A 109,220-nucleotide genomic window follows, 5' to 3' on the forward strand; every position below is an offset into this window, starting at 1 on the left:
CGGCGGCCGGCGCCGGCGCTGTGCCACGAATTGCCACCGATATGGTGGTGGTAGCCGCCGGACGACAGGAACACCGCCTGGCCGCCATATTTGGCCACCGTGTCGAAGCCGAACTCCTGGTGCCACCAGGCTTCGGCGTCTTCAGGCCTGCCGACGCGCAGATGGACATGGCCGACAATGCTGTTTTGCGGCGCGCCCTGCCAGCCGGCGTCTCCGGCTGGCACGCTGGCAGCCACGGCGGCCAGGTTCAGCCGCTCGGTCGCCATGGCGATCTTGTCGCCATTCCACTTCCACTCCTCCGGCAGGCGGTCTCTATAGATTTCAATGCCATTGCCTTCGGGGTCAGTCAGATACAGCGCCTCGCTGACCAGATGATCGGAGGCGCCCTCGATACGGATCTTGTTGGCGGCAGCATGGTTGATCCAGCGGCCGAGATCGGCGCGGCTGGGCAGCAGGAAAGCGGTGTGGAACAGGCCGGCGCTGCGCGGATCGTCCGGCTTGGCCGCCCCGTCAGGCTCGATGACCAGCAACGGGCGCTCTGCGGCGCCCAGCGTGATCGCGCCGTCGGCGCGGCTCAATTCCTGCAGGCCAACAACGGCACGGTAATAGGCCGCGAGGCTCTCGGCATCGCGCGCCTTCAGGCCAACGCGTGACACACTGACGGGGGTAGTCGCGGCAAAAGGCAGTTCGCTCATAAAACTCTCCATTCGGCGCACTGTCCGAGGCGCCCCAGCAATTCTGTCGATGGTCCCAATCTGACATCTCAGATCGTCTATCCCGATCGTTCACACAAGACGGAAAGAATCGAACAGGTTGTTCACAATTGTGATGACATTGCGTGCATCGACATGGTTGCACGAGACAGAGCTGCTCGCTATCTCAGCGGCATGAAAGTCAAAGACGCAGATATCTTGATCGTGCCGGGCTACACCAATTCCGGCCCGGAACACTGGCAGACACGCTGGCAGACCAAACTGTCGACGGCGCGCCGGGTCGAGCAGGCCGAATGGTCGAAGCCGGTGCGCGAGGACTGGACAGCGAGCGTGGCGAACGCCGTCAACGAAGCCGAGCGGCCGGTGGTGATTGTTGCCCATTCGCTCGGCGTGGCAGCCGCGGTGCAGGCCATTCCGCAATTCAGGAAGCCGGTCGCCGGCGCGTTTTTAGTCGCGCCGCCCGATGTCGCCAATCCGGAGATAAGGCCGAGGCACCTGATGACCTTCGGCCCCTATTCGCGCGAGCCGCTGCCCTTCCCGTCCATCGTGATCGCCAGCCGCAACGATCCGTTCTGCGCCTTCGAGGTTGCCGAGGACATTGCCGGCGCCTGGGGCTCGCTGTTCATCGACGCCGGTGAAACCGGTCACCTCAATGAGGATGCCGGCTTCGGCCCGTGGCCCGAGGGATCGATGACCTTCGCCAAATTCCTGACCGACCTCAAGCCCTGACGGGGAAGGCGTCGCGCCTTAGCCCTTGATCGAATCGTTCATGCTCTTGATCAGGGTTTTTGCGCCGAGTGAAATCAGCGCGTGGTCCGAGCCCATCGCCAGCAGCCGGTAGCCCATTGCCACGACGCGGCCGGCTATCGCCGGCTCGACGACGTAGATGGCGGCATGCTTGCCAGCCTTGCGTGTCCGCTCGGCGATGGAGGCGACGGTTTCCATCATGCTTTCCAGCGTCGAGTTGATAGTGGCGCCGTTCGACCAGGCGATCGAGAAATCCGATGGACCGAGGAAGATGCCGTCGATGCCGGGCGTATCGAGAATGCCGTCCAGCGCCTCAAGCGCGGCGCGCGTTTCGACCATGGCGAAGGCCATGGTGCGCTGATTGGTGTCGCGCAGCCAGTCGGCATGGTCGCCCTTGCCGTGGCGCGGAAAGGCATAGGTCGGCCCCCAGGAGCGCTCGCCGAGCGGCGGGTATTTCATGGCGGCGGCAAACAGTTTTGCATCCGCCACCGAATTCACCATCGGCGCAATCACTGCCTCGGCGCCGAAATCGAGCGCACGGCTGGCCATGTCGAAGCGCCCGACCGGAATGCGCACCAGCGCCGGCTTGTTGGCGGCGAGCACCGGCACGAGACCACGCAAGACCGAGTCTTCATGGTGCCCGCCATGCTGCATATCGAGCGTGACGGCGTCAAAACCCTGCTTGGCGATGATTTCGACCGTCAAAGCGTCCGGAACCCCGGACCAGGCGGTGAACAGCGTTTCATCCGCCGCCAGGCGTGATTTCAGGGACATCGGCGCTTTTCCTTGTTGGCACGGGCCCTTCAGCAGGCCCGCGCACAGTTTCAGCCGGAAAAGGCTGAAAAGGCAAAGAAAAACCGCCCGGCTGGGCCGGGCGGTCGATTGGTCCAGACGTGGCTGGAATCAGGTGTTCTTGATCTGCTCGATCGCCTGCGCCATCAATTCGTCCATGGTGCGGCGGATCTGATGGTCCGACTGGTCGACGCCGGCGGCGTCGAAATCCTTGCGGATCTTGCGGAACACGTCGTGATCGCCGGCTTCCTCGATGTCGGAAACAACCACTTCCTTGGCATAGGCGTCGGCGTCAGCGCCGGACTTGCCCAGCTTTTCGGCGGCCCACAGGCCAAGCGCCTTGTTGCGGCGTGCGGCGGCCTTGAAGCGAAGTTCTTCGTCGAAGGCGAATTTGCGCTCAAAACCCTCTTCGCGGTCTTTCATGCTGCTCATGGCTTCCCTCCGGTGAAATCGATTCGCGTTGGCGGTGGATATGTGTGTTGCCGCAGCACAAACCAAAAGGGCGCGGGTCGGTCAATATGCTACATCACTTGCTGCGCTGCGGCATTTCATTCCTGAAAGCGGCCAACGAGAAGGATTTGCCGATTGAGCAAACGCTGTGATTGGGATAGACCCGGCATTGAACCCCACCCGTCGCCGCCCTAATTTAGGCAGACGGACAGGAACTGGTCGCTTGCCGCCTGCCCGCAAATCCAGAGAAAAAATCAGATGAAAAATCGCCGCCGCATTTATGAAGGCAAGGCCAAGATCCTCTATGAGGGACCGGAACCGGGCACGCTGATCCAATTCTTCAAGGATGATGCCACTGCGTTCAACAAGAAGAAACATGAGGTCATCGACGGCAAGGGTGTGCTCAACAACCGCATTTCCGAGTACATCTTCAATCATCTGAACCGCATGGGCATTCCGACCCACTTCATCCGCCGGCTCAACATGCGCGAGCAGCTGATCAAGGAAGTCGAGATCATTCCGCTCGAAGTGGTGGTGCGCAATGTCGCCGCCGGTTCGCTGTCCAAGCGCCTCGGCATCGAGGAAGGCACCGTTCTGCCGCGCTCGATCATCGAATTCTATTACAAGGCCGATGCGCTCGACGACCCGATGGTGTCGGAAGAGCATATTACCGCTTTCGGCTGGGCTTCCCCGCAGGAGATCGACGACGTCATGGCGCTGGCCATCCGCGTCAACGACTTTCTCTCCGGCCTGTTCATGGGCGTCGGCATCCAGCTCGTCGACTTCAAGATCGAATGCGGCCGCCTGTTCGAGGGCGACATGATGCGTATCGTCGTTGCCGACGAGATCTCGCCGGATTCTTGCCGGCTGTGGGACGTGGCGACGCAGGACAAGCTCGACAAGGACCGTTTCCGCCGCGATATGGGCGGCCTCGTCGAAGCCTATCAGGAAGTCGCCCGCCGCCTCGGCATCATGAACGAGAACGAGCCGCCGCGCCCGACCGGCCCGGTGCTGGTCGCCTCGACCGAAGGCATCAAAGGCAAGCCGCACTAAATCTTCTTTTTTGACGCAATTCCGGACGGAAAACTGCTTCACACTTTTCCTGGAATTGCTAAGTCTTCGAACAGGAACCCGTCCAGCATGATCAAGGCCCGCATCACCGTCACCCTCAAGAACGGCGTGTTAGACCCGCAGGGAAAAGCGATAGAGCATGCCCTGTCCGGACTGGGGTTCGGCGGCGTCGGCCAGGTGCGGCAAGGCAAGGTGTTCGATCTCGAGCTTTCGGAGACCGACAAGGCCAAGGCCGAGGCCGATCTCAAGGCGATGTGCGACAAGCTGCTGGCGAATACGGTGATTGAGAACTACGCGGTGGAGATCGCCTGATATGAAATCCGCTGTCGTTCTTCTCCCCGGCCTCAACCGCGACCGTGACATGATCGCGGCGCTGACCAAGATTTCGGGACAGGCGCCGGCGACCGTCTGGCAGACCGATACCGAAATCCCCGATGTCGACCTGATCGCCATCCCCGGCGGCTTCTCCTTCGGCGACTATCTGCGCTGCGGCGCCATTGCCGCGCGCATGCCTGTCATGCGGGCGGTGGCGGAAAAGGCGGCAAAGGGCGTCATGGTCATCGGTGTGTGCAACGGCTTCCAGATCCTGGTCGAGGCCGGCCTGCTGCCCGGCGCGCTGATGCGCAATTCCTCGCTGAAATTCGTCTGCCGGCAGGTGAAGCTCGAGATCGCCAACGCCAACACCATGTTCACCCGCCGCTACCAGCCGGGCCAGATCATCCGCACGCCGGTGGCGCATCATGACGGCAACTATTTTGCCGATGCCGACACGCTTGCCCGCCTCGAAGGCGAAGGACAGGTGGTGTTTCGCTATGCCGAGGGCACCAATCCCAATGGCTCGATCAATGACATTGCCGGTATCATCAGCGAAAAAGGCAATGTGCTCGGCCTGATGCCGCATCCGGAAAACCTGATCGAGGCCGCGCATGGCGGAAGCGATGGCCGTGCGTTGTTCGAAGGCGCGCTCGGCATCGCCGCCTGATATCCTTTTTCGAAATTCCTTTCAAAGCGCGGGGGCGGCTGACCATGAGACTGACGATTGCCCGGATGGCTCTCCTGATCGCCGCCGGCTTGGCGTTGGCATCCTGCCAATCCAGCCCGAAGAGCGCGCCGGCGCCGGTGGGCAAAAGCGCTTCGCTGCTCGCCATGGAACAGGTGGCGATATCGGCCCACAAATGCTGGATTGCCAGCAAGGATCCCGCCTTCAAGTCGTACCAGATGGCCAATGAGCTGAACTCGTTCAGCGGCACGCCGCGCTTCCTGCTGGTTCCTGCCAAGCATTATGGCGGCAAGCCGTTGCTGGTCGTGCAGGCGCACGGCAATTCCAGCCGCATCGACGTGTTCGGTCCGCTGATGGGCGATCCGCTCGGCGCTCGCATCGGCTCCGACATTGCGCGCTGGCAGACAGGCAATCCGTCCTGTAGCGCGGCCGCCTGACGCCATGGGCCGCTTCCTGCAGATGGCGGGATTGGTCATTGGTCTGGGCGGGCTTGTCCTGCAAGCCTGCATCACCATCCCGGCGTCGATGGAAGCTGGCCGCAGTTTTCTCGGCTCGATCATCTTTCTGTTCAGCTTCTTCACCATCCTGACCAACATCGGCGCAGTGCTGGTCCACACCTCGCTGCTGTCACCCAGCGGCTATGCCTGGCTGCCCGCCTTTGCCGGACCGCGGATGCGCGCAGGCGTCGCGGTTTCCATTGCGATGGTCTTCATTGTCTATGCCACGGTTCTGGCACAGCTTTGGCAGCCGCAGGGCCTGTTTCTATTCTGCGACGTGCTGCTGCACTATGTGACGCCGGTGCTGTTCGTGCTGTGGTGGCTGGTGGCGGGCGCCGACGGCAGGACACGCTGGAGCGACATCTCCTGGTGGATGACCTATCCGATCGCCTATCTCGCCTATGCGCTGGCGCGGGCGCCGATCGCGGGCGAAGTGCCCTACCCGTTCCTCGACGTTGCGAAAAACGGCGCGGCCAGCGTCGCGCTTGCGGCGCTGGCCGTCACCGGGGTTTTTCTGGTGCTGTGCATCCTCGCCGTGCTTGCCGACAAGGGCGTCTCACGGCTCAGGGCACCGGGCGCCCGTCGCTGACTGGAACGGTCCCGGGTCAGTCCCAGAAGCGCCGGATCCCTTCGCGGTAGGCGTCGGAACGCGACACACCGATATCTTTAAGCTGCTCGTCGGTCATTTCCAGCAGGGCCAAGCGGCCGCGACGGCGCTCGATCAGCGCGTCGATCCATCGCGCCAGCGACCTGACGACATAGACCACGCGGCTGACAAAGCCTCGCCGGCCCGACGGGCGCGGCCCGACCAGTTCAATGCCCGCGCAGCGGATTGTCTCTGATGTATCCATTGTCTTTCTGCCAAGGTTGCAAATTGTACCCATTTCGGTACGGCGCTGATATGTATTGACTCCTAATTCGGTGCAATATACAAAATTGTCACCATGACAAATTGGCTTCCTGACCTCACCACCGGTTCCGGCCCGCTCTATCAGCGCCTTGCCGACAGCATCGAGTCGGACATCGACAAGGGCATCATCGACGCCGGAGCAAAATTGCCGCCGCAGCGCGATCTCGCCTATGACATCGGCACCACGGTCGGCACGATCGGCCGGGCTTATCAGTTGCTGCGCGAGCGCGGTCTGGTCAGCGGCGAGGTCGGGCGCGGAACCTATGTTCTGGCCCAGCAATCGGAAGCGGTGAGCCCCGAATTCGCCGAGCCCGCCGTGCAAGGCACGCGCTATGTCGATGCACCACCCGGCAAGCTGCGCTTCGACAGCACGGCCGCGCCCGACATCGGCCAGGGCGCCATTGTCGCCGACATGCTGCAGCGCACGGTGCAGGATCATCCGCACGAGATTTCCAGCTACACCAGGGATTTCCCGGAGCGCTGGTTCGAGGCCGGCGCGCGCTGGCTGTCGCGCAATTCGTTCCGCCCGGCGGCCGAGACCGTCGTTCCCACGCTCGGCACCCATGCCGCCGTCATGGCGGCGATCGCTGCGCTCACCACGCCCGGCGACTATGTCGCCTTCGAGCACCTCACCTATTCGCAGATCGCCCGCAGCGCCGGGCTGATCGGGCGGCGCGTTGCACTGGTGGCATCGGATGAGGAAGGTCTCGATCCCGAGGATTTTGAGCGCGTCTGCGCGCAAAAGCACCCGAAGATGATCTTCCTGATGCCGACGGTGCAGAACCCGACACTGGCCATCCTGTCGGTTTCGCGCCGCGAGGCGATCGCGCGCGTCGCGCGCGAGTACAATGTCATCCTCATCGAGGACGATCTCTATGGCGGTCTGACCGAGGATCCGACGCCGCTCATCGCCGAATATGCGCCCGAGCGCACCATCGTTGCCGGCGGCCTGTCGAAATCGGTCGCCGCCGGCGTCCGCGGCGGCTGGCTCTCCTGCCCGCCCGCCTATCGCCATCGCATCCGCGTCGCCCACAAAATGATGACCGGCGGCATGCCGTTCCTGCTGGCGGAGGTGAATGCGCGGCTGGTGCTGTCCGGGCAAGCCGGCGATATCCGCCGGCGCAGCATCGCCGAAATCGCCGCCCGCATCGCCATCGTGCGCGAGACTTTGGCTGGCTTCGCCTTCAAGTCACACGACAGCGTACCCTTCGTCTGGCTCACTCTGCCCGACCCCTGGCTGTCCGGCACCTTCCGTAGTGCATGCCTCGAAAATGGCGTGCTCCTCGACGACGAGGACGAGTTCAAAGCCGGGCGCTCCGAGCAGGTTTTCCACGGCGTTCGTTTCGGGGTATCGCAGCCAAGGCGGCGCGAGGACATCGCCGGCGGCGTCGCGGTGATCCGGCGGCTGCTGGAGGAAGGCCGCGCCGGCTACGACAGGTCTTCCTGACCCCGTTGAGGCTTAGCTGGTGCTCGCGGCCCTGGCCTCGGTCAGCCCTCTGCCTTGAAGTTTTTGGCTTCCTTCGCGCCCTTTTCCTTGCCGTGCTTCTCGGCCAGGTCCTTGGCTTGTTGCGGCGAAACGTCGGTGATCTCGGCAAGATGCATAGCTTCCTTGTCCGAGAGGCGATTGTCTTTCTTGCCTTGCTTGGTGGCCATATCCAGATCTCCTGATTGATTGGAGACCTAACGGCCGGGATGCCATAGCGTTCCCCTATGACGTCCCACTGCCCCTCGCCTTGTGGCTTTCCGGCGTTTTTCGTCAGCGGATGGGGTGTATCACGCCAAAGCTTGCGATAAGAGGGGACTCAGAAATCCCCCTCTCCCACGGATACCAATCGCTGCCCATGACCATTTCCAATTCCGTGCCGATCACTCCGGAACTCATTGCCGCGCACGGGCTGAAGCCCGACGAATACCAACGCATCCTCGATCTGGTCGGGCGCGAGCCGAGCTTTACCGAACTCGGCATCTTCTCGGCGATGTGGAACGAACACTGCTCCTATAAATCCTCGAAGAAGTGGCTGCGCACGCTGCCCACCACCGGGCCGCAGGTCATCCAGGGTCCCGGCGAGAATGCCGGCGTGGTCGATATCGGCGACGGCGACTGCGTCGTCTTCAAGATGGAGAGCCACAACCACCCCTCCTACATCGAGCCCTATCAGGGTGCGGCGACCGGCGTCGGCGGCATTCTGCGCGACGTCTTCACCATGGGCGCGCGGCCGATCGCGGCGATGAACGCACTGCGCTTCGGCGCGCCGGACCATCCCAAGACGCGACATCTGGTCTCCGGCGTGGTTTCCGGCGTCGGCGGCTACGGCAATGCCTTCGGCGTCCCGACCGTTGGCGGCGAGGTCAATTTCGACGCTCGCTACAACGGCAACATCCTGGTCAACGCCTTTGCCGCAGGTCTTGCCAAGACCGATGCGATCTTCCTGTCGGAGGCCAAGGGCGTCGGCCTGCCCGTCGTCTATCTCGGCGCCAAGACCGGACGCGATGGCGTCGGCGGCGCCACCATGGCCTCGGCCGAGTTCGACGACAAGATCGACGAGAAGCGCCCGACCGTGCAGGTCGGCGATCCCTTCACCGAAAAATGCCTGCTGGAAGCATGCCTCGAGCTGATGGCGTCGGGTGCGGTCATCGCCATCCAGGACATGGGTGCGGCCGGCCTCACCTGTTCGGCGGTCGAAATGGGTGCCAAGGGCGATCTCGGCATCGAGCTTCAGCTCGACCAGGTGCCGGTGCGCGAAGAGCGCATGAGCGCCTATGAGATGATGCTGTCGGAAAGCCAGGAGCGCATGCTGATGGTGCTGCGCCCCGAGAAGGAAAAGGAAGCCGAAGCGATTTTCCACAAATGGGGCCTCGACTTCGCCATCGTCGGCAAGACCACCGATGATCTGCGTTTTCGCGTCATCCATCAGGGCGACGAGGTCGCCAATCTGCCGATCAAGGACCTTGGCGACAAGGCGCCGGAATATGACCGCCCGTGGGTCGAGCCGAAGAAGCCGGCGGCATTGGCGGCCGGCGATGCGCCGAAGGCCGATGTCGCCGACGCGCTGCTGAAGCTGCTCGGCGGGCCGGACCTGTCCTCCCGCCGCTGGGTATGGGAGCAGTATGACACGCTGATCCAGGGCAATTCGCTGCAGCTGCCGGGCGGCGACGCTGGCGTGGTACGCGTCGAGGGCCATGCGACCAAGGCGCTCGCCTTCTCCTCCGACGTCACACCACGCTATTGCGAGGCCGATCCCTATGAGGGCGGCAAGCAGGCGGTGGCCGAGTGCTGGCGCAATCTGACCGCCACCGGCGCGCTGCCGCTGGCGGCGACCGACAACCTCAATTTCGGCAATCCGGAGCGGCCCGAGATCATGGGTCAGCTGGTCGGCGCGGTGAAAGGCATTGGCGATGCCTGCCGGGCGCTCGGCTTCCCGATCGTGTCGGGCAATGTCTCGCTCTACAACGAGACCAACGGCCAGGGTATCCTGCCGACACCGACCATAGGCGGCGTCGGGCTGATCGCCGACTGGTCGAAGATGACGCGCATCGGCTTTGCCGCCGAGGGCCAGATGATCGTGCTGGTCGGCGCGCCGGCGACATGGGGCAGCCATCTCGGCCAGTCCGCCTATTTCAGAGACATTCATGGCCGTACCGACGGGCCGCCACCACCCGTCGATCTCGCGCATGAAAAGCGCGTCGGCGACCATGTGCGTGCGCTGATCGCGTCGGGCGTGGTGACCGCGGCGCATGACCTTTCCGATGGCGGCCTTGCCGTGGCGCTGGCCGAAATGGCGATGGCATCCGGTATCGGCGCTACAATTCCCGGCCTTGCCGGCACCGATCCGATCCCGGTCTGGTTCGGAGAAGACCAGGGCCGCTACCTCCTGACGCTGTCGGTCGATCCGCAGAGCAAGGAATGGGACGCCATTCGCGAGGAGCAGAGCAAGCTCGGCATTTTTGCGCCATGGATCGGCTCGACCGGCGGGCGCGAGCTGAAACTTGGCGATGCCAGGGCGATCCCGGTCAGCGAATTGACCGCCGCCCATGAAGGCTGGTTCCCGCGCTTCATGGACAAGGCCAGTTGAGCAGACTGGCTGCCCGGACGCTGATCGCTGTCGTCTTCTGGCCGTCGCTGTTCTTCTTCTGGTTCCTCGGCCCGTTCGTCTTTTTCCTGCTGTCGACGACCTCAAGCGAGGTCTGTCCGCTGCTGGAAAGGCGCGAGCAGTTCCTTGAGGCGGCCAACGGCGCGCTTCCGATGCTGGTCCTGCAAAACCTCCTTTATGCGGTTCCGATCATCTGCCTGGTGCTTTGGATCCGGCTTTTGCCGGACCCGGCGCGAGCAAGACATGTCGTCACCTGCATCAAGCTTTTTATTGTCGCAGTGGTCATAGGGGCGCTGTGGGAATATGGCTCGTCGCTGGCCTGCGACGGCTACGGCCAGCCATTCTTCTCGCCGCTCTGGCAAATGACCAGCTATCTCCCCATCGTCAGCCTGGCGATCAACATTCCGCTCTATGTCCTGACCTTCAGGCTTGGCCGGGGGTTCTCGACCCGCGACGACATCACCGAGGATGGTGTGGTCCACCCGCGGCAGGATGGCCCGTAGGTCCTGCGTTGATGGACAGGACGGCTTCAATCCGAGCCGGAAAGGCTTTAGGCTTACGCCCGAGTCACATCGCACAAGCTGCCTAGCCGCCGCCCAGAACAGGATTTTGCCATGGCAATGGATGCCCACGACATCGAAAAACTGATCAAGGACGGCATTCCGGACGCCAAGGTGACGATCCGCGACCTCGCCGGCGACGGTGATCACTATGCGGCCGAAGTGGTGGCCGAGAGCTTCCGGGGAAAGAGCCGCGTCCAGCAGCACCAGATGGTCTATGACGCGCTGAAGGGCAATATGGGCGGCGTGCTGCACGCGCTGGCCCTGCAGACCAGCGTGCCGGACTGAAGCCAGGCTCGGCTACTGCGTCAGCGGCTGCCTGGCCGAAACGGACGTGATCGGCTTCGCCGACACTGAAATGATCGGCCCGGCCGGATACTTACCGCCGACGACCATTCTCTTTCCATCCGACAATGCCGAGACCGCGCCGTCGAGGAACAGCGCGTTGCGGCAGCCAAGCGCGTCGCGAAACAGCCGCGCGAAGCTGCCGAGACTCACTTCCGAGCGCGAAACAGCCAGCACCACGGTGTTTTCGTCGCGCACGCCGACGCCGTTCCTGATGTAGCGAGATGTGCCATTCGGCTCGAAGCGTGGGTGAATCTGGCCGTCGATCACCAGCATCGGGCCGGACTGCGTGGCGAAAGCGACGTCAGGCCTGGCCGCGGCATAGGCGCTGCTTTCCATGACCGCGGCCTTGCCGTCCTTGCCAACCAGAAAGATGCCGTTCGGCTTCAGGAAGAAATTGCCGTCAGCATCGGCAAGGTTGAGCGGCGACTTTTCAACGCCGTCTTCGACCAAGAGGCCGACCGGCGACAAATCCTCATGGTACATGCCGCCATTCATGGCGAGCAGCACCGGCCTGCCCTCGCCGGCAACCGCCTTGTCAAAGGCCTCCAGCGAGCCGAAGGGCTTGCCGTCGGCACCGGCATGGAAAACTCCGATGCTGTCGGCTCGAAGATCGATCTCGCAGGCGACATAGGTCACGGCCTCGAAAGCGACATTCCGACAGGGTGCGGGCAATTCGCCGCCGACAACCAGCGGTGGCCGCGGCTCCGGGCGTCTCGGCCACCAGATAATGGCTGTCGCCGCCACCAGGATGGCGATCAGAAGGGCGGCGCCATGTCGTTTTTTCATCATCTTCCGGAGGCTGCAATCGGGCGGGATGCTTGGCCCAAGACAGGCGATCCTTTGCGCCATTTCCGCGGCAGCGGCGCAAACATCTTGTTTCGGCCCATCTATGGGTTTATTTGATGGCTATGCTTCGAGCCTGACTCCCACAGGCGTGAAAGGATATTCCATGAGCGGCATCAACGACTACATCGACAGCGAAGTGAAGGGCAACGACGTTGTCCTTTTCATGAAGGGCACGCCCGGTTTTCCGCAGTGCGGGTTTTCCGGCCAGGTGGTGCAGATTCTCGATTACATCGGCGCCGACTATAAGGGCGTCGACGTGCTGACCTCGGCCGAACTGCGCCAGGGCATCAAGGAATATTCGAACTGGCCGACGATCCCGCAGCTCTACGTCAAGGGCGAATTCGTCGGCGGCTGCGACATCATCCGCGAAATGTTCCAGGCGGGCGAACTGCAGACGTTCCTCGTCGAAAAGGGCGTCAGCGTCAAAGCTCCCGCCTGATTCTGGGGCGCCTGATTCTGGTTTGAGACCGGGGCAGCCCCGCCCCGGCAAAATGTTACCTCCCCCTATCGGGGTGAGGACGAATCGATGCGCCGGCATGCCGGCGCATATTCGTTTTAAAGATCGGACTTGCCGTGGACCAGCAGTCACAAGCGCCGCAACAGGCAAACAACTTGCCTATTCCGCGCTGGGAATTCATCGCGCTGTGCGCGGCGCTGATGGCGTTGAACTCGCTGGCCATCGACATCATGCTGCCGGCGCTGCAGCAGATCGGCGCCACGCTCGGCGTCGAAAATGAAAACCACCGCCAATATGTGATCACCGCCTACATCTTGGGCTTCGGCGGCGGACAGCTTTTCTTCGGGCCGATCTCGGACCGGTTCGGGCGCCGCGCGCCGCTGGTCGTCGGGCTGGCGATCTACGTCGTGGCGGCGGCGGCTGCCGCCATCGCCCCGTCATTTGCCATCCTGCTGCTGTGCCGGCTTGTGCAAGGCATCGGTGCTGCGGCTACGCGCGTCATCGCGGTGTCGATCGTGCGCGACACGTTCGACGGCCGGCGCATGGCCGAGGTGATGTCGCTGATCTTCATGGTGTTCATGGCCATCCCGGTGATTGCTCCGGGGATCGGCCAGTTCATCATGCTGTTCGCGAGCTGGCACTGGATCTTCGTCACCATGGCGGTCGGAGCGCTGGTCGTATCGGCGTGGTCGCTGCTGCGGCTGCCGGAAACGCTGCATCCGGAATATCGCCGGCCGTTGACAGTATCATCCGTCCTCGGCGGTTTCCGCATCGTGCTCACCAACCGCATGGCGCTTTGCTACGCCTTCGCCAGCACCTTCATTTTCGCCGCCATGTTCGGCTTCATTGCCTCGGCGCAGCAGATCTATGTCGACATTTTTCATGTCGGCGAGATGTTTCCGGTCATCTTCGCCGGTGTCGCCGGCATTCTTGCTTTTTCGAATTACCTCAACTCGCGCCTGGTCGGCCGCATTGGCATGCGCCGTCTCTCGCAGAGCGCGCTGCTGCTGTTCCTGGTGATCAGCCTTGCCTGGCTCACCGTTTCGCTGGAGATGAACATGCCGCTCTGGCTGTTCATCACCTTCTTCGCCAGCGCGATGATCCCGTTCGGCGCGTTGGGCGCCAATTTCAACGCGCTTGCGATGGAGCCACTCGGGCAACTGGCCGGCACCGCGTCGTCGATCCTGGGTTTCATGCAGACGTTTCTCGGCGGCATTCTCGGCACGCTGATCGGCCAGGCCTTCAACGGCACGGTGACGCCGCTGGCGGCCGGCTTCTGCAGCGTCTCGGTCGCGGCCCTGCTGATGATCCTCATCGCCGAGCGCGGCAAGATGTTCCAGCCGCACAACCCACCCATTTCAGGGCACGTCACCGACCTGCATTGATTTTGGTCTGGAGGCCGCAAGCCTGGCGGCTTGAACGCCAGAGCAGGAATTGATCCTACTCCGCCCAGAGTTCGCGGCGCAATTCCTGCCAGCTTTCCCTGTCGGGCGCGACGAGGATGCCACCCTCGACATGCGACGGCAAATAGGCGCTGCCGTCGATGCGCGCGGTATAGCCACCGGCCTCGGCATGGATCAGCACGCCGACCAGATGGTCCCACGGCATCAGCTTGTTGTAGACGACGAAATGCGCATGGCCGCTGGCCAGCAGCCGGTATTCATGCGCCGCGCAGCGATAGCCGAACTGCGACAGCGTCTTGGTCTGGTTGCGCGCCAGCAGCGAGCGTTGCGGCTCGGCCAGATATTGCCAGGAAACCGAACCGGTCATTTGCGACACCGGCACGGCGTCGGCGACATGCACTTTCTCCAACGTGCCATGCGCATGGCGGATGTGGCTGCCGGCGCCCTTGGCGCCGATCAGCCAGTCCTTGCCCACGGGATCATGGATGATGCCGGCCACGGTCTCGCCCTTGACCACGACGCTTAGCATGACGCCGAACAGCGGCACGCCGGAGGCGAAGTTGAACGTGCCGTCGACCGGGTCGACGACGAAGGCGAGATCGGCATCGCCGAGCCCCTGGAGGAGCGCCGGATTGTCGGAACAGGCTTCCTCGCCGACGATCATCGCCGTGGGATAACGCTCCCGCAGCTTTGCCGTGATCAGCCGCTCGGCGTTGACGTCGGCCTCGGTCACCAGATCGGCGGCCGAAGTCTTCTGGCGGACATCGCCCTCGCCCAGCCGGCGAAAGCGCGGCATGATTTCGGCTTTGGCTGCATCGGCGAGAAGCTCGGCCAGCCAGTCGATCGCACGGTCGTCAAATGTCATCGGAAATGTCTTGTCCTGCGGTGAGGCTGCCGTTGAGGGCGGCGAAATCGAACAGTTTTCTGTCGAGCAGATGCGAAGGCCTGGTGTTGGACAGCGCGCGCAACATCGTATCCTTGCGGCCCGGCATGCGCTTTTCCATATCGTCCAGCATCGCTTTGGTGGCGTTGCGCTGCAGGCCTTCCTGGCTGCCGCAGAGATCGCAGGGAATGATTGGGAATTTCATCGCGGCGGCGAATTTCTCCAGATCCGCCTCGGCGCAGTAGCTCAGCGGCCTCAGCACCATGACGTCGCCGTCGTCGTTGAGCAGCTTTGGCGGCATGGCGGCGAGACGGCCGCCATGGAACAGGTTCATGAAGAAGGTTTCGAGGATGTCCTCACGATGGTGGCCGAGCACCAGCGCCGAACAGCCCTCTTCGCGCGCGATGCGGTAGAGATGGCCGCGCCTGAGCCGCGAGCACAGCGAACAATAGGTGCTGCCCTGGGGCAGCTTGTCGGTGACCACCGAATAAGTGTCCTGGTACTCGATACGATGGGCAATGCCGTGCGCGTCGAGATAATCCGGCAAGATGTGCTTTGGGAAATTCGGCTGGCCTTGGTCGAGATTGCAGGCCAGAAGGTCGACCGGCAAAAGCCCGCGCCATTTGAGATCGAGCAGCATGGCGAGCAGGCCGTAGGAATCCTTGCCGCCGGACAGCGCCACCAGCCAGCGGTCGCCGGGCCTGACCATGGCGAAATCCTCGATCGCCTGGCGGGTCAGCCGCAACAGCCGCTTGCGCAGTTTGTTGAATTCGACCGAGGACGGCACGTCGGCGAACAGCGGATGGAAACCGCCTTCGGCATCGGCAACCGGTTCAAGCAGATCGGCGTTTGGCAACATGTTCATGGCGCGTCGGCCCAAATCCCTGTTGCGCCCGGATTAGCGCATTGGCTCGAAAATCGAAATCGGTTTTTGGTCGATGCTTCGCAAAGCGCGATGCACAAAGAAAAAGGCCGCCTCGAAAGGCGGCCTTCGGTATCTGCGGCAGTGAGGCCGATCAGCGCGAATAGAATTCGACGACCAGGTTCGGTTCCATCTGCACGGCGAACGGAACGTCGGCCAGGCCGGGGATGCGCGAGAAGGTTGCGACCATCTTGTTGTGATCGGCTTCGATGTAGTCCGGCACGTCGCGCTCGGCGAGGCCGACCGATTCCAGAACGATGACCAGCTGCTTCGACTTTTCGCGCACTTCGACGACGTCGCCCGGCTTGCAGCGGTACGAGCCGATGTTGACGCGCTTGCCGTTGACGTTGACGTGGCCGTGGTTGACGAACTGGCGGGCGGCGAAGATGGTCGGCACGAACTTGGCGCGGTAGACGACCGCATCCAGACGCGACTCGAGCAGGCCGATCAGGTTCTCCGAGGTGTCGCCCTTGCGGCGGTCAGCCTCTTCATAGACCTTGCGGAACTGCTTTTCCGAGACGTCGCCATAGTGACCCTTCAGCTTCTGCTTGGCGCGCAGCTGCAGGCCGAAGTCGGAAAGCTTGCCCTTGCGGCGCTGGCCGTGCTGGCCGGGGCCGTATTCACGCTTGTTGACCGGGGACTTCGGGCGGCCCCAGATGTTTTCGCCGAGACGGCGGTCGATCTTGTACTTCGCGGATTCGCGCTTGCTCATCGCATTCCCTTTCAAAACAAACCACCCGGAACCTCATGGTCCGGGTGAAGGAAACGCGCCCTCCTCTGGCCTCCGTTTTCGAGACCTGACAGGGTCTTCCACGCAATGCGATGGAAAACCCACGGGACACGTCAGTCTAGACAAGACCAAGGAAACGATAAACCTGATTTCCCGGGGCTTGCCATGCAAAAGAAACCACCGGGCATTGCGGCCCGGTGTTGGTGGGCTCGTTAAACGGAGATTTAACCGGTGTCAAGCTCGCTGCTGGCGGCGGCTGCGGCAACCCTATAGCTTTTCTGGTGTTAAGTGCGGTGCCGGATGCGGCGGTGTCGTTGCCAACGGCATTAGGAAGGGACTGGAGCTAGAGGAGCCAAAAGTCGTATGAAAAAATTCTTCCTTTCGTTGGTAAGTGCAGCCGTCCTGGCAGGATCGATGTCGATTGCCGTCCCCGAGCCGGCGATGGCCAGGCATTGGCACGGTCACAGACATTATCAGGTCTGCCGGATCGTGGTGAAGAAGAAGGTCGTCTGGCGGCACGGCCACAAGAAGGTCATCCGCTACAAGGTGAAGCGCTGCTGGTGGCGCTGGTAGTTTCGGCTTCGACCTGAAGTGAAAAGCCCGCGGTCTTGGCCGCGGGCTCTTGTTTTTGACGGCACAGTATCCGGGCCTCAGTCCGCCGATTTCTTCTCGGGCAGCCCCTTGCGCTTGGTCTCGGCGAATTCCTCAAGCTGCTTTTCGCTCATCGATTCATACATTTCGCGTGCAGCGCCTATGAGTTCGCCTTTCTTGGTTTCGCCGCGTTTGGCCGAAAGCGCGGCGCCGGCGGCCTTTTGCTGGGCTTGTGATTTTGCAGGCATATCGGTTCCTCCTTTGCTGCCAGAAGAAGAAACGTTGCGCTTCGGCGAGAGTTCCAGCTCTGGCGGCCAACTCCCGGTCCGCGCTCGTGTCCCCATGGCCGGCCCGCCTGCCGGCAAATCGGCCTTCCCGTGTCCGAAATGCCAGTGTAGGACGGCGCCATGAAATCGTTGACCGATCCCTCGCAGGCACTCGCTACCGGCCTTTCAAAAATCCGCACCGAGTTCCATGTGCCGGACGGGTTTCCGCCCAACGTGATGGCCCTGGCACAGAGGGCGGCCAGACGGGTGCCCAGCCAGCATGCCAACCGAACGGCGATGCCTTTCGTGACACTCGATCCGGCGACTTCCACCGATCTCGATCAGGCTTTTTCGATCGAGGCGAGCGGCAGCGACCTTCTGTTGCACTATGCCATTGCCGACGTGGCCTGGTTCGTCGAGGACGGCGACGCGGTGGATGTCGAAGCCTGGGCGCGGGGCGAGACCCTGTATTTGCCGGACGGCAAGGCCGGGCTTTATCCCCCGGTGATCGCCGAGGGTGCGGCGAGCCTGTTGCCCAGCGGGCCGCGTCCGGCTGTTGTCTTCACGGTTCGGATCGCCGGCGACGGTGCGGTAAAGCTGGACGGCGCGGAGCGCGCAATCATTCAGAGCCGCGCCAAACTCGCCTATGACACCGTGCGAGCCTCCGACGTTCCGGCAGGCTTTGCCGAAATTTCCCGGCGCATGGCGGCAAACGAAGAGCGTCGTGGTGCTTCCCGCGTCGACCCGCCCGAGCAGGAGGTGGAACAGCTTGCCGATGGTACATTCCAGCTTGCGTTCAGACCGCTGCTGCAATCCGAGCAAGACAACGCCGCGCTTTCGCTGGCTGCCAACATGGCGATTGCCGACGCCATGCTGGCACACCGGACCGGGCTGTTCCGGGTGATGGCGCCGCCGGATGCTGCCAAGGTGAAAAAACTGCGTTGCGCGGCACAGGCTCTCGGCCTGTCCTGGCCGGCTTCGACCAGTCTGCGCGACTATCAGCGAACCCTTGATCCGGGCGACAGGCAACAGGCGGCGCTGATGCTGGAAATCCGCCGTGCCGGTTCCGGTGCGTCCTACCAACCCTATGAGGAAGGCGTTGTGCCGTGGCACGAGGCCATGGCTGCGACCTATGCCCACGCCACCGCGCCGCTGAGGCGGCTTGCAGACCGCTACGTCGTGCGCTGCGCGCTGGCAATAGCCAACGGCCAGCCGGTGCCGCAGGCCGTCACCGAGGCGTTTGCCAGACTACCCACGGTGATGGGACGCGCGGATGCCCGCGCCTCGCAGATCAACCACGCGGCCATCGACCTTGCCGAGGCGGTGATGCTGAAGGGACGCCAGGGTGAAATGTTCAAGGCCGTCGTCACCGACGTCGCCGACCAGCGTATGCGCGTACAGCTCTCGAACATGCCTGTCGTTGCGAATGTGAAGGCCTCCGGGTTCAGGCAGGGCGACGGCCTGACGCTAAGGCTTGTTTCGGCCGATCCGGATCAACGCAGCATTGTCTTCCAACCTGCCTAGCGTGCGCTCAATCCAAAACCCTGCATCAGCCGGCTGATGGCGAAATCCGGCTTTCCCGAGGTAAAGACGGCGATGTCGGGCTCGCCTTGTGGCAACGCCCCGTCGACTACCGGAAGCAGCGACAAGGCACGGCGGGCAATCGCCTCGGCCGGGTCTATCCAGTCGACCGGCCAGGGTGCTGTCTTGCGCATGCGGTTGGCCAGGAACGGGTAGTGCGTGCAGGCGAGCACGACGATATCGGTGCGCAAATCGTCATGCTGGACGAAGCACGGTGCGATCTCGGCGCGCACGGCCTCTTCGTCGACAAAGCCCTCGCGCATGTAGGCCTCGGCCAGTCCGGCCAGATTGTTGCTGCCGACCAGGCGGACATGGCATTTCTGCGCCCATTTGCCGATCAGGTCGCGCGTGTACTGGCGCTTCACCGTGCCCGGCGTCGCCAGCACCGAGACCAGCCCGGAGCGGGTGCGCTCGGCTGCCGGCTTGATGGCCGGCACCGTGCCGACAAAGGGATGGCCGGGAAATCTGTCACGCAACGCATCGATCACCAGCGTCGAGGCGGTGTTGCAGGCGACGACCGAAATTGCCGGCTGAAAACGGTCGAGCAGCTTGGCGAAGAGCTCGACTATATGGGCCTGCAGCGCCGGTTCTTCCCAGGCGCCGTAAGGAAAGGCCTTGTCATCGGCGACATAGACGAAGCGCCTGTCGGGCATCAGCACGCGGGCTTCGCGCAGCACCGTCAACCCGCCAACGCCGGAATCGAACATCAGGATCGGGCGGTGGCTTGATCGATCGCTCATTGATGTCGGACCATGGAAAGAGGCTGGAGATCAGAAGGGCTGGCCGGTGATGTGGCCGATGCCGTTCTATCCGCAACGATCATGGTCTTGAAGTGGCGAATTCACCCAAGTTTTGCGCAAGCGCCAGCGAAGATCGCTTTTCGCGATCGCTCTACAGCCCGCGCTTGCCGAAGCCGGCGGGCTTTGGCCGGCCCATCGGTTGGACCGATGGCACCGAGCGTGTGGCCGGCGCGGCGGCGCGCGCAGGGGATGGCGCAGCGCTGGCGGCCACCCGGCCGCCGGCCGAGGGAACAGCACCCTCGAAATCGAAAACCGATGTCAGCTCATCGATATTGCTGCCCGCCACCGGCTTTGCCATCAGGATCGTGCACCAAAGGCCAAAGATCGACAGGGCAAGCAGGTTCAGACCACTGGGCGTGCTTTCGGGATTGTTGAAATCGATGACCAGCAGCGTGCCGGCCTGCAGGAAGGCGTAGATGGCGCAGAACACGATGTAGGACCACAGGATCCAGCCTTTGCCGTTGGCGTCGCGGCTGCGCCGCCAGGCAAAATTGCCGCGCATGACCACAGCCAGCAGCGAAACGACGAGGACCGCACCGGCCATCCCTTGCCGCGACGGACCAGGCGCGGAGTTGATGAAGCCCTCAAAGCCCATCGTCCCCACGATGCACACCATAGCAACCATGGCCTCGAGGAAAGCGACCCCGAGGGAGTAGAAAAAGAAGCGCATGCGGCCGATATTGGAGGTGAACATGAGCGACCCACCGTTTGGCCAACAATGCATCAGCACCAGATAATATTCGGTTACGCCGGACGTTCGAAGCTTACTGATCTTCTTCGTCTGTCTTCCGGTTTCTAGCTGCGGCCGGAAGCCGCCTCGGATCGTCTCCGGGCGATCCGTCACCGCGCGGCATGGCCGGCGAAAACCGGTCGAGCGACGAGATGATGCCGCGCAGCACTTTCAGTTCCGGCTCGGCGAAACCGGCGCGGGTCAAGACGGCGCGCAGGTTGTCGACCATCTTCGGCTTCTTCGGCGCCGGGCGGAAATAGCCACGCGCTTCGAGCGCGCCTTCGAGATAGGCAAACAGGCCGTGCAGTTCTTCCTTGCTCGCAAGCTTCATTTCGGGACTGGAGAAATTGGTCGTCGTCTCGTCCTCCAGGCCCGACTTCATCCACTCATAGGACATCAACAGCACGGCCTGGGCGATGTTCAGCGACGAGAAGCCGGGATCGACCGGAAAGGTGACGATCTCGTCGGCCAGTCCAACCTCGTCATTGTAGAGCCCAAAACGCTCGCGGCCGAACAGGATGCCGGTGCGCTGGCCGGCTGTCTGGCGCGCTCGCAGCGCCCTGCCCGCCTCGACCGGCCCGCGCACCGGCTTGAAGCCATCGCGCTCGCGCGCCGTGGTGGCGAAGACGAAATTGAGGTCCGCGACCGCGGATGCCAGATCGCCAAACACGGTGACGGCATCGATGACATGGTCGGCGCGGCTGGCGGCGGCGCGCGCCTTCTCGCTTGGCCAGCCATCGCGCGGATTGACGAGCCTGAGTTCCGACAGACCGAAATTGGCCATGGCGCGCGCAACCATGCCGATATTCTCGCCGAGCTGCGGCTCGACCAGGATGATCGCCGGGCCGGCGACGGAGACGTTTTCAGGAGGTTGCACGGCGGACATAATCTCAATGAACTGCTGTTTGCGGCATTTTCAGCGTTCCCTGCCACATCCGCCCGCCAAAATGAAGCATTTGCAAAAACACCAGGTCGGCGCGCGGACGGCCCATTCGGCGCCGATCGGCGTTTGCGCCGCCAAATAGGCTTTGATATACGGGCCGCATCCCCGGCCGAAAGCCATGCGGGCAAGGCCGTTCCGATCCCCAAAAGCGAGGCATTCTTTCCATGGCGAAGATCAAGGTGGCGAACCCGGTCGTCGAACTCGACGGCGACGAGATGACCCGCATCATCTGGCAGTTCATCAAGGACAAGCTTATCCACCCTTATCTCGACCTCAAGCTTGAATATTACGACCTCGGCATCGAGCACCGCGACGCCACCAACGACCAGGTGACCATCGATTCGGCCAACGCCATCAAGAAATGGGGCGTCGGCGTGAAATGCGCGACGATCACCCCCGACGAGCAGCGCGTCGAGGAGTTCAAGCTGAAGAAGATGTGGAAGTCGCCGAACGGCACCATCCGCAACATCCTCGGCGGCACCATTTTCCGCGAGCCGATCATCATGAAGAACGTGCCGCGGCTGGTGCCGGGCTGGACCAAGCCGATCATCGTCGGCCGTCACGCTTTCGGCGACCAGTACCGCGCCACCGATTTCCGCTTCCCCGGCAAAGGCAAGCTGACGATCAAGTTCGTCGGCGAGGACGGCAAGGTGATCGAGCATGACGTGTTCGACGCGCCCGGCGCCGGCATTGCCATGGCCATGTACAATCTCGACGATTCGATCCGCGAATTCGCCCGCGCTTCGCTGAATTACGGCCTGCTGCGCAACTATCCGGTCTATCTCTCGACCAAGAACACCATCCTCAAGGCCTATGACGGCCGCTTCAAGGACATCTTCCAGGAAGTCTACGAGGCCGAATTCGAGGCCGAGTTCAAGGCCAAGAAGCTGTGGTACGAGCACCGGCTGATCGACGACATGGTGGCATCGAGCCTGAAATGGTCGGGCGGCTATGTCTGGGCCTGCAAGAACTACGATGGCGACGTGCAGTCCGACACGGTGGCGCAAGGCTTTGGTTCGCTCGGCCTGATGACTTCGGTGCTGATGACGCCGGACGGCAAGACGGTGGAAGCCGAAGCCGCGCACGGCACCGTCACCCGCCACTATCGCCAGCACCAGAAGGGCGAGGAAACCTCGACCAACTCGATCGCCTCGATCTTCGCCTGGACGCGCGGGCTCGCCCACCGCGCCAAGCTCGACGACAATGCCGAGCTGAAGCGCTTTGCCGAGACTCTGGAAAAGGTCTGCATCCAGACGGTCGAGAGCGGCTTCATGACCAAGGATCTGTCGCTGCTGATCGGCCCCGACCAGCCCTGGCTGTCGACCACCGGCTTCCTCGACAAGATCGACGAGAATCTGCAGAAGGCAATGGCGTAAGCCGACAACGAAGGCTCCGAGAGGAGCCTTCGCTTTTTGGGCGAGCAATGCGAGCAGGAGCGAAGGGCTAAGCGATGACCAAGCCGATCCTCTACGGCGCTGATTACAGCGTCTATGTTCGCATTGCGCGGCTGACGCTCGCGGAAAAAGGCGTCGGCTATGAGTTGGTGCCTCTCGACATCTTCGCGGCCGAGGGCATTCCGGCCTGGTATCTGGAGCATCACCCGTTCGGCCGCATTCCGGCCTTCGAACATGACGGCTTTCGCCTGTTCGAGACCAGTGCGATTGCCCGCTATGTCGACGAGGCGTTCGACGGCCCGGCGCTGCAGCCGAAGGACCCGCGTGCGCGTGCAACGATGAACCAGATCATCGGCATGCTCGATGCCTATGGCTACAGGTCGATGGTCTGGGATGTCGCCGTCGAGCGGCTGGAGAAAGAAGCGCCCGACGAGGCGCTGATCGCCAACGGACTGCGCCAGGCCGAAACGGTGCTCAGGGTGCTTACCGCCCTCAAAGCACCCGGGCCGTGGCTGCTAGGCGATCAGCTGACGCTGGCCGACCTGCAAGCCGCGCCGATCATCGCCTATTTCCTCAAGGTCCCCGAGGGGCAAAAGCTGCTTGCCGCGTTCGCCGACATCCAGGCCTGGTGGGACAGAATTGCAAAACGTCCGAGCCTGGCGGCGGGCTGACATGTGGTTAGGGGGCGCCCATGGCTGACCTTTCTCGCCAAGACGCGCTCACCATCGCCAGAATAGTCAGGGTCAACCACGCCGGTGAGTTCGGTGCGATCAGGATCTATTCGGCGCAGATTCTGGTGGCCCGGCGCTTTTGGCCGAATTGCGTGCCATCCTTGTCGGAGATGCTCGGGCACGAGCGCACGCATTGCGCCGCGTTCCGCACCGCCATGCCGGCGCGGCTATCGCGGCCCTGCCGGGTGATGCAGTTCTGGAGCTGGGGCGGTTGGCTGCTGGGTTTTGTGACCGCCCTGCTCGGCCCGCAAGGCATCTGGGCCTGCACGGCGGCGGTCGAGGTGGCGGTTCACCGCCATCTCGACGACCAGCTCTTCTTTCTGGCCAAGCGCGACCGAGACCTGCACGGCATCATCCTGGCAATCCGCGAGGAAGAGCTTGCCCATCTCCATCACGCCGAAGAGCAGCTGAAATCGCCCGGCCCGGCACTGAACCTTCTGCGGTCGCTGATTTCGGTCGCCACCGACGTGCTGATCTGGCTGTCCACCTGGGGCGACTCCAGCAGAATGACGCGCGCGCTGAAGGCGGCAAAGCGGACCTAAGCGGCGTGGTCTAAAGGCCGATTGCCGGCCTTGTCACCATCAACCAGAGAATCGCAAGCACGGCGGCAAAGGCCGGAAAGCCGCAGGCAAACCAGATGCGAAACAGGCGCTTCTCCTCGGCCGGGAACGGTGCGTTTTCAGCGGCCGCCCGCCGTGCCAAGTTGCGGATGCGGATCTGGATCCAGACCACCGGCAGCCAGAACAGGCCGGTCACGACGTAAAGCAGCAGGGACGCCACGATCCAGCCTTCCGACAGCGGCCAGCCGACGGCCTGCGCCAGCAGCACGCCGGTGACGGGCTGCACGATGACGGCGGTCGCCGTGAAGATGGTGTCGGCGATAACAACGGTGCCGGCAACGTGGGCAACGAGTTCGGCGCGACCGGTGCGCTGCGCCATCAGCATGAAGAAGGCGATGCCGGCACCAGTGCCGAACAACACCGTGGCGCCGATGATATGCGCCCAGCGCAGAAGGTCGACCCAGAGGCTCATCGCTCGTCCAAAATCGCCAGCGCCACCAGAGTAAGGCAAAGTGCTGGAACAGCCTTGACCATCGCCCCCAAAGGATCAAGCCACAGATCGGGCGCAAGCGCGGTTGCTGCGCCAAGATAAGCCAACGTGATGGCAATCATCCCCATCAGGGCGAGCCGCGCGAGGGGCCGCACGAGAACAGCAGCGCCGACAACGATGTCGGCAATACTCCCGGCAATTACCATTCCGAGGGCGAGCGCCGGCGTCAGGCCATGCGAGACGAGAATGCCGGCGGCCGCATCCTGCCTGGCAAAGCCGACAATGCCGGACATCAGCCAGAACAGTGACAGCACCCCGAATACGACCGGTTTCAGCAACCAGAGCCGGGCGAACCACCGCTCCTGGACGTGAGCCGGCATGGCGGCCAACGTCGTTTCCAGCGGCTGCAATTTGTGATCCGATATCTCGTTCCAGGACCGGGCGTTGCCGGTCACGCCGCGCGCCAGCGCGGCAAGGGCTGCGCTGCGCAAAGGCGATCGCCAGCCAAGCAGGCCAAGGCCATCGGCAACAACAGCCGCGATCCGGCCGAGAGAGGCCGGCATCGGCACAAGGCGGGCCGGCGGCAGGCCAAGCCATGCCCGGAAGGCAGCCAGCACGTCGGCCAGCGAACGGGGCTCGGCTTCGACGAGATCGACGGAAAGACGTGGCGGCAGGGATCCGGCAACCGCGCGCGACACCGCCTCCGTGACGTCCGTGACGGCCACGGTCTGGATCGGCTGGCGCGCCATGAGGGCAGGCACGAAGCCGGGAAAGGCGGCAAGCGCGCGCAAAAGCGCCGTCCCGCCATAGGCGGCGGGCGCGATCACCAGGCCTGGCCGCAGGATGGTCCATTCCAGCGCGGAGCTCGCGACGGCTTTGTCGCCTTCACCCTTGGTGCTGAAGAAAACATCTGGTGAGGCGGGATCGGCGCCGATTGCCGAGATCTGCACAAAGCGGCTGACACCGGCCTGTTCGCAGGCGGTGACCAACGCGGTTACGGCGCCGCGGTGGATGGCGTCGAGGCAGTCCCGTGGGCCGTCCTGCAAGGCGCCTGCGGCATTCACCACCGCGTCCATGCCGGCGACCAGCGGCAGCCAGTCTTCAGCGGTCAGCAGTCGCGCCATGTCGGCCGCGACCCAACGCACCGCCGGCCAGCGCCGCGCGGCTTCCCTGATATCACGGCCGAGGCCGACCACCTGATGCCCGTCGCCAACCAGGCGACCGACGACGGCTTCGCCGATCAGTCCGTAGCCGCCGAGGACGAGAACCTTGATGCCGGGGCTATCGGGCACAGGATTGCTTTCAGGCTGCCTCCAGCGCTGCCTTGACCGCGGCGATCGCATCATTTGCCTTCGAGGCGTCCGGGCCGCCGGCTTGCGCCATGTCGGGCCGGCCGCCGCCGCCCTGCCCGCCGAGCGCTGCCGAAGCCACACGAACCAGATCGACGGCGCTGAAGCGGCCGACGAGGTCGTCGGTGACGGCGACGACGACGCTTGCCTTGTTGTCCTCACCGGCGCCGACGAAGACGACCACGCCCGAGCCGAGCGAGGTTTTTCCCGCATCGGCCAGCGGCTTCAAATCCTTCGGCGACACGCCGGAGACCGCCTTGCCGAGGAAGCCGACACCGGCGACGGTTTCGTTCTCCGACGGCGCGCCGGCCGCGGCACCGCCGCCCAGCGCCAGTTTCTTGCGCGCTTCGCTCAGTTCCTTTTCGAGCTTCTTGCGCTCTTCAAGCAGCGTCTCGACACGCGCCGGCACGTCGGCCGGCGCAATCTTCAATGTCGAGGCGACGGCCTTGAGACGCCTGTCCTGCTCGTCGAGATGTTTGCGCGCGGCTTCGCCGGTCAACGCCTCGATGCGGCGCACGCCGGCGGCGACCGCGCTGTCGGAGACGACGCGGATCAGACCGATATCGCCTGTCGCCCGCACATGGGTGCCGCCGCACAGTTCGACCGAATAGGGCCGGTTGGCCTTGGCGCCGTGCAGGCCGGTGCCCATCGACACGACACGCACCTCGTCACCGTATTTTTCGCCGAACAACGCCATGGCGCCCTCGGCGATAGCGTCGTCGACCGACATCAGGCGGGTCGTCACCGGGCTGTTCTGGACGACGATTTCGTTGGCCATGCGCTCGACCTCTTCGAGCTCCTCAGCCGAGATCGGCTTGTTGTGCGAGATGTCGAAACGCAGCCGCTCCGGCGCGACCAGCGAGCCTTTCTGCGCGACATGGGTGCCCAGCACCTCGCGCAAAGCCTCGTGGATCAGGTGCGTCGCGGAGTGGTTGGCGCGCAGCCTGGTGCGGCGCGCATGATCAACCTTCAGCTCGACTGCGGCACCCGTCTTGACCGTACCGCTCGCCACCTTGCCAAGATGCACGAACAGACCGTCGGCCTTCTTTTGCGTGTCCGAAACCTCGATCGAGAAACCTTCGCCGGAGATGACGCCGGTGTCGCCCATCTGGCCACCGGATTCGCCATAGAACGGCGTCTGGTTGACAACGACCGCCACCGCATCGCCCTTGCCGGCGCTGTCGACGGTCTTGCCGTCCTTGACCAGTGCCTGGATGAGGCCTTCCGCGGCTTCAGTCTCGTAGCCGAGGAATTCGGTGGCGCCGGTCTGTTCGCGCACGGAAAACCACACCGTTTCGGTGGCGGCCTCGCCGGAGCCGGTCCAATGCTTGCGCGCTTCGGCCTTCTGCTGCTCCATCGCATGGGTGAAGCCGGCAAGATCGACCGAGATGCTGCGCTGGCGCAAAGCGTCCTGCGTCAAATCGAGCGGGAAGCCATAGGTGTCGTAGAGCTTGAATGCGGTCTCGCCGTCCAGCATGTCGCCGGCGTGCAGCGTTTCCGTCGCCTCCGAGAGCAGACCGAGGCCGCGCACCAGCGTCTTGCGGAACCTGGTCTCCTCGAGCTTCAGCGTCTCGGTGATCAGCTGTTCGCCGCGCAGCAGCTCGGGATAGGCCTGACCCATCTCGCGCACCAGCGCCGGCACCAGCTTCCACATCAACGGCTCTTTGGCACCGAGCAGCTGCGCATGGCGCATGGCACGGCGCATGATGCGGCGCAGCACGTAGCCACGGCCCTCGTTCGACGGCAGCACGCCATCGGCGACCAGGAAGGAGGACGAGCGCAGATGGTCGGCAATGACGCGGAAGGATGCGACCGTCTCCTTGTCAGGCCCCTGCCCGAGCGCCGACGACGCCGCATCGATCAGGTGGCGGAACAGATCGGTCTCGAAAACGCTTTCCACCCCTTGCAGGATCGACGCCATGCGTTCCAGGCCCATGCCGGTGTCGATCGATGGCCGCGGCAGGTCGATGCGCTCTTCCTTGGTGACCTGCTCATACTGCATGAACACCAGGTTCCAGAATTCGAGGAAGCGGTCGCCATCCTCTTCCGGGCTGCCGGGAGGGCCGCCCCAGATGTGTTCGCCGCGGTCGATGAATATCTCCGAGCACGGACCGCACGGTCCGGTGTCGCCCATCGCCCAGAAATTGTCCGAGGTCGGGATTCGAATGATGCGGTCGTCGGAAAAACCGGCGATCTTCTTCCAGAAACCAGCCGCCTCGTCATCGGTGTGGTAGACGGTGACCAGCAGCTTGTCCTTGTTCAGCCCGAACTCCTTGGTGATCAGGTTCCAGGCAAGCTCGATGGCACGCTCCTTGAAATAGTCGCCGAAGGAGAAGTTGCCGAGCATTTCGAAGAAAGTCAGGTGGCGCGCGGTGTAGCCGACATTGTCGAGGTCGTTGTGCTTGCCGCCGGCGCGCACGCTCTTCTGCGCGGTGGTGGCGCGCGAATAGGGCCGCTTCTCCAGGCCGGTGAAGACGTTCTTGAACTGCACCATGCCGGCATTGGTGAACATCAATGTCGGGTCGTTGCGTGGCACCAGCGGGCTCGAGGCCACGACCTCGTGGCCCTCCTTGCGGAAATAGTCGAGAAATGTCGACCGGATCTCGTTCACGCCACTCATGACTGCTGCCTTTTCGCGAAAACCGCCGGCACGGCCGGCGGAAACTGGTCTCTGCTTTTAGAAGATCGACTTGGCCTTTTAGCGGGCACGCCCCACCCTGTCCAGAAACACGGAATTGGGCCAATCGAGCAGCTACCAGGCTGGCTCCACGCTTGCCCAAAAACGAAAACCGCCGGCGCAAAGGCCGGCGGTTTGGAACGCGATACTAAAGAACTCAGTACTTAAGCATTGGATAATAGACTGGATTTATGGCCGAACTCTGACCATTGCCCTACATGGCGCCGGATTCTTCCTCGAAGCCGTCGTCTTCGCCGCGCTCAGGGCCGCCATTTTCGAGGAACTTTTCGGCGATCAGCCCGGCATTCTGCCTGAGCGCCAGTTCGATCTCACGCGCCGTGTCGGGATTGTCGCGCAGGAACAGCTTGGCATTCTCGCGACCCTGGCCGAGGCGCTGCGAATTGTAGGAGAACCAGGCGCCTGACTTCTCGACCACGCCGGCCTTGACGCCGAGGTCGACCAGCTCGCCGGTCTTCGACACGCCTTCGCCATACATGATGTCGAACTCGACCACCTTGAAGGGCGGCGCCAGCTTGTTCTTGACCACCTTGACGCGGGTCTGGTTGCCGACGACCTCGTCGCGGTCCTTGACCGAGCCGATGCGGCGGATGTCGAGGCGCACCGAAGCGTAGAATTTCAGCGCATTGCCGCCGGTGGTGGTTTCGGGCGAGCCGAACATGACGCCGATCTTCATGCGGATCTGGTTGATGAAGATGACCATGGTGTTGGAGCGCGAGATCGAGGCGGTCAGCTTGCGCAGCGCCTGGCTCATCAAGCGAGCCTGGAGACCGGGCAGCGAATCGCCCATCTCGCCTTCGATTTCAGCGCGCGGCGTCAGTGCTGCCACCGAATCGACCACCAGCACGTCGATGGCGCCGGAACGCACCAGCGTGTCGCAGATCTCCAGCGCCTGCTCACCGGTGTCGGGCTGCGAGATCAGGAGATTTTCCAGGTCGACGCCGAGCTTGCGGGCATAGACCGGGTCAAGCGCGTGCTCGGCATCGACGAAGGCGCAGATGCCGCCCTTCTTCTGGGCTTCGGCCACCGTGTGCAGCGCCAGCGTCGTCTTGCCCGAGCTTTCCGGCCCGTAGATCTCGACGATGCGGCCGCGCGGCAGGCCGCCGACGCCGAGCGCGATGTCGAGGCCAAGCGATCCCGTCGGCACGGTTTCGATCTCGACGACCTGCTCATTGGCACCCAGCCGCATGATCGAGCCCTTGCCGAAGGCGCGCTCGATTTGCGACAGCGCCGCGTCCAGAGCCTTTGATTTGTCCACCGCTTTGTCCTCTACAAGCCGCAAAGAATTCTGAGCCATGATACATCACCCCTTGGTCGTCAATGAAGGCCGGACAATCCGTAATCCCTGTCCAGTTTGTACCTTTTTTGTTCTCGTTTGGCAAGAGGGGTCAAATATCTGAAAAACAATCTTTATCCGGATTTGTTCTTTTTTTGTCTCACGCTTTCGTTTCTGGGCGCATTTCGCATTGGGCCAAGCGCTCCGGCAGTTTGGCTCCGCCCGAATCGCTGGCTTGCCTGCGAAGCTCCGCCGCAGACCCTAGCGCTTGTGCGCCTAGAATAACAAAGGTCATATCGCCGGCATGGTGAAATCTGCAAGAATCCTGGCGGTGGGTGGCGCCCATATCGACCGGCGCGGCCAGGTGTCGGGCGCTTACGTACCGGCGGCGTCCAATCCCGGCACGATGCGCGAGGATGTCGGCGGCGGCGTCTTCAATGCGCTGCGCAGCATCGTGCGGCGCGGCGTATCGACCTCGCTGATGTCGATGCGCGGCGGCGATGCGGCGGGCGAAACGGTTTCGCGCGCCATCGCTGAAGCCGGTATTGCCGATCTGTCGGCGGTGTTCCTCGACCGCACGACGCCGAGCTATACGGCGCTGATCGACCGCGACGGCGAGCTGATCACAGGCTTTGCCGATATGGCGCTCTACGATCTCGCCTTCCCCAAGCAGATCCGCCGCTCCAAGGTGCGCGAGGTGGTCGCCGCGGCCGATGCGGTGCTGTGCGATGCCAACCTGCCGTCATCGGCGCTGGAGCGGCTGGTGGGGCTCGCCGCCGGCAAGCCGGTCTACGCCATCGCCATTTCGCCGGCCAAGGTGGTGCGGCTGATACCGGTGCTGAAGGAGCTCGCGCAGGTCTTCATGAACCGGCGCGAGGCCATGGTGCTGGCCGGCGTCGGTGCCAATGCCACCGGGCGCGAGACCGTCGACGGCTTGCGCTGCAACGGCCTCAGGAGTGGCGTGGTGACGGCAGGCGATGGCCCGGTGCTCGGTTTCGACGAAGCCGGCGCCTTTTCGATCCTGCCGCCAGCGCCCAGGAAGGTTGCCGACGTCACCGGCGCCGGCGACGCGCTGGCTGGTGCTACCATCGCTGCGTTGCTGCGCGGCCTGCCCCTGCGCCAGGCGTTACGCGAGGGCGTGGCTGCGGCGACGCTTGCCATTGAAAGTGCGGATGCCGTGCCGGCCTTCACCACCGCAACCTTCAGCGAAGCGCTGGCTCTTGTGCCGGACGCGCAGGAAATGGCATGAGGGCGGCCAATTGCCATTGCCGAAGCGCGGCGTCCAAGGGGACGCTCAGCGCGCCGGACCGGAGACCGTCATGACCCCGCAAAGCGCCCGCCCCTTCATCGACATCCACCCGCCGGTGGCCGAGGCACTCGCCGCCGGCCGGCCGGTCGTAGCGCTGGAAAGCACCATCATCACCCATGGCATGCCCTACCCCGACAATGGCGCCATGGCGGCCAATGTCGAAAAGATCATTCTGGACAATGGCGCGGTGCCGGCGACGATTGCCGTGGTTGCCGGCCGCATCAAGATCGGGCTGTCGGACGGCGAGCGCGAGTCACTCGCCATGACCGGCGACGCCATGAAGCTGTCGCGCGCCGATCTCGGCTTTGCGGTTGCTGAGGGACGCACCGGCGGCACCACCGTCGCCGCCACCATGATCGCGGCCAATATGGTCGGCATCAAAGTGTTCGCCACCGGTGGCATTGGCGGCGTCCACAAGGGCGCGGAAAAAAGCTTCGACATCTCGGCCGATCTCGATGAGCTGGCGCGCACGCCGGTCATCGTCGTCTCGGCCGGCGCCAAGGCCATCCTCGACATCGAAAAGACGCTCGAAGTGCTGGAAACGCGCGGCGTGCCGGTCATCGGCCATGGCTGCGAAACCATGCCGGCCTTCTGGTCGCGCCAGTCGCGCTTCCGCGCCCCGCTGACCCTGCACAGACCGGAAGAGATCGCGCATTTCTACAAGACCAGGGCTGCGCTGGGCCTCGGCGGCGGCATGCTGATCGCCAACCCGGTGCCGCAGGATGACGAAATCCCGGCCGACGAGATGGCCGGCTACATCGAGGCCGCGCAGAAAGCGGCGGAAGTGCAGAATGTGACAGGCAAGGCGGTGACGCCGTTCCTGTTGGGAAAAATCCTCGAACTGACCGGCGGCCGGAGTTTGAAGACGAATATTGCGCTGGTCGAGAACAATGCGCGGCTGGCGGCGAAGATTGCGAGTGCGCTGTAGGGACAAGCATCAGCAATACATTGCTAAGCGCGACCGTCTCGAAGGTTGCTACTTCCCCGCTCGCCGCCCGGCCTCATAGGCCCGGCGCGCCCACACCGTCATCTCGTCGGGATCATCAAACGCGTCGTCCGGAATGCTCCAGTAAGGCATGGCAACCAGTTTGCCGTGGCGCGAGCCGGTGTAGGTCCATTGCTTGCAGCCGGCAGCTTCGAAGTCGGGCGCGCTTTGTTCGTCGGCCTTGAGCAGCAATTCGCCGCGCAGCACGATGGCGACGATGACGCCGTCGAAATAGATGCCCTTGCCGCCGAACAATCGGCGGATCGAGACCGGGCCAAGGCCCTCGAACAGTTCGGCGATGCGCTCATTGTCCATGCCGCGATCATGTCATCGCGATCCGGGCTTGTCATTGCCGCAACTAAAACCATGCTGACAAGTTGAAGCCAATTCGTCGGAGTTCCAAAATGCCGCTTCTGCTCAAAGGGTCCTGCCGCTGCGATGCTGTCCATTTCGAGGTGGAAAGCCACACGCCGGTGCCGTTCATGCTGTGCTACTGCTCGATCTGCCGCAAGCAGCAGGGCGGCGGCGGTTTCGCCATCAATCTCGGCGCCGACTACAAGACGCTGAAGATCAAGGGCAAGCGCAGCCTCGGCGTCTACCAGGCCGAGATCGACGATGACGAGCACCCTAACTGCGAAATTTCGACCGGCGAGCGCAATTTCTGCAAGAAATGCGGCTCGGCGCTGTGGCTCTACGATCCGACCTGGCCGGATCTGGTGCATCCCTTCGCCTCGGCGATCGACAGCGAGCTGCCTAAGCCGCCGGAAAAGGTGCATCTAATGCTGAAATACAAGGCGAGCTGGGTCGAGCCGGTGATCGGAAAAAAGGACAAGGTGTTCGACGTCTATCCCGAGGAATCGATCGCCGACTGGCACAAGCGGACAAAGATGTGGGTGAAGTAGCGCTCTTCGCCCCGTTTACGGGGAGGTAAGGAGTGGTCCGCGCAGCGGACGAAAAGCCAATTGCTTGGCTTTTCGAATCACGAACGCCGACAGCGGGGCGGCGCTAACTCTGGAGAGGCTGGCGCTGCCCCTCATCCGTCACTTCGTGACACCTTCTCCCCGTAAACGGGGCGAAGGAAAAAGATTTCAGGCCGATGCGCGTGCTTCGGCAAGCGCCTTCAGATCGGCGGGCTTCAGCTCCACCGATTCGCCGCAGCCGCAAGCCGAGCTCTGGTTCGGGTTGTGGAAGGTGAAGCCGGTGCGCAGCGTGGTCTGCTCGAAATCCATCTCGGTGCCGAACAGGAAAAGGGCGGCTTCCGGGGCGACATAGACATGGGCGCCGTCGCGCTCGATGTGGTCGTCCTTGGTGTTGGGCTCGGTCACCAGGTCGACCGTGTATTCCATACCGGCGCAGCCGCCCTTTTTAATGCCAAGGCGGATGCCGTGCGCATTGTCACGCGTGGCGACGATCTCGCGCACCCGGTCGGCGGCCTTTTCGGTCATCGTGATGACGGCGAAGCGTCCCATTCTCTTTCCTCTTCCATTCCATGCAGGTTCAAGGCCCGCCGAATGATTCCCCACCTAAAATGGTGAAGTTTTACCACTGGCGCAAGTACGCCAGCCTCTGCCAGCCTAGTACCAACCGACCGCCACCTGCGCCTCTTCCGACATGCGGTCGGGCGACCAGGGCGGGTCGAAGGTCATGTTGACCTCGACGCCGGAGACGCCTTCGACGGCGCCGACGGCGTTCTCCACCCAGCCCGGCATTTCGCCGGCCACCGGGCAGCCCGGCGCGGTCAGCGTCATGTCGATCTTGACCGAGCGGTCGTCCTCGATGTCGATCCTGTAGATCAGGCCGAGCTCGTAAATGTCGGCCGGGATTTCCGGGTCATAGACCGTCTTCAGCGCCGAAACGATGTCGTCGGTCAGCCGCGCCAGTTCATCGGCCGGAATGGTCGAAGCGGAAACCAGCGGATTGTTGACAGCTGCCTCCGGCGCGGTCTCGGTGGTGTGGCTCGCATCATCCATGGTCATCATCCAAAGAACTTGCGCGCTTTTTCAAGCGCTTCGGCCAAAGCGTCGACTTCGGCCCTGGTATTATACATGCCGAACGATGCCCTGCATGTGGAGGTTACGCCAAAGCGTTTCAACAGCGGCTGGGCGCAATGGGTGCCGGCACGGACCGCCACGCCTTGCCTGTCTATCACCATCGACACGTCATGGGCATGAATGCCCTGCAATTCGAACGAGATGATGGCGCCCTTGCCGGGTGCATCGCCGAAGATGCGCAGCGAGTTGATGGCGCGCAGCCGCTCATGCGCATAGGTCTTGAGATCCGCCTCATGGGCGGCAATGCGCTCGCGGCCGACCTTCTCCATGTATTCGAGTGCTGCTCCGAGGCCGATTGCCTGCACGATCGGCGGCGTGCCGGCCTCGAAACGGTGCGGCGGCTCGTTGTAGGTGACGATATCTTCCGTCACCTCCTCGATCATCTCGCCGCCGCCCATGAAGGGGCGCATGCCCTGCAGAATGTCCTTCTTGCCGTAGAGCACGCCGATGCCGGAGGGCCCGTAGACCTTGTGGCCGGTGAAGACGAAGAAGTCGCAGTCGAGGTCCTGGACGTCGATCGGCATATGCACGGCGCTCTGGCTGCCGTCGACCAGCACCGGAATGCCGCGGGCATGCGCAATGCGCACGATCTCCTTGATCGGCGTCACCGTGCCCAGCGCATTCGACATCTGAGTGATGGCGACGAGCTTAGTCTTGGCTGTCAGGCGCTTTTCGAATTCCTCGATGTGGAACACGCCGAGATCGTCGACCGGCACCCAGACCAGCTTGGCGCCATGGCGTTCGCGGATGAAATGCCACGGCACGATGTTGGAGTGGTGCTCCATGATCGACAGCACGATCTCGTCGCCCTCGCCGATATTGGGCATGCCATAGCCGTAAGCGACGGTGTTGATCGCCGCGGTCGTGTTCGAGGTGAAGACGATGTTGTCGGTGCTCGGCGCATTGAGGAAGCGGCGCACCGTCTCCCGTGCCTTTTCATAGGCGTCGGTCGCGGCGTTGGAGAGGAAATGCAGGCCGCGATGGACGTTGGCGTATTCCTGGGAATAGGCGTGCTGGATCGTATCCAGCACCACCTGCGGCTTCTGCGCCGAGGCGCCATTGTCGAGATAGACCAGCGGTTTGCCGTAGACTTCCCGCGACAGGATCGGGAAATCGCGGCGGATCGCCTCGACGTCGTAGGGGGTGGTTTCGATTTTCTGGTCCATCGTCCGTCTTTCGATACCCGGCACCAGCGTTGGCCGGCCCTTCGCTATGGCTCCGGGCGTTCGTCGCTCAAAAAGCCAAATCATTGGCTTTTTGCCGGCTACGCCGACCGCTCCTCACCCGTGTGCCACAAACCAGTCGTCCAGCCTTGTTTCCAGGGCCTCGACGATCGCCTCGTCGTCCAATTCCTCGATCACCTCTGCAACAAAGGCTTTCACCAGAAGGCCGCGGGCGCTCTTCTCGTCGATGCCGCGTGCCATCAGATAGAACAAATGGTTGTGGTCGATCTCGGTGACGGTGGCGCCGTGGCCGCAGACGACGTCGTCGGCGAAGATTTCGAGCTCCGGCTTGGTCGAGAACTCGCCGTCATCCGACAGGAGCAGCGTGTTGCAGGCCATCTTGGCGTTGGTCTTCTGCGCGTATTGATGGACGTTGATACGGCCCTGGAAGACGCCGCGCGCCTTGCCGGTCACGACATTGCGGATCACTTCCGTCGAGGTCGTGTGCGGCACGGCATGGTCGAGCACCATGGTGACATCGGTGTGCGTGTCGCCGGCCAAAAGGTTGATGCCGCGCAATTTGAAGTCGGCACCTTCGCCCGTCGTTCTGACCACGATCTCCTGGCGGACTAGCTTGCCGCCCGCATTCATGAAGAACACGGTCAGCTTCGAATTCTTGCCGAGATGCGCCTTGAACTGAGCGAGATGGGTGGCCGTTTCCGGCTGTTCCTGGACGATCAGCCAGGTCACCTCGGCGCCCTCACCCAGAACGAGCTGGCTGACCGAGCTGCCCAGTGCCGCGCCCTCGCCGGCCTGACGCTCGACGATAGCAGCCTTGGCGCCCGCGCCGACACGCACGGGAAAGCGCACATGCACCTGGCCGCCGGCCTGCAGGTTCTGCAATTCGATCGGCTTTTCCAGCACAGCGCCATCGGCGATGTCGACGAAATAGCCGTCGGCGACAAAGGCCGTGTTCAGTGCACCGATGGCGTCATCGCTGCCGTAGGGGTCGAGGCCCGGCGCAATCGAGCCATCGGTCAGCTTCTCCGACAGGCGCTGAACCGTCACGCCTTCGATATCAGGGAATTTCGCGCCGGAGACGCCGTTCAGCACGGCCAGGATGGCGGAGCCTTCGACGATGGGCGGCAACGCTTTAGTGGCGGCCGTGGAATCGAATGCCGGCACCGACGTCAGCAGGCGGCGCAGATCCGTATAGTGCCAGGATTCGATGCGCCGGGTCGGCAGGCCGTGCTTGATCGCCTCGATGGCGTCGTCGCGCTTCAGCGTCACCGCGCCGTCGCCCGGCAGCAGCGACAGCCGCTCGCCGAAAGCGTCGATCAGCGCCGTCTCGGCCTGGGTGCGCTGGGGTATCGAGTGCATGTTCATCAGTCTGGCCTCTGGCATCTCACGCGGCTTCGCCGATCACGCCGGCATAGCCATTGGCTTCGAGATCGAGCGCCAGCGACTTGTCGCCGGACTTGATCACCTGACCTTTGTAGAGGACGTGCACCGAGTCCGGCACGATGTGCTCCAGCAGGCGCTGGTAGTGGGTGATGACGACGATGGCGCGCTCGGGCGAGCGCAACGCGTTGACGCCGTCCGAGACGATCTTCAGCGCATCAATGTCGAGGCCGGAATCGGTCTCGTCGAGCACGCAGAGTTTCGGCTCCAAGAGCTTCATCTGCAGGATCTCGGCGCGCTTCTTCTCGCCGCCGGAGAAGCCAACATTGAGCGGTCGCTTCAGCATCGCCATGTCCATGTTGAGCGAGGCGGCCGCTTCCTTCACCCGCTTCAAAAATTCCGGGATCTTCAGCGGTTCCTCGCCGCGCGCCTTGCGCTGCTCGTTCATCGCCACTTTGAGGAATTCCATGGTCGCGACGCCCGGTATCTCCATAGGATACTGGAAGGCGAGGAAAATGCCCGCCGTGGCGCGCTCGGCCGGGTCCATTTCGAGGATCGACTGGCCGTTGTAGAGGATGTCGCCTTCGGTGACCTCATAGTCCTCACGGCCGGCGAGGATGTAGGACAGCGTCGACTTGCCCGAGCCGTTCGGGCCCATGATGGCGGCGACCTCGCCGGCTTTCACCGTCAGGTTGAGGCCGCGGATGATCTCGGTGCCGTCATCGACGATGCGGGCATGCAGGTTCTTGATCTCAAGCATTCTTTCTTTTCTTTCCTGAATATCTCTCCGGTCAGCCGACCGAGCCCTCGAGGCTGATGCCGATCAGCTTCTGCGCCTCGACGGCGAACTCCATCGGCAGTTGCTGGATGACGTCCTTGACGAAGCCGTTGACGATCAGTGCGATCGCCTCTTCCTCTGGAATGCCGCGCTGCATGACGTAGAATTTCTGGTCTTCGGAAATCTTCGACGTCGTCGCCTCGTGCTCGAACTGCGCCGTCGAGTTCTTGGCTTCCATGTAGGGCACGGTGTGCGCGCCGCACTGGTCGCCGATCAGGAGTGAGTCGCAATTGGTGAAGTTGCGGGCGTTGGTCGCCTTGCGGTGCGCCGAGACCTGGCCGCGATAGGTGTTCTGCGAGAAGCCGGCGGCGATACCCTTGGAGATGATGCGGCTCGACGTGTTCTTGCCGAGATGGATCATCTTGGTGCCGCTATCGACCTGCTGGTAGCCGTTCGACACGGCGATCGAATAGAACTCGCCGGAGGAATCGTCGCCGCGCAGGATGCAGCTCGGGTATTTCCAGGTGATCGCCGAGCCGGTCTCGACCTGCGTCCACGAGATCTTCGAGCGGTCGCCCCGGCAGTCGCCACGCTTGGTGACGAAATTGTAGATGCCGCCCTTGCCCTCGGCGTCGCCGGGGTACCAGTTCTGCACCGTCGAATATTTGATCTCGGCATCGTCGAGCGCCACCAGTTCGACGACGGCGGCATGCAGCTGGTTCTCGTCGCGCTGCGGTGCCGTGCAGCCTTCGAGATAGGAGACGTATGCCCCCTCCTCGGCGATGATCAGCGTGCGCTCGAACTGGCCGGTGTTCTTCTCGTTCATGCGGAAATAGGTCGACAGTTCCATCGGGCAGCGCACGCCCTTGGGCACGAAGACGAACGAGCCGTCGGTGAACACAGCCGAATTCAGCGTGGCGTAGAAATTGTCGGAGGTCGGCACGACCGAGCCGAGATATTTTTGCACCAGCTCCGGATGCTCGCGAATGGCTTCCGAGATCGAGCAGAAGATGACGCCGGCCTGCGCCAGCTCCTTCTTGAAGGTGGTGACGACGGAAACGGAATCGAACACCGCGTCGACGGCGACACGGCCGGATTTGTAGACATTGTCGCTGGGCTCCTCGAGATCGGACGCGTCGGTCTTCTGCACGCCGGCGAGGATTTCCTGTTCCCTGAGCGGAATGCCGAGCTTCTCGTAGACCTTCAGCAGTTCGGGATCGACGTCGCTCAGCGATGTCGGGCCGGGCGTGCTCTTGGGGGCCGCATAGTAATAGAGGTCCTGAAAATCGATCTTGGGATAATGGACGCGCGCCCAGGTCGGCTCGTCCAGCGTCAGCCAGCGCCGATAGGCTTCCAGACGCCATTCAAGCATCCAGGACGGTTCATCCTTCTTGGCCGAGATGAAGCGAATAATATCTTCGCTCAGGCCCTTGGGGGCCTTGTCCATCGCGATCTCTGTCTGGAATCCGTATTTGTACTGGTCGACGTCGATCTTTCGGACCCGATCGATCGTGTCCTGCACAGCAGGCATAAGCGTTCTCCATCCACGCCGGGGTCAAGGCCCGACAGTTTTCAAACTATGGCATCGCCAACGGCTGCCCCGTGAGGCGCCGACGGCGGCGTAAGTTCCATATAGTGCGTCCCGACCGGGAATTCACCCGGCCACTTGCAAACGCACGGCTCTACCAGGCCGCGAGGCCTGAATTTCTTTTCGCCGCCTCAGGCGGCTTGTTCCCTGCCCGCCCGGCGCTGGGCGATACCCGCCAGCGCAGCACGGAACAGTTCGATATCAGCAGCACTCGTTGCCTGCCCGATGGACACGCGCAAAGCGCCGAGACTGTCGCCGTAACCCATGGCTTTCAGCACATGGCTCGGACCGACCTTGCCCGATGAACAGGCCGATCCCGCCGACAGCGCAACGCCAGCCAGATCGAAGGCGATCTGCGCCGTCTCGGCCTTGACGCCGGGAATAGCGAAGAATGTCGTGTTGGCAAGCCTTGGCGCGCCAGTTCCGAAGATTTCTGCGTCCGGCACCAGTGTTTTGACGATGATCTCGACCTCGTCGCGGCGAACCCGCACCTCGTCGATGGTCTGCAATCCGGCCAGAGCCTGCCGTGCAGCGGCGCCAAAGCCGGCGATGGCCGCCAGGTTTTCGGTGCCGCCGCGATGGCCCTTTTCCTGGCCGCCGCCATTGATCAGCGGCTTCGGCATCATCAGGTCAGCCGCGGCAACCATGGCGCCAACCCCCTTGGGGCCGCCGATCTTGTGCGAGGACAGAATCAAATAGTCGGCGTAAGGCGCTGACATATCAATGGAAACGCGGCCCGCAGCCTGCACTGCGTCGACCACCAGAATGCCGCCAGCCGCTTTGACGATTGCGGCGATGGCCTCGACCGGCTGGATGACGCCGGTCTCGTTGTTGGCGGCATGGATTGCCACCAGCGGCAGGCCTTCAGCTTTGTCATGCGTGACCAGAGCGGCTGTCAGTTGAGCGAGATTGGCGATGCCATTGGCATCGACGCCGATCCTCGTCACCTGCGCGGCCGGAAAACGGCCGCCATTGAGCAGGCAAGGATGATCGGCCTCGCTGACATAGAGCCGGCTCATGCGCACCGTGCCACGACCCATCTGCCAATCCGGCGTCAAAAGCGTCGAGGCGGCTTCGGTCGCGCCGGAGGTGAACACGACATGTTCGGGTTTCGCATTGACCAGTAGAGCCACGTCGCGCCGAGCATTTTCGATCAGCCGGCGCGCCGCGCGGCCCTCGGCATGCACCGACGACGGATTGGCGACGAGATCGAGCGCCGCAATCATCACCTCACGCGCCTCGGTGACGAGCGGCGCGCTGGCATTGTAGTCGAGATAGGCGCGTGCTGCGGCCATTTTCGCTCAATCGATCCCGTCAAAACCCATTCCGCAGGGATAGCGCGTTATTTCCTTGAAATTGCAAGGCAAGACGTCCTATTTACGCGGCTTGCGGCGGGGATGGCCGAGCCGTCACGGCTGGCTATCCAGTTTTGAACAATTCTAAACTAGCTTCTAAGAAGACGCTCGCCCTGCGTCAAGGCCAGAGGAAAGAGTTGTTCCGGGCGCCGCGCATTCTTATGCCACGTGGAGTATTTTATGCCTGAGGTCATTTTCACCGGTCCGGCCGGCCGCCTGGAGGGCCGCTACCAGCCTTCCAAGGAAAAGAGCGCGCCGATTGCCATTGTGTTGCATCCGCACCCGCAGTTCGGCGGCACGATGAACAACAAGATCGTCTATGACCTCTTCTACATGTTCCAGAAGCGCGATTTCACCACGCTTCGCTTCAATTTCCGCGGCATCGGCCGCAGCCAGGGCGAATTCGACCACGGCACCGGCGAATTGTCGGATGCTGCCGCGGCGCTCGACTGGGTGCAGTCGCTGCATCCGGATTCCAAGAGCTGCTGGGTCGCCGGCTATTCCTTCGGCTCGTGGATCGGCATGCAGCTTCTGATGCGCCGTCCCGAGATCGAAGGCTTCATCTCGATCGCGCCGCAGCCCAACACCTATGATTTCTCGTTCCTGGCGCCCTGCCCGTCATCTGGCCTGATCATCCATGGCGATGCCGACAAGGTGGCGCCGCCCAAGGATGTGCAGGGCCTGGTCGACAAGCTGCACACGCAAAAGGGCATCACCATCACCCAGAAGACGTTGCCCGGCGCCAACCATTTCTTCTCCAATGATGCCGACCTGCTGCTGGAAGAATGTGCGGATTATCTCGACCGCCGGCTCGCCGGCGAGTTGTCCGATCCGCGGCCGAAGCGGTTGCGCTAGAAGCCTGGCCCCTCCCGGTCGGATGTTGTGCCATGCGCATTCGTGCCCGTGACGGGCGCGAATGCCGTTTTCTGCTGATCCATATGATCTGGCCCGCCTGACATGTGGCGCGGCCTGCCTGAACGGTGCAGAATGCCGGTTCAGGAAGCCGAAGAAGGCGTGACCGATCATGTATCAACCTCCTCATTTCATAGAGACGCGCCAGGACGTCCTGCACGGCCTGCTCCGCGCCCATCCGCTGGGGTTGCTGATTTCAAATGGACAGGACGGCCCCATCGCCAACGCCATTCCGTTCCTGCTCGACGCCGACGTGGGGCCGAACGGCAAGCTGCGCGCACACCTTGCCAAGGCCAACCCGCAATGGCGCCTGCTCGCCGACAATCCGGTATCGCCTGTGCTGGTCGTCTTCCAGGGCCCCGACGCCTATGTGACGCCGTCCTGGTACGAGACCAAGCGCGAAACCGGTAAAGTCGTGCCGACCTGGAACTACGCCATCGTCCAGGTGCGCGGAACGGTCAAAGTGATTGATGATTCCGCCTGGATCGCACAGCAGATTTCCGATCTGACGCTGTCGCAGGAAGGCGCGCGTGAGGCGCCCTGGGCGGTGACCGATGCGCCGCCAAATTTCATCCAGTCGCAGATCAAAGGCATTATCGGGCTGGAGATCGAGATCGCCGAGATCAGCGGCAAGTGGAAGGTCAGCCAGAACCGCCCTGTCGCCGATCGCGTCGGTGTCGCCGAAGGGCTGGAGAAGGAAGCCGCCGGCGCGCCCGACATGGCCCGGCTGGTGCGGAGCTGGGGCGGCATCGACAGCCAATAGCCGCAGCGGCTATATCGCTGGATGCAAGGGCGCAGGCAATTCAAGGGTTTGCCCGGGTTGCCCCAATGCCGGGATTCGTTTGCCGCGGTGCACCGTTGCGGTCTCGTTTGCGAGCCTGCTGGAACAGCCGGAACGTCGTTTTAGGGACCGGCAGTCCGTTTGTCGTGTGGCGGAAGATAAACCCCAGCCGTGTAAAGACCAGCGCGGTAGCGATGGCAACGGCACAACCGAGACCGAAGCCAGCGACGGTGTCGCTCGGATAGTGTGCGCCGACAAAAATCCGGGTCGACGCGATGGCCAGGGTCACGGCCAGCAGCATCCATTTGCGCTGTGGTAACATTAGCAATCCCAGTCCGAAAATGACGCCCATCGTCGTGGCATGGCCCGACGGGAAACTGGCAAAGCTCGCCTCCATGGCAAAAGGATGCAGCGACAGATCGCCGAGCTTGCTGAAATTCATCGGCCTGGCTCTTCCGACGCCATATTTCAGCACATTGACGACCAGAGCGGACGCTGCGATCGAGCCCACCACTATGAAAGCAAAAGAGGTCCAGTTGTAGAGGGTCATCCGCGCGCGCCTTGAAAGACTGCGCCAATCCGTCAGATTCGCCGCAAGCAGCACCACTGTCGACGGGATGAGATACCAGCCGCCCAGGCCGAAGACGGTGAAAAATTCTGTGAAGCGTTTGAAGTCGGGCGACCACCGCCCCGCCATCGCTCCTGCTGCGTCGTCGAAACGGATCGAGACCGTGATCGTCAGCAAAAGCCAGGCCACAGCCCAGACCGACCACAGGATTTTCGGGTAGTGGGCCGGGCGCGTCGCCAGGCGCCGCCGCATGATGCGCATCGTATCGAGGAGATTGTCGCGCGACCGACGAAACACCCCAGATGGCGTCACGGGGGTTTTCACTTGGCCACCCGGTAGAGGCCAAGCGACAACCTGTCGCCCGAGGAATAGTTGAGGCCGTCGATCTCGGCGAGACGGTTGGCCGTCTTGCCTTGCGCGGCCAGCATGTCGTTCAGCTTCTTCTCGTCGGCGACAGGCGCCAGCCCGAGCGCGCAGGCGGGATCACCGAGCAGGTGTCCGGCAACGCCGTCGACATCGGTCAGGATCGTCTTGGTTCCGACCAGGAAGACAAGGCTCGGTTCGTGATAGGGCGCCGAGGCAAGCACGGTCGTGTCGCAGGGACTGTTCGCGTCGACGGCGGCCTTGATCGCCGGGCTCAGCCAGATCGGCTTCAGCGACGGCGCAATCATCCCGAACAGCAAGCCAAGGGTGATGCCGGCGCCGGCAGCAATCGCGCCGATGCGGGGGAGCGGCACCTGCAACCGGCGGGGAAAGGCGAGATAGCCGGTGACGAGCGCGGCAAGCGCGGCCGGAATGCTCCACCACGAGAATGCCTTGGCGAGATAGATCGGCGCGCCAACCGAGACAACGGCCAGGCCGATGCTGACCAAGCCAAGACCGAAGGCGGTCGACCACCAAAGCCATGACTGCCAGCGCTTGAGGGGCACATTGGCGTCTTCCGGCTGCAGGGTCAGAAGCCAGCCGACCAGCAGCGCCATGCCGGGATAGGCCGGCAGCACATAATGCGGCAGCTTGGTCGGGATCAGCTCGAACACCAGCCAGAACGGGATGTACCAGGCAAGACAAAAGCGCAGGCGCGGATCGTCGCGCAGGCGGTTGAGCGCCTGCAGCCCGGCGCCGACGGCAATCAGCCCGAACGGCCACATGAACAGCGAATAGGTCAGCACATAGAAACCGGGCGGAATGCCATGCGATTCCTCACCTGAGGCGACCTTACCCAGCATGTCCTTGCCGACCGCTTGCTGCAGGAAGGCGCCATGGCTCTTCCACGTGATCAGCGCGAGCCAGGGCAGTGCGATCAAGAGCACGATCAAAAGGCCGCGGCCGACTTTCAGGTTTTTCAACCAGCGCCCATCGCGCTCGAAAGCAAACAGCGCCGCAACTGTCAGCGCCGACAACAGAGGCGCGATCGGTCCCTTGATCAGGATCGCAATGCCCTGCGCCACCCAGAATATCCACCAGAGATGGCCGGCCACCGGTTCGTTGCGGCGCGAGGCGGTGTAGATCCGCGCCAGGGCGCCTTGCGCCGCAACGCAGCAGGCCAGAAGCATGGCGTCCGTCTTGGCGTCGCGGCCTTCGAAGGCGGTGGCGAAGATCGCTGCCATGATCAGTCCGGCCGCGAGGCCGGCATTGGCGCCGAAAAGACTGGTGCCTGTCCAGGCGATCGCGACGACGGCAATGGCGATGCCCAGCGCCGAGACCAGGCGATAGATCCAGATCGGCGCCCCGGCCCCCTCGCCGCTCAGCGTCACGGCCGCCGATTGCAGCCAGTAGATGCCGACCGGCTTCTGATAGCGCGACATGTCCTGGAAGCGGATGTCGACATAATCGCCGGTTTCGACCATCTGCTTGGTGGCCTGGACGAAACGCGATTCATCGCGGTCGATCGGCGGCAACGAAGCCAGCCCACTGGCCGTCAGCAACAGGCTGAACAGGAAAAGCAGGACGTAATTCCTGTTCATTGCGACCACCGGATCCCGCCTTGACCAGACTCTTCAGTCGACCTTTGTCATCGCCGCCGCTTTGCGCTCATTGGCGATGAGCCAGAGATTTCTGACATAGATGAACATGCCCATCGCCTGGCCGGCGATGAACACCGGGTCCTGGCGCACGATGGCATAGATCAGCAACAGGCCGCCGCCGAACAGCGAAAAGAACCAGAAAGCGACCGGCACGACGCTGCGCTTGGCCTTTTCCGACGCGAGCCACTGCACGACGAAGCGCATGGTGAAGAAGAACTGGGCGACGAAGCCTAGCAGGATCCAGGCGTCGAACTGCTTGATGAAAACCTGGTGCAGCCAGGTCGCCAGTTCCTGAAACACGTTAGCCATGCGTGATTTCCTCTACCTTTGGCATTCTGCGGCGCCTGCGCCGAAGCCACCAGACGCCGGCAAGATCGAGCACGCCTTGCAGGCCGCGGTCGAAGATGCCGTAATTCGACTTGCCGTGGCGGCGGGAACGGTCGACGACGTCGCAGTGCACGACGCGGTAGCCTTCCTGGATGACCAGCGCCGGAACAAAGCGATGCGTGCCATCGAAGAACGGCAGTTTGCGCAGGATATCGGTGTGGATCGCCTTCAGGCCGCAACCGGTGTCGCGGGTGTCGTCATGCAGGATCGCGCCACGCAGCCAGTTGGCGAAACGCGACGCCAATTGCTTGATCTTGCTGTCGCGGCGCTTCAGCCGCTGCCCTTGCGCGGCGCCGAAATCAGGCCCGGCCTTGCGCAGCGCGTCGACCAGCACGGGGATATATTGGGGATCGTTCTGGCCATCGCCATCGATGGTTGCGACGATGGCGCCGCGCGCCGCCCAGGCGCCGGAGCGCACGGAAAGCGACTGGCCGGCGGATTTTTCGTGGCGCAGCTGACGAAGCGGAAACGGGCGTTTGGCCGCCTCGGCGGCAAGCACCGAAGCCGTATCGTCGGTGGAACCGTCATTGACGACGATGATTTCGAAGTCGCGTCCGCTCATCGCGGCCTCGATCTCATCGATCAGGAGCGGCAGGTTCGCCGCCTCGTTGCGGCAGGGAATGACGATGGATATCAATGCGTCCGGCATATGTCGCGTCGGGCTCTGTCACAGGATATGGCATTTTGGCGGATGCCGTGCGGTGCCGTTCCAGCGGATCGAAGGTTGCATGAACCCGTTGGCGCGGCGCCTCATTACGCCAGCCGGCACGATGAAGCAAGCGCGTGCGGCAGCCCAGCATATGCCGTCACTGCGGACGCAAACCGGAAACCACTTTTGCTTCGGCCGCTTGGATGCTAAACGCCCGCGTTCGTATCACGCCGGGCAGTTGGGGCCAGGCGCTTTCAGGAAGAAACAATGTCTGCCTTCAAATCCGATTTCCTGCGCGTCATGAGCGAGCGCGGTTTCATCCATCAGATCTCGGATGAAACCGGGCTGGATCAACTTTTCGCGAAGGAAACGGTGACCGCCTATGTCGGCTACGACGCCACGGCGACCAGCCTGCACATCGGCAATCTGATATCGGCGACCATGCTCTACTGGATGCAGGAGACCGGCCATCGGCCGATCGCGCTGATGGGCGGCGGCACTTCGATGATCGGCGACCCGTCCTTCCGCGACGACCAGCGCAGCCTTTTGACGCCGGAGGCGATCGCCACCAACATCGAAGGCATCAAGCGCATTTTTGGCCGCATCCTGCGCTTCGGTGACACCGGCAACGACGCCATCATGGTCAACAATGCCGACTGGCTGATGAAGCTCAACTATGTCGAGTTCCTGCGCGATGTCGGCCGCCACTTCTCGGTCAACCGGATGCTGACCTTCGACAGCGTCAAGCTGCGGCTCGAGCGCGAACAGTCGCTGTCGTTCCTCGAATTCAACTACATGATCCTGCAGGGCTACGATTTCGTCGAACTCAGCCGCCGCCATGACTGCCGGCTGCAAATGGGCGGTTCGGACCAGTGGGGCAACATCATCAACGGCGTCGATCTCGGCCACCGCATGGGCACGCCGCAGCTCTATGCGTTGACCACACCGCTGTTGACGACATCGTCAGGCGCCAAGATGGGTAAGTCGGCCAAGGGGGCGGTGTGGCTGAATGGCGACCTCTTCTCGCCCTATGATTTCTGGCAGTACTGGCGCAACACCGAGGACGCCGACGTCGAGCGCTTCCTGAAGATCTTCACCCGCTTGCCGCTGTCCGAGATCGCGCGGCTGGCCGCCCTCGGCGGCTCCGAGATCAACGAGGCCAAGAAGGTGCTGGCCACGGAAACCACGGCGATCGTGCACGGCCGCGAAGCGGCGCTCGCGGCCGAGGAAACCGCGCGCAAGACGTTCGAGGAAGGTGTGACCGCCGAAACCCTGCCGAGCGTCGAGGTTGATGGCGCGGCGCTGGACGCCGGCATCGGCATCCTGTCGCTGCTGGTCACCGCGGGCCTTGCCGGGTCCAACGGCGAGGCACGCCGGCACATTCAGGGCGGCGCCGTGCGCCTCAACGACCAGCCGGTGGTGGACGACCGGCGCATGGTGACGCCTCAGGATTTGAGTCCGGAAAACGTCGCAAAGCTTTCATTGGGCAAGAAAAAACACGTTCTGGTGCGGCCGGTGTGAGCGGACGGCATCAGGAGGAAACACAAGCGCGGCCGTAACGACATCCAGCTGAAACACACCTCTTGCTACTTCCTGCCGCCGAGCGCGACCGGAGCGCGGTACAGGAGGCGAATCCCATGGATCAATTGGCTGTTGTCATTCGTCGCGCGACGGAGCGGGACCACCAGGCAATTCGCGCATTGGTGCGTTCTGAGCGTCTGAACCCAACGGGCATCAATTGGCCCAACTTTATGGTTGCGGTAGCCAAGGGCCGCGTCATCGGTGCGGTGCAAATCCGCAAACATAGTGATGGCTCGCGCGAACTCGGCTCGCTCGTCGTCACCAAGGAAGCGCGAAGCCATGGAATCGCTTCGAGGCTGATCGATACATTGCTTGCCGACGATCAAGAGCCCATTTGGCTGATCACGGCCGTGCCCAACGCCAACGCCTATTCACGATGGGGCTTCGAGCAAATTCAGGTACGGGAGGCCCCAGCGAAGGTACGGCGCAACCATCTGATGGGAAGCATGGCGCGCATCATCTCCTTCTTCAAGCGGCGACCGATGCAACAACTGGTGATCCTGGAACGTCGCCCGATAGACGGACTGATGACTGCGCGAAAATCCGCACCAGGCCTTGGGCGTGAACGTGGTCAGGGCGAACGTGCACCCGCCTAGAATCGAATTCGGCCTTTCGGCGACTGTTCGTGCTAGAGCGTTTCACCGTTTCACAGAAACGGCGAACCGCTCTATCTCTTTGTTTTTTCGCAATTCCGGGACGGAAAACCGCTCACACTTTTCCTGGAATTGCTCTAGCGGTATTCGAAGATCGACCGGAAAATGCCTGGCGCGATCACCGATAGCGGGTTGATATCCAGCACCGGCTTGTTGGCGTTGCCCTTGAGCCGGTAGGTGACGCCGATCAGGCCGCGGTCGCGGCCATTGCCGAGCAGCGCGCCGACCAGCGGCAATTCGCCGAAGATGCGGTTGAGGCCATAGGCCGGCATGAATGTGCCGGTCATGTCCATATTGTTGTTCTGGTCGTAGAGTGTGCCCTGGAACGTGGTGCCGATGCGCGGGCCGCGCAGGACGCCATTGGCCAGCTTCAGGTAACCGCTTCCCTTGTCGATCTCGGTAAAGCCGCGCTCGAACTTTACCCGCGAAGTGTCGATCTTGCCCTTGACCGCTTCGTTCAGGCTGCGGCTGTCGCCCACTGGCGTGGTCGATACGATCGACGCGAGCTTCGGTTCGTCAACGATGAAGAAGTTGCTTGAGTCGACCTGACCCCGCATCGGCCCGTCGGCCGCGCCGCTGAGCGCCAGCGTGATCGAGCCGCCTTCCATGTGTTCGTAGATGTTGAGGAAGCGCAATATGGCGCCGGCGTCGGCCGACTTCATGTTGAGTGCGCGCACGCCGTTGCCTGCCGTGTTGCTGATGGTGACGGCGGCACCCGAACTTGCCGTGGCGCTGACCTTGAGCCCGTTCACCTTGGAGCCAGCGGCGCTGTAGTCGAGCTTCAGATTGGACAGGACCTCGTCGTGGAACCCGGTCAGCGAAGTGACATCGGCGCTGACCGAAACCGCATCCGTGCCCGTGGTCTTGGTGGCGGTATCGACGTCGGAGGTGAACTGCTTGATCAGCGAGCGGGCGTCGAGCGCATTGCCGCTGACATCGACCGCAAAGCCCTTGCCCGACCGCTTCACCGTCACCGCGACGTCGTCGCCCCTGTTCAAAGCGACTTTGCTGAAGCGCGCCGAAGACAGCGCACCCTTGACCAGGACGACATCGCCTTCGACGGAAAAGCTCTTTCCGTCGAGGTCGAAGTCGGACAGCGTTGTCGTATCGCCCGACTTCGCCATAGTGAAAGTGGCATTGGCGGGAATCCCCGGCCCCTTGCTCCAGCCGGCCCAGGGAATGTCCAGCCTGGCGCTGGTCATGTCGACCGCGACGTTCTGGCTGCCGTCGCCGCTCTTGTCGATCGCCACCTTGATGGTTCCCGAAATCAGCGGCGACAGGCCAGGCATGGCGGTGGCGCGTGTCTTGTCGTCGAGCACAAGCGCCACCTTGCGGCTGCGCGGCGGTCCGTCATCCCCGAGCGGCTCGACCAGATCGAGTTCAGCCGGAATGCCGTTCAGCTTCGCGTCGGCCGAGATCACCGCCTTGTCGGGTCCGACTTCGATCGAACCATCGGCCTCGGTTATCGTCTGGTCTTCGAACGGCTTGGCGAGCGACAGGTCCTTGTAGTCGAGCGACACCAGCCAATCCAGCTTCGAAGTGTCGACACCGGACTGCAGCGGAATGTCGGCCTTGACGTGACCGGTCACCGTGCCGGACAGGTCGTCCGGCGCAATACCGACATGGCGCATGGCGTTGATCGGTTCGTAGGAGGCGAGCTCGGCGATGGCCGGCGCCTCGCCGGCGACGTCGATGTCGAGCGCGCCGATCACCGGCGGGTGGTTCGCCGCCTTCACCGCGAGCGTGCCATTGCTTGCCGCCACGGTGCGGCCACTCGGCATATAGACGCTGCCCGAGGACAGCGCGATGTCGACATTATTTCCATGGAAGGAAACCACGCCAATGGCGTCGCGGATCGGCGGGATTCGGCCGGCCGTGTCGAAGCGTGAGCCTTCGACCTGGAACCGGCCGAACACCTCGTCAGCCGAAAGCGGCACGCCATTGCCGAGGCGTCCCGGCACGACCTGGAACTGCAAATTGGCATCGACGACGCGGCCGCCGAACAGGTTCTGCAACACCCACAGCCGGGCGTTCTTGGCCGAAAACCAGGGCCACAATTGCTTGACGTGTGAGACCGGCATGTCGTGGACGTTGAGCGACAGCGAAATGCCTGGCGGCCCTTTGTCGATGAAGGCAAGTGCGGCTGTGCCTAGCACCTCGCTGCCCGATCCCGACCTGATGCCGATCTGTTCGGCGACGAGCTTATGGCTCCTCGTCTGATAGACGCCGGCGATGCGGGCAAAGAAATTCAGCGCCGGCTCGGGCGATTCCGCCGGCGCCAGCGTCGAGCCGTCGCTGGTCAGGTCGTAGCGGTAGGAAGGCTCCTCACCGGCAGCGCCGGTCGCCGGCTTGGGCCCGATCGAGCCGGCGAAATTGAACGTCGAACGGCCGGTCTTCAAAACCAGCCTGCCGACATCGATCTTGTTGGATCCGGAGACAAGCGTGGCGTCGACATCGACATCGGCCGGCAACAGCCCGCGTGTGCCGAGGTCGAGCACCGAGCCGGTTAGCGACAGCGAGGCCGTCAGCCGGGAATCGCTTTCGCCCGAGCCTTCGGTGCCCGTCAGCTTCAAAGCGATCGCGCCGGTTTTCCCACCTGCCTCTGGCGTTGTCTCTGGAATGGCCGCCATGTCGACGGCCGCATTCAACGCAGTGACCCGCAGGGAGGTCGTATCGCGGGTGGCGGCAGCGGTGACCGTGAGCGCCCGGCCATCGATATCCGCCTCGGAGGAGAACTCCATGCTGCCCGGGCCTGACTGCAGCACGGTGGCATTGGTGATGTTGACCAGCTTGACCGAGCCGGCCTCGGGCAGTTCGAACTCGACATTCTTGAGATCGATCCGGCGCATCGAATCCTCGCGCACGGCATCGAGCGCATGGTTGACGTGACCGAAGACAGCGGCGGCCAGCTTTTCCGGATCGATGAGGCCGTCTTGATTGCGCAGCTCGGCTGTCCAGTCGCCGCCCGACGGCATTGCCGCGGTGACAATGTGGGCGTCGGAAATCCTGGCGCTGGTCAGCCGCACCTCGCCCGAGAACAGCGGTATCAGCCGGATACCGAAACGCACACGCCCGGCGTCGGCCATCGGCTTGCCGTCGGCGGTCTTGACGCTGACGTCCTTGACCTGCAGCGCAATGAAGCTCGATCCGTCCAGTGTCAGCCGGGCCGGGCCGACGGCTACATTGACGTCGAAACCGGCGAGTTTCTCGATCGCCGCTTCGGCTTCCGCCCGCAGCCGCTCGCTGCCGATTCCGGTGGCGCCGATGACATAGACGGCGGTGGCGGCCAGCAGCACCAGAGCCGCGACGCCGGCAAACAGGCGAGCAAGGATGCGAAAGCCACGGCCGATCCGCGCCTTGCCGAGCGGCGGCACACTGCAGGCAGACGGGAAAGTCCCCAGGTCGGTGATCTCGTCACGCCTGAACCGGATTTTCTCGTGCTGCGGTTCTTCCTGATCCACGCAATTTTCCGTTGTACGAATTCGATCGTGGACGAATCCCCGCTCGACACTATAACGATGCAGCCTGGCGCGTAACCTCAAACAAGGGCATCGATATGGCTGATCTCGACATTGGCGACGCTGCTCCGCAATTCGACCTGCCGCGCGATGGCGGCGGCTCGCTCAGCCTTGCCGCGTTGCGGGGGAAACCCGTCGTACTTTACTTCTATCCGCAGGACGACACCACAAGTTGCACCAATGAGGCGATCAGCTTTTCCCAGCTGAAGCCGGAGTTCGAAAAGGCCGGCGTCGTCGTGATCGGCCTATCGCCTGACAGCGTGAAGAAGCACGACAAATTCAAAACCAAATACGACCTCACCGTCGACCTGGTTGCCGACGAGGAGCGCAAAGTGATCGAGGCCTACAATCTGTGGGTCGAAAAGACGATGTATGGCCGCAACTATATGGGCGTCGAACGAGCGACGTTCCTGATCGGCAAGGATGGCCGGATCGCCGGCATCTGGCGCAAGGTCCGGGTAAAAGGTCATGCCGAAGCGGTGCTGGAGGCGGTGCGCGCGCTCTGACACGCCGCCGATCTCACCACCCTGCCCGCAACCCGCCACTCGTTTCGCGCGCAATCCTTACCGGCCGGCAGCCACGGCAAAGCTTTGTTAACCCTAATAATGTGTAATCAGGCTTCGTTGGTGTCGTAATGAAAGCTTGGTCCCGTGAACCCAACCGGTCAGTCAGCGGTCTTCGGCAGACGCAAGGAGCCCCATACGGTCATCATTGCGCGGGGCAATGAAATCCGACATTTCACCATCCGTCCGTGGCTGGCCACCTTTCTTGGTTCGGCACTGGCGGCAATCGCCATCGGCTATCTGCTGGCAACCTCCTACCTGGTGCTGCGCGACGATCTGATCGGCGCCACTACGGCGCGGCAGGCGCGCATGCAGCAGGCCTATGAGGATCGCATCTCGGCATTGCGCGCCCAGGTCGACCGCATCACCAGCCGCCAGCTTCTCGACCAGAAACTGATGGAAACCAAAGTCAGCGAACTGCTCGAGCGGCAGAGCCAGCTCAGCCAACGCCATGGCCGCCTCGGTCCGATCCTCGAACGGGCCGAAAACGAAGTCGGAACGCCGCCAACCGCTGATGCGGCAGCGGCAGCGGCAGCAAAGCCCGACGAGCATGCCGAACTGATCGACAGCGAGCCCCTGGCCTATTCGGTCGCCAGCCTCGGCTCGGCCGACACCAGGCCGTTCTCGCTGTGGGCGACCCGCTCCGATCCGCTGCCCAGCGAAACGGCGGCGGACCGTGCCGACAAACTGTTCGTCTCGATCAACGATTCGCTGAAGGCCATCGAAAGCCAGCAGCTCACCCGTATCGCCACGCTTGCCGACAATGCCTACAAGAATGCCGATGCCATCACCCAGGCGCTGGAAGCAGCCGGCCTGCCGGTCGACAGCGATTTCGGCAAAGACGAAAGCGATGTCGGTGGACCGTTGATCCCGCTGGACTCCTCGATGATGTTCGACAGCAAGGTCAAGGAGCTCGACGAGGCACTGGATACGCTCGATCAGCTGAAGAAAGAGGCGCGGCGGTTGCCACTGGCCAATCCCGCCCCCGGCCATTCCGTCACAAGCCCGTTCGGCGTGCGCACCGACCCCATCCTTGGCACCGCGGCCCTGCATTCGGGCATGGATTTCCGCGCACCGATCGGCATGGCGGCCAAGGTCACGGCGGCCGGCGTCGTCACCAAGGCAGGCTGGAACGGCGGCTATGGCCGCATGGTCGAGGTCGACCATGGCAATGGCTTTGCCACCCGCTATGGCCATTTGAGCGAAATCGATGTGGCCGTCGGGCAGAAGCTCGCCGCCGGCGACACTATCGGCAAGACCGGCAGCAGCGGCCGCTCCACCGGCCCGCATCTGCACTATGAGGTCCGCCACAATGGCGAGGCCATCGACCCGCTGCGCTTCCTGACCGTGGGCAAGAAGGTCGAGCAATATCTTTAAGGGTCAATTCATTCGCGTCAGCGCGACTTGGCACTATACTTATGCGCTAGGCTAATCCTCGGTGCTTTCGTCATGGCGCCGGTATGCTGCCTCATAGTCACGGCCGCCGTAGAACACATTGACGATGTCCACGGTTTTTCCGACTCGATAGACGATTACGGCGCTGCGCTCAAAGGGCACCGTACGCAACCCCGGCTGAAGGTCGTTACGCGGTCGGCCGCCGTGCGGTACATCGCCAATCCTGCGGCACCGGCCCAGAATTCTGCCGATAAAGCCGGAGGCAACAGCATGGCTTTGGCTGGCAAGCGCTATGGAGCGATAGATTGCCTTTAGGTCGGCGAGTGCTTCGGGTCGCAACGTGACCTTAGCGCGTCGCATTAGGGGAGCCGGCGGCCTCGCTTTCCATGAAGCGGGCCATCTCGGCCTCGGCCTCCTCCAAAGTCAGGCTGGGGCGTGGATCATCGATGGAGCGACGGATTCGGGCGCGCATAGCCTCCAGGCGCTCGGCGTCCTCTATGCGTTGCCGCTGCCACACTCGCACGGCATCACGCATAGCCTCGCTGGTGGTGGCAAATTCGCCAGCCTCCACACTCTCTCGGATAGCCTGCATCTGCTCACGAGCCATAGTAACGCTGACTTTTTCGGCGTTGTTCATGATTAGGGGCTCCCTAAATTTCCACTCCGCAAGGTAGGATAAATTCCGACCAGGCGCCAGAAATTTGTGGCCTAGCGTATGCGCGCTATGGCCACCGCTACAGGTTTATACGCCAAGGTGAGAACAAGGAGCGCCATTGACTCAAACTGAGTTGTAGGATGATATGTATCACCCCATATCCAGACAAGCGCTTCATGACAATGCATGCTCTCTCGCCAGACGCTCTCGGCGCCCTACGGGACGCTGTCGGGCCAAATGGCATGACCGTCGATGCCGCCGGCATGGCGAAATATCTCGGCGACTGGTCGGGCGATCATCGCGGCGGTGCCCTTGCCGTGCTGAAGCCGGCTTCGGTCGCCGAAGTCCAGGCCGTGGTGCGACTGTGCAGTGCGCTGGGCCTGGGCATCATCCCACAAGGCGGCAATACCGGCCTGGTGGCGGGCGCCATCGATATCGAGACCGCCGGCTCAGTGGTCGTCAGCATGGAGCGGCTTAACGCCATCCGCCGCGTCGACGCCGACAATTTCGTGCTGCAGGCCGATGCCGGCTGCATCCTGCAGACCGTGAAGGACGCTGCCGACGAACAGGACTGCCTGTTTCCGCTGGCGCTTGGCGCCCAGGGCAGTTGCCAGATCGGCGGCAATGCCGCCAGCAACGCCGGCGGCATCAACGTGCTGCGCTACGGCATGGCGCGCGATCTCATCCTCGGCCTTGAAGTGGTGCTGCCGGACGGCGAGTTGTGGAACGGCTTTTCCGGCCTGCGCAAGAACAACACCGGCTATGATCTGAAGCAGCTGTTCATCGGTTCGGAAGGGACGCTCGGCGTCATCACAGGCGTCGAGCTGAAACTGTTTCCAAAGCCGATCCGGACCGAGACCGCCTATCTCGGCCTTGCCTCGTTCGAAGCGGCGATCGCACTGTTCCGGCAGGCCCGCCGGGCCTCGGCCGATTTGATGTCGGCCTTCGAGATCATCGGCTCGGAATGCATCGCGCTGGCGCGCCTGATCGACGCCAACATTGTGTCGCCGGTCGAAGCGCCCGTCCATGTATTGATCGAACTGTCGGCCAGTGCTGCGATCGACCTGCGCACTCTTCTGGTCGATTTCCTGGCCGAGGCCATGGAAAGCGGTCAAGTCATCGATGCCGTGCTTGCCGAAAGCAGCGTGCAGGCAAGGTCGTTCTGGGCCATCCGCGAAGGGCTTGTCGAGGGGCAGGCCAAGCGCGGTTATCATGTGCGCACCGATCTTTCGGTGCGGATCTCGGACATCCCTGCCCTCATCGATCAGGCGCGCGGCTTCGTGGCGCAGAATCATCGGGGATGGCTACCGCTGGCGTACGGTCATGCCGGTGACGGCAACATCCATTTCAACGTGCTGCCGCCGGAAGGCCTTGACGAGCGCGCGGCCCGCGCCCGAGGCACTGACATCACCGCCGGGCTCTACCGGATCGCCAGTTCGCTCGGCGGCTCGATCAGCGCCGAGCATGGCATCGGCCGCACCCGCCATCGCACCTTCATGGCCGGCCTGGCACCGCTCCATCGCCGGCTCATCGGCACGTTGAAGAACGCGCTCGACCCGCAAGGGCTGATGAATCCCGGCTGCCTTCTGCCTAAAACGGAGACCGCTCCATGAAGCAAAGACTTGCCGCCATCGGCACTGTCGAAACGCTGCCGCACCGCGTCGCGACCTTTCTCGGCCGCGAGATCGAATCGGGCGACCTCAGCCCGGGCACGCGGTTGCCGACGGAACAGGAGCTTTCGGAGAAATTCGGTGTCAGCCGCAATGTCGTGCGCGAGGCGATCGCGCAGCTCAGGGCCGACGGCATGATCGAGGCGCGGCAAGGCATCGGCGCTTTCGTGCTGGCGCCGGAGCAGCGGGCGTCGATCCGCATCGACGGCGAGGCGCTCAGGGAAGGCCAGAATATGGAGCGGCTGTTCGAGCTGCGCTGCATTCTGGAAGCCGAATCCGCAGCGCTTGCCGCCGAACGGCGCAGCCAGGAGCATCTCGACGCGATCAAGGCGGCGCTCGACCGCATGAGCGGCGAGGAACGCTGGGAAGAAGGCAGCATCGACGCCGATCTTCTGTTCCACCGCGAGATCGCGCGCGCCACCGGCAACAGCTACATCCACACCTTCATTTCCTTCGTCTGCGAACAAATCCGCCGCTCGATCTATTACGCGCGGCAGACCAATCCGCTGCACGATCTGGTCGAGATCAATGTCGGCGAGCATGTGCGCATCTACGAGGCGCTGGTTGCCGGCGATCCCGCAGCCGCCGAGGCAGCGATGCGCGCCCACATCATCGGCGCGGCGGAGCGCGTCGGCGTCAAGCTGCCGGCCGCGCGGCGCGCCAGCAAGGGGATTTAGCCATGCCGATCGGAGGCGTCTACGCGATTTCGGATGTCTGCCTGCTGGTCGAGGACATCGGGCGTACCGTGGATTTTTATGTCGAAAAACTCGGCTTTCGGCTGCGCCGCCGCGCCGAAGGCTTTGCCGATTTCCATGGCGAGGGCGTGACGCTGGCGGCGTGGGAGATCGACCACATCAGCCAGCATACCGGCGTGTCGAAGCTCAGATCGCCGCGCCATGCGCACAAGGTCTGCGTGGCGGTCAAGCTCGACGCACCTGCCGACATCGACCGTCTGCATGGCGAGCTCAGCGCCAAGGGCGTGCCCTTTTACGGCCCGCCGGAAGACTATGTCTGGAACGCGCGCTGCGCCTATTTCACCGACCCGGACGACACGCTCTGGGAATTATACGCCTGGCTCGACGGCGGCCCGGGCGACTACCACGACGAACAGCCGTAGACGACAGCGCGCCGTGGGAGCGGTGCGCAATGAAAGAGGAAAACTCTCGCAACAGGAGCGAAAAATGAGTGGGAACAAGCGATACAACATGAACCGCCGCAGCTTCGTGACATCCGGCATCGCCGCCGTGGCAGCCGCATCCGCCGGGATGCAGCTGGTGCTGACGCCGGGCGCCAAGGCAGCCGGCAAGGTCGTCATCCAGTATGACTGGCTGGTGTCGAACGGACAGATCGGCGACATCGCCGCCGTCGCCAACGGCTACTTCAAGGACGCCGGCCTGGATGTTGAGTTCAGCCCCGGCGGACCGAACTCCGCGACCGTGCCGCCGGTCGTCTCGGGTTCGGCCCAGCTCGGCCAGTTTTCCGAAACGCCGCAGCTCTTTGCCGCGCGCGCCAGCGGCGTGCCGGTCAAGATCATCGCCTGCGGCTTCCGCACCGGGCCTTACGCCTTCACTTCCAAGCCGGCCAAGCCGATCCGCGGCGTCGCCGACCTAAAGGGCAAGAAAATCGGCATCCAGCCGACGGCGCGCTTCGTCATCGACGAGATCCTGGCCAAGAACGGCATCGACCCGGCTGACGTCACGGTCGTCAATGTCGGCTTCGACAAGGCGCCGCTGGTGCGCGGCGATGTCGACGCCATCGGCGGCTGGATCACCAACACGCAGGCGCTGAGCGTCGTCGGCGACGACCGCATCGACCTTCTGGTTCGCGATCTCGGGCTGAGTTCCTACGCCGACGTCTATTTCGCCACCGACGCGGCGATCGAAAAGGATCCCGAGACGCTGGCCAAGTTCATCGGCGCCGTCGGCAAGGGCTGGGGCTGGGTGCACGCCAATCCGCAGGAAGCGGTCAAGAAAATGGTAGCCGCCTATCCGGAAATGGATCTCGGCTGGGAAGAAAAGACCGTCAACCTGGTGCTGAAATTGTCCTTCGATGGCGCGACGGCCAAGGACGGTTGGGGGACTTTCGACCCGGCTTCGATCGAGGAGCAATTGGCACTGCTGGACAAGGTCGGGCAGTACCCGAATGGTCGGCCGGCCGCGGCTGACGTCTACACCACCAAGATCCTCGAACTGTCGGCCGCTGACCGGCCCAAGCTCGACGCGCCCGCGGCCTAGAGCATGATCCCAAAAAGTGGGAACCGGTTTTTGGAAAAGATCATGCTCCAGCAAAGCGTTAGATCAGCATGACGATCAAACGTCATGCTGATCTAACGGCGATCGCTATCGAGGCTCAGAAGCTGGATGTCGGCTATGGCGGCCGGCATTCGGCCGTCAAAGTGCTCTCCGGCCTCGACCTGACCGTCGCGGCCGGCTCCTTCCTATCGATCCTGGGGCCGTCGGGCTGCGGCAAGTCGACCTTGCTGCGGGTCGTTGCCGACCTGCTCGATCCGCTCGGCGGCACGATCAGCGTGCTTGGCGACACGCCGCATGCGGTGCGCTCGCGCCGGGATGTCGGCTTCGTCTTCCAGGATTCGACACTGCTGCCCTGGCGCAGCGTGCGCGACAATGTGCGTTTGCCGCTCGGTATTGGGCAAGGCAGCCTGACGCGCCAGATCGAAGACCGCTCAGAGGAGTTGCTGGAGCTGATGGGGCTTGGCGGTTTTGGCGAGCGCCTGCCGCACCAGCTTTCCGGCGGCCAGCGGCAGCGTGTCGCGATCGCCCGCGCCCTGCTCGGACAGCCGAAACTGCTGTTGATGGATGAGCCGTTCGGCGCGCTCGACGAAATCACCCGCGACCGCCTCAATGACGAGCTGCTGGCGCTGTGGCGGCGCACCGGCACGACCATCCTGTTCGTCACCCATTCGATCGCCGAGGCCGCCTATCTCGGTGAGCGCGTCATCGTGCTCGCCGCCAATCCCGGACGCTTGGTCAAGGATCTCGACATGCGGCCCTTCAAGCAGGACGGCAACCGCTGCTCGCGCGAAGATCCGGCAATCGTTGCCGCCATGGCGGAATTGCGCAAAGCGCTGGAACTGGCCTCATGAGACAGGAGCCTTTGCCACCCGCGCTGGCGATTGCGCTGCCCGTCCTGGGCGCCGCCTCCATCCTGCTCACCTGGCAATTCTTGCTGCCCTGGCTCGGCGTGCCGGCCTATATCGTACCGACGCCGACAGCCATACTCGGCGTCTTCCAGAAGAGCTTTTCCCTGCTGCTCGGCAATCTCTGGCCGACGCTGATCGAGGCGCTGGCCGGCTTTGCCATCGGCAATCTCGCAGGCGTGCTGCTGGCGGTGCTGTTCGTGCACAACCGCGTGCTGCAGGCGGCCTATTTCCCGATCGTGCTGTTCTTCAACACCATTCCGATCCTGGCGCTGTCGCCGATCATCATGCTGATCTTCGGGCTGGGCATGACGCCGAAGATCGTCATCGCCGCGGTGATCTGCTTCTTCCCGACGCTGGTCAACATGATCCGCGGCCTGGATTCGGCAAGCAGCAACGAGCACGAGCTGTTCCGCGTGCTGTCGGCGACACGCTGGGAAGTGTTCTGGAGCCTGCGCCTGCCCCGCGCGCTGCCGATGCTGTTCTCATCGCTCAGAATCGCTTCGGCCACCGCCGTCATCGGCGCCATTGTCGGCGAATGGATCGGCTCCGACAAAGGGCTCGGCGCACTGATCATCCAGGCGTCCTTCAATTACCAGTCGGACCGCCTCTATGCGGCGATCGTGCTGTCCTCGGGCCTGTCGATCGTGCTGTTCTGCCTCGTGGTGCTGATCGAGCGCCGGGCGATCAAATACTGAGTGCAGTCAGGTGATCGCGGCGCCGCCTAGTACTGCCGGTCAGGATTTGACACGGATGTCTCGCGGAAATTTCGTCAGCGTTTCGTTGCCGGTCTCGGTCACCAGAATGGTCTCGCTGACCTCGATGCCCCAGCCATCCATCCACATGCCGAGAATGGAATGCACGACATTGCCGGGTTGCAGCACCGTCTTGTCACCGTGCCGAAGGCTGATCGTGTGCTCGCCCCAATCCGGCGGATAGGCGACGCCGATGGAGTAGCCGATGCGCGATTCCTTCTTCAGACCGTAGCGCTGGATGACCTTGCGCCAGGCGGCTTCGACCGCTTCGGCCGATGTGCCTGGCTTCACCGCATCGAGCACAGCATCCATGCCTTCGATCACCGCCTCTGCGGTGTCGGCGACACGCGTCGGCGTCTTGCCGAGCTGCATCGTCCTGGCGAGCCCGGCGGCGTAACGGCGGCAGACGCCGGCGAGTTCGAGCGCAATCGTCTCGTCTTTTCCGAACCGCCTGTCGCTCCACATGATGTGCGGTGCGGATGCGTTCTCGCCGCCGAGGATTGTCGGCGGCAGCGCCGTGATATCGCCGGCAAAGTCCGAGCTGCCGGCAATCTGCGCCGCCTGGATGGCGGCGATGGCATCACATTCGCGCACGCCGGGCGCGATGACTTCGAAGGCCCGTGCGACAGCCGCTTCGGCCAAGGTCGACGCTTTGCGTAGATAAGCGATCTCGGGCGCCGATTTGACCGCACGGATCCAGTTCACCAGCAGATCGGCGTCATGCCATTTCGCATTGGGCAGGCCGGCGACGAGCCGGGCATGGGCCTTCGGCGAGAAATAGTAGGCCTCGAGCTCGATGCCAATGTGTCTGGCGCCCCAGCCCTTGGCGACGATCCAGGCCGCGATCCAGTCCATCGGATGACGATCGGCTCGCTGGACATGGTCTTCGGGAAACCCAACCACATTCTCAGGCTTCATCCAGACCGTCAGCAGGCCGCCGGCCGCATCCATGGCGCGGCCGATCCAGACCGGCTCGGCCTCCTCTTCGATCGGAACCAGAACCACCTGCGGCGTGTAGAACGACCAGCCGTCATAGGCGGTGATGTAATGCTGGTTGGCGACGTCGTTGACGATAAGCAGTTCGATCCTGCGCTTGGCCATCTCGGCGCGGATTTTTTTGAGCCGCTGCTGGTACTCGTCGCGCGCAAAAGGCAATTCGATCATCGGTTTTCCCTGCTGGATCATCGGCCGGGCGAAGCCCCGCGCCCCGCCTGACGTCATTCACCATTGAAGTGCTTTCCAACCCGGCTGCAATCGGCCAGCGCAGCGCATGGGACAGGTCCTGCACCCCTCCGAATCTGTCACAAATTATTTTTGAATTCCATTTGACTGAATAAATTGCCTGTGCAAGTCTCGCCTCTCCCAAGGAGAGGGAAATGGCACTACGGGGAACCAACCAGGAGTTCGGACGGCCCTACAACCGGCGCATTGTGCTGGAGTCCATCCGCCTTCATGGCCCCATTGCCCGCGGCGACATCGCCAGCCGCGTCGGCCTCACCGTCCAGACCGTATCGACCATCGTTCGCGAGCTCGAAGAGCACGGCTATGTGCTGTCGCTGCGCGAAGAGCCGCGCGGGCGCGGACTGCCGCCGGCGACGTTGCGTATCAACCCTGAAGGCGGCTATGCCGTCGGCATCCACCTCACCCCGCTCGGCATCGACGCGGCGCTGATCAATCTCAGCGGCGATGTCATCGAAAGCACGCATCGCGAGGCGCCGCATGCAACGCCCGACCATGCCTTCGAGCTGATCGGCGCCATGGTGCCCGAACTGACCGCATTGCGGCCCGGCGGCCGCCTGCTTGGCATCGGCATGGCGCTGCCCGGGCCTTTCGGCGTGGAATCGATGAGCTTCGTCGGCCCCACGACCATGGCCGGCTGGAAGGATGTCGCGCTGCCGGAGCGGCTGGCGGCATCGACCGGGCTGCCGGCCTTCTTCGAGACCGACATGGCGGCAGCTGCCATGGGCGAGCGCCTCTATGGCCTTGGGGCTGGCTATTCCGAATATTACTACCTCTATTTCGGCGTCGGCCTTGGCGGCGTCATCGTCCATGAGGGCGCGGTGATGCGCGGCGCCTGGGGCAATGCGGGCGAAATCGGACACATCCCCGCCGTTCCCGGCGGCGAACTCTGTCCCTGCGGCAACCATGGCTGCCTCGAACGGTATCTCTCGCTCGAAGCACGTCGCCGCCGCAACATCAGCGACGCCGCATGGGTGGCCGAAGTTGCGCCGATCTTCCGCAACACGATCGTCACCATCGAGAATGTGTTCGATCCCGAAACCGTCATCCTCGGCGGGCTTGCGCCCACCGACCTGCTCGAAAAGCTGGTTGGCGCGGCAGGACAGCTTCCCAACTCGGTCTCGGCGCGGCGCGACCGCAAGACCCCGCGCGTGACGGTGGCGACCGGTGGCCAGCATTCGGTGCTGCGGGGCGCTGCCGCCCTGGCCGTTTCCGGTGTGCTCTCGCCGCGGTTTGGCCAGATGTTCATCGCCGAGCGCGAGCGCCGGTCAGACCTCATGCACAGCAAGGGAGTGGCGGCATGACCGAACCGCTGCTGGTACTCGAAAACGTCACCAAGAATTACGGCGCCATCCAGGCGCTGAGAGGCATCAGCTTCTCGATCGGCAAGGGCGAGGTCGTGGCACTGCTCGGCGACAATGGCGCCGGCAAGTCGACGCTGGTCAAGATCATCGCCGGCGGCCTCGAGCCGAGCTCTGGCCGCATGCTGTTCGAGGGCAAGGAATTTCTGGCGAAAACGCCGGCCGAGGCCAAGGCTGCCGGCATCGAGACTGTCTACCAGGATCTTTCGCTCTGCACCAATGTCGATGTCGTCGCCAATTTCTTCATGGGCCGCGAGATCACGCGCAAGGTGCTCGGCATTCCGATCCTCGACGAGCGCGCCATGGAGGCTGTCGTCGGCAAGGCGCTTGCCAGTGCGGGCACCCGCATTCCGTCGCTGCGCACAAATGTCGAGCACCTCTCGGGCGGCCAGCGCCAGGCGATCGAGCTCAACCGTTTCGTGCATTGGGGCGGCAAGCTCGTGCTGCTCGACGAGCCGTTCGCGGCACTCGGCGTCGAACAGACGAGGCGCGGCCTCGAGATGATCCGCCAGGTGGCCAACCAGGGCATCGGCGTCGTCATCATCACCCACATCATGCAACAGGCCTTCCAGGTCGCCGACCGGATCGTGGTGATCCGGCAAGGCGTCGTGGCCGGCGATGTCGCACGCAACAAAACAAGTCCCGATGCGGTGATCAACATGATCACCGGTGAGACGCTTGCCGGTGCCGGACCGGCAGGTTGAGGGACAAAAGAGGGGTCCGGTATAAAAGAGGAGCGAACGACATGAAGCGAATACTGGTTCTTGTCTTCGGTATCCTGGCACTGGCTCTTGCCTCGCTCACGCCGGCAATGTCCCAGACCAAGGGCACCGTCTACTATATGGTTCCGACCCTGCTCGATGAATTCCAGACCGGCTCGGTGAGCGCGCTGGAGCTGTTCCTCAAGCAGGTCGGCTATGAGGTGAAAACACTCAACGCCGACAACAAGACCGACGCGCAGCAATCGCAGATGAACGACGTCATCGCGCTGAAGCCGGCGGCGATCATCCTGGCCGCCGTCGATTTCAACGCGCTGAAGCCGTCCATCGAAGCAGCCCGCGCGGCCGGCATCCCGGTGGTCGAGTTCGACCGCCAGATCACCTCGACCCCGTCCGACTTCACCTCGGTGGCTGGCACCGTGGAGATCGGTTACGTCGCAGCCGAGCAGGCTGAAAAGCTTCTGAAAGCCAAGAACGGTTCGGTGAAGGGCAAGGTGTTGCAGGTGCTCGGCGATCCCGGCGACCCCTACACGCTCGACATCCAGAAAGGCTTTGAGGAGAAGATGAAGGCGTTCCCGGACGTCAAGATCATCTCGCTGCCCGCCATGCAGTGGGAAGCCAGCAACGCCGGCACCATCGTTGCCGACCAGATGCTGGCCAACCCCGACATCGACCTGATCTTCAGCCATGCCGCACACCTGTCGGTCGCTGCCGTTGCCTCGCTCGAGGCCGCCGGCAAGAAGCCGGGCGACGTCATGCTGATGAGCTCGAACGGCGCTCCGGTCGGTCTCGACCTGATCCGCAAGGGCTGGCTCAACGTCGAAGTCGAGCAGCCGCTCTACGCGCAGGCTGCCGCCGTCGCCATGTTCATGGACAAGATCGCCGGCAAGCAGGAAATCAAGCCCGGCGAGTATGACGTGCTCGGCTTGAAGTCGACCGTGACCAAGGAAGCCTGGGGGCCGAACATCAAGATCCCGGGCGCCGCCATCACCAAGGAAAACGTCGACAATCCGGCCTTCTGGGGCAACCAGAAGCCGCCGACGGAAACCATCAAGCCGGTCGAATAGCCGCTTGCCAAGCGCTCCGGGCCGCCCAGGCCGCCCGGAGCCTGCTCTTTCACAACGCCGCGTCTGACAAGGACGCTGTGGCGAACTTGAAGCCGCGCCTGAGCCCGACAAAATCAATTTGATTTCGCGGGGGCGCCAACCGGATCAGCCCATGAACCCGCGCACCCGCAAAGCCCTGGAGTTCGTCCTCGACAACCTCGTCTGGTTCATGCTGGTCTTTGTGTTGATCGTCTTTTCCATCTTCGTCCCGAACTATTTCCAGCTCGGCATCTTCGCCAACATCATCGAGGCCTCGAGCGTGCTCGGCGTGATGTCGATCGGCCTGTCGCTTGTCATCATTGCCGGCCACATGGACTTGTCGGTGGAATCGGTGGCGGCGCTCAGCGCCATGACGGTCGGCATCCTGTTCTGCTCGTCGGGCATCGGCATGGGCATACAGCTCAGTCCGCAATGGCTGATGGTTCCGGTTTCGCTGCTCATTGCACTGGTCGTCGGCGGCATCATCGGCGCTTTCAACGGCTATCTCGTGGTCAAGGTGAAGATGAGCGCCTTCATCATCACGCTGGCGTCCTACATCTGGGTGCGCGGCCTAGTGCTGGTCATCTCCGGCGGCCGCTCGGCACAGGATCTGGCGCCGGCCATCCGATGGTTCGGCATCCAGCGCCTGGCCGGCCTGCCGCTGACCGCCTGGATCGCCGTCGCCTGTTTCGTTCTCTTCTCATTGATCATGGCCAAGACGCCGTTCGGCCGCCACCTGGTGATGATCGGCGGCAACGAGACCGCGACCTTCCGCGCCGGCATCCGCGTCAATCGCAATCTGGTCATCGCCTTCGTGCTTGCCGGCGCCATTGCCGGGCTGGCCGGCTGGCTCCTCGCCATCCGTACCTCCGGCGCCACCGCCAATCTCGGCACCGGACTGTTATTCAACGCCTTTGCCGCTGTCGTCATCGGCGGCGTCAGCCTGAAGGGCGGTGTCGGCACGCTGCCCGGTGTCTATGCCGGCGTGCTTTTGCTGTCCTCGATCAACACAGCGATCAACCTGATGGGCCTGCCTGCCAATTTCACCCAGGTGATCCACGGCCTGCTGGTGCTCGCCGCCGTGCTGCTCGACGCCTTCAAGCAAACCATTCGCCAAAGACTCGCATGAAAGGACGGCTCGCATGAGCGGACGGCTGCAAGACAAGGTCGCGCTGATCATCGGCAGCGCGCGCGGCATTGGCAAAGGCATCGCGCAGCGCTTTGCCGAGGAAGGCGCAAGGCTGGTCCTGGCCGACAGCGAGGCCGAGGCGGGCCAAGCGACCGCGGACGAGCTCGGCGCTGCCTTCATCCGCACCGACATCTCGCTAATGGCCGATGCAGAAGCCGCAGTGGCGCTGGCGTTGAGCCGCCACGACCGCCTCGACATCGTTGTGCAGAATGCCGGCATCTATCCTTGGCAGTTGATCGAAAACACCAGCCCGGACGACTGGGACCGGGTCATGGCGGTCAATCTGCGCGGCACCTTCAACGCCACGCTGGCAGCACTGGCGCCGATGAAGGCGCAAGGTTACGGGCGCATGCTCTACACCTCGTCGATCACCGGCCCGCATGTCACCAGCCCCGGCCACGGCCACTACGCCGCCAGCAAGGCCGGGATCAACGGCTTCATCCGCTCGGCGGCGCTGGAATTTTCCGGCTACGGCATCACCGTCAACGGCGTCGAACCCGGCAACATCCTGACCGAGGCGATCGAGCTGCATCGCGGCGCCGCCTACATCAAGAACATGGAAGACTCGATCCCGCTCGGCCGCCTCGGCAGCCCGCGCGACGTGGCCAATGCCTTCCTGTTCCTCGCCTCCGACGACGCCAGCTACATCACCGGCACGACCATTATCGTCGACGGCGGCCAGTTGCTGCCCGAAGGCAAAGATTTCCGGCTACTGCCGCCTTGATCTTTGCATTGACGCACAACGGACCGGGCAGCGCTCGTGACGACAAGAGGTCATTTCAGCGAAAGATACGCGTTCCCCCGTCGACGATGAAAATTCCCTTCTAAGTTGTATGGAACCCGAATACTTCTCGAAAGTTGTTCATGACGTGCCGATCAAGGGAGGTACTTGTGAATGGCAGACAACATCAGAGCCAGCCATATCTACCAGCGGGCGCATGCTTTGGCAGAAGATGGTTTCCACCAGTCGCCAGCCGAGATTGTTGCCGCGTTGCTGGCCGAAGGCTTTCCGGAAGCCGCTGAGTTGCTGAACTCCGAAAACATCCGTGCCGACCTTCGCCGGGTTTGCACTGCCGCGACCGCCAACCGCCGGCAAGTCGCCAAGAACCTGGGGCTTCGTTATTGAGGCGCATCGAGGCGACCCGGCGCATGCGCCTTACGGCTGACTGCCAGCGCGATCAGCCGAGTTTCTTGTACAGCAGCAGTTCGGGCCGGTATTCGAAATGCATGGTGTCGTAGTGATACCAGCGCCCGCCCCATATGAAGCCGTTTTCCTCAAACAATTCCACGATTTCCAGCGGAATCCGGTTCCTGAGCGGAATGTGCGCCTTCGGGTCGGCTTTGTTTCTGTTGTTGTACCAATAGTCGGAGAAACCGACATTGATATCGAAGGCTGCGCCGAAAGAGTGGACGCTCAGGCGGTCGGTGCCGGCGATGGGCCGCCAGACAAAGCCGCCGCCGGGCTTGAGCCCGTAACGGCTGAGCTCCGCGGGCATCGCCTCCAGGGCATCGGAGACCTTGCCCAGCCGGTCGTTGATGCCGAAAACCCTGGTGACCTGCACGGTTTTCTTGCCAAGTTTCGGCAGCCATTTGACGTTGGCGATGTGCTTGCCCACTTCCGCGGCACTTGCCCCATAAAGCTTCTCGAAGAAGGCTTCGTTGCGGATACGGCCGGGATCGAAATCCTCCGCCGGGACCAGCGCGCCCTCCGCTGCCGTCGGATAGACGTAGCGGAACATGTCTTCGATGTCGGGGCTCTCCAGCAGCGCTTCGGCGTCGCGCGCCTTGCCGTCGTCCCACACCATCGTGGTTCCGTCGGCCCAGGTCAGGATATTGCCCGAGATGGTGAAAAGTCCGGGATAGGCCTTGAGCAAGGCTGCTTTGGCCGCGGTCTGGTCGACACCGTCGCCCGCCTCTGTCGCATGGGCGAGGCGCCCGGTGCCACAAATTGCCAACACGATCAGGAGCTGAAGCAGCAGGCGCCCGGGATGGTCGATCATTGTCCTGCCTCTCCGAACAGCCAATCGATTGCTGACCAGGACCCTTATCAAATCCGGAATGATGGCGGCAGCTCCCTGGCCAGAAAACGGGAATTCAACTCATCCCGTTGGCAATGGCTTTCGTTCATCTTGCGTTTGGCAAGGCTGCTGTAAGATGGCGCGTGAATCAAAAAGGGAGACAAGTCGTGTCAAAAACCTCCAGCGCCCTGATCCGGACGGCGTTCACATTCATTTGCCTGGTCGGCCTTGTCTCGGCCGCTTCTGTTCTTTTCCCGGCCACCGCGTCGGCCCAGCGCATGCAGCGATGTGCTGACGAGGGTGGCATCTGCCGCCTGCCCTATCCAGCCGAAGTGGTCTATGGCGCGCGCGGCCAGACCACCTCCCGCTTTTTCGACCGCCGCGCCGTGCCCTGTTCAAACCGCGTCTTTGGCGATCCCGCGCCCGGCCGCGACAAGGCCTGCTACATCGTGAGGCGCGGCGGCGGTAACGATTATGGCGACAATGACGACGACAATTACGGTGACGACGACTACGGCCAGGGTCGCGGCAGGTGGGTGGCCTGCGCCAGGGAGAATCAGTACTGCGATTTCCGTGGCCGCAAACTGGTGAGATACGGCGCGCGCGGTCAGTTCACGCAAGGCGTTTTCAGGAACGGCGTTACATGCAGCCTCGACGCCTTTGGCGAGGACCCTATCCCCCGCGTGAAGAAGACCTGCTACATCAGGCAGTAGGTAGCACACCGGCAGAAAGGCGGGCGCGGCCGATTGTGGCCGCGTCCTCGCTATCGGTCATACGCAGCTGAGTTGGGAACATGAAAGGCAATGGACGACGAGGCATGGGCCGGCGTGCGGGATATGGTGGGCGATGACGGGCTCGAACCGCCGACATCTTCGGTGTAAACGAAGCGCTCTACCAACTGAGCTAATCGCCCGCTCCGGGCCGGACCTTTAAGCGGTCGGAACCGGCTTCGCAAGGCCAAATGAGCAGGCGCGAGCTTAGCCGCATAGCGGTTTTCCCGGACAAAGTGCCGCCTGTCAAAAAACCTTCTCCTGTTTGCTGTTATGCTGTCCAGGTGCGCTTGACACCCGGTGGCGAACCCCTTATCCACCGCCCCAACGACGAACACGGCTGACACGTGCTCGTCCATGCGCGGGTGTAGCTCAGTTGGTTAGAGTGCCGGCCTGTCACGCCGGAGGTCGCGGGTTCGAGCCCCGTCACTCGCGCCATTTCTCTTCAAGGGTCACGATCCTTGGTGCCGGAGAAATGTCGACGTTGATTGTCAAAAATGTCTCCTTGAACACATTAATTCAGACGGATCGCCTTGCAGCGATCAATGGCAGCGCCCGGTGTAGCTCAGAGTGCTGGCCTGTCACGCCGGAGGTCGCGGGCTCGAGCCCCGCTCGCACCATTTCCCTCGACGCCTTCCGATTCCCGCCTGTAGACCAGGCGGACGACGAGGCCGAGGTATCCAAACTGAAGAATAACCATTGCAAGAAAAGCCCAGCCGAGCGCCTTCCAGACGGAGCCAGTTGCCATGTCGGCCCAGATCGCAACGATGAACGACGTTGCGAACATGCCCACCAGAAATTGCGGAAAATACATAATGGCCCAGCACCCAATGTTTCGGTGATTCAGGCGGCTTTTAAATCGGCACCTAAGAGCCCGCCGCTTCATTTTGAGAAGCGGCGGGCCCCGATCGCCCCCCGACTTGCCAGGAGCGATGGATGCCCCCGGCGTTGCTGACAGTGCAATTGCGGTGCCAGACACGGTGACCCATTACAGGACACCTATGCCAATGGCGCAAGACCGGATTGCCGATTAACATTATCTGTGGCTAATATGACACCCTATCGGAAGGGACCAGGTCTTGTTGGCCGCGATGCTGGTAGGGTCGGCAGGCCGAGCGCCTCGGCAGTCTGAATGCCGGCCTGGCAATCAGGTTTTTCATAGGTATCGCGCAATCTCGGGCCGGACTGAAATCAGCCGCCTGATCATCTCCCTTCTCGCCAAGGCGTCCTTGGAATCACCGTTTTTTGCCAGGTCGATGGACTGGCTCGCCAGCGTGAATGCAGCGCTGCGCAGATAAACGATCGATCCAGAAAGCGGCGGCACGGCGACGTTGAAAATCGCAGGGAGGGCGATCGCAGCAGTCAGCGCGACGAGGCCAAGGATCCATCCCTCATAATACCAGATGCCGCAAACCGCCCCGACCAGCTCGATGAAGCAGATGCCCATCAGGCTCATCAGCCAAGACGGGGTCATGTCGGCTTGATAGGAATTGGGTTCGGGAGCAGAGCCGGCCATTTTCGTCGCCGCGTCGGCAAGCGTCGAGACGAATGACAGGCACTTTCCCGCAAGCAGGGCGCCGATGACCAGTGCAACCCAGAGCATCGAACACCTCCTTGCGCTGTCCGCAGTCACCCTTTGGCCAGCAGCGCCTCGACCTCCTGCAGCGTCGGCATGGACGGCGCCGTGCCTGGCCGGGTCACCGAAATGCCGGCGACGGCGCAGGCGAAGCGCACCGCTTGCAGCGGCTCCACGCCTCTGGCGAGCGCTGCGGCCAGTCCGCCATTGAAGGCATCGCCCGCACCTGTAGTTTCGACCACAGTGCCGGCGCTGACCACGGGAACATGGTCCGAACGGTTCGCTGTGTGCAGCAGCGCGCCCTTTTCGCCGAGCGTGATGATGACCGAGCCGACGCCCTTTTTAAGCAGGTTGTCGGCGGCGCTGCGGGCGTCGTCGATGGAGGCGACCTTGATGCCGGTCAGTTCCTCAGCCTCGGTTTCGTTGGGGGTGACATAGTCGCACAGCGTGTAGATGCGGTCCGGCAGTTTTGCCGCCGGCGCCGGGTTCAGGATGGTGGTCACCCCTGCCCCGCGCGCGATTTCGAGGGCGCGCAGTGCAGCGTCTATGGGCTGCTCGAGCTGGGTGACGAAGACACCGGCCCCGCCAATCAGGCCGGCATTGGCCTCGATGTCATCAGGCGAGATCAGCATCGCCGCACCGGGACTGACGATGATGGCGTTGTTGCCGGTGGTCTCCTCGATGAAGATATAGGCGGCACCCGTATAGCTCTGCGGGGTGTCGATGACGGCGGATTTCACGCCGGCATCTTTCCAGGTCGCCTTGGCCATGTCGGCGAAAGCATCGACGCCGAGCCGGGTCAGGAAGGTGATGTCGGCGCCGAGCTTGCCGGCCGCTACCGCCTGGTTCGAGCCCTTGCCGCCCGGCCCCAGCTTGAAGGAATTGCCAAGAATGGTCTCGCCCATGCGCGGCTGGCGATCGGCGCGGTAGGCGGTGTCGGCGACGAAGACGCCCAGTATGACGACAGGCTTGCCGGACGCCATTGTGCTACTCCGCATCCGGCGGCACGACGCCCTTGCGGAAGGCAAAGCAGCCATAGAAGCGGCGCTCGCCGGTCTGGATGACGCAATAAGCCTTCTTGGCGCGTTCGTAGAAGGCGTAGCGCTCGACCGAGATCATCGGCCAGGCCTTGCCTTCCGCCGCATCGATCTCTTTTTGCACCTCTTTTTGCACCGGCGGAATTTCGTTGGGGTTGCCGACGATCTCCATGCGGGCGGCCGCGTCGTCGACGAACGTATCCAGCGGATAGAGCGACAGCACCGCCTTGACCACATCGGCCGCCGGCGCATCGATGTGCAGCAGCCTGCCGAGCACGGTCTGGCGCGCCACTGAATCGGCGGGGAAGTTGGTGTCGGCGATGATCAGATCGTCGCCGTGCCCCATTGCCCTCAGCGCCTGGAGCACATCGGCGTTCAGCAATGGGTTGATCCCTTTGAGCATGGCAGTCCTCGTCAAACAGGTTTGGTCAGAAGTCGGTTGGAAAATCAGAGCCGGTTGCCGGTCTCAGCGTCGAAGAGATGGACCTGGTCGAGGCGCGGCTTGAGATTGAGCGTATCACCGGGCTTGAAGTCGTGGCGCTCGCGAAACAGCGCCACCATCTCGCCGTCGCCGAAGCGCACGAAGACCAGCGTTTCGGAGCCGGTCGGCTCCACCACCGAGATCTTCGCCGGCACGCCGTCGGCGTGGATTTCGAGATGTTCGGGCCGCACGCCATAGACCACGGCCTGGCCCTCCTTGGCGGCGCTGCCAGCAGCGATCGGGAACAGCGTGCCCGCTATCTCGACCTTGTCGCCCTTCCTCACCACGCCCTTGAGCAGGTTCATCGATGGCGAGCCGATGAAGCCGGCGACAAACAAATTGGCCGGCCGGTCGAACAATTCCAATGGCGCCCCGACCTGTTCGATACGGCCATCGCGCATGACCACGATCTTGTCGGCCATGGTCATGGCCTCGATCTGGTCGTGGGTGACGTAGATCGTAGTGGTCTTCAGCCGCTGGTGCAGTTCCTTGATCTCGGTGCGCATCTGCACGCGCAGTTTGGCGTCGAGATTGGAGAGCGGCTCGTCGAACAGGAACACTTGCGGGTTGCGCACGATGGCGCGGCCCATGGCGACGCGCTGGCGCTGGCCGCCGGAGAGCTGGCGCGGATAGCGTTTCAGGTAGGGGTTGAGGTCGAGAATGTCGGCGGCGCGCTTGACCCGCTCAGCGACCACGGCCGGGTCGGTGCCGCGCAGCTTCAGCGCGAAGGCCATGTTCTGCTCCACCGTCTTGTGCGGATAGAGCGCATAGTTCTGGAACACCATGGCAATGTCGCGTTTGGCCGGCGGCAGATTGTTGACGATGCGCTCACCGATGGCGATGGTGCCGCCCGAGACGGTTTCCAGCCCGGCCACCATTCTGAGCAGCGTGGACTTGCCGCAGCCCGACGGGCCGACCAGCACCACGAACTGGCCATCGGCGATTTCGACGCTGACATCGTGCAGGACCTTGACGGTTCCGAACGCCTTGGCCACATTGGTGATCGCGACTTGAGCCATCGTCCCCCCTTTCCTCGCGGTGAAGCTAGCCATTGCCAACGGCAAGGGCAAGTCAGTATCTTATAGATAAAAAGTCATTCGTGTTGACAAGGTAATCGATTACGCGAATAGTGGCGAGTGCCAATCCGACAGTCGGATTTTTTCCCGAAAATCGGAGCTTCAGGCGACGCAGGGTGGGGTCCCACGTCCCCGTGTGATAAAAGGAGAACCGTCGACGTTTCGGCGTCCGAGGATTGGTATTTCAATTCACGACTGTGTTCTGGGAGGAATAGATGAGAGTCGGTCTGTACGAAAAACTCGTCCGCGCGGGTGCGACCCGGCGTGACATACTCAAAGGTGCGGCCTCGATGGCCGCTATCGCTGCCGCTTCCGGCGCCGGGCTCGGCGCTTTCACACGCCCGGCTGCCGCCGCCAGCGAGCTGCGCGCCAAAATCCTGCAGATCCCCGGCGTGGGCAAAGGCCAGCCGACGGATTCCGACTTCCAGAAGGTCGGCGAACTCTGCCTGGAAGCCACCAAGGCCAACGTCAAGGAAGGCGAATTCGCCGGCGTCGAGCTCTCCTTCATGGGCCTCAACAACCAGAACCTTCACAATGTTTTGTTCCGCGGCTTCCTGAAGCCGTGGGAGGCCTACACCGGCGCCAAGATCAACTGGATCGACCTGGCGCAGGCCGACTACAATCCGCGTCTGCAGCAGGCTATCGCCACGAACACAATTGACTTTGATATCGTCGAGATGGGCGCGCCTTTCGAAGGCGATGTCTGCGGCAAGGGCCTCACTTCCGAGATGCCGGATTGGGTCAAGAAGCAGATCGATATGGACGACCTGGTGGCCTATCTGAAGCCGCCGGTCGGTACCTGGAACGGCAAGCAGTATCGCGTGACCGTCGACGGCGACGCACACAACTTCAATTACCGCACCGACGTGTTCTCCGACGCTGATCTGACAGCAGCCTGGAAAGCCGATAGCGGCGACAAGGCAGGCCTGACGGAATGGGGCGTGCCGAAGACCTGGCAGCAGGTGCAGGCCGTGACAAAGTTCCTCAAGGGCAAGCAGATGAAGGGCCAGGACGTTTACGGCTACCTCGACGCGCCCAAGGCATGGGGTGGATTCGGCTTCTACTTCCTTGGCAGCCGTGCCAGTGCTTATGCCAAGCACCCTGATGACAAGGCGTGGCTGTTCGACGCCGATACGATGAAGCCGCGCGTCAACAATCCGGCCTGGGTACGGGCGATCCAGGACGTGATCGACGCGCTGCCCTTCGAACCGCAAGATCAAATCAATGCCGACCCGAACCAGACCTGTTTCTCCCAGTTCCTGGGCGGCACGGGTTCGATGCTGGCTTGGTGGGGAGACGCTGGCTCGAATGCGAAGACTAACGACTCCTCGGTCGTCGGCGACGTCACAGGCTTCTCGATCCTGCCGGGCTCGGACGATGTCTATAATTCCAAGACCGGCAAGTGGGACAAGCTCGCCAGCGGGCCGAACTATGCGCCGAACTGCGCCTATCTCGGCTGGGGCGTCTATGTCATGGCCCGCGTCGACAGCGACGAGAAGAAGAAGAAGGCGGCATGGTCGGCCGCCGCCCATCTCGGCGGCAAGGACCTGTCACTGTGGTGCGCGGCGTATCCGTCGGGCTTCCAGCCTTATCGCAACTCGCATTTCGACATTCCCGAATGGGTGGCGGCAGGCTATGATGAGGCGTTCATCACCTCGTATCTAAAGTCGGAAGCCGACAGCTACAACCATCCGAATGCGGCGATCGAACCGCGCATCCCCGGCATCTTCCAATATTACAGCGCCGCGGAGGACATTCTGGCCAACACATTCGCCGGCAAGATGAAGGCGCAGGAAGGCGCAGACGCCATTGCCGCGGCCTGGGAGAAGCTGACCGACCAGATCGGCCGCGAAAACCAGATCAAGCTCTACAAAGCCTCGCTCGGCATGTAGGCTGTTACCGTGAAATGGGTCCGGCGGCGCAAAGCCGCCGGACCTGACCGGCTCGGGCCGGTCGCAGGCATAGTTTGAACGGACGGGACGCGTGGCTGACCAGACCACCAATGCATGGCCGGCAAACGCCGGTCCAGCCGATCTGATCTCGCCAGGCCGCAAGCAGCTTGGCTTTGCCGTGATGGCCGTGGCCACGCTTGGCCTGCTGGCGGTGATCGCGCTGCAGATCCTCTACAAGAGCGAAGTCACCACGCTCGGTTTCGACACCTGGCGCCCCATCGTCTACGCCTACATTCTGTGGGGCGTGGCGCTCGCCGTCGGCCAGGTGCTGACGCGCGGCGAAGACGGCCAGCGCGCGCTGTTCCTGCTGCCCGCGCTTTTGTTCACCATCGCCATGGTGATCTTCCCGACCCTGTTCGGCTTCTACATCGCGCTGACCGACTGGAACCTGTCGTCCTTCGCCGGCCGCAAGTTCAACGGGCTCGACAATTTCTGGCAGATGCTGGCTGACCCCTACTACCGCAATGCGCTGTTCAACATGGTGCTCTATGTGCTCGCGGTGCTGGTCGAGTACGTCATCGCCTTCGGCCTGGCGCTGCTGCTCAACGCGCAGATCCGGGCCCGAAAATTCTTCCGCGTCGTCTTCCTTTTGCCGCTGATGCTGTCGCCGGTTGCGGTATCGTGGATGATCGGCAAGTCGCTGATGGAATACCGCTTCGGGCCGGCGGCGACGCTGGCGCGCCATCTCGGCTGGGAAAACCCCGCCTTCTTCTCCAACCCGATCATCGCCCGCATCTCGATCATGGTGCTCGATGCCTGGACCTTCATCCCGTTCATGATGATCATGCTGCTGGCCGGCCTGCAGGCGATGTCGCGCGACGTGCTGGAAGCGGCACGCGTCGATGGCGCCACGACCTGGCAAACCTTCTGGCAGGTCACCTTCCCGCTGATGCTGCCGGTGTCGGTGACGGCGGTGATCCTGCGCATCATCTTCAAGCTGAAGTTGGCCGACATCATCATCACCGTCACCTCCGGCGGCCCCGGCGGCGCCACGGATTCGGTCTCGAGCTTCATCTACCGCGAGTACCGCGACCGCTCGAATGTCGGCTACGGCACCATGCTGGCGATGGCCTATCTCGTCATCATCGTCGTGTTCGTGACCTGGCTGTTGAAATTCGCCAACCGCTTCGTGCGCAATGTGAACTGACAGGGGATCATGAGCGTCCAGACCACCGACTATGTCGCTTCGGAAATCCGCTCGCCGGTGGGCTTTTTGGCCAATCGCATGTTCATTTATGGCGCGCTGGCGTTCTGGGCTTTCATCTGCCTGTTCCCGATCTACTGGACGATCACTACCTCGTTCAAGACGGCCGTCGACGTCACCCAGGGCCACCTCATCCCGTTCGTCGACTTCCAGCCGGACTGGAAGGGCTGGCGCTCGCTCGGCCTGTCGCCGGATTCGATCTTCCAGACCTCCACGGTGCGCGAGGAATTCTTCAAGCGCTTCATGAATTCGGTCATCACCTCGGTCGGTGCATCGAGCCTTGCGATCGTCATCGGCAGCCTCGCCGCCTACGGGCTGACCCGCTATCGCTATCAGTTCGCCTGGTTCAAGAACGAGGACATCTCGTTCTTCTTCCTGTCGCAGCTGATCCTGCCGCCGGTGGTGCTGGCCCTGCCCTTCCTGGTGCTCTACCGCGAAGTCGGCCTGCTCGACACCCGCATCGGGCTGATCCTGCTCTACACGCTGATGGTCCTGCCGATCGTCATCTGGATCATGCGCGACCAGTTCAACTCCATCCCCGTCGAGCTCGAGGAAGCCGCCTTGGTCGATGGGCTGTCGATCTGGGGCGCCTTTTTCCGCATAGTCATGCCGATTGCGCTCCCCGGCATGGTCGCCGCCTTCATCCTGGCAATGGTGCTGTGCTGGAACGAGTACTTTTTCGCCGCGCTGCTGACCTCGACCGATGCCAAGACCATTCCGGTCATGGTGGCGAGCCAGACCGGCTCACAAGGCATCAACTGGTGGTCGATGGCGGCGCTCGCCACCGCGGCGATCGCGCCTCTGGCGGTGATCGGGATTGCGCTTGAACGCTATCTCATCATGGGCATGACGGCTGGGGCGGTGAAGTAAGCCGTTGCTGAGGCGGGCCTATGCTCCCGTGAGCACCGATTTTATCCGGTCGCGGAACATCTCCGCGGTTTTGGCGGTGCTGAAGTCTCGCGTCTCAAATCGCTCGCCGTTCACCGTCGTCAGGACGACCGCGTAGGTTGGACGTCCACTGTCCCACTCGATTGTCCGCAGGCTGAAATCGGCTATGTCTCCTGGCAACACATGATGCCGGCGCAGAAAGATCGGGTTGCGCAGCACGATGTCGATACGCCCGCGCCTTACGATCCAGCGCACCGCCGGGCTGAAGATGGCCGCATATACCAACGGAATGCCGACGGCATAGGCGCCTAAAATGATGAACAGAAAGAACGGGCTGGCGACACTCAACGGCCAGACGCCGCGATAGAGCTCCCATGTCGGCATGACAATGCAAAACAGGCCGGCAAGCCCGAGAAACAGGCGCTTGGCGACATGCATCGGAATGTCGTGCCGCAACCGCCCGTCCCTGCTGATCTCGTCCATGCCATGCCTCCAAGCCAACGATGGAGGCGGAAGGTGAAAAAGCCGTAACGACCCCAAAGGCGGCAGATGGTCAGGGCTTCAAAATGGCGCGCAGGTGATCGAGGATCATGGCGACACCCTTTTGCCCGAGTTCGGCGGACGCCTCCGGCGCGCTTGCCGTGTACCAGCTTGTGTTGTCTGCGAAATGTCCGGCATCGACTGCTTCCGGGCACAGTGCCAGCATCAGGGAGGTCTCGCCGATGCCGGCATGGTCGAACGGGTACTTGCCGTTCATGGCGGCCGACATCAGCGGATGCACCTGCACCCAGTTGAAGAAATTTTCGCCGGCGGCGTGCGCGGCATAATAGTCGGCCATCTCGTTCGAGCCCCACCAGCCCTCGCCGCGCTGCTTCTCCAGGAAGCGGAAGATCGCCTGGCGGCCGGCGGTCTTGAAGGCGAGATCAGTCGGCATCCCCGCCGCGAAATTCTCGGTCTGGTGGTGGATGATGGCGTGGATGTTGCGAAAGCCGATGCGCAGCAGGCTGTAGAACAGTTCCTCGCCGAACGGCGCCAGCTGATTGCCGCCAACCTGCACCGAGCCGCTGCCTTCGGGCGCCGCCACCGCATAGCTCGCCGCGCCGTAGTAGAAGGACGGCAGGATGACGATATCGCTCTCCTTTTCGTAGAGCTCCAGCGTCTTGATGACGGCCAGCGTGTCCATGCCGACGGCCATATGCTCGCCGTGATATTCGAGCACGCCGAGCGGCAGCACGACCGGCCAGTTCTCGGCGATCGCCGTGCGGATCTGGTGCGGCAGCATCAATTCGTAGCGCATCGCGCTTACTCCATGTTGGTGTGGCGCGCGCGCATGGCCTCCGACGACTGGCCGGTCAGCCCCTTGAGCTTCAGCACCATCACCTCGAACACCAGGAACAGCGCGCCTTCGAAGACCGAGCCCATTGGCAACACCGACGTCTTTTGCGGCCCTTGGTCACGCGCCATGGTCTGCGCCGGAATGAGCAAGGTGAAGTCGGCAAGTGCGGCCGCACTGCCCGCAGCCTCGGCGGTGAGCAGCAGCACGGTCGCGCCCGCGTCACGGGCGACCTGCATCAGGGTAAGCACCGTCGTGGTCTCGCCCGGGCCGGAACTGGCCAGGAAGACGTCACCCGGGCCAATAGGCGGCGTGTTCATGTCGCCGACCACCGACGCGTCGAGCCCAAGGTGATAGAGCCGCATGGCGAGGCCCTTGAGCTGCAAGGCCTCGCGGCCGCAGCCATAGACGACGATCTTCTGCGCCCGGGCGAGCGTTGCGCAAGCATTGTCGATGCCGGCTTCGTCGACGCGCGCCAGCACGGCGCCCAACTCTTGCAGGGCGGTCGCGAACATATCCGAGCCGGCATTCGTCATCAGGGTTCCGCCAGGGTTGTGGCCGGGATTTCCGGTTGCGCATTTGCCGGGAAAGGCTTGTTTTTGTTCATGCTATCACCGCGAAAATGCGTGTCCAACAGCCGCCGCGGCTTTTGCTGTGCCACCGGCGTGATAGTGTCATGTCAGACAAATCAATCCAGGAAATCTCAAGCGACATGAAGACACGGCATTTCGACCGCATCGGCAATGGCGGCATCGACTTCACCGAACTCGGCTTCGGCAGCGCGCCGCTCGGCAACCTCTACCGCGCCGTCCCCGACGCGGATGCCAATGCGACGCTGGAGGCGGCGTGGGCGACCGGCTGCCGCTACTACGACACCGCGCCGCTCTATGGCTTAGGTCTCGCCGAAACCCGCCTCAATGCCTTCCTGCGCGGCAGGATGCGCGATGACTATGTGCTATCGAGCAAGGTCGGCCGCCTGCTGCGTGTCTGCCCGCCGGAGGAACGTACCGGCATCGGCAAATTCTTCGACACGCCGACGCGCCGCGAGGTCTACGACTACAGCTATGACGGCGTCATGCGCTCTTTCGAGGCGTCGCTGGAACGGCTCGGCGTCGACCGCATCGACGTTCTTTTCGTCCATGACCTCGACATCTTCACCCATGGCAGCAAGGAAGCGTCCGACCAGCGCATCGAGGAATTCATGGCCTCGGGCTATTACGGCCTGCTGGCACTGCGCGACCAGGGCGTGATCAAGGCGTTCGGCGGCGGCATCAATGAATGGGAGGTTTGCCAAACGCTGGCCGAGCGCGGCGATTTCGACCTGTTCCTGCTGGCCGGGCGCTACACGCTGCTGGAGCAGGAAGCGCTTGCCACCTTCCTGCCGCTCTGTGAGAAGCGCGGCATCGGCATCGTGCTCGGTGGCCCCTACAATTCCGGCATACTGGCGACCGGCCCGAAACCAGGCGCCTATTACAATTACTCCGAGGCGCCACAGGACATCATGGATCGTGTCGGGCGCATCGAAGCGGTCTGCAAGCGACATGGCATCAGGCTGATCGAGGCAGCGCTGCAATTCCCGCTGCTGCACCCGTCCGTGGTGTCGGTCATCCCCGGCGGCCAGCGGCCGGCTGAGGTTGAAAGCAACCGCGCACTGCTTGACGCCAAGCTGCCCGCGGCACTTTGGGCCGATCTCAAGCAGGAAGGCCTGATGAGGGCCGACGCGCCGGTGGGCTGAAGGCTCGCCTCAGCGGGCTGACGGCCTGCCGTGTCGCGTTGCCGACGAGGCAAAAGAAAAGCCGGGCGAGCCCGGCTTTTCAAGATTCTCTGAAAAGAAAAAATGGTCTTAGTTGACCGCGTCCTTGAGGCCTTTGCCGGCCGAGAACTTCGGCACGGTACGCGCCGGAATCTTCACTTCCGCGCCAGTCTGCGGGTTGCGGCCAGTCGACGCCGCACGCTTGGAGACGGTGAAATTTCCGAAGCCGACGAGCCGTACATCGCCGCCCTTCTTCAGTTCGCCAGTGATGACGGAGAACACCGCATCGACCGCCGACTGTGCGTCACCCTTCGAAATGCTCGCGGATTCAGCGACAGCGGAAACCAGTTCGTTCTTGTTCATAAAAATTCCCTTCCATGAGAAAAACCGGAACTCTTCGACTCGTCCGGCAGGAAACGGACTTTAGAAAGAAGCGTTCCCGCAACCAAGTCGAAAAGCGCGGAAAAAGTGCGAAAAAGCCCGGAAAAGGTGGGTTTTTCACATGAAAAAGCCGGGCTCAAGGCCCGGCTTTCCATTTGTGCACTGCACCCTTAGCAAAAACTAATGTGCAAGCGACTTTCCAGCATCGTCGGCGCTATCGGTCGTGGCCGGCGGATTGACCGGCTCGACCCACTCGATCGGCTCCGGCATGCGCACCAGCGCGTGCCTCAGAACCTCGCCGACGCGTGAGACCGGAATGATCTCCATGCCGTTCTTCACATTGTCCGGAATCTCCGCCAGATCCTTGGCGTTGTCTTCCGGGATCAGCACCTTCTTGATGCCGCCGCGCAGTGCGGCGAGCAGCTTTTCCTTGAGGCCGCCGATCGGCAAGATGCGGCCGCGAAGCGTAATCTCGCCAGTCATCGCCACATCGGCCCGAACCGGAATACCCGTCAGTATCGACACAATGGCTGTCGCCATGGCGGCACCTGCGGACGGTCCGTCCTTCGGCGTGGCGCCCTCCGGCAAGTGCACGTGGATATCGCGCTTGTCGAACAGCGGCGGCTCGATGCCGAAATCGACGGCTCTTGAGCGGACATAGGAGGCCGCCGCCGAGATCGATTCCTTCATCACGTCGCGCAGATTGCCGGTCACCGTCATGCGGCCCTTGCCGGGCATCATGACACCTTCGACCGTCAGCAGCTCGCCGCCGACTTCCGTCCAGGCAAGACCGGTAACGACACCGACCTGATCGTCAGCCTCGACCTGACCGAAGCGGAAGCGCTGAACACCGAGGTAATCGGCGAGGTTCGCCGCCGTGATGCTCACCGTCTTCTTCTTCGTCTTCAGGATCTCGGTCACCGCCTTGCGCCCGAGCTTCATCAGCTCGCGCTCGAGGCTTCTGACACCCGCTTCACGGGTGTAGGTCTGGATGATGCCGCGGATCGCGTCCTCGCTGACCGAAAATTCCTTCGGCTGCAGCGCGTGGTCGCGAACCACCTTGGGCATCAGGTGACGCTTGGCGATCTCGATCTTCTCGTCCTCGGTGTAGCCGGCGATACGGATGATCTCCATACGGTCCATCAAGGGCGCAGGGATGTTCAGCGTGTTCGCCGTCGTCACGAACATCACGCTCGACAGGTCGTATTCGACCTCGAGGTAATGGTCCATGAACGTCGAGTTCTGCTCGGGATCGAGCACCTCGAGCAAGGCCGATGACGGATCGCCCCGGAAGTCCTGGCCCATCTTGTCGATCTCATCGAGCAGGAAGAGCGGGTTGGACTTCTTGGCCTTCTTCATCGACTGGATGACCTTGCCGGGCATCGAACCGATGTAGGTGCGGCGGTGACCACGGATCTCGGCTTCGTCACGCACGCCGCCAAGCGCCATGCGGATGAACTCGCGGCCGGTCGCCTTGGCGATCGACTTGCCGAGCGAAGTCTTGCCGACGCCGGGAGGGCCGACGAGGCACAGGATCGGCCCCTTCAGCTTCTTCTGGCGGCTTTGCACGGCGAGATACTCGACGATGCGGTCCTTGACCTTGTCGAGGCCGAAATGATCGGTGTCGAGCACGTTCTGGGCAAAGGCCAAGTCCTGCTTGACCTTGGAGTTCTTGCCCCACGGGATCGACAGGATCCAGTCGAGATAGTTGCGCACGACGGTCGATTCAGCCGACATCGGCGACATCGTCCTTAGCTTCTTCAGCTCGGCTTCCGCCTTTTCGCGGGCCTCCTTGGAAAGCTTGGTCTTCTTGATGCGCGCCTCGATCTCGGCGGCCTCGTCGCGGCCGTCCTCGCCTTCGCCGAGCTCCTTCTGGATCGCCTTCATCTGCTCGTTGAGGTAGTATTCGCGCTGCGTCTTCTCCATCTGGCGCTTGACGCGCGAGCGGATGCGCTTCTCCACCTGCAGGACGGAGATTTCGGCTTCCATGAAGCCCATCGCCTTTTCCAGCCGCTCCTTGACGGAAAGCGTGGCCAGCATCTCCTGCTTTTCAGGGATCTTGATGGCGAGGTGCGACGCAACCGTATCGGCGAGCTTGGAATAGTCGTCGATCTGGCTGGCGGCGCCCACCACTTCGGGCGAGATCTTCTTGTTCAGCTTGACGTAGTTTTCGAAGTCGGTGACGACCGAACGGGCGAGCGCCTCGACCTCAACCTCTTCCTCTTCCGGCTCGACCAGCGCGGCAGCGCGGGCTTCGTGGAAGTCCGGACGGTCGGTGAACGAGACGATTTTGGCACGCGAAGCGCCTTCGACCAGCACCTTGACGGTCCCGTCGGGCAGCTTCAGCAATTGCAGCACATTGGCGAGCGTGCCGATGTCGAAGATCGCATCGGGCTCGGGATCGTCATCGGCGGCATTCATCTGGGTGGCAAGCAGGATCTGCTTTTCCTGACCCATAACCTCTTCCAGCGCCTTGATCGACTTTTCACGCCCGACAAAGAGCGGAACGATCATGTGCGGGAACACCACGATGTCGCGCAGTGGGAGGACTGCGAAGACGCCGTCGCTGGGAGCCTTGGATATTTTGGCCATTGTCCAACCTTTCATGTCGCGGCCGCTAATTGAGCCAACCGCGAATCTCATATTAACGACCGTGGGTCGTTCCGCCTACCACCGTTTGTGACGGGAGTTTTACAGCACAGAATTCGGCACCACGGCCTTCCAGTGTTAGTTGGATGCACAAGGGGCAAAGATCAAGGGTCAACACGGGCCGTTCGTCCACTCCAGCACTAGGCTTGATACCTCACCACAGCAAAACGGCGCCCGAGGGGCGCCGTTCCATAAAAAGGTTGGGCCAGATGCCATGTCAGGCGCTGACGTTGCCCTTCTTTTCCTTCTGCTCGGAATAGATGTAGAGCGGCCGGGCGCTGCCGGTCACCACTTCTTCCGAAATCACCACTTCGCGCACGCCTTCCAGCGCGGGCAGTTCGAACATGGTGTCGAGCAGGATCGCTTCCATGATAGAGCGCAGGCCGCGGGCGCCGGTCTTGCGCTCGATGGCGCGCTTGGCGATCGCCGACAGCGCATTCTCGTGGAAGGTCAGGTCGACACTCTCCATCTCGAACAGCCGCTGATACTGCTTGACCAGCGCGTTCTTCGGCTCGGTCAGGATCTGGATCAGCGCCGGCTCGTCGAGGTCCTCAAGCGTCGCCAGGACCGGCAGACGGCCGACGAACTCGGGAATGAGGCCGAACTTCAGGAGATCCTCGGGCTCGACCAGGCGGAAGACGTCGCCAGTGCGACGATCCTCCGGCGAAGCGACGATGGCGCCGAAACCGATCGAGGTCTTCCTGCCGCGATCCGAGATGATCTTGTCCAGCCCGGCGAAGGCGCCGCCGCAGATGAACAGGATGTTGGCGGTGTCGACCTGCAGGAACTCCTGCTGCGGATGCTTCCTGCCGCCCTGCGGCGGCACGGAGGCGACCGTGCCTTCCATGATCTTCAACAGCGCCTGCTGCACGCCCTCGCCCGACACGTCGCGGGTGATCGAGGGGTTGTCGGACTTGCGCGAAATCTTGTCGATTTCGTCGATGTAGACGATGCCGCGCTGGGCGCGCTCGACATTGTAGTCGGCCGACTGCAAGAGCTTCAGGATGATGTTTTCGACGTCCTCACCGACATAACCTGCTTCGGTCAGGGTCGTGGCGTCGGCCATGGTGAAGGGCACGTCGATGATGCGGGCCAGGGTCTGGGCCAGCAGCGTCTTGCCGCAGCCGGTCGGGCCGATCAGCAGGATATTGGACTTCGCCAGCTCGACGTCGTTGTTCTTGCCGGCATGCGCCAGGCGCTTGTAGTGGTTGTGCACGGCCACCGACAGCACGCGCTTGGCGTAGGGCTGACCGATGACATAGTCGTCGAGGACCTTGAGGATCTCCTGCGGGGTCGGCACGCCCTCGCGCGACTTCACCATCGAGGTTTTGTTCTCCTCGCGGATGATGTCCATGCAGAGCTCGACGCACTCGTCGCAGATGAACACCGTCGGGCCGGCGATCAGCTTGCGCACCTCGTGCTGGCTTTTGCCGCAAAACGAGCAATAAAGCGTGTTCTTGGAATCACCGCTGTTGTTGCCGACCTTGCTCATTTTCCTGTCCTTTCATCGCCGCCCGCCGATGGTCTGGCTGAAACGGCGCATATTCTATCTATCGCGGGAATTCGCCGCCGCCAGTGTCCCGGCTCCCGCAACGCAATCCGTACGAAACACAAATCAGAAAACGTAGCAATGATTCGCGACAACCCCACCCAAAGCTAAGCCGTCGAAAATCAACATAGCATTAACGTAGGCAATCCCATCCGCCGAGGGAACAGCCAATTGTGGCCGAAATGCCGCAAATCCCAGCAAAAGCGTGTTATCCCGCCATCCAACTGCCATGCAGCCTTATGCGGCGACGCCTTCGACCGGCTCGCGCGACGAAATCACCTTGTCGATGAGGCCGAAATCCCTGGCTTCGTCGGCGGTCATGAAATGGTCGCGGTCAAGCGTCTTTTCGATCTCTTCGTAGCTCTTGCCGGTGTGCTTGACATAGACCTCGTTGAGGCGGCGCTTCAGCTTGATGATGTCCTGGGCGTGGCGCTCGATGTCGGAAGCCTGTCCCTGGAAGCCGCCGGAAGGCTGATGCACCATGATGCGGGCGTTCGGCGTGGCAAAACGCATGTCCTTGTGGCCGGCGGTCAGAAGCAGCGAGCCCATCGAAGCCGCCTGGCCGATGCACAGCGTCGACACCGCCGGCTTGATGAACTGCATGGTGTCGTAGATCGCCATGCCCGAGGTCACCACGCCGCCCGGCGAGTTGATGTAGAGGTTGATCTCTTTCTTCGGGTTCTCGGCCTCGAGGAACAAAAGCTGTGCACAAACCAGCGTCGCCATGCCGTCTTCGACCGGGCCGGTGATGAAAATGATGCGCTCTTTCAGCAGGCGCGAGAAAATGTCGTAGGCCCGCTCACCACGATTGGTCTGCTCGACCACCATCGGAACGAGGTTCATGTAGGTTTCGACGGGGTTCTTCATGGACTATCCCTTTTTGGAGATGGGATTCCGGCGCCGGGAACATTAGCAATCGGGCAGAATCGGTTCTGGACGGTTAGGATGTAAATAGGATGCCGGCTCACCCTAGCGCAAGGCCGCCTTCTCCTAGCCATCTGGTTAAGTCGAATCAAGGTTTCCGCGCAAGGGGAGCCCGAACGCGGCCGGCCGTGCTTTCGGGTGTAGCAATTCCTTAACCGCATCGCTTAACGAAATGCGGCGAAACCGCTTTCCCCGGGAGAACCATACCCTACAATTCAACGTTGAAACTTGCGTTTTCGCGTTCAAACAGGGGGAGTGCCATGATCAGGAAAACTGCTTGCCTCGCCATTTCCGGCCTTGCCTGTCTCGGCATGGTGTCCGAAGCGGTCGCCGGCGGCCGCGCCGTCGAATGCTACGAGCCGGTGCACAGGCCGGCGCTCTATGACACCGTCTACGAAGACGTCATGGTCAGCCCCGGCGGGCAGCTGGTCGACTACGACCCGCCGATCTATGGCACGATGGAGCGCGTCGAGCAGATCGCGCCGCCCCGCGTCACCTATGAGGTCGTGCCGGCCATCACCCGCACGGTCTATCACACGGTCAAGGTCGACGATGGCGGCTATGCCTGGGAGTGGCGCGTCATCCATGGCCGCCGAGTGCTGTGCAAGGTCTGGCGCAAGGCCCGCTATGCACGTGTCGCCGAAACCGTAGAGATTGAACCCGCGCGTACCCGCCGGGTCGTGCTGCCGGCCGAATATGAGAGCGTCGCGCATGAAGTGCTGGTGCGCCCCGAGCGGCGGCACATCACCGAGATTGCGCCGTCATACCAGCGGGTGGCGCGCCGGGTGGTGGTACAGGAAGGCTGGACCAGCTGGCGCCGCGTGCATATTGCGCGCCATTGCCAGGATTAGAGTTCGGCACGTCGTCGAGGGCCGTCCCGGCTGGCTCAATCCATAGGCCCGTCGGTGGCCAACATACGGTCTGGCACCAAGTTGCCAAGCCGCGCTAATGGTCTGGCATGACCAAATCCATGCCGCCCTACCTCGCCTTTGACCCAGCCGCGCGCCGCCTGCGGCTCGACCCGCACGAGCCGGCGTTTTTCCAGAACCCTTATGACACCTACGCCTTCCTGCATGGCGCATCGAACACCTTTTTCTGGGAAGAATTCGGCTTCTGGTGTTTTGGCGGCTTCGACGACGTCAACCGGCTGCTGCGCGACCGCCGTTTCGGCCGCCAGAACCCGGCCGGTATTCCCGACAGCCGCGGCATCGGCGAGGATCGTTCGCATCTCGCCGCCTTCGACGGCATCGAGGTGAATTCGATGCTGGAGCTGGAGCCGCCGGTGCACACCAGGCTGCGGACGCTGGTCAACCGCGCCTTCGTCTCGCGGCAGGTCGAGCGGCTGCGGCCGCGCGTGGAAGCGCTCGCAAATGAACTTATCGACCGGTTCGAACCGGACCAAGTCGATCTGCTGCCTGCCTTCGCCGCCCCCTTGCCGATCACCATCATTGCCGAAATGCTCGGCGTGCCGGTCGATATGGGGCCGCAACTGCTCGACTGGTCGCACCAGATGGTGGCGATGTACATGCACGGCCGCACCCGCGAGACAGAGGAGACGGCCAATCGCGCCGCGCGCGATTTTTCCGGCTTTTTGCGCGGCTACGTCACCGAGCGGCGCAACAAGCCCGGCGACGATCTGTTGTCGCTGCTGATCGCGGCGCAGGAGGATGGCCAGAAACTCTCCGAGGATGAGCTGGTCTCGTCCGCCATCCTTTTGCTCAATGCCGGCCACGAAGCGACGGTCCACCAGACCGGCAACGCCGTGCGCACGCTGTTGGCACAAGGCGGCGACCCCGGCCGCTTCTTCACCTCGCCGGAGGCGACCGCGGCCACGGTCGAGGAATGCCTGCGCTTCGACGCGCCGCTGCATATGTTCACCCGCTATGCCTATCAGGAGATCGAGGTAACATCAGGGGTTGTCGTACAACCGGGCGAGACAATCGGCCTGCTGCTCGGGATGGCCAATCATGACCCGCTTGCCTTTGCCGAACCCGAGGTCTTCCGGCCCGGCCGCGCCGACCAGAAGAACGTCTCGTTCGGCGCCGGCATTCATTTCTGCATCGGCGCGCCGCTGGCGCGGCTGGAATTGCAGGTGTCGCTGAAAACGCTGTTCGAGCGGCAGCCGCAACTCCATCTTGCGGAGGAGCCGCGCTTCCGCGACACTTACCACTTCCATGGGCTGGAAAGGCTCGCCGTCGGGTTCTGACGCGAGGCCGGGGTGCTAAAATGAGACTGTTTTCGACCCGGGCGATAGCATTCGCCCTCGTCTTGCTGTGCGCCTGCATCGCAGCCGCGTCCGCCCGACGGCAAACCGACGACATACAGTGGCAAAACAGCATGGCCATTGCCAAGAAAATGGCGGTCGGCCTGCTTGACCGCCAAACCAGTTCCAAAGGTATGGCACTGACGTCCTTCGCCATGGACGTCGACCTCAATCTCGATGGTTTTCCCGAAATCTTCGCCTATCGTTATCAACCGGGTTGCGACGGCACGACATGCGGCAATTTCCTGTTCGTGCTGGAAGGCGACGGCTACCGCGAGGTGCTTGGCGACATACCCGGCGCCCGGCTGGTGCCGCAGGACAAGATCAGCCTTAGCATTTTCAAGCGAAATCGCTATTTCGATATCCAGTCCGATCAGTTGACGATCGGCTGGAACGGCGATCGCTATGTCGACATCTCGACGCTGCCGACCACATCGCTGAACGGCGACACGTTCATGGCCGCCTGCCGGAAATCGAGGACCAGTGAGCCGCCGGAGGAGGGCGAAGCCGAACGTGCGGCAAGCGATTGCCAATGCCAGCTCAACCGATTCCAGGCGGTGGGCTTCTCGCAGGCTGATCTCGACCTCTATGTAGCGTCGCTCGGCACGGACTTCGTCTATCCCAGCGGCGACAAGGAGGCCGCCTGGCAAACGCTTTCAGGCAATGCCTCCGACGTCGCAATCGGCTGCGAGGTCGCCAGCGGCAGCAGCCAATGGCCGCAGGCCTATATGAACCATGGCGACCAGCCGCCGCAAAAGCTCGACTTCGACGCCTTTCTCGACGCCTGCCCGGCCAAGGATTTCATCCTGACCAACCGCAAGATCGGCACGCCGGACCGGGCGCTCGGCCTCTGCGGCTCCTTGCCCGCGAAATGCCGACACAAGGGATAACGCAGGCGGGGCTCGACCTGGTGACGCGCTATTACCGCGACGAAATATCGGACAGCGATGCCGAGGCCGAGGAGGCGCTGGCGATGCACGACAATGCGTCGGAAGCCTGCCTCACTTTGTTTCCGAAGTAGTCCTTCAGAGCTTGATCACATACTCCTTGCGAGTCGTTTCAAGCACTTCCCAGCTGCCCTTGAAGCCCGGCCTGAGCACAAAGCTGTCGCCGGCACGCACCGTGCGCGCCTCGCCACCGTCCTCGGCAACCACGGAGACGCCGGACAGGATGTGGCAGAACTCCCATTCGTCATAGACGATGCGCCACTTGCCGGGCGTCGCTTCCCAGATCCCGGCGTAGAGGCCGCCGTCGCGCTCCTCGACATTCCAGGTGCGGAATTTCGGATCGCCCGCAATCAGGCGATCCGGCGCGGGTGCGCCATGCTCGACGTCGACGCTGTCGACGCCGACGGACAGGAATTTTGGCTCGGCCATGATCAAACCTTGGCCAGGGCCTGTTCCAGATCGGCGACGATGTCGTTGACATCCTCAATGCCGATGGAAAGCCGGACGGTGTCAGGCCCAGCACCGGCCTTGACCTTCTGCTCGTCGGAAAGCTGGCGGTGCGTGGTCGAGGCCGGATGGATGACCAGCGACTTGGTATCGCCGACATTGGCCAGATGCGAGAACAGTTCCAGCGCCTCGACGAATTTGACGCCAGCCTCGTAGCCGCCCTTCAGGCCGAAGGTGAAGACAGCGCCGGCGCCGAGCGGCGAGTATTTCTTCTGCAGCGCATTGTTCTTGTCGCTGGGCAGGCCGGGATAGTTCACCCAGGCGACCTTGGGGTGGTTGGACAGCCAGCCAGCGACGGTGACGGCATTGTCGCAGTGGCGCTGCATCCGGAGCGGCAGGGTTTCCAGGCCGGTGAGGATCAGGAAGGCGTTGAACGGCGAGATCGCCGGGCCGAGGTCGCGCAGGCCGAGCACGCGCGCGGCGATGGCGAAGGCGAAATTGCCGAAGGTTTCGTGCAGCACGAGGCCGCCATATTCGGGGCGCGGCTCCGACAGCATCGGGTACTTGCCCGATTTCGACCAGTCGAACGTGCCGCCGTCGACAATGGCGCCGCCGATCGAATTGCCGTGGCCGCCGATGAATTTGGTCAGCGAATGGACGACAATGTCGGCGCCATGCTCGATCGGCCGCACCAGATAGGGCGAGGCCAGCGTGTTGTCGACGATCAGCGGCAGGCCGTGTTTGCGGGCAATGTCGCCGATCTTCTCGATGTCGACGAAGACCCCGCCCGGATTGGCCAGGCTCTCGATGAAGATCGCCTTGGTCTTGTCGTCGATCTGGCTCTCGAAGGTCGAGATGTCGTTGGTGTCGGCCCAGCGCACCTCCCAGCCATAATTCTTGAAGGCGTGGCCGAACTGGTTGATCGAGCCGCCGTAAAGCCTTGTCGCGGCAACGAAATTGTCACCGGGCCGCATGAGATTGTGGAACACGATCACCTGCGCGGCATGGCCGGAAGCGACGGCAAGTGCGGCCGTGCCGCCTTCAAGCGCCGCGATCCGCTCCTCCAGCACCGCCTGGGTGGGGTTCATGATGCGGGTGTAGATGTTGCCGAAAGCCTTCAGCCCGAACAACGAGGCGGCGTGGTCGGCATCGTCGAAGACGAAGGAGGTCGTCTGGTAGATCGGCGTGGCGCGCGCTCCCGTCGCCGGGTCGGGCTTGGCGCCGGCATGGACGGCGAGCGTGTTAAAACCGGGCGTACGGGTCATCGAAACCTCCCTCTCCTGAACCTTCTGAAAATCGCCGGGCATTCTTGGCGAAGCGCGGGCTCGAATGCAAAGAAGAAAATACCTTTCGGCAAGCGATCTACGATGAACGCGCGAGGAACTTCATCGCTTCCCGGAATAATTTTGCTCGCCTGGGAACCGAGCGTGGCTTTCGGAACCGCGGTCTATTTCTGGCGCACGCCGAAACTCTGGAATCCCGACCGCATCAGCGGCTTCTTGGACGACAGGACACCGGAGTTGACGCCGGTCCAACCGATCTCGCCCGACAGCTTGCCATATTCGATCTTGGGGCAGCGGTTCATCACCACCTTCATTCCCGCCGCCTCGGCACGCGCAGCCGCCTCGTCATGGCGCACGCCAAGCTGCATCCAGATCACTTTCGGCAAGGGATCGAGCTTCAGCACCTCATCGACAATGCCGGGCACCGCTGCCGAGGCACGAAAAATGTCGACCATGTCGACCGGTTCAGGGAGATCGGCAATGCCGGCATAGGTCATGCGGCCGAGGATTTCCTTGCCGGCCTGTCCCGGATTGATCGGGAACACCGAAAAGCCCTTGGCCAGCAGATATTTCAGCACGAAAAAGCTCGGCCTGACGTCGTTGGCTGACGCGCCGACCATGGCGATGGTCTTCACCGAATTGAGGATGCCGCCGATATAGGCATTGTCGTAGGTATCGTGGTTCATCCGACAATCGCCTTCCTGCGGTAGTGATAGCGGTAGAGTTCTCGGGCAAACCCAAGCGAGGCATAGAGCGCGCGGCCCGGCGCGTTGTCGGCGACGACCTGCAGGCAGGCCGCCGAGGCCCCTGCCCGCCGCGCCCAGCCGATCAGGCCGCCAACCGTCTTGCGGCCGAGGCCTTGCTGCCGGAAACGGCCGTCGGTTTCAACCGACTCCACCACAAGCAGCCCATCGCGGATGACGCCATAGGCCAAGGCGGCAATTTCGCTGTCACGCTCGCAGGACACGAACGCCTTGTCGCCCACGATCAGCCCGGGCATCTCGCGAAAGACGCGGCGATCGGTGTCGTCATAGGCGCCCATGCGGAACCGCGCCGCGAACCAGTCCTCATCAGGCGTCGGCGACACGGTGACGTGCTCGTCGCTGATATCAGCCAGCTCCTCGATCGCGCCATAGAGATGAATGGTTCCGCCTTCGAGATCATAGCCTTGACGGTCGAGGAGCGTGTCCATCTCTGCGGCGATGCCGGGAACCCGAAACAGCGGGGTCTGGCCATGGCTGGTGTAGAACGCCTCGGCCGTGGCAAGCACGCTCTCAGGTGCGCCGCGTCTGCCGCGCAAGGGATTGACCGAGTTGCTGCGCCGGGTCCGGCCGCCCGAACGCCTGAGCAGCCAGCCGTCGACGACGGTTCCCACGGCTGCCGGCCAGGCTTCGCGACAAGCCTGTTCGCTCTGCCAGTTGAGGTCGTCGTCGCTCATCATCATTCGTCGTCTTCCCGCAGCGCCTCTTCCATAAACGCCTGCGGGTCGGTGCAGAAGTCGCGCAACATGCGAAAATGATCGGTATCGCTGAAATCGGTCGGGTCGAGGCCGAAGCGGCTGATGCGAAACAGCCGTGCGCCGGGACAAGCCATCAGCAGCGGCGAATGCGTGGCCATGATCACTTGCGCCGTGCCCGACTGGTCCATGCGCCGCAGCATCTTCAGCAGCTCGATCTGCCGCGACGGCGACAGCGCGCTTTCGGGCTCGTCGAGAATGTAGATGCCTTGCCGGCGGCAGCGCTCCTCGAAAAAGCGGATGAATCCCTCGCCATGCGACCAGGACAGGAAATCCGGCGGCGTCCCGCCGAACTCCCTGGCCGCCTCGTCGAGGTAACGAGCAACGGAATAGAAGGATTCGGCGCGGAAGAACCAACCGGCGGTAACTTTCGGCAGCCAGTGGCAACGAAAGCCGTCTGCTAGCGCGGCACCGCTCTTGTCGATGGCACGAGAATGATCGACAGGCATGCAGCCCTTGCCGCCGCCGGCTTCGTCATAACCGGCCAAAGCGCCGATAGCCTCCAGCAGCGTCGATTTTCCGGTGCCGTTCTCGCCGACAATGATGGTGATCGGCGTGGTGAATTCGAGCTCGAATTCGTGGCCGCGAAATAGCGGCAGGTTCCAGGGATACTTTTCCCAGTCAGCCACGCGCTCGGGATCGAGCAGGATGCGCTTGAGATAAGGCGCCTTCAGCCGCGTCAGTTGCTTGCGATAGGCCATGCGGACCGATCAGTCCGGCAGCGAGATGGTGCCGTCATCCGCGATCGGAAAGGCCGGATTGTGCGCGACTTCCCAGACATGGCCGTCGGCATCTGCGAAATAGCCGTACCAGCCGCCCCAGAAGGCGCGCCCCGCTGGCTTGACGATCCTGCCGCCGGCTTTTTCCGCCATGGCGAGCACCTCATCGACTTCGGCGTCGGAGCGGGTGTTGTAGGCGAGGTAGACCGCCGACGGCGCCCTGGCGAAGGTGACGCCGGAATCCTCCTCGGCGCTGTGGCGCGGAAACAGGCCGAGAATGGCGCCGCCCATCTGGAAGAAGGCGACGCCGTCGGTGATGCCGGCGTGACGCTTGAGGCCCATGCCCTCGTAGAAGCGCACGGCGCGGTCGAGATCTTCGGTGGCGATGGTGATGATGGAGATCCGCGGTTCCATGTTTTAGTCGTCCGTCCATTCCGGCTTGCGCTTGCCGATGAAGGCGCCGATGCCTTCTTCCGCATCGCGTGCCAGCATGTTCTCGACCATGACGCGGCCTGTATAGGCATAGGCGTCGGCCAAGCCCATTTCGGCCTGCGCGTAAAAGGCTTCCTTGCCGGTCTTGACCACCAAAGATGATTTGGAAGCAATGGTTTGCGCGTATTTGGTGACGATCTGATTCAGGTATTCGCGCGGCACCACGCGGTTGACCAGGCCGAACTCCTTGGCGGTTGCCGCATCGATGGTCTCGCCGGTCAGAAGCATCTCCATGGCGTGCTTGCGCGAGACATTGCGCGACAGCGCCACCATCGGCGTCGAGCAGAACAGGCCGATATTGACGCCCGGCGTGCAGAACGTCGCTTCATGCGAGGCGATGGCGAGGTCGCAGCTGGCGACCAGTTGCAGCCCGGCGGCGGTGGCCAAACCATCGACCTCGGCGATTATCGGCAGCGGATGGCGCACGATCGCCTGCATCAAGGCAGCACAAGCCGAAAATGTCTGCTCGAAGAACGCCTTGCCCTTGTCCGGGTCGGCTCGGCGCGCGGTCATTTCCTTGAGGTCATGGCCTGCGCAGAACACTTTTCCGGACGCCGCCAGGACGACGACGCGGACGGATTTGTTGGTTTTGGCGTGCTCGAGTTCGGCGCTTAGCGCCGCCATGACGGACAGCGACAAGGCATTGGCAGGCGGATTGGCGAGTGTCAGGCGCAGCACGCCCTTGTCCAGCCGGGCCATGACCGGACCTTCGGGCGGCTTGATGGCGACGATTTCGGCCATGGGCCGCTTCTCCCCAGTCGAGTTGGATGACTACAATCTAGTATGCGATCTCCGATCGTCCAACACCCTGAAACCGATGCTGGCACAAGCGACGCACCGATCTGACGCCATCGGCGACGGTTGCAACAGGCACCGGACCACGTTCATACAGGCACAGGTGCCAAGGGGAAACCGACATGCCCGCCCAGGACAGTCTCAAACCGGTGCTGACGGCGCCTGAAGTCAATGCGCTGATGGCCAGCGTCTATCCGCAGCTCAACGACGAATTCACCTTCTATGAGGCGCTCGACGTGTTCCCGGGCGGCTGCACGGTGCGGCTCAATGCCGACGAGCGGCATTTGCGGCCGGGCGGCACGGTGTCCGGCCCTTCGCTGTTTACGCTGGCCGACATTGGCGGCTATGTCTGCGTGCTCAGCCACGCCGGACCGGATGCCCTATCGGTGACCACCAACCTCAACATCAACTTTGTCCGCAAGGCCGAGGCGGGGCCGATCGACGGGCATTGCCGCATCCTGAAGCTGGGCAAGAGCCTGATGGTGTTCGATATCGACATCGTCGCCGGACCAGACGGACACACGGTGGCTCATGCCACGGGCACCTATTCGATCCCGCCGAAGCGGGTCAGCGATGTGGTAAAATAATACCTTTTTACCAAACCATTGTTTTTATTTATCTTTACGCGCTCGCGTGCTTTTCCTGCGCCTTGACGCGCAAAGTCCCCTCGCCTATAAGCCCACCCGAAGCAGCGGCCCGCAAAGGCCGCCGTTTTGTTATTGGCGGCGGGCAAGCGCTTGTCGCCAATCCAAGCAACAAGAAACGCCTTCTCCATCATTGGAGCAGGTCCAAACCGAAAGCAGAAATCCATGGCAACCTTTTCGCAGAAGCCTGCGGATGTGGTGAAGAAGTGGGTGCTGATCGACGCCGAGGGTCTCGTCGTCGGCCGTCTCGCCACTGTCATCGCCAATCATCTTCGCGGCAAGCACAAGCCCACCTTCACCCCGCACGTCGACGACGGCGACAATGTCATCGTCATCAATGCCGACAAGGTGGTGTTCACCGGCAAGAAGTTCACCGACAAGGTCTATTACTGGCACACCGGTCACCCCGGCGGCATCAAGGAGCGCACCGCGCGCCAGCTGCTCGAGGGCCGTTTCCCCGAGCGTGTCGTTGAGAAGGCCGTCGAACGCATGATCCCGCGCGGGCCCCTCGGCCGTCGCCAGATGAAGAACCTCCGCGTCTATGCAGGCACGGAACATCCGCATGTCGCCCAGCAGCCCGTCACCCTCGACGTGGCCAAGCTGAACGCCAAGAACAAGAAGGTTGCATAAGATGGCTGAGCTTTCCTCGCTCGCAGAATTGGGCGCCGCCACCGGCAACACCAACACCCAGCCGGCAGCACCCGTCCATGTCCAGAAGCTCGACAAGTCGGGCCGCGCCTATGCCACCGGCAAGCGCAAGAACGCCATTGCGCGCGTCTGGGTAAAGCCGGGTTCCGGCAAGATCGTCGTCAACGACAAGGAATTCGCGACCTATTTCGCGCGTCCGGTCCTGCAGATGATCCTCAACCAGCCGATCATCGCTTCCAACCGCGCCGGCCAGTACGACATCGTCGCCACCGTTGTCGGTGGCGGTCTGTCCGGCCAGGCGGGTGCGGTTCGTCACGGCATCTCCAAGGCGCTGACCTACTACGAGCCGGCGCTGCGCGCCGTGCTCAAGAAGGGCGGCTTCCTGACCCGCGACAGCCGCGTCGTCGAGCGCAAGAAGTACGGCAAGGCGAAGGCCCGCCGCTCCTTCCAGTTCTCGAAGCGCTAAGCGCTGCGACGTTCCAGATAATCGAAAAGGCCGCCTTTGGGCGGCCTTTTTGTTTGGTCTCGGCAGTCACCCCACCCGCGCCTTCGGCGCGACCTCCCCATCGAGGGGAGGTAGAAGGTCGCGGCAGTTTCGCCCGATGCCATTCAATAAGGTGGCAGGGCACGGAACGACAGTGCAAGGGGCGCGGCGCCCTGCCTCCCCTCGATGGGGAGGCCGGCGCGAAGCGCCGGGTGGGGTGATGGCGTTGAGCGTCGTTCATACCCGGCAGCAGGGTCTCAGAACTTGCCAGCTTTGACGAAATCGATGAACGCCCGCAGTGGCGCCGGCACCAGACGCCGTCCCGGATAATAGAGGAACGGTCCGGAAAAGCTCTGCCACCACGGTTCGAGGACGGGCTCGAGGGCGCCGCTCTCGAAGTGAGGGCGAAGCCAGCCCTCGAAGAGAGCGACGATGCCGCTGCCGGCAATCGCTGCATGGACTGCAAGGTCGCTCGCGCCGCCGATCCGCACGATCAACGGCCCCGTCGTGTCGACCCGCACCACTTCGCCGTCGCGCTCAAATTCCCACGGCAGCATCGCACCGCTGGCAAAGCGGCCGCGCAGGCAAGCATGGCCAAGCAGGTCGCTCGGATGTTGCGGCCGTCCGTGAAGATCCAGATAGGCAGGGCTGGCAGCCGTGGCGAAATGCTGGACGCGCGGTCCGATCGGCACCGCGATCATGTCCTGCTCCAGCCGCTCGTCATAGCGGATGCCGGCGTCACAGCCGGCCGCCAGCACGTCGACAAAGTTCTCATCGGCGATCACCTCCAGCCGGATACCGGGATAGGCGGCGAGGAAGCCCGGAATGATATCAGGCAATATCAGCCGCGCGGCACTGACCGGCACATTGAGGCGCAGCGAACCGGCCGGCCTGTCGCGAAAGCCATTGACCACGTCAAGCGCCGCCTCCACCTCCGACAGCGCCGGGCCAAGTCGTCCCAAAAGGCTGAGGCCGGCCTCGGTCGGAACAACGCTGCGCGTCGTGCGGTTGAACAGCCTGACGCCGAGTTGCGTCTCCAGACGGCGCACCGCCTCGCTCAAGCCCGACGCGCTGCCGCCGCTCGCACGAGCCCCTTCGCGAAAACCGCCGGCACGCGCCACCGCCACGAATGAGTTCAGATCGCCAAGGTCCATCATTGTTCGCCATTCCGCACAAGCTGTGCGAATTGTACCTTATTATCCCGAGGTTGAGCAGCGTCTATCTTCGCCTCCTCAAAGGAGATCGAGCATGTCCACTATCCAAAAGTCCGGCACATTCACCCTCGGCAGCCACACCGTGAAGCGGCTCGGCTATGGCGCCATGCAACTTGCCGGCCCCCACGTTTTCGGTCCGCCGAAGGATCGGGACGCGGCCATTGCGGTGCTGCGCGAAGCGGTCGCGTCCGGGGTCAACCACATCGACACCAGCGACTATTACGGCCCGTATGTCACCAACCAGCTGATCCGCGAAGCGCTGTTCCCCTATCCTGAAGATCTCGTCATCGTCACGAAGATCGGCGCGCGGCGCGGCAGCGATGCCTCCTGGCTGCCTGCCAATTCGGCCAAGGAACTTGAGCAAGCCGTGCACGACAATCTGAAGAACCTCGGACTTGAGGTTCTGGACGTCGTCAATTTGCGCATCATGTTCGGGACGATGGGGCCGTCCGAGGGCTCGATCGAAGGGCAGCTGACGGTGCTTGCCGAGCTGCAACGCAAAGGCCTGGTGCGCCATATCGGCCTGAGCAACGTCACCCGCGCGCAGGTCGAGGAAGGCCGTGGGATCGCCGAGATCGTCTGCGTGCAGAACATGTACAATCTGGCGCACCGGGATGATGACGGAATGATCGACGAATTGGCACGCGCCGGTATCGCCTACACGCCGTTCTTCCCGCTGGGCGGTTTCAGCCCGCTGCAGTCGTCGACCTTGTCGGATGTGGCGGCGCGCCTTCGCGCCACGCCGATGCAGGTCGCGCTGGCGTGGCTGCTCAAGCGCTCACCGAACATCCTGCTGATCCCGGGGACATCGTCGGTCGGGCATTTGAGGGAAAACCTCGCGGCGGCTGAGTTGGAGCTGTCGGAGGATGTTGTGGCCGAGCTGGATGGGGTGGCGAAGGCGGCGTAACCCTTTGCGGGCTGCGCTATCACCCCACCCGCGCCTGCGGCGCGACCTCCCCATCGAGGGGAGGTAGGAGGTCGCGCCTGATTCCAGCGCTCAGCCAGTTCTGAAGGGCACAACTGTCATGCAAGGCGCCAACGCCCTACCTCCCCTTGATGGGGAGGTCGGCGCGTAGCGCCGGGTGGGGTGCAGCGCCGGCGTTGAATTTCTAATTAATACTCGCCGTATTCGCCGGCTCGGCCGGCCTCGCCTCATCCGCATAAGGCACACGAAACCCATTCGCCGCCAGCCAGCCAATCGCAGCCTTCGGTTCGTCGGTCTGGATGATGGTGGCGCCGCGGTCGGCCCAGAAACCGTAGGTCTCGGCCGGCAGGCTGGCCGCGACAGCCAGTTCGTCGCCGCGGCCGCCGGAGAGGAAGCCGCTCGGCTTGTTGACGATGGCGTAGGTGTCGGCCCAGATGTGCCAGCCGCCCCGCACCGACACCGCCCGCATACGCGTGCTGAACAGCGGGCCGCCGGTCTCAGTCAGCGTCTCCGCCCCCGCCCGCCAGTTGATCAGCTCGATGGCGCCGGGCGCAAAAGCCTTGCCGACCTGCTCGGCAAAGGCGGCGTCATGCACCGCGTCGTCGGCGATGATCGGCATGAACTGGAAACCGCCGCCGGCAGCATCAAGCGCCGCCTTGACGGTGTCGATACGCTGCTGGTTCCACAGGTTCTCCTTGACGATCACCTGCTCAGTCATGCCGAGGTCGCGGGCAACTGCGATCATGCCCGGCAGCGCCTGGACATCGAGCTTGTTGTCGAGATTGATCAGGATGCGATCCCTGGTCGCCAGCAGCATTTCGCGCAGCGTGGAAACCGCCTCATTGGTGACGGCACCGGTGCCTTCGACCACCAGCCTGCAGCGTTTGAGGTCGGCCAGCGTGTAGTTGACCACCTCGCCCTTGCAATTCGTGGTGCGGTCGAGCCAGCTGTCATGCATGACGACGAATTCGCCGTCCTTCGAGCGCCTGATGTCGACCTCGACGATTTCGGCACCGATGGCGATGGCGCCTTCGACGGCGGCCAGCGAATTTTCGGCATAGAGCGTCTTGCCGGCCTGCATGCTGCCGGCGCGGTGCGCGGCGACCATGACATGGTCGCGCCACAGGTTGGCGTGCTCGAAGCGGTCGAGGATTTGCCTGGCGCGGGTTTCGCTTGCCTGGGCCTCGCCGGTGAAGGTGGCAAGTGCTGCGCAAAACAGAAGGCAGATGGTCCGCATCGAGAATCGCTCCTTGCCGGATCGACCCGGGGATAGGCGACGTCAGTGACAGGCCGGTGAACGCAGCCGGCTATCGGCTGCCTTGGGAGCCAGGGAGCAGCCCGTCGTGCTGCTGCAATGAAGTCATGCTGAAACCCTTGCAATGGCAGGATGCCTGCAGCTCAGCAGCATAAGAGAAGCGCGCCATGTCGTTTCGCCAAGCTGTGACTGGCATCTTGCGTGCCGGTTCTGTAGTTGTGGCAGCCCGATGAATAAAGAGGACCCGTAATGGCGAACCAGACCATCGACAACGCCTTCACCGCCCGCTCCAAGACGGGGGCATCCTTCGAGCCGACCTATGCCGGCGCGCTGTCGTTCATGCGGCGCAAATACACCAAGGATGTAAAGGGCGCGGACGCGGTCGTATGGGGCATCCCCTTCGACGCCGCCGTCACCAACCGGCCGGGCGCGCGCTTCGGGCCGCAGGCGATCCGCCGCGCCTCGGCCATCCTCGACAACGACCCGCAATACCCGTTCTCACGTGACCTGTTCGAACATCTCTCGGTCGTCGACTATGGCGACTGCCTGCTCGATTCGGGCAATCACCAGAAGACGCCCGGCACGATCGAGCGCGAGGCGGCGAAAATCCTGAAATCGGGCGCTTTCCTTTTGTCGCTCGGCGGCGACCATTTCGTTACCTGGCCGCTGCTCAAGGCGCATGCCGCCATCCACGGGCCGCTGGCGCTGGTGCAGTTCGACGCCCACCAGGACACCTGGCCGGACGACGGCAAGCGCATCGACCACGGTTCTTTCGTCGGCCGCGCCGTCAATGAAGGCATCATCGATCCCGACCGCTCGATTCAGATCGGCATCCGCACGCACGCCCCCGATACGTTCGGGATCAAGATCCTCTACGGTCACGAGATCGAGGAGATGCGGGCGTCCGACATCGCCTATGCCATTGTCGACCGCACCGGCGGCAGGAAGACCTACCTTACCTTCGACATCGATTGCCTCGACCCGGCCTTTGCGCCCGGCACCGGCACGCCGGTCGCCGGCGGACCGTCCTCGGCGAAAATCCTGTCGACGCTGCGCCAACTCGGCCAGGTCGATATTGTCGGCGCCGACGTCGTCGAGGTTGCGCCGGCCTATGATCACGCCGATATAACGGCGATCGCCGGCTCTATGGTGGCCATGCACTATCTCGGCCTGGTGGCCGAACGTAAGGCGCGGGCCGTAGAGTTGAACAACGGCAACCATGGCGCTGCGAACTACGGCCAAGGCATCTAGGTTTGAATTAGAACGGAATTTGGCAGGGATATGAAACCGAAAATCTTCATCGATGGCGAACACGGCACCACCGGCCTGCAGATCAGGGCGCTGCTGGCCGAGCGCGGCGATCTCGAGATCATCTCGATCCCGACCGAGCGTCGCAAGGAAACGGCGGCGCGCGCCGAATTCCTCAATGCCGCCGATGTCGCCATCCTGTGCCTGCCCGATGCGGCCGCCAAGGAGAGCGTGTCGCTGATTGCCAACGACACCACCAAGGTGATCGACGCCTCGACCGCGCATCGCGTGGCAGAAGGCTGGGAATATGGCTTTGCCGAACTGGACAAGGGTCAGGCCAAAACCATCGCCAACGCCAAGCGCGTCGCCAATCCCGGCTGTTGGCCGCAAGGGCCGATCGCGACGCTGCGGCCGCTGGTGGCGGCAGGCCTGCTGCCGCCGGATTTCCCGGTCACCGTCAATGGCATTTCGGGCTATTCGGGCGGCGGCCGGCCGATGATCGAGGACTATGTCGCCCAGGGCGAGGATGCCTCGGAATTCCTGCCCTATGGGCTGACCTTGCAGCACAAGCATGTGCCGGAGCTCAGGACCTACGCAAAGCTGTCGCATGATCCGATCATGCAGCCGGCGGTCGGCAATTTCGCGCAAGGCATGATCACCGTAGTGCCGCTGCAACTCGGCGGCCTCGACCACGTGCCGACCGGTGCCGAACTGCACGCCGCGATCGCCGACCATTTTGCCGCTATCAAGGGCGGCGTGGTCGAAGTGGCGCCCTACACGCATATGGAGCGCATGCCGGAGATCAATCCGGAGGTGTACAACGGCACCAACCGCATGAAGGTCTACGTCTTTGCCAATGACGACAGGGCGCAGGCGCTGTTGATTGCCGTCTATGACAATCTCGGCAAGGGCGCCTCGGGTGCGGCCGTGCAGAACATGGACCTGATGCTCGGCCTCTAGAGCGTTTCACCCGTTCCGTGGAAACGGCGAAACTGCTCTATCTCTTTGTTTGGAACAATTCCGGACGAAACCGCTCACCCTCTTCTGGAATTGCTCCAATGGACGTGCCTGCATCTCCAAAGCGCTGGAAGGTCAGCGCTCCCGAACTTATTGCAGAGACCTTTTCGAGCCGCATCTGGAAGGTGCGGCGCGAAGACGGCTCGCCGGCCAGACAAGAATGCGGTCGACGAGAACCGCGAGTTGTCGGTAACCGAAGGGATCCGGAAGGTGCGGCTCAGCCTCTGACTTCTATCTGGTGCGGCAGCGGATAGGCGCCCTTGGTGCCGCGCCAGTGCGCGGCGGCAAAACCCAGCAGGACAAGCGCGAAGGCCTGATGCGTCAGCGCCATGTGCAACGGCACCTGCATCAACAGCGTACCGATACCGATCGAGGCCTGGACCAGCACCAGCAGGAACAGCAGCGTCGCGCGCCGCCCGTGTGTCGTTGCCGGCTGGCGCATCCGTGTCGCGATCATGTGCCAGAGTGCCACGACAAAGACGGTATAGGCGCCCAGCCGGTGGACGAACTGCACCGTCTTCGGGTTCTCGAAGAAATTGCGCCAGGCCGGCTCGAGCAGCAGCAGGTCGCTGGGGATGATCTTGCCGTCCATCAACGGCCAGGTGTTGTAACTCAGGCCGGCGTCGAGCCCGGCGACCAGGCCGCCGAGATAGATCTGGACCAGCGCCAGCAGCACGATGAACCCGGCCAACCTCTGCGTCGACCGGTCTGCGGCCGGCTCGGAATGCGGTGCCAGCCCGCGAGCGACCACCATGGTGGCGGTGAAAATCAGTGCGGCAAGCGTCAGATGCGTCGCCAGCCGGTACTGGCTGACGGAGACGCGGTCGACCAGGCCGGAGGCCACCATCCACCAGCCGATGGCGCCTTGCAGGCCGCCGAGCAACAGAATGCCGAGCAGCTTTGGCCCAAGGCCGCGCTCGATGCGCCGCGTCGCCCAGAAGACCAGCAATGGCAGGCCGAAGACCAGGCCGACGCCGCGCGCCAGGATACGGTGCGCCCATTCCCACCAGAAGATCGACTTGAAGGCCTCCAGGCTCATGCCCTTGTTGAGCTCGGCATATTGCGGGATCTTCTGGTAGAGCTGGAATTCCTCCTGCCACTCCGCGTCGTTGAGCGGCGGTATCACCCCGTGGATCGGCTTCCATTCGGTGATTGACAGGCCGGACTCGGTGAGCCTTGTGGCGCCGCCGACCAGTACCAGCGCAAACAGCACCAAAAGCACGACATAGAGCCAGCCGCGCACCAGCGCCCGGTTGGAGAGATCGCGGTCGCGATCCATGGAAGGCGTGGCGGCTGAGATGGCGGCCATGGGCTGGTCCCGGCAGTTGCAAGTGGCGGATTGGTGAACCATCCCAACCCGGCTGACAAGACCGGACGGCGCGGCACGCCGTCGCGCCGCAACTGGCGGGTTGCACAGGCGCCCGGTTGGGCCTAAGCGAAGGCAATCAACGAGAACGCCTCATGCCCATCCGCCTGAAAAAGCTGATCGGAACCTTCCTGCTGGTGGCGCTGGTCATCATCTATGCGCTGGTCGCGTCGATCATAGCGGTGGCGCAGCTGTCGGAATCCGGCCCGCTGGTGCATTTCCTGTTCTTCCTGTTCAGCGGCCTGTTCTGGATACTGCCCGCGATGGGCATCATCAAATGGCTGATCCTGGAGCCGCGGCCGAAAGGCTGAAAACCGCCCCAGCCTAAATCGTGACCACCATCTTGCCGGCATTGGCCAGCGGCGTCGTCACCCCCGACAGCATGGTTCTGATATGGGCGACGCTCTGGTAGCGGCCATTGACGGAAATGCGCGGCAGCGCGTGCAGGAAGCCGGCATGCTCGGCATGCAGCACGCCATGGCGGGTCGTCACCGCCGAGGCATAGCCGGCATCGCGGGCAAAGCCGACTTCACGGCAGCCGACAGCGCTGGCGTAGCCATAGGGATAAGCGAGATGGCGCGGCTCTTCGCCCAGCTGCACCTGCAGCTGGCGCCTGACGTCGCCGATCTCATGGCGCGCATCGGCTTCGTCGAGCCGCTTCAGATTGCGGTGGTTGACCGTGTGCGCGCCGATGGTCACCAACCTGTGCCCGGCCATGGCGCGGATATCGTCCCAGGTCATCAGTGTGCTTGAGCGCAAGCCATCGAGTTCGATGCCGTTCGAGCGCGCGAGATCGCGCAGCACAGCGCGCTGATCCTCCTCGCGCACCTCCAGCGTCAGATAGGCGTGCAGGCGCGCATTGGCCTGGAGTTTTCTGCCGTGGGTAGAGCAGTCTATCATCACCGGACCCTTCGGCGTCGCCAGCGTCAACCGGTCGCGCGCGTTGACGATGTCCTCGACCACGTCCCACCACAGGTCGGCGCTGCCGTCGATCAGGCCCGGAGCGACATAAATGGTGATCGGCGCGTCGTGCTTTTCCAGCACCGGCAGCGCTTCGGTCATGTTGTCGCGATAAGCGTCGTCGGCGGTGATGGTGGCGAACTGGCCATCCTTGCCGCCGGCTTTGATGCGCTCAATCGCCTCGTCGAGCGTGACGAAAGCATAGCCCCTCGCCTTCATGTCGGCGACGAGAGCGTCGAGGAAACGCGGGGCGATGTTGAGGTGGCGGTTGACGCCGTCGGGCTTCTCCGGCGTGGCGGTGACCCGGTGCAACATCAGGATGGCGCCGATGCCGCCGACGAAGGGCTTGGCCAGCGGTGCAAGGCCGGTAAAGCGGGCGATGTTAAGCGCCAGTTTCCGAACTGCCTCCCCGCCGTCGATCATTCATTCACCTTTTGCGCCTAGGCTCAATCCAAGCACGGAACGCGCCGACGCGAACTCCCTGATCGCGACGAATACGCCTTAAGGATTGAGGTATGGTTGACGCCACCGCGTCATTTGACGGCAATCGGCTCGCTGCAAGCAAGGCGTCCGCGCGCGCAACGGCTGCCGACCAGACCAGCCTGTCGGTGTCGGTCGCCGACGCTGCCGCACTCGCCTCTTACGGGGAATTCTGCCGTTCCGCGCTGTTTGCGCCGGCGCAGAGCGCCGCCTGGGCCCGCGCCTGGACGACGCAGGCCAATCCGGATGCCGTCGTCGCCACGCTGAAAATCGAGGATCGGCCGGTCTTCTCGCTGGCACTGGAAATCACGCGAACTGGTTCATTCCGCGTCGCCCGCTTCATGGGCGGACGTCATGCCAACGGCAATTTCGCCGCCGCCGATGAGGCCTGGCTGGCAAAGACTGATGCCGGGGCGATCCGCAGGCTGGTGACGGCGATCGGCAAGGCGCGTTCCGACATCGACCTCATTGCGCTGGAAAGGCTGCTGCCCGATCTCGATGGCGTTGCCAATCCGTTGGTGGCATTCGCGCATTTCCCCAGCCCCAATTTGTCGCTCGCCGTCGACCTCGATGGTGGTTTCGATGCTTTGCTCTCCCGCGCGAGCGGCAAGCGCAAACGCAAGAAGCACCGTTCGCAGACGCGCAAGTTCGAGGCTGTCGGCAGTCATCGCCGCATCGAAGCGCGGACGACGGAAGAGGTGAACAGGCTGCTCGATGCTTTCTTCGAGATGAAGGAATTCCGCTTCGCCAAGATGGGCATCGCCAATGTCTTCGGCGACCCGGATGTGCGCGCCTTCTTCCGCGCTTTGTTCGCCGGCGCGCTGGCCGAGGAGAAACCGGCCTTCGTGCTGCATGGGCTTGAGGTCGCCGGCAAGCTGCGCGCCATCACTGGCTCGAGCCGTTCGGGCAAACGCCTGATCTGCGAATTCGGAGCCATCGCCGAGGACGATCTCGGCCACACCAGCCCCGGCGACTTCCTGTTCTTCGACAACATCCAGGAAGCCTGCGAGACGGGTTTCGAAGTCTATGATTTCTCGGTCGGCGACGAGCCCTATAAGCGGCTCTGGTGCGATATCGAGACCCAGCATTTCGAGGTGCTGGTGCCCTTGACACTAAAGGGACGCGCGCTGGCGTCGGCGCTGCGGCAAGGCGCGCGGGGGAAAGCCTTCATCAAGAACAGCCCGACCATCTGGAAACTGACCAAGATGCTGCGCCGCAAGGCGGCCGGACAGGCAGCGCCCGCTCCCACGGACGACGAAAACTAGAGCAATTCCAGGAAAAGTGTGAGCGGTTTTCCGTCCGGGAATTGCGAAAAAACAAAGAGATAGAGCGGTTTCGCCGTTTCCGTGAAACGGTGAAACGTTCTAGCCGTCAAAAATTGAGAGCTTCGCGCAGCGCGGGACCGGCCCTGACTCGCAGGTCGAGATCTGCTTCTATGTGGTCGATATGGTGCAGCATCAATCGGCTCACCAGCCCGCAATCGCCGCTCTCCAGTGCGCCGACAATTTCCGTGTGCTCGCTATGCCCGCAGGCTGACACGCCAGAGCGGCCGTAAAGGGCAATAACAAGTGAGGAGCGCGCAACCAATTCCTCCATGAAGCGCTGCAGGATGGCGTTGCCGGCGACTGAGGCCAGCAGCAGATGGAAATCACCTGACGCCTTGATTTCGGAGCGCCGCGCGGTCGGACCGCGTTCGGCGATGAAGCGGCCTTCCTCATCGAGTTGGGCGCGGAAGGCGGCGATATCGGTGGCTGTGACCCGCCCGCAGGCGGCAGTGGCAAGGCCCGGCTCGATCAGCCGGCGGGAGGCGAACACCTGGCGCGCTTCCTCGGGCGACGGGTTGGCAACGAAGGCGCCACGGTTTCGCTCGGTCCGCACCAACCCCTCGAAGGACAGCATCTGCAGCGCCGCGCGCGCGACGGTGCGCGAGACGTCAAATAGCGTGCCGACCTCGCCTTCCGACAGCTTGGTGCCCGGCGCCAGCCGACGGTCGACGATGGCGTCCCGCAGATTGTCGCGGATCGCCTGGGCGCGATCCTGATTGGCGCTGTCGGCTGCGGAATAGATCTGATCGGCAATGTTCATGGCGATGATGGTTCCCGCCCCCTTCTAGCGCGACTCTTCGTCTGCGCACGAGAGGCAAAGTGGACACGAAGCTAAAAAAGATTGCATACGATTCTTGTGCAAATCGCGCACAATCGCCCATATTTTGTGCAATGCACAAGGCAGCTCCTCAGATAGGCAGCGTTGCCGAAGCCTGATTTTTCAGACAATTCAATCGCTTGGCCGCTGACCCCGAAATTGGCACGCATGATGCTTTGGTTAATGCGACCAAACGGGGAAGCCTGAATGTCCAAAGCCGCCGAGATCGACATCGTGTCCGTTTCGAAAGTCTACGGAACGACGACTGCCGTCGAGGCCATCAGCCTGAAAATACCGGCAGGCACCTATTGCTGCCTGCTAGGCCCCTCCGGCTGCGGCAAGACCTCGACGCTGCGCATGATCGCCGGCCACGAAAGCATTTCGTCGGGCGATGTCCGGCTTGGCAATACTGTCGTCACCGACCTGCCGCCCGCCAGGCGCGGCACGGCGATGATGTTCCAGTCCTATGCACTGTTCCCGCATCTCGACCTCATCGACAATGTCGCTTTCAGCCTGAAGATGAAGGGCGTCGACAAGGAAAAGCGCCGCGCCAAGGCGCTCGACATGCTCAAGCTGATGCAGATGGAAGCCTATGCGACGCGCCGGCCCGCGCAGCTTTCCGGCGGCCAGCAGCAGCGTGTTGCACTCGCCCGCGCGTTGATCACCGACCCGGAGGCGCTGCTGCTCGACGAGCCGCTGTCGGCGCTCGACCCGTTCCTGAAAATCCGCATGCGGGCCGAGTTGAAGAAGCTGCAGACTTCGCTCGGCATCACCTTCGTCCACGTCACCCACAGCCAGGAGGAGGCCATGGCCTTGGCGGACCTGATCGTGGTGATGAATGACGGCCGCATCGAACAGGCGGCACCCCCACGCGATGTGTTCGAACGCCCGGCCACTGCCTTCGTTGCGCGCTTCATGGGCGACTACAATGTCATATCCGGCCGGGTCACCGGTGGACGCGACGGCATGGTCGTTTTCGACGTCAATGGCGGCGGCTCGCTCGCTGCCTGCGGACAAGGCCAGGAAGCGGGAGCCTCGATCGAAATCGCGATCCGCACCGACCATGTGCGCATGGGTGAGGCGCCCTCGCCCGGCCTCGGCTTCACCGGCATCGTCTCCAACATCGAATATCGCGGCGCTACGGTGAAGCTGTCAGTGGCCGGCGCCGGCATCGACGATTTCACGGTCATTCTCGACGATTCCGACTTCTTCGCCAAACCCGTCGCCATTGGCGACGCCGTACCGCTCGCCTGGGATCCGCAAGACGCGATCGTCCTCGGCCGCCTTCATTCATGACGTCAACGAAGCAAAACAAGAAAGGGGAATAGACATGACAAACACCACGCAAGCCAAGACGGGCATATCGCGCCGCTCGCTGCTCAAGACAGGTGCGGCCGCCGTCGGCCTTGCCGCCGGCTCCGGCGTCATCACCGGCTTCCCGACCATCTGGGCGCAGTCCAACATCACGCTGCGCCAGTTCGGCACCGGCGTGTCGAACCTCAATGCCATCGCCGACAAGTGCAAGGCCGACCTCGGCATCACGCTGGAGATGACCGCGACCGATTCGGACGCCGCCGCCCAGCGCGCCGTGACCCAACCCGACAGTTACGACATCGCCGACATCGAATACTGGATCTGCAAGAAGGTGTTCCCCACCGGCGTGCTGCAGCCGATGGATGTCAGCAAGCTGAAATATTACGACGAGCTGGTGCCGCTGTTCAAAACCGGCAAGCTGACGCCCGACAGCGTCATTGCCCAGGGCACCGCGCCGCACACTGTCGGCTATGTCGAGGCGCAGGACTCAAAGACCTTCGCCAAGGCGCCGACCAACTGGTTCACCATGGTCCCGACCATCTACAACGCCGACACGCTGGGCATCCGGCCCGACCTCGTCGGCCGCGACATCACCACCTGGGCCGACATCATGGACCCGGCCTTCAAGGGCAAGACCGCGATCCTCAACATTCCGTCGATCGGCATCATGGATGCGGCCATGATCATGGAGGCCACCGGCAACATCAAATATGCCGACAAGGGCAACATGACCAAGGAAGAAATCGACAAGACGATCGACTTCCTGATCAAGGCCAAGCAGGCCGGCCAGTTCCGCGCCTTCTGGAAGTCGTTCGACGAGAGCGTCAACCTCATGGCGTCGGGCGAAGTGGTCATCCAGTCCATGTGGTCGCCGGCCGTCGCCGCCGTGCGCTCCAAGGGCATCGCCTGCCGCTTCCAGCCGCTCAAGGAAGGCTACCGCTCCTGGGGCGGCGGCCTTGGCCTTGCCGCCCATCTCAAGGGCGCCGAGCTCGACGCGGCCTACGAATACATCAACTGGTATACGTCGGGCTGGGTCGGCGGCTATCTCAATCGCCAAGGCTACTATTCCGCCAATATGGTCTCGGCCAAGAAGTTCATGTCCGAGGACGAGTGGGGCTACTGGATCGAGGGCAAGCCGGCCAAGGGCGAGATCAAGGCGCCGGACGGCACCGTCATGGAAAAGGCCGGCGCCGTGCGCGACGGCGGCTCGTTCGAGGAACGCATGGGCAAGGTCGCCTGCTGGAACTCGGTGATGGACGAGGACCGCTACATGGTGAAGCGCTGGAACGAGTTCATCGCGGCGTAAAGGAACAAGCGCCCCTCCTCTTCCCCTTCTCCCCTTGTGGGAGAAGGGGAAGAGGAGGGGCGCAGCGCCGAGACGGATGAGGGGTGCGTGACGGAGCACCGTCATTGCCAAGCTGGAACACCCCTCATCCGACCGAGCTTCGCTCGGCCACCTTCTCCCACAAGGGGAGAAGGAAAGGCCGCTCCGCCCGCTCCGCAAATCGAGAGCCTAGATGACCGTCGCGCTCGAACGCCCCGCCATCGCCGCCGCCAAGCCCGCCAGACGCCGCGGCGTCTCCCTTGGCGCCGTCACGCCCTACCTGCAATCAGCACCGCTGGCACTCATCCTCGGCGCGTTCCTGCTTCTGCCCATCATCATGATCGTCGTCGTCTCCTTCTGGGATTACGACTTCGCCGCCATGTATCCGGATTTCCTGACGACGAACTATTCCGACGTACTTGGCTCCTGGGTCACCTGGAAGACCTATCTCAACACCATCAAATTCGCTGCCATCGTTTGGGCGCTGACCTTGTTCATCGGTTTCTGGGTGGCCTATTTCCTTGCCTTCCACATCCGCACCACGGCCATGCAGATGGTGCTGTTCCTGGTCTGCACGGTGCCGTTCCTGACCTCCAACATCATCCGCATGATCTCGTGGATCCCGGTGCTCGGCCGCAACGGGCTGATCAACTCGACGCTGGTGCAACTGGGGCTGGTACCGAAGCCGATCGAATGGCTGCTCTATTCCGAATTCGCCGTCGTGCTGGCCATGGTGCATCTCTACACGCTGTTCATGGTGACGCCGATCTTCAACACGCTGATGCGGATCGATCGTTCGCTGTTTGAGGCCGCACGTGACGCCGGCGCG

Annotated in this window: 117 protein-coding genes, 2 tRNA genes and 1 pseudogene (2 of these 120 running past the window's edge); 60 read left to right on the plus strand and 60 right to left on the minus strand. The window is 62.9% G+C overall.

Annotated elements, in window-relative coordinates:
- On the minus strand, nt 1-695 hold the 5' portion of the coding sequence (locus AC1DXM_RS09130; RefSeq protein ID WP_477232746.1) for a VOC family protein. It extends 118 nt beyond the left edge of the window; 695 of the gene's 813 nt are visible here — the first part of the coding sequence; its start codon is at nt 693-695; its stop codon lies beyond the left edge, outside the window.
- Between the two features lie 192 nt (nt 696-887).
- On the opposite strand from AC1DXM_RS09130, the gene AC1DXM_RS09135 reads away from it, so the two are divergent.
- Complete coding sequence (locus tag AC1DXM_RS09135) at nt 888-1,442, plus strand: RBBP9/YdeN family alpha/beta hydrolase (protein WP_477232747.1); 555 nt, start codon at nt 888-890, stop codon at nt 1,440-1,442.
- Between the two features lie 18 nt (nt 1,443-1,460).
- Here the strand turns inward: AC1DXM_RS09135 and AC1DXM_RS09140 are convergent, their stop codons facing one another.
- Both AC1DXM_RS09140 and AC1DXM_RS09145 read right to left on the minus strand, forming a co-directional pair.
- Nucleotides 1,461-2,234 (minus strand): HpcH/HpaI aldolase family protein, encoded by a 774-nt coding sequence (locus tag AC1DXM_RS09140; RefSeq protein WP_477232748.1) that lies wholly within the window; start codon nt 2,232-2,234, stop codon nt 1,461-1,463.
- A gap of 129 nt (nt 2,235-2,363) precedes the next feature.
- On the minus strand, nt 2,364-2,684 hold the full coding sequence (locus AC1DXM_RS09145) for a DUF1476 domain-containing protein (RefSeq protein WP_027028128.1): 321 nt from the start codon (nt 2,682-2,684) through the stop codon (nt 2,364-2,366).
- 47 nt (nt 2,685-2,731) lie between these two features.
- Here AC1DXM_RS09145 and AC1DXM_RS09150 point away from each other — a divergent pair, with 47 nt between their 5' ends.
- From AC1DXM_RS09150 to AC1DXM_RS09175, 6 genes are all read left to right on the plus strand, one after another.
- The gene (locus AC1DXM_RS09150; protein WP_281401896.1) at nt 2,732-2,854 is read left to right on the plus strand and encodes a hypothetical protein; all 123 of its coding nucleotides are present in this window, start codon (nt 2,732-2,734) and stop codon (nt 2,852-2,854) included.
- A gap of 106 nt (nt 2,855-2,960) precedes the next feature.
- On the plus strand, nt 2,961-3,755 hold the full coding sequence (gene purC / locus AC1DXM_RS09155) for a phosphoribosylaminoimidazolesuccinocarboxamide synthase (protein WP_056594372.1): 795 nt from the start codon (nt 2,961-2,963) through the stop codon (nt 3,753-3,755).
- A gap of 87 nt (nt 3,756-3,842) precedes the next feature.
- Nucleotides 3,843-4,085 carry a phosphoribosylformylglycinamidine synthase subunit PurS gene (purS, locus tag AC1DXM_RS09160; protein WP_023669092.1) on the plus strand — a complete coding sequence of 81 codons (243 nt, stop codon included), beginning with the start codon at nt 3,843-3,845 and terminating at the stop codon, nt 4,083-4,085.
- 1 nt (nt 4,086) lies between these two features.
- Nucleotides 4,087-4,755, plus strand: coding sequence for a phosphoribosylformylglycinamidine synthase subunit PurQ (gene purQ, locus AC1DXM_RS09165; RefSeq protein ID WP_181057214.1), 669 nt, complete (start codon nt 4,087-4,089; stop codon nt 4,753-4,755).
- A gap of 44 nt (nt 4,756-4,799) precedes the next feature.
- On the plus strand, nt 4,800-5,210 hold the full coding sequence (locus AC1DXM_RS09170) for a hypothetical protein (RefSeq protein WP_477232749.1): 411 nt from the start codon (nt 4,800-4,802) through the stop codon (nt 5,208-5,210).
- 4 nt (nt 5,211-5,214) lie between these two features.
- A complete protein-coding gene (locus AC1DXM_RS09175) occupies nt 5,215-5,859 on the plus strand; it encodes a Pr6Pr family membrane protein (RefSeq protein ID WP_477232750.1) in 645 nt (214 codons plus the stop codon).
- A 16-nt stretch (nt 5,860-5,875) separates the two neighbouring features.
- Here the strand turns inward: AC1DXM_RS09175 and AC1DXM_RS09180 are convergent, their stop codons facing one another.
- Complete coding sequence (locus AC1DXM_RS09180; RefSeq protein ID WP_477232751.1) at nt 5,876-6,121, minus strand: DUF1127 domain-containing protein; 246 nt, start codon at nt 6,119-6,121, stop codon at nt 5,876-5,878.
- A gap of 93 nt (nt 6,122-6,214) precedes the next feature.
- Here AC1DXM_RS09180 and AC1DXM_RS09185 point away from each other — a divergent pair, with 93 nt between their 5' ends.
- A complete protein-coding gene (locus tag AC1DXM_RS09185) occupies nt 6,215-7,627 on the plus strand; it encodes an aminotransferase-like domain-containing protein (RefSeq protein WP_477232752.1) in 1,413 nt (470 codons plus the stop codon).
- Between the two features lie 41 nt (nt 7,628-7,668).
- Here the strand turns inward: AC1DXM_RS09185 and AC1DXM_RS09190 are convergent, their stop codons facing one another.
- Nucleotides 7,669-7,833 carry a hypothetical protein gene (locus AC1DXM_RS09190; protein WP_185970361.1) on the minus strand — a complete coding sequence of 55 codons (165 nt, stop codon included), beginning with the start codon at nt 7,831-7,833 and terminating at the stop codon, nt 7,669-7,671.
- Nucleotides 7,834-8,021: 188 nt separating this feature from the next.
- Here AC1DXM_RS09190 and purL point away from each other — a divergent pair, with 188 nt between their 5' ends.
- From purL to AC1DXM_RS09205, 3 genes are all read left to right on the plus strand, one after another.
- Nucleotides 8,022-10,253 carry a phosphoribosylformylglycinamidine synthase subunit PurL gene (gene purL / locus AC1DXM_RS09195; RefSeq protein ID WP_477232753.1) on the plus strand — a complete coding sequence of 744 codons (2,232 nt, stop codon included), beginning with the start codon at nt 8,022-8,024 and terminating at the stop codon, nt 10,251-10,253.
- Nucleotides 10,250-10,774 (plus strand): hypothetical protein, encoded by a 525-nt coding sequence (locus AC1DXM_RS09200; RefSeq protein ID WP_477232754.1) that lies wholly within the window; start codon nt 10,250-10,252, stop codon nt 10,772-10,774. Before purL ends, AC1DXM_RS09200 begins: the two co-directional genes overlap by 4 nt.
- A gap of 111 nt (nt 10,775-10,885) precedes the next feature.
- A complete protein-coding gene (locus AC1DXM_RS09205) occupies nt 10,886-11,119 on the plus strand; it encodes a BolA/IbaG family iron-sulfur metabolism protein (RefSeq protein ID WP_010909092.1) in 234 nt (77 codons plus the stop codon).
- A gap of 12 nt (nt 11,120-11,131) precedes the next feature.
- Here AC1DXM_RS09205 and AC1DXM_RS09210 read toward each other — a convergent pair whose 3' ends face one another.
- The gene (locus AC1DXM_RS09210) at nt 11,132-11,965 is read right to left on the minus strand and encodes a phosphodiester glycosidase family protein (RefSeq protein ID WP_477232755.1); all 834 of its coding nucleotides are present in this window, start codon (nt 11,963-11,965) and stop codon (nt 11,132-11,134) included.
- Nucleotides 11,966-12,128: 163 nt separating this feature from the next.
- Between AC1DXM_RS09210 and grxD the strand changes: the two genes are divergently transcribed.
- Together grxD and AC1DXM_RS09220 are read left to right on the plus strand one after the other, a co-directional pair.
- Nucleotides 12,129-12,464 carry a Grx4 family monothiol glutaredoxin gene (gene grxD / locus AC1DXM_RS09215; RefSeq protein WP_142868104.1) on the plus strand — a complete coding sequence of 112 codons (336 nt, stop codon included), beginning with the start codon at nt 12,129-12,131 and terminating at the stop codon, nt 12,462-12,464.
- A gap of 134 nt (nt 12,465-12,598) precedes the next feature.
- Nucleotides 12,599-13,867, plus strand: coding sequence for a multidrug effflux MFS transporter (locus tag AC1DXM_RS09220; RefSeq protein WP_477232756.1), 1,269 nt, complete (start codon nt 12,599-12,601; stop codon nt 13,865-13,867).
- A 55-nt stretch (nt 13,868-13,922) separates the two neighbouring features.
- On the opposite strand, the gene AC1DXM_RS09225 is transcribed toward AC1DXM_RS09220, so the two are convergent.
- From AC1DXM_RS09225 to rpsD, 3 genes are all read right to left on the minus strand, one after another.
- The gene (locus AC1DXM_RS09225; RefSeq protein WP_477232757.1) at nt 13,923-14,750 is read right to left on the minus strand and encodes an inositol monophosphatase family protein; all 828 of its coding nucleotides are present in this window, start codon (nt 14,748-14,750) and stop codon (nt 13,923-13,925) included.
- The gene (ttcA, locus tag AC1DXM_RS09230) at nt 14,740-15,633 is read right to left on the minus strand and encodes a tRNA 2-thiocytidine(32) synthetase TtcA (RefSeq protein ID WP_477232758.1); all 894 of its coding nucleotides are present in this window, start codon (nt 15,631-15,633) and stop codon (nt 14,740-14,742) included. The genes AC1DXM_RS09225 and ttcA overlap by 11 nt, the downstream gene beginning before the upstream one ends.
- Nucleotides 15,634-15,784: 151 nt before the next feature.
- Nucleotides 15,785-16,402: a 30S ribosomal protein S4 gene (rpsD, locus tag AC1DXM_RS09235; protein WP_013895883.1), complete on the minus strand. Its 618-nt coding sequence runs from the start codon at nt 16,400-16,402 to the stop codon at nt 15,785-15,787.
- Nucleotides 16,403-16,783: 381 nt separating this feature from the next.
- Between rpsD and AC1DXM_RS09240 the strand changes: the two genes are divergently transcribed.
- Nucleotides 16,784-16,993, plus strand: a complete 210-nt coding sequence (locus tag AC1DXM_RS09240) for a hypothetical protein (RefSeq protein WP_477232759.1) — start codon at nt 16,784-16,786, stop codon at nt 16,991-16,993.
- 77 nt (nt 16,994-17,070) lie between these two features.
- On the opposite strand, the gene AC1DXM_RS09245 is transcribed toward AC1DXM_RS09240, so the two are convergent.
- On the minus strand, nt 17,071-17,259 hold the full coding sequence (locus AC1DXM_RS09245) for a DUF3008 family protein (protein ID WP_112561427.1): 189 nt from the start codon (nt 17,257-17,259) through the stop codon (nt 17,071-17,073).
- Between the two features lie 159 nt (nt 17,260-17,418).
- Between AC1DXM_RS09245 and AC1DXM_RS09250 the strand changes: the two genes are divergently transcribed.
- Nucleotides 17,419-18,801 (plus strand): RNB domain-containing ribonuclease, encoded by a 1,383-nt coding sequence (locus AC1DXM_RS09250; RefSeq protein ID WP_477232760.1) that lies wholly within the window; start codon nt 17,419-17,421, stop codon nt 18,799-18,801.
- Here AC1DXM_RS09250 and murI read toward each other — a convergent pair.
- The 3 genes from murI to AC1DXM_RS09265 all read right to left on the minus strand — a co-directional run bounded on the left by murI (nt 18,798) and on the right by AC1DXM_RS09265 (nt 21,274).
- Complete coding sequence (murI, locus tag AC1DXM_RS09255; RefSeq protein WP_477232761.1) at nt 18,798-19,598, minus strand: glutamate racemase; 801 nt, start codon at nt 19,596-19,598, stop codon at nt 18,798-18,800. The genes AC1DXM_RS09250 and murI overlap by 4 nt on opposite strands.
- A 151-nt stretch (nt 19,599-19,749) precedes the next feature.
- Complete coding sequence (locus AC1DXM_RS09260; protein ID WP_477232762.1) at nt 19,750-20,352, minus strand: DUF805 domain-containing protein; 603 nt, start codon at nt 20,350-20,352, stop codon at nt 19,750-19,752.
- A 70-nt stretch (nt 20,353-20,422) separates the two neighbouring features.
- Entirely contained in the window at nt 20,423-21,274 is an 852-nt protein-coding gene (locus tag AC1DXM_RS09265; protein ID WP_477232763.1) for an RNA methyltransferase, read from the minus strand.
- Nucleotides 21,275-21,495: 221 nt separating this feature from the next.
- Here AC1DXM_RS09265 and AC1DXM_RS09270 point away from each other — a divergent pair, with 221 nt between their 5' ends.
- From AC1DXM_RS09270 to AC1DXM_RS09280, 3 genes are all read left to right on the plus strand, one after another.
- A complete protein-coding gene (locus AC1DXM_RS09270; RefSeq protein ID WP_477232764.1) occupies nt 21,496-22,707 on the plus strand; it encodes an NADP-dependent isocitrate dehydrogenase in 1,212 nt (403 codons plus the stop codon).
- A gap of 74 nt (nt 22,708-22,781) precedes the next feature.
- On the plus strand, nt 22,782-23,396 hold the full coding sequence (locus AC1DXM_RS09275) for a glutathione S-transferase family protein (RefSeq protein WP_477232765.1): 615 nt from the start codon (nt 22,782-22,784) through the stop codon (nt 23,394-23,396).
- 20 nt (nt 23,397-23,416) lie between these two features.
- Nucleotides 23,417-23,998, plus strand: coding sequence for a demethoxyubiquinone hydroxylase family protein (locus AC1DXM_RS09280; RefSeq protein ID WP_477232766.1), 582 nt, complete (start codon nt 23,417-23,419; stop codon nt 23,996-23,998).
- A 10-nt stretch (nt 23,999-24,008) separates the two neighbouring features.
- On the opposite strand, the gene AC1DXM_RS09285 is transcribed toward AC1DXM_RS09280, so the two are convergent.
- From AC1DXM_RS09285 to recA, 4 genes are all read right to left on the minus strand, one after another.
- Nucleotides 24,009-24,488, minus strand: a complete 480-nt coding sequence (locus AC1DXM_RS09285) for a DUF2269 family protein (protein ID WP_477232767.1) — start codon at nt 24,486-24,488, stop codon at nt 24,009-24,011.
- Nucleotides 24,485-25,798 (minus strand): SDR family oxidoreductase, encoded by a 1,314-nt coding sequence (locus AC1DXM_RS09290; protein WP_477232768.1) that lies wholly within the window; start codon nt 25,796-25,798, stop codon nt 24,485-24,487. Before AC1DXM_RS09290 ends, AC1DXM_RS09285 begins: the two co-directional genes overlap by 4 nt.
- Before the next feature lie 10 nt (nt 25,799-25,808).
- Nucleotides 25,809-28,475, minus strand: a complete 2,667-nt coding sequence (gene alaS / locus AC1DXM_RS09295; protein ID WP_477232769.1) for an alanine--tRNA ligase — start codon at nt 28,473-28,475, stop codon at nt 25,809-25,811.
- A 271-nt stretch (nt 28,476-28,746) separates the two neighbouring features.
- Nucleotides 28,747-29,847, minus strand: a complete 1,101-nt coding sequence (gene recA / locus AC1DXM_RS09300) for a recombinase RecA (protein WP_112561417.1) — start codon at nt 29,845-29,847, stop codon at nt 28,747-28,749.
- A gap of 283 nt (nt 29,848-30,130) precedes the next feature.
- On the opposite strand from recA, the gene AC1DXM_RS09305 reads away from it, so the two are divergent.
- Both AC1DXM_RS09305 and AC1DXM_RS09310 read left to right on the plus strand, forming a co-directional pair.
- The gene (locus AC1DXM_RS09305; RefSeq protein WP_477232770.1) at nt 30,131-31,075 is read left to right on the plus strand and encodes a carbohydrate kinase family protein; all 945 of its coding nucleotides are present in this window, start codon (nt 30,131-30,133) and stop codon (nt 31,073-31,075) included.
- A 70-nt stretch (nt 31,076-31,145) separates the two neighbouring features.
- On the plus strand, nt 31,146-32,063 hold the full coding sequence (locus AC1DXM_RS09310; protein ID WP_477232771.1) for a pseudouridine-5'-phosphate glycosidase: 918 nt from the start codon (nt 31,146-31,148) through the stop codon (nt 32,061-32,063).
- A gap of 48 nt (nt 32,064-32,111) precedes the next feature.
- Here the strand turns inward: AC1DXM_RS09310 and AC1DXM_RS09315 are convergent, their stop codons facing one another.
- Nucleotides 32,112-32,435: a TfoX/Sxy family protein gene (locus tag AC1DXM_RS09315; protein ID WP_477232772.1), complete on the minus strand. Its 324-nt coding sequence runs from the start codon at nt 32,433-32,435 to the stop codon at nt 32,112-32,114.
- An 89-nt stretch (nt 32,436-32,524) separates the two neighbouring features.
- Between AC1DXM_RS09315 and AC1DXM_RS09320 the strand changes: the two genes are divergently transcribed.
- Nucleotides 32,525-33,022, plus strand: a complete 498-nt coding sequence (locus AC1DXM_RS09320) for a GFA family protein (protein WP_477232773.1) — start codon at nt 32,525-32,527, stop codon at nt 33,020-33,022.
- Between the two features lie 186 nt (nt 33,023-33,208).
- Here the strand turns inward: AC1DXM_RS09320 and sufA are convergent, their stop codons facing one another.
- The 7 genes from sufA to AC1DXM_RS09355 all read right to left on the minus strand — a co-directional run bounded on the left by sufA (nt 33,209) and on the right by AC1DXM_RS09355 (nt 40,396).
- The gene (gene sufA, locus AC1DXM_RS09325; RefSeq protein ID WP_013532156.1) at nt 33,209-33,589 is read right to left on the minus strand and encodes a Fe-S cluster assembly scaffold SufA; all 381 of its coding nucleotides are present in this window, start codon (nt 33,587-33,589) and stop codon (nt 33,209-33,211) included.
- A gap of 105 nt (nt 33,590-33,694) precedes the next feature.
- On the minus strand, nt 33,695-34,090 hold the full coding sequence (locus AC1DXM_RS09330) for an SUF system Fe-S cluster assembly protein (protein ID WP_477232774.1): 396 nt from the start codon (nt 34,088-34,090) through the stop codon (nt 33,695-33,697).
- Nucleotides 34,091-34,095: 5 nt separating this feature from the next.
- Complete coding sequence (locus AC1DXM_RS09335; RefSeq protein WP_477232775.1) at nt 34,096-35,337, minus strand: cysteine desulfurase; 1,242 nt, start codon at nt 35,335-35,337, stop codon at nt 34,096-34,098.
- 114 nt (nt 35,338-35,451) lie between these two features.
- Nucleotides 35,452-36,720: a Fe-S cluster assembly protein SufD gene (gene sufD, locus AC1DXM_RS09340; RefSeq protein ID WP_477232776.1), complete on the minus strand. Its 1,269-nt coding sequence runs from the start codon at nt 36,718-36,720 to the stop codon at nt 35,452-35,454.
- A gap of 19 nt (nt 36,721-36,739) precedes the next feature.
- Entirely contained in the window at nt 36,740-37,495 is a 756-nt protein-coding gene (sufC, locus tag AC1DXM_RS09345) for a Fe-S cluster assembly ATPase SufC (protein WP_023694111.1), read from the minus strand.
- Between the two features lie 31 nt (nt 37,496-37,526).
- Entirely contained in the window at nt 37,527-39,044 is a 1,518-nt protein-coding gene (gene sufB, locus AC1DXM_RS09350; RefSeq protein WP_477232777.1) for a Fe-S cluster assembly protein SufB, read from the minus strand.
- Between the two features lie 188 nt (nt 39,045-39,232).
- Complete coding sequence (locus AC1DXM_RS09355) at nt 39,233-40,396, minus strand: cysteine desulfurase family protein (RefSeq protein WP_477232778.1); 1,164 nt, start codon at nt 40,394-40,396, stop codon at nt 39,233-39,235.
- Between the two features lie 240 nt (nt 40,397-40,636).
- On the opposite strand from AC1DXM_RS09355, the gene AC1DXM_RS09360 reads away from it, so the two are divergent.
- Both AC1DXM_RS09360 and AC1DXM_RS09365 read left to right on the plus strand, forming a co-directional pair.
- Nucleotides 40,637-41,311: an alpha/beta hydrolase gene (locus AC1DXM_RS09360; protein WP_013532163.1), complete on the plus strand. Its 675-nt coding sequence runs from the start codon at nt 40,637-40,639 to the stop codon at nt 41,309-41,311.
- 169 nt (nt 41,312-41,480) lie between these two features.
- A complete protein-coding gene (locus AC1DXM_RS09365) occupies nt 41,481-42,131 on the plus strand; it encodes an FMN-binding negative transcriptional regulator (protein ID WP_477232779.1) in 651 nt (216 codons plus the stop codon).
- A gap of 40 nt (nt 42,132-42,171) precedes the next feature.
- On the opposite strand, the gene AC1DXM_RS09370 is transcribed toward AC1DXM_RS09365, so the two are convergent.
- From AC1DXM_RS09370 to AC1DXM_RS09385, 4 genes are read right to left on the minus strand one after another with little or no spacing between them, the layout of a single operon-like run.
- Nucleotides 42,172-43,041: a phosphatase PAP2 family protein gene (locus AC1DXM_RS09370; RefSeq protein WP_477232780.1), complete on the minus strand. Its 870-nt coding sequence runs from the start codon at nt 43,039-43,041 to the stop codon at nt 42,172-42,174.
- The gene (locus tag AC1DXM_RS09375) at nt 43,038-44,681 is read right to left on the minus strand and encodes an ArnT family glycosyltransferase (protein ID WP_477232781.1); all 1,644 of its coding nucleotides are present in this window, start codon (nt 44,679-44,681) and stop codon (nt 43,038-43,040) included. Before AC1DXM_RS09375 ends, AC1DXM_RS09370 begins: the two co-directional genes overlap by 4 nt.
- 33 nt (nt 44,682-44,714) lie before the next feature.
- Nucleotides 44,715-45,050 (minus strand): lipid-A-disaccharide synthase N-terminal domain-containing protein, encoded by a 336-nt coding sequence (locus AC1DXM_RS09380; RefSeq protein ID WP_112561406.1) that lies wholly within the window; start codon nt 45,048-45,050, stop codon nt 44,715-44,717.
- Nucleotides 45,043-45,777, minus strand: coding sequence for a glycosyltransferase family 2 protein (locus AC1DXM_RS09385; RefSeq protein ID WP_477232782.1), 735 nt, complete (start codon nt 45,775-45,777; stop codon nt 45,043-45,045). The genes AC1DXM_RS09380 and AC1DXM_RS09385 overlap by 8 nt, the downstream gene beginning before the upstream one ends.
- Before the next feature lie 267 nt (nt 45,778-46,044).
- Between AC1DXM_RS09385 and tyrS the strand changes: the two genes are divergently transcribed.
- Nucleotides 46,045-47,298 (plus strand): tyrosine--tRNA ligase, encoded by a 1,254-nt coding sequence (tyrS, locus tag AC1DXM_RS09390; protein ID WP_477232783.1) that lies wholly within the window; start codon nt 46,045-46,047, stop codon nt 47,296-47,298.
- A gap of 116 nt (nt 47,299-47,414) precedes the next feature.
- Nucleotides 47,415-47,954: a GNAT family N-acetyltransferase gene (locus AC1DXM_RS09395; protein WP_477232784.1), complete on the plus strand. Its 540-nt coding sequence runs from the start codon at nt 47,415-47,417 to the stop codon at nt 47,952-47,954.
- Between the two features lie 134 nt (nt 47,955-48,088).
- Here AC1DXM_RS09395 and AC1DXM_RS09400 read toward each other — a convergent pair whose 3' ends face one another.
- On the minus strand, nt 48,089-51,472 hold the full coding sequence (locus tag AC1DXM_RS09400; RefSeq protein ID WP_477232785.1) for a hypothetical protein: 3,384 nt from the start codon (nt 51,470-51,472) through the stop codon (nt 48,089-48,091).
- Between the two features lie 95 nt (nt 51,473-51,567).
- Here AC1DXM_RS09400 and AC1DXM_RS09405 point away from each other — a divergent pair, with 95 nt between their 5' ends.
- Nucleotides 51,568-52,035: a peroxiredoxin gene (locus AC1DXM_RS09405; RefSeq protein WP_477232786.1), complete on the plus strand. Its 468-nt coding sequence runs from the start codon at nt 51,568-51,570 to the stop codon at nt 52,033-52,035.
- A 144-nt stretch (nt 52,036-52,179) separates the two neighbouring features.
- On the plus strand, nt 52,180-53,469 hold the full coding sequence (locus AC1DXM_RS09410) for a M23 family metallopeptidase (protein WP_477232787.1): 1,290 nt from the start codon (nt 52,180-52,182) through the stop codon (nt 53,467-53,469).
- A gap of 51 nt (nt 53,470-53,520) precedes the next feature.
- Here the strand turns inward: AC1DXM_RS09410 and AC1DXM_RS09415 are convergent, their stop codons facing one another.
- Both AC1DXM_RS09415 and AC1DXM_RS09420 read right to left on the minus strand, forming a co-directional pair.
- On the minus strand, nt 53,521-53,847 hold the full coding sequence (locus tag AC1DXM_RS09415) for a type II toxin-antitoxin system RelE/ParE family toxin (protein ID WP_477232788.1): 327 nt from the start codon (nt 53,845-53,847) through the stop codon (nt 53,521-53,523).
- Nucleotides 53,834-54,124 carry a ribbon-helix-helix domain-containing protein gene (locus AC1DXM_RS09420; protein WP_352591749.1) on the minus strand — a complete coding sequence of 97 codons (291 nt, stop codon included), beginning with the start codon at nt 54,122-54,124 and terminating at the stop codon, nt 53,834-53,836. The genes AC1DXM_RS09415 and AC1DXM_RS09420 overlap by 14 nt, the downstream gene beginning before the upstream one ends.
- A 260-nt stretch (nt 54,125-54,384) precedes the next feature.
- On the opposite strand from AC1DXM_RS09420, the gene AC1DXM_RS09425 reads away from it, so the two are divergent.
- From AC1DXM_RS09425 to AC1DXM_RS09450, 6 genes are all read left to right on the plus strand, one after another.
- Nucleotides 54,385-55,755: an FAD-binding oxidoreductase gene (locus tag AC1DXM_RS09425; RefSeq protein ID WP_477232789.1), complete on the plus strand. Its 1,371-nt coding sequence runs from the start codon at nt 54,385-54,387 to the stop codon at nt 55,753-55,755.
- Nucleotides 55,752-56,489, plus strand: coding sequence for a FadR/GntR family transcriptional regulator (locus tag AC1DXM_RS09430; protein WP_477232790.1), 738 nt, complete (start codon nt 55,752-55,754; stop codon nt 56,487-56,489). Before AC1DXM_RS09425 ends, AC1DXM_RS09430 begins: the two co-directional genes overlap by 4 nt.
- 2 nt (nt 56,490-56,491) lie before the next feature.
- Nucleotides 56,492-56,929, plus strand: coding sequence for a VOC family protein (locus tag AC1DXM_RS09435; RefSeq protein WP_477232791.1), 438 nt, complete (start codon nt 56,492-56,494; stop codon nt 56,927-56,929).
- Between the two features lie 88 nt (nt 56,930-57,017).
- Complete coding sequence (locus AC1DXM_RS09440; protein ID WP_112561396.1) at nt 57,018-58,046, plus strand: ABC transporter substrate-binding protein; 1,029 nt, start codon at nt 57,018-57,020, stop codon at nt 58,044-58,046.
- Between the two features lie 68 nt (nt 58,047-58,114).
- The gene (locus tag AC1DXM_RS09445; RefSeq protein ID WP_477232792.1) at nt 58,115-58,915 is read left to right on the plus strand and encodes an ABC transporter ATP-binding protein; all 801 of its coding nucleotides are present in this window, start codon (nt 58,115-58,117) and stop codon (nt 58,913-58,915) included.
- Nucleotides 58,912-59,667, plus strand: a complete 756-nt coding sequence (locus AC1DXM_RS09450) for an ABC transporter permease (RefSeq protein ID WP_477232793.1) — start codon at nt 58,912-58,914, stop codon at nt 59,665-59,667. Before AC1DXM_RS09445 ends, AC1DXM_RS09450 begins: the two co-directional genes overlap by 4 nt.
- Before the next feature lie 39 nt (nt 59,668-59,706).
- On the opposite strand, the gene AC1DXM_RS09455 is transcribed toward AC1DXM_RS09450, so the two are convergent.
- Nucleotides 59,707-60,888: a M24 family metallopeptidase gene (locus tag AC1DXM_RS09455; RefSeq protein ID WP_477232794.1), complete on the minus strand. Its 1,182-nt coding sequence runs from the start codon at nt 60,886-60,888 to the stop codon at nt 59,707-59,709.
- 212 nt (nt 60,889-61,100) lie between these two features.
- Here AC1DXM_RS09455 and AC1DXM_RS09460 point away from each other — a divergent pair, with 212 nt between their 5' ends.
- The 6 genes from AC1DXM_RS09460 to AC1DXM_RS09485 all read left to right on the plus strand — a co-directional run bounded on the left by AC1DXM_RS09460 (nt 61,101) and on the right by AC1DXM_RS09485 (nt 66,443).
- Nucleotides 61,101-62,267: an ROK family transcriptional regulator gene (locus AC1DXM_RS09460; protein WP_477232795.1), complete on the plus strand. Its 1,167-nt coding sequence runs from the start codon at nt 61,101-61,103 to the stop codon at nt 62,265-62,267.
- Nucleotides 62,264-63,028, plus strand: coding sequence for an ATP-binding cassette domain-containing protein (locus AC1DXM_RS09465; RefSeq protein WP_112561392.1), 765 nt, complete (start codon nt 62,264-62,266; stop codon nt 63,026-63,028). The genes AC1DXM_RS09460 and AC1DXM_RS09465 overlap by 4 nt, the downstream gene beginning before the upstream one ends.
- A 41-nt stretch (nt 63,029-63,069) precedes the next feature.
- On the plus strand, nt 63,070-64,110 hold the full coding sequence (locus tag AC1DXM_RS09470; protein WP_112561391.1) for a sugar ABC transporter substrate-binding protein: 1,041 nt from the start codon (nt 63,070-63,072) through the stop codon (nt 64,108-64,110).
- Nucleotides 64,111-64,261: 151 nt separating this feature from the next.
- Complete coding sequence (locus AC1DXM_RS09475) at nt 64,262-65,257, plus strand: ABC transporter permease (RefSeq protein WP_142868064.1); 996 nt, start codon at nt 64,262-64,264, stop codon at nt 65,255-65,257.
- A 13-nt stretch (nt 65,258-65,270) separates the two neighbouring features.
- Nucleotides 65,271-66,041, plus strand: coding sequence for an SDR family oxidoreductase (locus AC1DXM_RS09480; protein ID WP_477232796.1), 771 nt, complete (start codon nt 65,271-65,273; stop codon nt 66,039-66,041).
- A gap of 171 nt (nt 66,042-66,212) precedes the next feature.
- Nucleotides 66,213-66,443: a hypothetical protein gene (locus AC1DXM_RS09485; RefSeq protein ID WP_477232797.1), complete on the plus strand. Its 231-nt coding sequence runs from the start codon at nt 66,213-66,215 to the stop codon at nt 66,441-66,443.
- Between the two features lie 52 nt (nt 66,444-66,495).
- On the opposite strand, the gene AC1DXM_RS09490 is transcribed toward AC1DXM_RS09485, so the two are convergent.
- Nucleotides 66,496-67,317: a M15 family metallopeptidase gene (locus tag AC1DXM_RS09490; RefSeq protein ID WP_477232798.1), complete on the minus strand. Its 822-nt coding sequence runs from the start codon at nt 67,315-67,317 to the stop codon at nt 66,496-66,498.
- A 185-nt stretch (nt 67,318-67,502) separates the two neighbouring features.
- Between AC1DXM_RS09490 and AC1DXM_RS09495 the strand changes: the two genes are divergently transcribed.
- Nucleotides 67,503-68,048, plus strand: coding sequence for a hypothetical protein (locus AC1DXM_RS09495; protein ID WP_477232799.1), 546 nt, complete (start codon nt 67,503-67,505; stop codon nt 68,046-68,048).
- Nucleotides 68,049-68,172: 124 nt separating this feature from the next.
- Here AC1DXM_RS09495 and AC1DXM_RS09500 read toward each other — a convergent pair.
- Nucleotides 68,173-68,248 (minus strand) — tRNA-Val (locus AC1DXM_RS09500).
- A gap of 218 nt (nt 68,249-68,466) precedes the next feature.
- On the opposite strand from AC1DXM_RS09500, the gene AC1DXM_RS09505 reads away from it, so the two are divergent.
- Nucleotides 68,467-68,543 (plus strand) — tRNA-Asp (locus tag AC1DXM_RS09505).
- A gap of 127 nt (nt 68,544-68,670) precedes the next feature.
- Here AC1DXM_RS09505 and AC1DXM_RS09510 read toward each other — a convergent pair.
- The 5 genes from AC1DXM_RS09510 to AC1DXM_RS09530 form a co-directional block, all read right to left on the minus strand.
- A complete protein-coding gene (locus AC1DXM_RS09510) occupies nt 68,671-68,919 on the minus strand; it encodes a hypothetical protein (protein ID WP_477232800.1) in 249 nt (82 codons plus the stop codon).
- A 342-nt stretch (nt 68,920-69,261) separates the two neighbouring features.
- Nucleotides 69,262-69,621, minus strand: a complete 360-nt coding sequence (locus tag AC1DXM_RS09515) for a hypothetical protein (RefSeq protein ID WP_477232801.1) — start codon at nt 69,619-69,621, stop codon at nt 69,262-69,264.
- Nucleotides 69,622-69,734: 113 nt separating this feature from the next.
- Nucleotides 69,735-70,664: a ribokinase gene (rbsK, locus tag AC1DXM_RS09520; protein ID WP_477232802.1), complete on the minus strand. Its 930-nt coding sequence runs from the start codon at nt 70,662-70,664 to the stop codon at nt 69,735-69,737.
- Between the two features lie 4 nt (nt 70,665-70,668).
- Nucleotides 70,669-71,121, minus strand: a complete 453-nt coding sequence (locus tag AC1DXM_RS09525) for an RbsD/FucU family protein (RefSeq protein ID WP_477232803.1) — start codon at nt 71,119-71,121, stop codon at nt 70,669-70,671.
- 44 nt (nt 71,122-71,165) lie between these two features.
- Complete coding sequence (locus AC1DXM_RS09530) at nt 71,166-72,218, minus strand: ABC transporter ATP-binding protein (RefSeq protein ID WP_477232804.1); 1,053 nt, start codon at nt 72,216-72,218, stop codon at nt 71,166-71,168.
- Nucleotides 72,219-72,490: 272 nt separating this feature from the next.
- Here AC1DXM_RS09530 and AC1DXM_RS09535 point away from each other — a divergent pair, with 272 nt between their 5' ends.
- From AC1DXM_RS09535 to AC1DXM_RS09545, 3 genes are all read left to right on the plus strand, one after another.
- Nucleotides 72,491-74,167 (plus strand): ABC transporter substrate-binding protein, encoded by a 1,677-nt coding sequence (locus tag AC1DXM_RS09535; RefSeq protein ID WP_192253437.1) that lies wholly within the window; start codon nt 72,491-72,493, stop codon nt 74,165-74,167.
- Nucleotides 74,168-74,258: 91 nt separating this feature from the next.
- Entirely contained in the window at nt 74,259-75,374 is a 1,116-nt protein-coding gene (locus AC1DXM_RS09540; RefSeq protein ID WP_477232805.1) for a carbohydrate ABC transporter permease, read from the plus strand.
- A 9-nt stretch (nt 75,375-75,383) separates the two neighbouring features.
- On the plus strand, nt 75,384-76,301 hold the full coding sequence (locus AC1DXM_RS09545; RefSeq protein ID WP_477232806.1) for a carbohydrate ABC transporter permease: 918 nt from the start codon (nt 75,384-75,386) through the stop codon (nt 76,299-76,301).
- A gap of 18 nt (nt 76,302-76,319) precedes the next feature.
- Here AC1DXM_RS09545 and AC1DXM_RS09550 read toward each other — a convergent pair whose 3' ends face one another.
- The 3 genes from AC1DXM_RS09550 to AC1DXM_RS09560 all read right to left on the minus strand — a co-directional run bounded on the left by AC1DXM_RS09550 (nt 76,320) and on the right by AC1DXM_RS09560 (nt 78,188).
- The gene (locus tag AC1DXM_RS09550) at nt 76,320-76,757 is read right to left on the minus strand and encodes a hypothetical protein (RefSeq protein ID WP_477232807.1); all 438 of its coding nucleotides are present in this window, start codon (nt 76,755-76,757) and stop codon (nt 76,320-76,322) included.
- Between the two features lie 115 nt (nt 76,758-76,872).
- Nucleotides 76,873-77,616, minus strand: coding sequence for a creatininase family protein (locus AC1DXM_RS09555; protein ID WP_477232808.1), 744 nt, complete (start codon nt 77,614-77,616; stop codon nt 76,873-76,875).
- Between the two features lie 5 nt (nt 77,617-77,621).
- Nucleotides 77,622-78,188 (minus strand): SIS domain-containing protein, encoded by a 567-nt coding sequence (locus tag AC1DXM_RS09560; protein WP_477232809.1) that lies wholly within the window; start codon nt 78,186-78,188, stop codon nt 77,622-77,624.
- Between the two features lie 176 nt (nt 78,189-78,364).
- Between AC1DXM_RS09560 and AC1DXM_RS09565 the strand changes: the two genes are divergently transcribed.
- Nucleotides 78,365-79,387: an aldo/keto reductase gene (locus AC1DXM_RS09565; protein ID WP_477232955.1), complete on the plus strand. Its 1,023-nt coding sequence runs from the start codon at nt 78,365-78,367 to the stop codon at nt 79,385-79,387.
- 108 nt (nt 79,388-79,495) lie between these two features.
- Here the strand turns inward: AC1DXM_RS09565 and AC1DXM_RS09570 are convergent, their stop codons facing one another.
- The 4 genes from AC1DXM_RS09570 to clpP form a co-directional block, all read right to left on the minus strand.
- On the minus strand, nt 79,496-79,768 hold the full coding sequence (locus AC1DXM_RS09570) for an HU family DNA-binding protein (protein ID WP_112392385.1): 273 nt from the start codon (nt 79,766-79,768) through the stop codon (nt 79,496-79,498).
- A 198-nt stretch (nt 79,769-79,966) separates the two neighbouring features.
- Nucleotides 79,967-82,378 (minus strand): endopeptidase La, encoded by a 2,412-nt coding sequence (gene lon, locus AC1DXM_RS09575; protein ID WP_112561374.1) that lies wholly within the window; start codon nt 82,376-82,378, stop codon nt 79,967-79,969.
- A gap of 274 nt (nt 82,379-82,652) precedes the next feature.
- Nucleotides 82,653-83,927: an ATP-dependent Clp protease ATP-binding subunit ClpX gene (gene clpX, locus AC1DXM_RS09580; RefSeq protein WP_023682305.1), complete on the minus strand. Its 1,275-nt coding sequence runs from the start codon at nt 83,925-83,927 to the stop codon at nt 82,653-82,655.
- A 294-nt stretch (nt 83,928-84,221) separates the two neighbouring features.
- Nucleotides 84,222-84,851: an ATP-dependent Clp endopeptidase proteolytic subunit ClpP gene (clpP, locus tag AC1DXM_RS09585; protein ID WP_192253416.1), complete on the minus strand. Its 630-nt coding sequence runs from the start codon at nt 84,849-84,851 to the stop codon at nt 84,222-84,224.
- 317 nt (nt 84,852-85,168) lie between these two features.
- Between clpP and AC1DXM_RS09590 the strand changes: the two genes are divergently transcribed.
- The 3 genes from AC1DXM_RS09590 (at nt 85,169) to AC1DXM_RS09600 (ending at nt 88,061) form a co-directional block, all read left to right on the plus strand.
- Entirely contained in the window at nt 85,169-85,759 is a 591-nt protein-coding gene (locus tag AC1DXM_RS09590; RefSeq protein WP_477232810.1) for a hypothetical protein, read from the plus strand.
- A gap of 107 nt (nt 85,760-85,866) precedes the next feature.
- Nucleotides 85,867-87,114, plus strand: a complete 1,248-nt coding sequence (locus AC1DXM_RS09595; protein ID WP_477232811.1) for a cytochrome P450 — start codon at nt 85,867-85,869, stop codon at nt 87,112-87,114.
- Between the two features lie 131 nt (nt 87,115-87,245).
- Nucleotides 87,246-88,061, plus strand: a complete 816-nt coding sequence (locus tag AC1DXM_RS09600) for a hypothetical protein (protein WP_477232812.1) — start codon at nt 87,246-87,248, stop codon at nt 88,059-88,061.
- A 135-nt stretch (nt 88,062-88,196) separates the two neighbouring features.
- Here the strand turns inward: AC1DXM_RS09600 and AC1DXM_RS09605 are convergent, their stop codons facing one another.
- From AC1DXM_RS09605 to AC1DXM_RS09635, 7 genes are all read right to left on the minus strand, one after another.
- Nucleotides 88,197-88,547, minus strand: a complete 351-nt coding sequence (locus tag AC1DXM_RS09605; protein WP_477232813.1) for a cupin domain-containing protein — start codon at nt 88,545-88,547, stop codon at nt 88,197-88,199.
- Nucleotides 88,548-88,549: 2 nt separating this feature from the next.
- Nucleotides 88,550-89,830, minus strand: a complete 1,281-nt coding sequence (locus tag AC1DXM_RS09610; protein ID WP_477232814.1) for an O-acetylhomoserine aminocarboxypropyltransferase — start codon at nt 89,828-89,830, stop codon at nt 88,550-88,552.
- A 182-nt stretch (nt 89,831-90,012) separates the two neighbouring features.
- Complete coding sequence (locus tag AC1DXM_RS09615; protein WP_477232815.1) at nt 90,013-90,534, minus strand: CoA-binding protein; 522 nt, start codon at nt 90,532-90,534, stop codon at nt 90,013-90,015.
- Nucleotides 90,531-91,292, minus strand: coding sequence for a GNAT family N-acetyltransferase (locus AC1DXM_RS09620; RefSeq protein ID WP_477232816.1), 762 nt, complete (start codon nt 91,290-91,292; stop codon nt 90,531-90,533). Before AC1DXM_RS09620 ends, AC1DXM_RS09615 begins: the two co-directional genes overlap by 4 nt.
- Nucleotides 91,289-92,065 carry an AAA family ATPase gene (locus AC1DXM_RS09625; protein ID WP_477232817.1) on the minus strand — a complete coding sequence of 259 codons (777 nt, stop codon included), beginning with the start codon at nt 92,063-92,065 and terminating at the stop codon, nt 91,289-91,291. The genes AC1DXM_RS09620 and AC1DXM_RS09625 overlap by 4 nt, the downstream gene beginning before the upstream one ends.
- A 9-nt stretch (nt 92,066-92,074) precedes the next feature.
- Entirely contained in the window at nt 92,075-92,497 is a 423-nt protein-coding gene (locus AC1DXM_RS09630; protein WP_477232818.1) for a VOC family protein, read from the minus strand.
- 3 nt (nt 92,498-92,500) lie between these two features.
- The gene (locus AC1DXM_RS09635) at nt 92,501-93,316 is read right to left on the minus strand and encodes an enoyl-CoA hydratase (protein WP_477232819.1); all 816 of its coding nucleotides are present in this window, start codon (nt 93,314-93,316) and stop codon (nt 92,501-92,503) included.
- A 176-nt stretch (nt 93,317-93,492) separates the two neighbouring features.
- Here AC1DXM_RS09635 and AC1DXM_RS09640 point away from each other — a divergent pair, with 176 nt between their 5' ends.
- Nucleotides 93,493-93,957 carry a PaaI family thioesterase gene (locus tag AC1DXM_RS09640; RefSeq protein ID WP_477232820.1) on the plus strand — a complete coding sequence of 155 codons (465 nt, stop codon included), beginning with the start codon at nt 93,493-93,495 and terminating at the stop codon, nt 93,955-93,957.
- Here the strand turns inward: AC1DXM_RS09640 and AC1DXM_RS09645 are convergent.
- Nucleotides 93,915-94,148: a hypothetical protein gene (locus AC1DXM_RS09645; protein ID WP_477232821.1), complete on the minus strand. Its 234-nt coding sequence runs from the start codon at nt 94,146-94,148 to the stop codon at nt 93,915-93,917. The genes AC1DXM_RS09640 and AC1DXM_RS09645 overlap by 43 nt on opposite strands.
- Before the next feature lie 31 nt (nt 94,149-94,179).
- Between AC1DXM_RS09645 and rplM the strand changes: the two genes are divergently transcribed.
- Both rplM and rpsI read left to right on the plus strand, forming a co-directional pair.
- The gene (rplM, locus tag AC1DXM_RS09650) at nt 94,180-94,644 is read left to right on the plus strand and encodes a 50S ribosomal protein L13 (RefSeq protein WP_192253381.1); all 465 of its coding nucleotides are present in this window, start codon (nt 94,180-94,182) and stop codon (nt 94,642-94,644) included.
- Between the two features lies 1 nt (nt 94,645).
- Entirely contained in the window at nt 94,646-95,128 is a 483-nt protein-coding gene (gene rpsI / locus AC1DXM_RS09655) for a 30S ribosomal protein S9 (protein WP_027042360.1), read from the plus strand.
- A gap of 275 nt (nt 95,129-95,403) precedes the next feature.
- Here rpsI and AC1DXM_RS09660 read toward each other — a convergent pair whose 3' ends face one another.
- The gene (locus tag AC1DXM_RS09660) at nt 95,404-96,303 is read right to left on the minus strand and encodes a LysR family transcriptional regulator (protein ID WP_477232822.1); all 900 of its coding nucleotides are present in this window, start codon (nt 96,301-96,303) and stop codon (nt 95,404-95,406) included.
- 91 nt (nt 96,304-96,394) lie between these two features.
- Between AC1DXM_RS09660 and AC1DXM_RS09665 the strand changes: the two genes are divergently transcribed.
- Nucleotides 96,395-97,267 (plus strand): aldo/keto reductase family oxidoreductase, encoded by an 873-nt coding sequence (locus AC1DXM_RS09665; protein ID WP_477232823.1) that lies wholly within the window; start codon nt 96,395-96,397, stop codon nt 97,265-97,267.
- A gap of 202 nt (nt 97,268-97,469) precedes the next feature.
- Here the strand turns inward: AC1DXM_RS09665 and AC1DXM_RS09670 are convergent, their stop codons facing one another.
- Entirely contained in the window at nt 97,470-98,522 is a 1,053-nt protein-coding gene (locus AC1DXM_RS09670; protein WP_477232824.1) for a glycerophosphodiester phosphodiesterase family protein, read from the minus strand.
- A gap of 267 nt (nt 98,523-98,789) precedes the next feature.
- Here AC1DXM_RS09670 and speB point away from each other — a divergent pair, with 267 nt between their 5' ends.
- From speB to AC1DXM_RS09685, 3 genes and pseudogenes are all read left to right on the plus strand, one after another.
- Entirely contained in the window at nt 98,790-99,791 is a 1,002-nt protein-coding gene (speB, locus tag AC1DXM_RS09675; protein WP_477232825.1) for an agmatinase, read from the plus strand.
- A 30-nt stretch (nt 99,792-99,821) separates the two neighbouring features.
- On the plus strand, nt 99,822-100,748 hold the full coding sequence (gene argC / locus AC1DXM_RS09680) for an N-acetyl-gamma-glutamyl-phosphate reductase (protein ID WP_477232826.1): 927 nt from the start codon (nt 99,822-99,824) through the stop codon (nt 100,746-100,748).
- A gap of 98 nt (nt 100,749-100,846) precedes the next feature.
- Nucleotides 100,847-100,957, plus strand: a pseudogene (locus AC1DXM_RS09685) (3'-kinase); the annotation flags it as partial.
- Between the two features lie 65 nt (nt 100,958-101,022).
- On the opposite strand, the gene AC1DXM_RS09690 reads toward AC1DXM_RS09685, so the two are convergent.
- Entirely contained in the window at nt 101,023-102,114 is a 1,092-nt protein-coding gene (locus tag AC1DXM_RS09690) for a COX15/CtaA family protein (RefSeq protein WP_477232827.1), read from the minus strand.
- Nucleotides 102,115-102,266: 152 nt separating this feature from the next.
- On the opposite strand from AC1DXM_RS09690, the gene AC1DXM_RS09695 reads away from it, so the two are divergent.
- Complete coding sequence (locus AC1DXM_RS09695; protein ID WP_477232828.1) at nt 102,267-102,482, plus strand: DUF2842 domain-containing protein; 216 nt, start codon at nt 102,267-102,269, stop codon at nt 102,480-102,482.
- Between the two features lie 13 nt (nt 102,483-102,495).
- Here AC1DXM_RS09695 and AC1DXM_RS09700 read toward each other — a convergent pair whose 3' ends face one another.
- Nucleotides 102,496-103,554 carry a polysaccharide deacetylase family protein gene (locus AC1DXM_RS09700; protein ID WP_477232829.1) on the minus strand — a complete coding sequence of 353 codons (1,059 nt, stop codon included), beginning with the start codon at nt 103,552-103,554 and terminating at the stop codon, nt 102,496-102,498.
- A gap of 92 nt (nt 103,555-103,646) precedes the next feature.
- On the opposite strand from AC1DXM_RS09700, the gene AC1DXM_RS09705 reads away from it, so the two are divergent.
- A complete protein-coding gene (locus AC1DXM_RS09705; RefSeq protein WP_477232830.1) occupies nt 103,647-104,876 on the plus strand; it encodes a GNAT family N-acetyltransferase in 1,230 nt (409 codons plus the stop codon).
- 106 nt (nt 104,877-104,982) lie between these two features.
- Here the strand turns inward: AC1DXM_RS09705 and AC1DXM_RS09710 are convergent, their stop codons facing one another.
- Nucleotides 104,983-105,696, minus strand: a complete 714-nt coding sequence (locus AC1DXM_RS09710; protein ID WP_477232831.1) for a GntR family transcriptional regulator — start codon at nt 105,694-105,696, stop codon at nt 104,983-104,985.
- A gap of 264 nt (nt 105,697-105,960) precedes the next feature.
- On the opposite strand from AC1DXM_RS09710, the gene AC1DXM_RS09715 reads away from it, so the two are divergent.
- The 3 genes from AC1DXM_RS09715 to AC1DXM_RS09725 all read left to right on the plus strand — a co-directional run.
- Entirely contained in the window at nt 105,961-107,049 is a 1,089-nt protein-coding gene (locus AC1DXM_RS09715) for an ABC transporter ATP-binding protein (protein WP_477232832.1), read from the plus strand.
- 34 nt (nt 107,050-107,083) lie between these two features.
- On the plus strand, nt 107,084-108,373 hold the full coding sequence (locus AC1DXM_RS09720; RefSeq protein ID WP_477232833.1) for an ABC transporter substrate-binding protein: 1,290 nt from the start codon (nt 107,084-107,086) through the stop codon (nt 108,371-108,373).
- 211 nt (nt 108,374-108,584) lie between these two features.
- Nucleotides 108,585-109,220, plus strand: the 5' portion of a protein-coding gene (locus tag AC1DXM_RS09725) for an ABC transporter permease (RefSeq protein WP_477232834.1). 276 nt of this gene lie beyond the right edge of the window; the window shows 636 of its 912 coding nt (coding positions 1-636); the start codon lies at nt 108,585-108,587; its stop codon lies off the right edge, out of view.

This window comes from Mesorhizobium sp. P3_A2 (assembly GCF_056403115.1).

Coding starts and splice junctions, on each gene's coding strand:
- AC1DXM_RS09380 (WP_112561406.1), bottom strand. CDS start 45,050: ATGGCTAACGTGTTTCAGGAACTGGCGACCTGGCTGCACCAGGTTTTC.
- AC1DXM_RS09275 (WP_477232765.1), top strand. CDS start 22,782: ATGACCAAGCCGATCCTCTACGGCGCTGATTACAGCGTCTATGTTCGC.
- rpsD (WP_013895883.1), bottom strand. CDS start 16,402: ATGAGCAAGCGCGAATCCGCGAAGTACAAGATCGACCGCCGTCTCGGC.
- AC1DXM_RS09175 (WP_477232750.1), top strand. CDS start 5,215: ATGGGCCGCTTCCTGCAGATGGCGGGATTGGTCATTGGTCTGGGCGGG.
- AC1DXM_RS09145 (WP_027028128.1), bottom strand. CDS start 2,684: ATGAGCAGCATGAAAGACCGCGAAGAGGGTTTTGAGCGCAAATTCGCC.
- AC1DXM_RS09470 (WP_112561391.1), top strand. CDS start 63,070: ATGAAGCGAATACTGGTTCTTGTCTTCGGTATCCTGGCACTGGCTCTT.
- AC1DXM_RS09415 (WP_477232788.1), bottom strand. CDS start 53,847: ATGCGACGCGCTAAGGTCACGTTGCGACCCGAAGCACTCGCCGACCTA.
- AC1DXM_RS09365 (WP_477232779.1), top strand. CDS start 41,481: ATGTATCAACCTCCTCATTTCATAGAGACGCGCCAGGACGTCCTGCAC.
- AC1DXM_RS09435 (WP_477232791.1), top strand. CDS start 56,492: ATGCCGATCGGAGGCGTCTACGCGATTTCGGATGTCTGCCTGCTGGTC.
- AC1DXM_RS09320 (WP_477232773.1), top strand. CDS start 32,525: ATGCCGCTTCTGCTCAAAGGGTCCTGCCGCTGCGATGCTGTCCATTTC.
- AC1DXM_RS09630 (WP_477232818.1), bottom strand. CDS start 92,497: ATGGAACCGCGGATCTCCATCATCACCATCGCCACCGAAGATCTCGAC.
- AC1DXM_RS09360 (WP_013532163.1), top strand. CDS start 40,637: ATGCCTGAGGTCATTTTCACCGGTCCGGCCGGCCGCCTGGAGGGCCGC.
- speB (WP_477232825.1), top strand. CDS start 98,790: ATGGCGAACCAGACCATCGACAACGCCTTCACCGCCCGCTCCAAGACG.
- AC1DXM_RS09555 (WP_477232808.1), bottom strand. CDS start 77,616: ATGCGCTACGAATTGATGCTGCCGCACCAGATCCGCACGGCGATCGCC.
- AC1DXM_RS09695 (WP_477232828.1), top strand. CDS start 102,267: ATGCCCATCCGCCTGAAAAAGCTGATCGGAACCTTCCTGCTGGTGGCG.
- lon (WP_112561374.1), bottom strand. CDS start 82,378: ATGGCCAAAATATCCAAGGCTCCCAGCGACGGCGTCTTCGCAGTCCTC.
- AC1DXM_RS09210 (WP_477232755.1), bottom strand. CDS start 11,965: ATGAAAAAACGACATGGCGCCGCCCTTCTGATCGCCATCCTGGTGGCG.
- tyrS (WP_477232783.1), top strand. CDS start 46,045: ATGTCTGCCTTCAAATCCGATTTCCTGCGCGTCATGAGCGAGCGCGGT.
- AC1DXM_RS09330 (WP_477232774.1), bottom strand. CDS start 34,090: ATGGATGATGCGAGCCACACCACCGAGACCGCGCCGGAGGCAGCTGTC.
- AC1DXM_RS09665 (WP_477232823.1), top strand. CDS start 96,395: ATGTCCACTATCCAAAAGTCCGGCACATTCACCCTCGGCAGCCACACC.
- AC1DXM_RS09635 (WP_477232819.1), bottom strand. CDS start 93,316: ATGGCCGAAATCGTCGCCATCAAGCCGCCCGAAGGTCCGGTCATGGCC.
- AC1DXM_RS09715 (WP_477232832.1), top strand. CDS start 105,961: ATGTCCAAAGCCGCCGAGATCGACATCGTGTCCGTTTCGAAAGTCTAC.
- AC1DXM_RS09605 (WP_477232813.1), bottom strand. CDS start 88,547: ATGGCCGAGCCAAAATTCCTGTCCGTCGGCGTCGACAGCGTCGACGTC.
- AC1DXM_RS09460 (WP_477232795.1), top strand. CDS start 61,101: ATGGCACTACGGGGAACCAACCAGGAGTTCGGACGGCCCTACAACCGG.
- alaS (WP_477232769.1), bottom strand. CDS start 28,475: ATGAGTGGCGTGAACGAGATCCGGTCGACATTTCTCGACTATTTCCGC.
- AC1DXM_RS09510 (WP_477232800.1), bottom strand. CDS start 68,919: ATGTATTTTCCGCAATTTCTGGTGGGCATGTTCGCAACGTCGTTCATC.
- AC1DXM_RS09570 (WP_112392385.1), bottom strand. CDS start 79,768: ATGAACAAGAACGAACTGGTTTCCGCTGTCGCTGAATCCGCGAGCATT.
- AC1DXM_RS09245 (WP_112561427.1), bottom strand. CDS start 17,259: ATGCCTGCAAAATCACAAGCCCAGCAAAAGGCCGCCGGCGCCGCGCTT.
- AC1DXM_RS09190 (WP_185970361.1), bottom strand. CDS start 7,833: ATGGCCACCAAGCAAGGCAAGAAAGACAATCGCCTCTCGGACAAGGAA.
- sufD (WP_477232776.1), bottom strand. CDS start 36,720: ATGAACATGCACTCGATACCCCAGCGCACCCAGGCCGAGACGGCGCTG.
- AC1DXM_RS09430 (WP_477232790.1), top strand. CDS start 55,752: ATGAAGCAAAGACTTGCCGCCATCGGCACTGTCGAAACGCTGCCGCAC.
- AC1DXM_RS09465 (WP_112561392.1), top strand. CDS start 62,264: ATGACCGAACCGCTGCTGGTACTCGAAAACGTCACCAAGAATTACGGC.
- argC (WP_477232826.1), top strand. CDS start 99,822: ATGAAACCGAAAATCTTCATCGATGGCGAACACGGCACCACCGGCCTG.
- purL (WP_477232753.1), top strand. CDS start 8,022: ATGACCATTTCCAATTCCGTGCCGATCACTCCGGAACTCATTGCCGCG.
- AC1DXM_RS09405 (WP_477232786.1), top strand. CDS start 51,568: ATGGCTGATCTCGACATTGGCGACGCTGCTCCGCAATTCGACCTGCCG.
- AC1DXM_RS09450 (WP_477232793.1), top strand. CDS start 58,912: ATGAGACAGGAGCCTTTGCCACCCGCGCTGGCGATTGCGCTGCCCGTC.
- grxD (WP_142868104.1), top strand. CDS start 12,129: ATGAGCGGCATCAACGACTACATCGACAGCGAAGTGAAGGGCAACGAC.
- AC1DXM_RS09565 (WP_477232955.1), top strand. CDS start 78,365: ATGAAGACACGGCATTTCGACCGCATCGGCAATGGCGGCATCGACTTC.
- AC1DXM_RS09265 (WP_477232763.1), bottom strand. CDS start 21,274: ATGTCCGCCGTGCAACCTCCTGAAAACGTCTCCGTCGCCGGCCCGGCG.
- murI (WP_477232761.1), bottom strand. CDS start 19,598: ATGAGCGATCGATCAAGCCACCGCCCGATCCTGATGTTCGATTCCGGC.
- AC1DXM_RS09720 (WP_477232833.1), top strand. CDS start 107,084: ATGACAAACACCACGCAAGCCAAGACGGGCATATCGCGCCGCTCGCTG.
- purC (WP_056594372.1), top strand. CDS start 2,961: ATGAAAAATCGCCGCCGCATTTATGAAGGCAAGGCCAAGATCCTCTAT.
- purQ (WP_181057214.1), top strand. CDS start 4,087: ATGAAATCCGCTGTCGTTCTTCTCCCCGGCCTCAACCGCGACCGTGAC.
- AC1DXM_RS09485 (WP_477232797.1), top strand. CDS start 66,213: ATGGCAGACAACATCAGAGCCAGCCATATCTACCAGCGGGCGCATGCT.
- AC1DXM_RS09560 (WP_477232809.1), bottom strand. CDS start 78,188: ATGACGAATGCCGGCTCGGATATGTTCGCGACCGCCCTGCAAGAGTTG.
- AC1DXM_RS09305 (WP_477232770.1), top strand. CDS start 30,131: ATGGTGAAATCTGCAAGAATCCTGGCGGTGGGTGGCGCCCATATCGAC.
- AC1DXM_RS09355 (WP_477232778.1), bottom strand. CDS start 40,396: ATGGCCGCAGCACGCGCCTATCTCGACTACAATGCCAGCGCGCCGCTC.
- AC1DXM_RS09425 (WP_477232789.1), top strand. CDS start 54,385: ATGACCGTCGATGCCGCCGGCATGGCGAAATATCTCGGCGACTGGTCG.
- AC1DXM_RS09530 (WP_477232804.1), bottom strand. CDS start 72,218: ATGGCTCAAGTCGCGATCACCAATGTGGCCAAGGCGTTCGGAACCGTC.
- AC1DXM_RS09480 (WP_477232796.1), top strand. CDS start 65,271: ATGAGCGGACGGCTGCAAGACAAGGTCGCGCTGATCATCGGCAGCGCG.
- AC1DXM_RS09310 (WP_477232771.1), top strand. CDS start 31,146: ATGACCCCGCAAAGCGCCCGCCCCTTCATCGACATCCACCCGCCGGTG.
- rplM (WP_192253381.1), top strand. CDS start 94,180: ATGGCAACCTTTTCGCAGAAGCCTGCGGATGTGGTGAAGAAGTGGGTG.
- sufC (WP_023694111.1), bottom strand. CDS start 37,495: ATGCTTGAGATCAAGAACCTGCATGCCCGCATCGTCGATGACGGCACC.
- AC1DXM_RS09610 (WP_477232814.1), bottom strand. CDS start 89,830: ATGACCCGTACGCCCGGTTTTAACACGCTCGCCGTCCATGCCGGCGCC.
- AC1DXM_RS09260 (WP_477232762.1), bottom strand. CDS start 20,352: ATGTTCACCTCCAATATCGGCCGCATGCGCTTCTTTTTCTACTCCCTC.
- AC1DXM_RS09205 (WP_010909092.1), top strand. CDS start 10,886: ATGGCAATGGATGCCCACGACATCGAAAAACTGATCAAGGACGGCATT.
- AC1DXM_RS09170 (WP_477232749.1), top strand. CDS start 4,800: ATGAGACTGACGATTGCCCGGATGGCTCTCCTGATCGCCGCCGGCTTG.
- AC1DXM_RS09455 (WP_477232794.1), bottom strand. CDS start 60,888: ATGATCGAATTGCCTTTTGCGCGCGACGAGTACCAGCAGCGGCTCAAA.
- AC1DXM_RS09595 (WP_477232811.1), top strand. CDS start 85,867: ATGACCAAATCCATGCCGCCCTACCTCGCCTTTGACCCAGCCGCGCGC.
- AC1DXM_RS09225 (WP_477232757.1), bottom strand. CDS start 14,750: ATGACATTTGACGACCGTGCGATCGACTGGCTGGCCGAGCTTCTCGCC.
- AC1DXM_RS09545 (WP_477232806.1), top strand. CDS start 75,384: ATGAGCGTCCAGACCACCGACTATGTCGCTTCGGAAATCCGCTCGCCG.
- AC1DXM_RS09690 (WP_477232827.1), bottom strand. CDS start 102,114: ATGGCCGCCATCTCAGCCGCCACGCCTTCCATGGATCGCGACCGCGAT.
- AC1DXM_RS09135 (WP_477232747.1), top strand. CDS start 888: ATGAAAGTCAAAGACGCAGATATCTTGATCGTGCCGGGCTACACCAAT.
- purS (WP_023669092.1), top strand. CDS start 3,843: ATGATCAAGGCCCGCATCACCGTCACCCTCAAGAACGGCGTGTTAGAC.
- AC1DXM_RS09385 (WP_477232782.1), bottom strand. CDS start 45,777: ATGCCGGACGCATTGATATCCATCGTCATTCCCTGCCGCAACGAGGCG.
- AC1DXM_RS09270 (WP_477232764.1), top strand. CDS start 21,496: ATGGCGAAGATCAAGGTGGCGAACCCGGTCGTCGAACTCGACGGCGAC.
- clpX (WP_023682305.1), bottom strand. CDS start 83,927: ATGAGCAAGGTCGGCAACAACAGCGGTGATTCCAAGAACACGCTTTAT.
- AC1DXM_RS09590 (WP_477232810.1), top strand. CDS start 85,169: ATGATCAGGAAAACTGCTTGCCTCGCCATTTCCGGCCTTGCCTGTCTC.
- AC1DXM_RS09705 (WP_477232830.1), top strand. CDS start 103,647: ATGGTTGACGCCACCGCGTCATTTGACGGCAATCGGCTCGCTGCAAGC.
- AC1DXM_RS09445 (WP_477232792.1), top strand. CDS start 58,115: ATGACGATCAAACGTCATGCTGATCTAACGGCGATCGCTATCGAGGCT.
- rpsI (WP_027042360.1), top strand. CDS start 94,646: ATGGCTGAGCTTTCCTCGCTCGCAGAATTGGGCGCCGCCACCGGCAAC.
- sufB (WP_477232777.1), bottom strand. CDS start 39,044: ATGCCTGCTGTGCAGGACACGATCGATCGGGTCCGAAAGATCGACGTC.
- AC1DXM_RS09620 (WP_477232816.1), bottom strand. CDS start 91,292: ATGATGATGAGCGACGACGACCTCAACTGGCAGAGCGAACAGGCTTGT.
- AC1DXM_RS09475 (WP_142868064.1), top strand. CDS start 64,262: ATGAACCCGCGCACCCGCAAAGCCCTGGAGTTCGTCCTCGACAACCTC.
- AC1DXM_RS09550 (WP_477232807.1), bottom strand. CDS start 76,757: ATGCATGTCGCCAAGCGCCTGTTTCTCGGGCTTGCCGGCCTGTTTTGC.
- AC1DXM_RS09375 (WP_477232781.1), bottom strand. CDS start 44,681: ATGAACAGGAATTACGTCCTGCTTTTCCTGTTCAGCCTGTTGCTGACG.
- recA (WP_112561417.1), bottom strand. CDS start 29,847: ATGGCTCAGAATTCTTTGCGGCTTGTAGAGGACAAAGCGGTGGACAAA.
- AC1DXM_RS09240 (WP_477232759.1), top strand. CDS start 16,784: ATGAAAAAATTCTTCCTTTCGTTGGTAAGTGCAGCCGTCCTGGCAGGA.
- AC1DXM_RS09600 (WP_477232812.1), top strand. CDS start 87,246: ATGGCCATTGCCAAGAAAATGGCGGTCGGCCTGCTTGACCGCCAAACC.
- AC1DXM_RS09660 (WP_477232822.1), bottom strand. CDS start 96,303: ATGATGGACCTTGGCGATCTGAACTCATTCGTGGCGGTGGCGCGTGCC.
- AC1DXM_RS09645 (WP_477232821.1), bottom strand. CDS start 94,148: ATGATGGAGAAGGCGTTTCTTGTTGCTTGGATTGGCGACAAGCGCTTG.
- AC1DXM_RS09670 (WP_477232824.1), bottom strand. CDS start 98,522: ATGCGGACCATCTGCCTTCTGTTTTGCGCAGCACTTGCCACCTTCACC.
- AC1DXM_RS09515 (WP_477232801.1), bottom strand. CDS start 69,621: ATGGCCGGCTCTGCTCCCGAACCCAATTCCTATCAAGCCGACATGACC.
- AC1DXM_RS09420 (WP_352591749.1), bottom strand. CDS start 54,124: ATGAACAACGCCGAAAAAGTCAGCGTTACTATGGCTCGTGAGCAGATG.
- AC1DXM_RS09625 (WP_477232817.1), bottom strand. CDS start 92,065: ATGGCCTATCGCAAGCAACTGACGCGGCTGAAGGCGCCTTATCTCAAG.
- AC1DXM_RS09700 (WP_477232829.1), bottom strand. CDS start 103,554: ATGATCGACGGCGGGGAGGCAGTTCGGAAACTGGCGCTTAACATCGCC.
- AC1DXM_RS09140 (WP_477232748.1), bottom strand. CDS start 2,234: ATGTCCCTGAAATCACGCCTGGCGGCGGATGAAACGCTGTTCACCGCC.
- AC1DXM_RS09185 (WP_477232752.1), top strand. CDS start 6,215: ATGACAAATTGGCTTCCTGACCTCACCACCGGTTCCGGCCCGCTCTAT.
- AC1DXM_RS09250 (WP_477232760.1), top strand. CDS start 17,419: ATGAAATCGTTGACCGATCCCTCGCAGGCACTCGCTACCGGCCTTTCA.
- AC1DXM_RS09640 (WP_477232820.1), top strand. CDS start 93,493: ATGCCCGCCCAGGACAGTCTCAAACCGGTGCTGACGGCGCCTGAAGTC.
- rbsK (WP_477232802.1), bottom strand. CDS start 70,664: ATGGCGTCCGGCAAGCCTGTCGTCATACTGGGCGTCTTCGTCGCCGAC.
- AC1DXM_RS09710 (WP_477232831.1), bottom strand. CDS start 105,696: ATGAACATTGCCGATCAGATCTATTCCGCAGCCGACAGCGCCAATCAG.
- sufA (WP_013532156.1), bottom strand. CDS start 33,589: ATGGGACGCTTCGCCGTCATCACGATGACCGAAAAGGCCGCCGACCGG.
- AC1DXM_RS09395 (WP_477232784.1), top strand. CDS start 47,415: ATGGATCAATTGGCTGTTGTCATTCGTCGCGCGACGGAGCGGGACCAC.
- AC1DXM_RS09525 (WP_477232803.1), bottom strand. CDS start 71,121: ATGCTCAAAGGGATCAACCCATTGCTGAACGCCGATGTGCTCCAGGCG.
- AC1DXM_RS09535 (WP_192253437.1), top strand. CDS start 72,491: ATGAGAGTCGGTCTGTACGAAAAACTCGTCCGCGCGGGTGCGACCCGG.
- clpP (WP_192253416.1), bottom strand. CDS start 84,851: ATGAAGAACCCCGTCGAAACCTACATGAACCTCGTTCCGATGGTGGTC.
- AC1DXM_RS09615 (WP_477232815.1), bottom strand. CDS start 90,534: ATGAACCACGATACCTACGACAATGCCTATATCGGCGGCATCCTCAAT.
- AC1DXM_RS09280 (WP_477232766.1), top strand. CDS start 23,417: ATGGCTGACCTTTCTCGCCAAGACGCGCTCACCATCGCCAGAATAGTC.
- AC1DXM_RS09490 (WP_477232798.1), bottom strand. CDS start 67,317: ATGATCGACCATCCCGGGCGCCTGCTGCTTCAGCTCCTGATCGTGTTG.
- AC1DXM_RS09440 (WP_112561396.1), top strand. CDS start 57,018: ATGAACCGCCGCAGCTTCGTGACATCCGGCATCGCCGCCGTGGCAGCC.
- AC1DXM_RS09335 (WP_477232775.1), bottom strand. CDS start 35,337: ATGGACCAGAAAATCGAAACCACCCCCTACGACGTCGAGGCGATCCGC.
- AC1DXM_RS09285 (WP_477232767.1), bottom strand. CDS start 24,488: ATGAGCCTCTGGGTCGACCTTCTGCGCTGGGCGCATATCATCGGCGCC.
- AC1DXM_RS09180 (WP_477232751.1), bottom strand. CDS start 6,121: ATGGATACATCAGAGACAATCCGCTGCGCGGGCATTGAACTGGTCGGG.
- ttcA (WP_477232758.1), bottom strand. CDS start 15,633: ATGAACATGTTGCCAAACGCCGATCTGCTTGAACCGGTTGCCGATGCC.
- AC1DXM_RS09315 (WP_477232772.1), bottom strand. CDS start 32,435: ATGGACAATGAGCGCATCGCCGAACTGTTCGAGGGCCTTGGCCCGGTC.